At 29.9% G+C, this 115343-nt stretch carries 113 protein-coding genes and 1 tRNA gene (1 of these 114 only partly in view); 64 read left to right on the top strand and 50 right to left on the bottom strand.

The annotated features are described in order from the left end of the window. Positions 1–461 precede the first annotated feature (461 nt). The 4 genes from F7018_RS01280 to F7018_RS01290 all read right to left on the bottom strand — a co-directional run bounded on the left by F7018_RS01280 (position 462) and on the right by F7018_RS01290 (position 3984). A complete protein-coding gene (locus F7018_RS01280) occupies positions 462–1139 on the bottom strand; it encodes a response regulator (RefSeq protein WP_150898166.1) in 678 nt (225 codons plus the stop codon). Continuing rightward, positions 1132–2967, bottom strand: a complete 1836-nt coding sequence (locus tag F7018_RS01285; protein ID WP_150898167.1) for a tetratricopeptide repeat-containing sensor histidine kinase — start codon at positions 2965–2967, stop codon at positions 1132–1134. The genes F7018_RS01280 and F7018_RS01285 overlap by 8 nt, the downstream gene beginning before the upstream one ends. 80 nt (positions 2968–3047) lie before the next feature. Further along, positions 3048–3185, bottom strand: coding sequence for a hypothetical protein (locus tag F7018_RS18240; protein WP_175578603.1), 138 nt, complete (start codon positions 3183–3185; stop codon positions 3048–3050). A gap of 268 nt (positions 3186–3453) precedes the next feature. Next, positions 3454–3984, bottom strand: coding sequence for an RNA methyltransferase (locus tag F7018_RS01290; protein ID WP_150898168.1), 531 nt, complete (start codon positions 3982–3984; stop codon positions 3454–3456). Between the two features lie 64 nt (positions 3985–4048). On the opposite strand from F7018_RS01290, the gene mutS reads away from it, so the two are divergent. Next, the gene (gene mutS, locus F7018_RS01295; RefSeq protein ID WP_150898169.1) at positions 4049–6658 is read left to right on the top strand and encodes a DNA mismatch repair protein MutS; all 2610 of its coding nucleotides are present in this window, start codon (positions 4049–4051) and stop codon (positions 6656–6658) included. A 54-nt stretch (positions 6659–6712) separates the two neighbouring features. On the opposite strand, the gene F7018_RS01300 is transcribed toward mutS, so the two are convergent. Then, positions 6713–7507, bottom strand: a complete 795-nt coding sequence (locus F7018_RS01300; protein ID WP_150898170.1) for a universal stress protein — start codon at positions 7505–7507, stop codon at positions 6713–6715. Positions 7508–7646: 139 nt separating this feature from the next. Here F7018_RS01300 and F7018_RS01305 point away from each other — a divergent pair, with 139 nt between their 5' ends. Beyond that, positions 7647–8981 (top strand): MATE family efflux transporter, encoded by a 1335-nt coding sequence (locus F7018_RS01305; RefSeq protein WP_150898171.1) that lies wholly within the window; start codon positions 7647–7649, stop codon positions 8979–8981. On the opposite strand, the gene F7018_RS01310 is transcribed toward F7018_RS01305, so the two are convergent. Further along, entirely contained in the window at positions 8978–9433 is a 456-nt protein-coding gene (locus F7018_RS01310; protein ID WP_150898172.1) for a GNAT family N-acetyltransferase, read from the bottom strand. The genes F7018_RS01305 and F7018_RS01310 overlap by 4 nt on opposite strands. Positions 9434–9481: 48 nt before the next feature. On the opposite strand from F7018_RS01310, the gene F7018_RS01315 reads away from it, so the two are divergent. From F7018_RS01315 to F7018_RS01320, 3 genes are all read left to right on the top strand, one after another. Continuing rightward, positions 9482–10249, top strand: coding sequence for an enoyl-CoA hydratase/isomerase family protein (locus tag F7018_RS01315; RefSeq protein WP_150898173.1), 768 nt, complete (start codon positions 9482–9484; stop codon positions 10247–10249). A 3-nt stretch (positions 10250–10252) separates the two neighbouring features. Beyond that, positions 10253–10426, top strand: a complete 174-nt coding sequence (locus F7018_RS18245; protein WP_175578604.1) for a hypothetical protein — start codon at positions 10253–10255, stop codon at positions 10424–10426. A 108-nt stretch (positions 10427–10534) separates the two neighbouring features. Then, on the top strand, positions 10535–10984 hold the full coding sequence (locus tag F7018_RS01320) for a 6-pyruvoyl trahydropterin synthase family protein (protein ID WP_150898174.1): 450 nt from the start codon (positions 10535–10537) through the stop codon (positions 10982–10984). A gap of 173 nt (positions 10985–11157) precedes the next feature. On the opposite strand, the gene F7018_RS01325 is transcribed toward F7018_RS01320, so the two are convergent. The 4 genes from F7018_RS01325 to F7018_RS01340 all read right to left on the bottom strand — a co-directional run bounded on the left by F7018_RS01325 (position 11158) and on the right by F7018_RS01340 (position 14548). Beyond that, on the bottom strand, positions 11158–12216 hold the full coding sequence (locus tag F7018_RS01325) for a hypothetical protein (protein WP_150898175.1): 1059 nt from the start codon (positions 12214–12216) through the stop codon (positions 11158–11160). An 86-nt stretch (positions 12217–12302) separates the two neighbouring features. Further along, positions 12303–12869, bottom strand: a complete 567-nt coding sequence (gene pth, locus F7018_RS01330) for an aminoacyl-tRNA hydrolase (protein WP_150898176.1) — start codon at positions 12867–12869, stop codon at positions 12303–12305. 139 nt (positions 12870–13008) lie between these two features. Next, the gene (locus F7018_RS01335) at positions 13009–13584 is read right to left on the bottom strand and encodes a 50S ribosomal protein L25/general stress protein Ctc (RefSeq protein WP_150898177.1); all 576 of its coding nucleotides are present in this window, start codon (positions 13582–13584) and stop codon (positions 13009–13011) included. A 22-nt stretch (positions 13585–13606) separates the two neighbouring features. Further along, entirely contained in the window at positions 13607–14548 is a 942-nt protein-coding gene (locus tag F7018_RS01340; protein WP_150898178.1) for a ribose-phosphate pyrophosphokinase, read from the bottom strand. Between the two features lie 123 nt (positions 14549–14671). Between F7018_RS01340 and F7018_RS01345 the strand changes: the two genes are divergently transcribed. Beyond that, a tRNA-Leu gene (locus F7018_RS01345) sits at positions 14672–14753 on the top strand. Positions 14754–14816: 63 nt separating this feature from the next. Here the strand turns inward: F7018_RS01345 and F7018_RS01350 are convergent. From F7018_RS01350 to F7018_RS01365, 4 genes are read right to left on the bottom strand one after another with little or no spacing between them, the layout of a single operon-like run. Beyond that, entirely contained in the window at positions 14817–15494 is a 678-nt protein-coding gene (locus F7018_RS01350) for an ion channel (protein WP_150898179.1), read from the bottom strand. A gap of 7 nt (positions 15495–15501) precedes the next feature. Beyond that, positions 15502–18615 (bottom strand): efflux RND transporter permease subunit, encoded by a 3114-nt coding sequence (locus F7018_RS01355; protein ID WP_150898180.1) that lies wholly within the window; start codon positions 18613–18615, stop codon positions 15502–15504. Between the two features lie 56 nt (positions 18616–18671). Next, positions 18672–19760, bottom strand: coding sequence for an efflux RND transporter periplasmic adaptor subunit (locus F7018_RS01360; protein ID WP_150898181.1), 1089 nt, complete (start codon positions 19758–19760; stop codon positions 18672–18674). A 27-nt stretch (positions 19761–19787) separates the two neighbouring features. Beyond that, positions 19788–22121: a TolC family protein gene (locus F7018_RS01365; RefSeq protein ID WP_150898182.1), complete on the bottom strand. Its 2334-nt coding sequence runs from the start codon at positions 22119–22121 to the stop codon at positions 19788–19790. A gap of 341 nt (positions 22122–22462) precedes the next feature. On the opposite strand from F7018_RS01365, the gene F7018_RS01370 reads away from it, so the two are divergent. Continuing rightward, positions 22463–23533 carry a helix-turn-helix domain-containing protein gene (locus tag F7018_RS01370; protein WP_175578606.1) on the top strand — a complete coding sequence of 357 codons (1071 nt, stop codon included), beginning with the start codon at positions 22463–22465 and terminating at the stop codon, positions 23531–23533. Positions 23534–23537: 4 nt separating this feature from the next. Here F7018_RS01370 and F7018_RS01375 read toward each other — a convergent pair whose 3' ends face one another. The 7 genes from F7018_RS01375 to F7018_RS01405 all read right to left on the bottom strand — a co-directional run bounded on the left by F7018_RS01375 (position 23538) and on the right by F7018_RS01405 (position 30377). Continuing rightward, positions 23538–24116 (bottom strand): DUF1835 domain-containing protein, encoded by a 579-nt coding sequence (locus F7018_RS01375; RefSeq protein ID WP_150898184.1) that lies wholly within the window; start codon positions 24114–24116, stop codon positions 23538–23540. Beyond that, on the bottom strand, positions 24109–25218 hold the full coding sequence (locus tag F7018_RS01380; RefSeq protein WP_150898185.1) for an NTP transferase domain-containing protein: 1110 nt from the start codon (positions 25216–25218) through the stop codon (positions 24109–24111). Before F7018_RS01380 ends, F7018_RS01375 begins: the two co-directional genes overlap by 8 nt. Then, the gene (gene moaC, locus F7018_RS01385) at positions 25211–25687 is read right to left on the bottom strand and encodes a cyclic pyranopterin monophosphate synthase MoaC (protein ID WP_150898186.1); all 477 of its coding nucleotides are present in this window, start codon (positions 25685–25687) and stop codon (positions 25211–25213) included. The genes F7018_RS01380 and moaC overlap by 8 nt, the downstream gene beginning before the upstream one ends. Positions 25688–25719: 32 nt before the next feature. Then, positions 25720–26076: a four helix bundle protein gene (locus tag F7018_RS01390; protein WP_150898187.1), complete on the bottom strand. Its 357-nt coding sequence runs from the start codon at positions 26074–26076 to the stop codon at positions 25720–25722. Between the two features lie 35 nt (positions 26077–26111). Next, positions 26112–27359, bottom strand: coding sequence for a molybdopterin molybdotransferase MoeA (locus F7018_RS01395; RefSeq protein WP_150898188.1), 1248 nt, complete (start codon positions 27357–27359; stop codon positions 26112–26114). A 172-nt stretch (positions 27360–27531) separates the two neighbouring features. Beyond that, positions 27532–28524: a GTP 3',8-cyclase MoaA gene (gene moaA, locus F7018_RS01400; RefSeq protein WP_150898189.1), complete on the bottom strand. Its 993-nt coding sequence runs from the start codon at positions 28522–28524 to the stop codon at positions 27532–27534. Between the two features lie 83 nt (positions 28525–28607). Further along, positions 28608–30377, bottom strand: coding sequence for a MutS-related protein (locus F7018_RS01405; RefSeq protein WP_150898190.1), 1770 nt, complete (start codon positions 30375–30377; stop codon positions 28608–28610). 75 nt (positions 30378–30452) lie between these two features. Here F7018_RS01405 and uvrC point away from each other — a divergent pair, with 75 nt between their 5' ends. Both uvrC and F7018_RS01415 read left to right on the top strand, forming a co-directional pair. Next, the gene (gene uvrC, locus F7018_RS01410) at positions 30453–32255 is read left to right on the top strand and encodes an excinuclease ABC subunit UvrC (RefSeq protein WP_150898191.1); all 1803 of its coding nucleotides are present in this window, start codon (positions 30453–30455) and stop codon (positions 32253–32255) included. Then, positions 32252–34447: a patatin-like phospholipase family protein gene (locus F7018_RS01415; protein ID WP_150898192.1), complete on the top strand. Its 2196-nt coding sequence runs from the start codon at positions 32252–32254 to the stop codon at positions 34445–34447. Before uvrC ends, F7018_RS01415 begins: the two co-directional genes overlap by 4 nt. A 60-nt stretch (positions 34448–34507) precedes the next feature. On the opposite strand, the gene F7018_RS01420 is transcribed toward F7018_RS01415, so the two are convergent. Next, on the bottom strand, positions 34508–36052 hold the full coding sequence (locus F7018_RS01420) for an Rne/Rng family ribonuclease (RefSeq protein ID WP_150898193.1): 1545 nt from the start codon (positions 36050–36052) through the stop codon (positions 34508–34510). A gap of 285 nt (positions 36053–36337) precedes the next feature. Continuing rightward, entirely contained in the window at positions 36338–36628 is a 291-nt protein-coding gene (locus F7018_RS01425; protein WP_068702156.1) for an HU family DNA-binding protein, read from the bottom strand. 129 nt (positions 36629–36757) lie between these two features. On the opposite strand from F7018_RS01425, the gene mutY reads away from it, so the two are divergent. Genes mutY through F7018_RS01450 form a run of 5 tightly spaced genes read left to right on the top strand, consistent with a single transcriptional unit; the run spans position 36758 to position 40652 of the window. Further along, on the top strand, positions 36758–37804 hold the full coding sequence (gene mutY, locus F7018_RS01430) for an A/G-specific adenine glycosylase (protein WP_150898194.1): 1047 nt from the start codon (positions 36758–36760) through the stop codon (positions 37802–37804). Between the two features lie 36 nt (positions 37805–37840). Beyond that, positions 37841–38281: a single-stranded DNA-binding protein gene (locus tag F7018_RS01435; protein WP_150898195.1), complete on the top strand. Its 441-nt coding sequence runs from the start codon at positions 37841–37843 to the stop codon at positions 38279–38281. A 19-nt stretch (positions 38282–38300) separates the two neighbouring features. Beyond that, positions 38301–39602 (top strand): gliding motility-associated protein GldE, encoded by a 1302-nt coding sequence (gldE, locus tag F7018_RS01440; RefSeq protein ID WP_175578607.1) that lies wholly within the window; start codon positions 38301–38303, stop codon positions 39600–39602. Then, a complete protein-coding gene (gldD, locus tag F7018_RS01445) occupies positions 39595–40152 on the top strand; it encodes a gliding motility lipoprotein GldD (RefSeq protein WP_150898196.1) in 558 nt (185 codons plus the stop codon). Before gldE ends, gldD begins: the two co-directional genes overlap by 8 nt. Positions 40153–40175: 23 nt before the next feature. Continuing rightward, the gene (locus tag F7018_RS01450) at positions 40176–40652 is read left to right on the top strand and encodes a hypothetical protein (protein WP_150898197.1); all 477 of its coding nucleotides are present in this window, start codon (positions 40176–40178) and stop codon (positions 40650–40652) included. Positions 40653–40654: 2 nt separating this feature from the next. Here the strand turns inward: F7018_RS01450 and F7018_RS01455 are convergent, their stop codons facing one another. Next, complete coding sequence (locus F7018_RS01455; RefSeq protein ID WP_150898198.1) at positions 40655–41677, bottom strand: COX15/CtaA family protein; 1023 nt, start codon at positions 41675–41677, stop codon at positions 40655–40657. Between the two features lie 86 nt (positions 41678–41763). Continuing rightward, entirely contained in the window at positions 41764–42219 is a 456-nt protein-coding gene (locus F7018_RS01460; protein ID WP_235274400.1) for a cation transporter, read from the bottom strand. Positions 42220–42308: 89 nt separating this feature from the next. Here F7018_RS01460 and F7018_RS01465 point away from each other — a divergent pair, with 89 nt between their 5' ends. Continuing rightward, complete coding sequence (locus F7018_RS01465) at positions 42309–43181, top strand: DMT family transporter (RefSeq protein WP_150898199.1); 873 nt, start codon at positions 42309–42311, stop codon at positions 43179–43181. A gap of 73 nt (positions 43182–43254) precedes the next feature. Here the strand turns inward: F7018_RS01465 and F7018_RS01470 are convergent, their stop codons facing one another. Together F7018_RS01470 and F7018_RS01475 are read right to left on the bottom strand one after the other, a co-directional pair. Then, complete coding sequence (locus tag F7018_RS01470) at positions 43255–45303, bottom strand: M16 family metallopeptidase (RefSeq protein WP_150898200.1); 2049 nt, start codon at positions 45301–45303, stop codon at positions 43255–43257. Between the two features lie 25 nt (positions 45304–45328). Next, positions 45329–46645 carry a M16 family metallopeptidase gene (locus F7018_RS01475; protein ID WP_150898201.1) on the bottom strand — a complete coding sequence of 439 codons (1317 nt, stop codon included), beginning with the start codon at positions 46643–46645 and terminating at the stop codon, positions 45329–45331. 208 nt (positions 46646–46853) lie between these two features. Between F7018_RS01475 and rplU the strand changes: the two genes are divergently transcribed. From rplU to F7018_RS01495, 4 genes are all read left to right on the top strand, one after another. Beyond that, positions 46854–47339, top strand: coding sequence for a 50S ribosomal protein L21 (rplU, locus tag F7018_RS01480; RefSeq protein WP_150898202.1), 486 nt, complete (start codon positions 46854–46856; stop codon positions 47337–47339). Positions 47340–47361: 22 nt separating this feature from the next. Beyond that, the gene (gene rpmA / locus F7018_RS01485) at positions 47362–47622 is read left to right on the top strand and encodes a 50S ribosomal protein L27 (RefSeq protein WP_150898203.1); all 261 of its coding nucleotides are present in this window, start codon (positions 47362–47364) and stop codon (positions 47620–47622) included. 362 nt (positions 47623–47984) lie between these two features. Further along, on the top strand, positions 47985–48722 hold the full coding sequence (locus F7018_RS01490) for a LytR/AlgR family response regulator transcription factor (protein WP_150898204.1): 738 nt from the start codon (positions 47985–47987) through the stop codon (positions 48720–48722). A 1-nt stretch (position 48723) separates the two neighbouring features. Next, positions 48724–50637, top strand: a complete 1914-nt coding sequence (locus tag F7018_RS01495) for a tetratricopeptide repeat-containing sensor histidine kinase (protein WP_150898205.1) — start codon at positions 48724–48726, stop codon at positions 50635–50637. Here the strand turns inward: F7018_RS01495 and dinB are convergent. The 5 genes from dinB to trhO all read right to left on the bottom strand — a co-directional run bounded on the left by dinB (position 50634) and on the right by trhO (position 54713). Beyond that, entirely contained in the window at positions 50634–51716 is a 1083-nt protein-coding gene (dinB, locus tag F7018_RS01500; protein WP_150898206.1) for a DNA polymerase IV, read from the bottom strand. The genes F7018_RS01495 and dinB overlap by 4 nt on opposite strands. A gap of 9 nt (positions 51717–51725) precedes the next feature. After that, positions 51726–52124, bottom strand: coding sequence for an ACT domain-containing protein (locus F7018_RS01505; protein ID WP_150898207.1), 399 nt, complete (start codon positions 52122–52124; stop codon positions 51726–51728). An 80-nt stretch (positions 52125–52204) separates the two neighbouring features. After that, the gene (locus F7018_RS01510) at positions 52205–52435 is read right to left on the bottom strand and encodes a ferredoxin (protein WP_150898208.1); all 231 of its coding nucleotides are present in this window, start codon (positions 52433–52435) and stop codon (positions 52205–52207) included. After that, positions 52435–53682: a peptidase U32 family protein gene (locus F7018_RS01515; RefSeq protein ID WP_150898209.1), complete on the bottom strand. Its 1248-nt coding sequence runs from the start codon at positions 53680–53682 to the stop codon at positions 52435–52437. The genes F7018_RS01510 and F7018_RS01515 overlap by 1 nt, the downstream gene beginning before the upstream one ends. Beyond that, positions 53682–54713 (bottom strand): oxygen-dependent tRNA uridine(34) hydroxylase TrhO, encoded by a 1032-nt coding sequence (trhO, locus tag F7018_RS01520; RefSeq protein WP_150898210.1) that lies wholly within the window; start codon positions 54711–54713, stop codon positions 53682–53684. The genes F7018_RS01515 and trhO overlap by 1 nt, the downstream gene beginning before the upstream one ends. 201 nt (positions 54714–54914) lie before the next feature. Here trhO and F7018_RS01525 point away from each other — a divergent pair, with 201 nt between their 5' ends. The 3 genes from F7018_RS01525 to F7018_RS01535 all read left to right on the top strand — a co-directional run bounded on the left by F7018_RS01525 (position 54915) and on the right by F7018_RS01535 (position 57137). Beyond that, positions 54915–55412, top strand: a complete 498-nt coding sequence (locus F7018_RS01525; protein WP_150898211.1) for a GNAT family N-acetyltransferase — start codon at positions 54915–54917, stop codon at positions 55410–55412. Further along, positions 55409–56416, top strand: coding sequence for an aspartate-semialdehyde dehydrogenase (locus F7018_RS01530; protein WP_150898212.1), 1008 nt, complete (start codon positions 55409–55411; stop codon positions 56414–56416). Before F7018_RS01525 ends, F7018_RS01530 begins: the two co-directional genes overlap by 4 nt. A 67-nt stretch (positions 56417–56483) precedes the next feature. Then, on the top strand, positions 56484–57137 hold the full coding sequence (locus tag F7018_RS01535) for an HD domain-containing protein (protein WP_150898213.1): 654 nt from the start codon (positions 56484–56486) through the stop codon (positions 57135–57137). A gap of 120 nt (positions 57138–57257) precedes the next feature. On the opposite strand, the gene F7018_RS01540 is transcribed toward F7018_RS01535, so the two are convergent. From F7018_RS01540 to F7018_RS01565, 6 genes are all read right to left on the bottom strand, one after another. Continuing rightward, positions 57258–57647: a hypothetical protein gene (locus tag F7018_RS01540; RefSeq protein WP_150898214.1), complete on the bottom strand. Its 390-nt coding sequence runs from the start codon at positions 57645–57647 to the stop codon at positions 57258–57260. Positions 57648–57875: 228 nt separating this feature from the next. After that, complete coding sequence (locus F7018_RS01545) at positions 57876–59597, bottom strand: helix-turn-helix domain-containing protein (protein ID WP_150898215.1); 1722 nt, start codon at positions 59595–59597, stop codon at positions 57876–57878. Between the two features lie 3 nt (positions 59598–59600). Then, the gene (locus F7018_RS01550; protein ID WP_150898216.1) at positions 59601–60383 is read right to left on the bottom strand and encodes an enoyl-CoA hydratase/isomerase family protein; all 783 of its coding nucleotides are present in this window, start codon (positions 60381–60383) and stop codon (positions 59601–59603) included. A gap of 4 nt (positions 60384–60387) precedes the next feature. Further along, the gene (locus F7018_RS01555) at positions 60388–61800 is read right to left on the bottom strand and encodes a sensor histidine kinase (RefSeq protein WP_150898217.1); all 1413 of its coding nucleotides are present in this window, start codon (positions 61798–61800) and stop codon (positions 60388–60390) included. A gap of 58 nt (positions 61801–61858) precedes the next feature. Further along, the gene (locus tag F7018_RS01560) at positions 61859–62326 is read right to left on the bottom strand and encodes a hypothetical protein (RefSeq protein WP_150898218.1); all 468 of its coding nucleotides are present in this window, start codon (positions 62324–62326) and stop codon (positions 61859–61861) included. Positions 62327–62329: 3 nt separating this feature from the next. Next, the gene (locus F7018_RS01565; RefSeq protein WP_150898466.1) at positions 62330–63481 is read right to left on the bottom strand and encodes a DNA polymerase III subunit; all 1152 of its coding nucleotides are present in this window, start codon (positions 63479–63481) and stop codon (positions 62330–62332) included. Positions 63482–63608: 127 nt separating this feature from the next. On the opposite strand from F7018_RS01565, the gene F7018_RS01570 reads away from it, so the two are divergent. The 3 genes from F7018_RS01570 to F7018_RS01585 all read left to right on the top strand — a co-directional run bounded on the left by F7018_RS01570 (position 63609) and on the right by F7018_RS01585 (position 66645). Continuing rightward, on the top strand, positions 63609–63833 hold the full coding sequence (locus tag F7018_RS01570) for a FeoA family protein (protein WP_150898219.1): 225 nt from the start codon (positions 63609–63611) through the stop codon (positions 63831–63833). 3 nt (positions 63834–63836) lie between these two features. Then, positions 63837–65942, top strand: coding sequence for a ferrous iron transport protein B (gene feoB, locus F7018_RS01575; RefSeq protein ID WP_150898220.1), 2106 nt, complete (start codon positions 63837–63839; stop codon positions 65940–65942). A 214-nt stretch (positions 65943–66156) separates the two neighbouring features. Next, a complete protein-coding gene (locus tag F7018_RS01585; RefSeq protein ID WP_150898222.1) occupies positions 66157–66645 on the top strand; it encodes a DUF3575 domain-containing protein in 489 nt (162 codons plus the stop codon). Between the two features lie 57 nt (positions 66646–66702). Here the strand turns inward: F7018_RS01585 and F7018_RS01590 are convergent, their stop codons facing one another. The 3 genes from F7018_RS01590 to F7018_RS01600 form a co-directional block, all read right to left on the bottom strand. Next, a complete protein-coding gene (locus F7018_RS01590; protein WP_150898223.1) occupies positions 66703–67158 on the bottom strand; it encodes a nuclear transport factor 2 family protein in 456 nt (151 codons plus the stop codon). An 87-nt stretch (positions 67159–67245) separates the two neighbouring features. Continuing rightward, on the bottom strand, positions 67246–68517 hold the full coding sequence (brnQ, locus tag F7018_RS01595; protein ID WP_150898224.1) for a branched-chain amino acid transport system II carrier protein: 1272 nt from the start codon (positions 68515–68517) through the stop codon (positions 67246–67248). Further along, positions 68518–69066, bottom strand: coding sequence for a hypothetical protein (locus tag F7018_RS01600; RefSeq protein WP_150898225.1), 549 nt, complete (start codon positions 69064–69066; stop codon positions 68518–68520). Positions 69067–69116: 50 nt separating this feature from the next. Here F7018_RS01600 and F7018_RS01605 point away from each other — a divergent pair, with 50 nt between their 5' ends. The 12 genes from F7018_RS01605 to upp all read left to right on the top strand — a co-directional run bounded on the left by F7018_RS01605 (position 69117) and on the right by upp (position 77772). Next, the gene (locus F7018_RS01605) at positions 69117–69893 is read left to right on the top strand and encodes an alpha/beta fold hydrolase (protein WP_150898226.1); all 777 of its coding nucleotides are present in this window, start codon (positions 69117–69119) and stop codon (positions 69891–69893) included. A gap of 15 nt (positions 69894–69908) precedes the next feature. Further along, on the top strand, positions 69909–70076 hold the full coding sequence (locus F7018_RS18250) for a hypothetical protein (RefSeq protein ID WP_175578608.1): 168 nt from the start codon (positions 69909–69911) through the stop codon (positions 70074–70076). Between the two features lie 191 nt (positions 70077–70267). Further along, positions 70268–71425 carry an HlyD family secretion protein gene (locus F7018_RS01610; protein WP_150898227.1) on the top strand — a complete coding sequence of 386 codons (1158 nt, stop codon included), beginning with the start codon at positions 70268–70270 and terminating at the stop codon, positions 71423–71425. Positions 71426–71507: 82 nt separating this feature from the next. Further along, positions 71508–71825 carry a helix-turn-helix domain-containing protein gene (locus F7018_RS01615; RefSeq protein ID WP_150898228.1) on the top strand — a complete coding sequence of 106 codons (318 nt, stop codon included), beginning with the start codon at positions 71508–71510 and terminating at the stop codon, positions 71823–71825. A gap of 113 nt (positions 71826–71938) precedes the next feature. Continuing rightward, entirely contained in the window at positions 71939–72145 is a 207-nt protein-coding gene (locus tag F7018_RS01620) for a hypothetical protein (RefSeq protein ID WP_150898229.1), read from the top strand. A 30-nt stretch (positions 72146–72175) separates the two neighbouring features. Further along, positions 72176–72346, top strand: coding sequence for a hypothetical protein (locus F7018_RS18255; RefSeq protein ID WP_175578609.1), 171 nt, complete (start codon positions 72176–72178; stop codon positions 72344–72346). Between the two features lie 151 nt (positions 72347–72497). Continuing rightward, the gene (locus F7018_RS18260; RefSeq protein WP_217701348.1) at positions 72498–72962 is read left to right on the top strand and encodes a hypothetical protein; all 465 of its coding nucleotides are present in this window, start codon (positions 72498–72500) and stop codon (positions 72960–72962) included. Beyond that, a complete protein-coding gene (locus F7018_RS18830) occupies positions 72931–73119 on the top strand; it encodes a CPBP family glutamic-type intramembrane protease (protein ID WP_150898230.1) in 189 nt (62 codons plus the stop codon). Before F7018_RS18260 ends, F7018_RS18830 begins: the two co-directional genes overlap by 32 nt. A 602-nt stretch (positions 73120–73721) precedes the next feature. Further along, positions 73722–73880, top strand: coding sequence for a hypothetical protein (locus F7018_RS18265; protein WP_175578610.1), 159 nt, complete (start codon positions 73722–73724; stop codon positions 73878–73880). A 98-nt stretch (positions 73881–73978) separates the two neighbouring features. Then, on the top strand, positions 73979–74833 hold the full coding sequence (locus F7018_RS01630; protein WP_150898231.1) for a CPBP family intramembrane glutamic endopeptidase: 855 nt from the start codon (positions 73979–73981) through the stop codon (positions 74831–74833). 67 nt (positions 74834–74900) lie between these two features. Next, positions 74901–77063: a peptidase domain-containing ABC transporter gene (locus F7018_RS01635; protein ID WP_150898232.1), complete on the top strand. Its 2163-nt coding sequence runs from the start codon at positions 74901–74903 to the stop codon at positions 77061–77063. Positions 77064–77118: 55 nt separating this feature from the next. After that, entirely contained in the window at positions 77119–77772 is a 654-nt protein-coding gene (gene upp / locus F7018_RS01640) for a uracil phosphoribosyltransferase (protein WP_150898233.1), read from the top strand. 2 nt (positions 77773–77774) lie between these two features. Here upp and F7018_RS01645 read toward each other — a convergent pair whose 3' ends face one another. Beyond that, the gene (locus tag F7018_RS01645; RefSeq protein ID WP_150898234.1) at positions 77775–78677 is read right to left on the bottom strand and encodes a DUF6427 family protein; all 903 of its coding nucleotides are present in this window, start codon (positions 78675–78677) and stop codon (positions 77775–77777) included. A 42-nt stretch (positions 78678–78719) separates the two neighbouring features. Here F7018_RS01645 and F7018_RS01650 point away from each other — a divergent pair, with 42 nt between their 5' ends. The 4 genes from F7018_RS01650 to F7018_RS01665 all read left to right on the top strand — a co-directional run bounded on the left by F7018_RS01650 (position 78720) and on the right by F7018_RS01665 (position 80659). Then, entirely contained in the window at positions 78720–78938 is a 219-nt protein-coding gene (locus F7018_RS01650; RefSeq protein WP_150898235.1) for a DUF6341 family protein, read from the top strand. 12 nt (positions 78939–78950) lie between these two features. Next, positions 78951–79622 carry a tRNA (guanosine(46)-N7)-methyltransferase TrmB gene (gene trmB, locus F7018_RS01655; RefSeq protein WP_150898236.1) on the top strand — a complete coding sequence of 224 codons (672 nt, stop codon included), beginning with the start codon at positions 78951–78953 and terminating at the stop codon, positions 79620–79622. Between the two features lie 95 nt (positions 79623–79717). Further along, a complete protein-coding gene (locus F7018_RS01660) occupies positions 79718–80329 on the top strand; it encodes a LysE family transporter (protein WP_150898237.1) in 612 nt (203 codons plus the stop codon). Positions 80330–80332: 3 nt separating this feature from the next. Further along, positions 80333–80659, top strand: coding sequence for an MGMT family protein (locus F7018_RS01665; protein ID WP_150898238.1), 327 nt, complete (start codon positions 80333–80335; stop codon positions 80657–80659). Here F7018_RS01665 and F7018_RS01670 read toward each other — a convergent pair. Continuing rightward, entirely contained in the window at positions 80654–81553 is a 900-nt protein-coding gene (locus F7018_RS01670; protein WP_150898239.1) for a sterol desaturase family protein, read from the bottom strand. The two genes, F7018_RS01665 and F7018_RS01670, sit on opposite strands and share 6 nt — an antisense overlap. A 127-nt stretch (positions 81554–81680) precedes the next feature. Here F7018_RS01670 and F7018_RS01675 point away from each other — a divergent pair, with 127 nt between their 5' ends. The 6 genes from F7018_RS01675 (at position 81681) to F7018_RS01700 (ending at position 85995) form a co-directional block, all read left to right on the top strand. Continuing rightward, on the top strand, positions 81681–82811 hold the full coding sequence (locus F7018_RS01675) for an Mrp/NBP35 family ATP-binding protein (RefSeq protein WP_150898240.1): 1131 nt from the start codon (positions 81681–81683) through the stop codon (positions 82809–82811). A 9-nt stretch (positions 82812–82820) separates the two neighbouring features. Beyond that, a complete protein-coding gene (locus F7018_RS01680) occupies positions 82821–83057 on the top strand; it encodes a NifU family protein (protein WP_150898241.1) in 237 nt (78 codons plus the stop codon). Positions 83058–83121: 64 nt separating this feature from the next. Then, complete coding sequence (locus F7018_RS01685) at positions 83122–84177, top strand: NAD(P)/FAD-dependent oxidoreductase (protein WP_150898242.1); 1056 nt, start codon at positions 83122–83124, stop codon at positions 84175–84177. Between the two features lie 3 nt (positions 84178–84180). Next, positions 84181–84759, top strand: a complete 579-nt coding sequence (locus F7018_RS01690) for a GrpB family protein (protein ID WP_150898243.1) — start codon at positions 84181–84183, stop codon at positions 84757–84759. A 4-nt stretch (positions 84760–84763) separates the two neighbouring features. Then, the gene (locus F7018_RS01695; protein WP_246175021.1) at positions 84764–85660 is read left to right on the top strand and encodes a sterol desaturase family protein; all 897 of its coding nucleotides are present in this window, start codon (positions 84764–84766) and stop codon (positions 85658–85660) included. A 2-nt stretch (positions 85661–85662) separates the two neighbouring features. After that, entirely contained in the window at positions 85663–85995 is a 333-nt protein-coding gene (locus tag F7018_RS01700; RefSeq protein WP_150898244.1) for a 2Fe-2S iron-sulfur cluster-binding family protein, read from the top strand. 31 nt (positions 85996–86026) lie between these two features. Here the strand turns inward: F7018_RS01700 and F7018_RS01705 are convergent, their stop codons facing one another. Next, complete coding sequence (locus F7018_RS01705) at positions 86027–86545, bottom strand: flavodoxin (RefSeq protein ID WP_150898245.1); 519 nt, start codon at positions 86543–86545, stop codon at positions 86027–86029. 127 nt (positions 86546–86672) lie between these two features. Between F7018_RS01705 and F7018_RS01710 the strand changes: the two genes are divergently transcribed. The 11 genes from F7018_RS01710 to F7018_RS01760 are packed head-to-tail and all read left to right on the top strand — an operon-like array spanning position 86673 to position 100015. Further along, positions 86673–88190: a pyridoxal phosphate-dependent decarboxylase family protein gene (locus F7018_RS01710; RefSeq protein WP_150898246.1), complete on the top strand. Its 1518-nt coding sequence runs from the start codon at positions 86673–86675 to the stop codon at positions 88188–88190. Beyond that, complete coding sequence (locus F7018_RS01715) at positions 88190–89512, top strand: lysine N(6)-hydroxylase/L-ornithine N(5)-oxygenase family protein (protein WP_175578611.1); 1323 nt, start codon at positions 88190–88192, stop codon at positions 89510–89512. The genes F7018_RS01710 and F7018_RS01715 overlap by 1 nt, the downstream gene beginning before the upstream one ends. Positions 89513–89516: 4 nt before the next feature. After that, a complete protein-coding gene (locus tag F7018_RS01720) occupies positions 89517–90692 on the top strand; it encodes an MFS transporter (protein ID WP_246175022.1) in 1176 nt (391 codons plus the stop codon). 3 nt (positions 90693–90695) lie between these two features. Continuing rightward, positions 90696–93116 (top strand): GNAT family N-acetyltransferase, encoded by a 2421-nt coding sequence (locus F7018_RS01725; protein WP_150898248.1) that lies wholly within the window; start codon positions 90696–90698, stop codon positions 93114–93116. 2 nt (positions 93117–93118) lie between these two features. Beyond that, on the top strand, positions 93119–93709 hold the full coding sequence (locus tag F7018_RS18670; protein WP_150898249.1) for a GNAT family N-acetyltransferase: 591 nt from the start codon (positions 93119–93121) through the stop codon (positions 93707–93709). Next, entirely contained in the window at positions 93699–95522 is a 1824-nt protein-coding gene (locus F7018_RS01735) for an IucA/IucC family protein (protein ID WP_150898250.1), read from the top strand. The genes F7018_RS18670 and F7018_RS01735 overlap by 11 nt, the downstream gene beginning before the upstream one ends. Before the next feature lies 1 nt (position 95523). Continuing rightward, complete coding sequence (locus tag F7018_RS01740) at positions 95524–96105, top strand: nitroreductase family protein (protein ID WP_150898251.1); 582 nt, start codon at positions 95524–95526, stop codon at positions 96103–96105. A gap of 13 nt (positions 96106–96118) precedes the next feature. Then, on the top strand, positions 96119–97219 hold the full coding sequence (locus F7018_RS01745) for a heparan-alpha-glucosaminide N-acetyltransferase domain-containing protein (RefSeq protein WP_150898252.1): 1101 nt from the start codon (positions 96119–96121) through the stop codon (positions 97217–97219). 1 nt (position 97220) lies between these two features. Next, positions 97221–98237 carry an alpha/beta hydrolase gene (locus F7018_RS01750; protein WP_150898253.1) on the top strand — a complete coding sequence of 339 codons (1017 nt, stop codon included), beginning with the start codon at positions 97221–97223 and terminating at the stop codon, positions 98235–98237. A 2-nt stretch (positions 98238–98239) separates the two neighbouring features. Beyond that, positions 98240–99160 (top strand): sterol desaturase family protein, encoded by a 921-nt coding sequence (locus F7018_RS01755; RefSeq protein WP_217701345.1) that lies wholly within the window; start codon positions 98240–98242, stop codon positions 99158–99160. Positions 99161–99184: 24 nt separating this feature from the next. Next, on the top strand, positions 99185–100015 hold the full coding sequence (locus F7018_RS01760; RefSeq protein WP_246175023.1) for a crotonase/enoyl-CoA hydratase family protein: 831 nt from the start codon (positions 99185–99187) through the stop codon (positions 100013–100015). A gap of 1 nt (position 100016) precedes the next feature. Here F7018_RS01760 and F7018_RS01765 read toward each other — a convergent pair whose 3' ends face one another. The 6 genes from F7018_RS01765 to F7018_RS01790 all read right to left on the bottom strand — a co-directional run bounded on the left by F7018_RS01765 (position 100017) and on the right by F7018_RS01790 (position 109196). Beyond that, entirely contained in the window at positions 100017–100985 is a 969-nt protein-coding gene (locus F7018_RS01765) for a helix-turn-helix domain-containing protein (RefSeq protein ID WP_150898254.1), read from the bottom strand. A gap of 63 nt (positions 100986–101048) precedes the next feature. Continuing rightward, positions 101049–103118 carry a PepSY-associated TM helix domain-containing protein gene (locus F7018_RS01770; RefSeq protein ID WP_150898255.1) on the bottom strand — a complete coding sequence of 690 codons (2070 nt, stop codon included), beginning with the start codon at positions 103116–103118 and terminating at the stop codon, positions 101049–101051. Then, entirely contained in the window at positions 103118–103420 is a 303-nt protein-coding gene (locus F7018_RS01775) for a hypothetical protein (protein ID WP_150898256.1), read from the bottom strand. Before F7018_RS01775 ends, F7018_RS01770 begins: the two co-directional genes overlap by 1 nt. Before the next feature lies 1 nt (position 103421). Then, positions 103422–103751 carry a hypothetical protein gene (locus F7018_RS01780; protein WP_150898257.1) on the bottom strand — a complete coding sequence of 110 codons (330 nt, stop codon included), beginning with the start codon at positions 103749–103751 and terminating at the stop codon, positions 103422–103424. Between the two features lie 100 nt (positions 103752–103851). Beyond that, positions 103852–106560 carry a TonB-dependent receptor gene (locus F7018_RS01785; RefSeq protein WP_150898258.1) on the bottom strand — a complete coding sequence of 903 codons (2709 nt, stop codon included), beginning with the start codon at positions 106558–106560 and terminating at the stop codon, positions 103852–103854. Positions 106561–106787: 227 nt separating this feature from the next. After that, complete coding sequence (locus F7018_RS01790) at positions 106788–109196, bottom strand: TonB-dependent receptor (protein ID WP_150898259.1); 2409 nt, start codon at positions 109194–109196, stop codon at positions 106788–106790. A 329-nt stretch (positions 109197–109525) separates the two neighbouring features. Between F7018_RS01790 and F7018_RS01795 the strand changes: the two genes are divergently transcribed. From F7018_RS01795 to pgi, 6 genes are all read left to right on the top strand, one after another. Then, positions 109526–110683, top strand: coding sequence for a homogentisate 1,2-dioxygenase (locus F7018_RS01795; RefSeq protein WP_150898260.1), 1158 nt, complete (start codon positions 109526–109528; stop codon positions 110681–110683). Between the two features lie 22 nt (positions 110684–110705). Then, complete coding sequence (hppD, locus tag F7018_RS01800) at positions 110706–111866, top strand: 4-hydroxyphenylpyruvate dioxygenase (RefSeq protein WP_150898261.1); 1161 nt, start codon at positions 110706–110708, stop codon at positions 111864–111866. Positions 111867–112037: 171 nt separating this feature from the next. Then, on the top strand, positions 112038–112955 hold the full coding sequence (locus tag F7018_RS01805) for a tryptophan 2,3-dioxygenase family protein (RefSeq protein ID WP_150898262.1): 918 nt from the start codon (positions 112038–112040) through the stop codon (positions 112953–112955). Positions 112956–113052: 97 nt separating this feature from the next. Then, positions 113053–113829, top strand: coding sequence for a DUF3108 domain-containing protein (locus F7018_RS01810; protein ID WP_150898263.1), 777 nt, complete (start codon positions 113053–113055; stop codon positions 113827–113829). A 96-nt stretch (positions 113830–113925) separates the two neighbouring features. Further along, positions 113926–115239: a peptidoglycan DD-metalloendopeptidase family protein gene (locus tag F7018_RS01815; RefSeq protein ID WP_150898264.1), complete on the top strand. Its 1314-nt coding sequence runs from the start codon at positions 113926–113928 to the stop codon at positions 115237–115239. Positions 115240–115246: 7 nt separating this feature from the next. Continuing rightward, positions 115247–115343, top strand: the beginning of a protein-coding gene (pgi, locus tag F7018_RS01820) for a glucose-6-phosphate isomerase (protein ID WP_150898265.1). It continues 1472 nt past the right edge of the window; only the first 97 of its 1569 coding nucleotides appear in the window; its start codon is at positions 115247–115249; its stop codon lies off the right edge, out of view.

Genomic DNA, 115343 nt, shown 5'->3' on the forward strand with positions numbered 1-115343 from the left:
AAATTCGACATTACAAATATATGATAGGTTTGAATTTGTAAAAAGGGGATTTATGTAATAAAAAATGTGGATTTCCGCAAAAATGTAAGTATTTGTATATGTGGTGTTTATTTGCAAAAAAAAACCTTCCAGACTTTGCCAGAAGGTTTAGTTTTTCCCCTTAAATATCGTTTTTCACTATGAGTTGAAATTCGATGTTACAAATGTATGATAGGTTAGAATTTATAAAAAGGGGATTTATGTAGTGTTTGGTGTGGATTTCCGCAATTGATAGATAAATAATGATATGAAGCTTAAAACGAACAAACCTTTCAGATTTATATCTGAAAGGTTTGTTCTATTTCTTTTTTCCTTTTTTCAGAATTTTCCCCAAGAGTAGTTTAATTCTGATACAAAGATATAGGTAGTCTCTTTAGTATAAAAATGGATAACCGCAGCAAAAAATGTGGATTTCCGCAAAATTAGTCTAATATGCCTAATTCTTTAGCTTTTAATACTAAATCAGTATTGTTATTTGCTTGTAAATCGGTACGAAGTTTCGCTAATTTACTTTCAATAGAACGTACTTTTATAGCTGAACCATCTCTCTTTTTTATCAATCCTTCTAAATTACCAATTTTTGCATGCTTAGGTAATTCTTTTAGGATTTGAATAGCAACTTCATCCATTTGAATTTCTATCAAAGCTCTTTTTAAAAGTTTTTGATGAATTTCGTGAGTATAATATATTTCACCTTTTAATATTTTTTTAATGGCAAAGGTTAATTCGTCTGTACTGCAATTTCCTTTTAAGATATAAGCAGATGGATTTAAATTATGTATTACATTAAATACACGATTTGTTTCTGAATGCCCAGTAATTACACCAATTTTAATATCAACCTTTTCTTGTTGAAGTGCTTTTATTAAAGACTCACCTCCATCAAGTGTATTATTCTCTTTTTGGTTATCAAAACTTAAATCGGTAAAAACAATATGAAAAGGATCTTTGTTAAGATTTGCTTTAATTTTAGAAAATGCTTCGTCACAAGAATTAGCTGTTTCTATTTCTAAATTGTCAATATCTCTTAAATAGGAGAGTATCCCTTCAATTATTAATTGATGGTCATCAACGAGGAGTATTTTTATTGGTTCAGGCATTTAAGGGTATTTGAATATTAGTTTTGGTACCGTTACCTATTTTACTACTAATGTTTAAAGTTCCATTTAAATCTTCAACACGTTCCTGAAGGTTACGTAAACCTATTCCTTTTTTACTGATTTTAGTATCAAATCCGATGCCATTATCAGTAATATTCAAAAGTACATAATTTTTCTGTATGGTAAGATCAATATTTATTTTACTTGCCTGAGCATATTTTTTACAATTTTGTATGCTTTCACGAATGCCTAAATAAAGTAATCTTTTTATAGGATTGTTTACTTCTTGCCATTCATATTCTTGTAATCCAGTAACTGATATTTTAAAATCCAATTCAAAATAATCGCTTACTAAATTAATTATTTGATCTTTAAAAGAAACTTCGTCAAAACTTACACTACTTAATTGATGTGATAAATTTCGAACATTTTCTTTTACATTATTTAGCTTTTTAGCTTCCGTTAATAAGTTAGATTTTTCTAGTTTTTGATGCAACATACGTAAATCACCAGCCACTTCATCGTGCAATGATTTCGCAATTTGTTGGCGCTCATTTTCTCTAGCTCTAGCAGCTTCTAGTTGTGCTTGGTATAAAAGTTTTCTTCTTCTATGTAAAAAGAAAGTAATACTTAAAATAAGTAATAATAAAATACTTGCAGCAGTTAACCATCCAATAGTTTCTTGTTGCTGGTGATAAGCTATTTGCGCTTGTTTTTTTTCGTTTTCAGTTTTTAAAACGGCATTTTCTTTTTCTTTTTTGCCAGTTTCATACCTAATTTTTGCAAATTGATTTTTAGATAATCGTTCTTTTTGAAACAAGCTGTCGTTAAGTGAAATGTATTCTTTTAAAAATTGTTTAGATTCTTCTCCATAGGTAAGTTCAGAAAGGTTTTCTAAAGCTTCTAACCAACGGTTGTTATTATGTGTTTGTTTAGCATACTTTAAAGCTTCATAGGCATGAAATTTAGCTTTAGTATTTTGTTTAATATCTTTGTAATAGTTAGAAATATTTATGTGTGTAGTACTAGCACCATTAATATTGTTTATGTTCTTTTTAATTTCTATAGCTTCCTCATATTGACTTAAAACATTAGCTTTCCTTTTTAGTTGGTAATTACTATATGCTAAATTTTCTAATAGCATAGAATATTGTTTAGGATATTTTTTTTTGATGTTATCAAAAGCTAATCCTTTTTTAAAATAAGAAGTAGCTTTTTTATGTAAATTTTGCTTTTGGTATAATAAACCAATATTGTTTATGATATATAAATATCCATGACTATTATTATTTGATTTATTATAAAATAAAGCTTTATTGTAATATCTTAAAGCTTCACCTTTCTGATTTAATTCAACTGTAATAAGACCTAAACCATTATAAACCCTTTCTAAATATTTATATGATTTTATGGGTTCTAAATATTTTAACGCTTCTATGAAGCTGATTTCTGCGCCTAAGTAATCTTTTACTTTTCTTTGTAAAAAAGCTATGCTAAGGAGGCGTCTCCCTACTTCTAGAGAATCCCCCGTTTTTTTAGAAATATTTTTTGATTGATGATAATAATAATAAGCACTGTCTTTTTTGTATTTTAACTCATAAAACATCGCTTTGTATTGATAGTATTTAGCTAAAAATGTAGAATCTGTACTTTCTTGGTGAAAGATTAGAAGTTTTTTGTAAGATTCTTTTAATGTGGTAGTATCATTATCAAAGTAAGCAGATAAACCAATATCTATAGTTTTTAGTTTATTGTTTTTAGGTAAAGAATCAGATTGTTGACCATAAGTGAGTTTTATAAGAAAAAGAGAAAATAAAAAAAATCTCATATTGAATCACTAATTTTTAAAGCAAATTAAAAACTCTTAATTGATTAGATAAAGAATTAAGAGTTTTTTTTATTAAAGGCTTATCCATTTCCTCCTTGGCCATCTCCATCTCCACCTCCAGTAGTGTCATCAGTACCGTTTCCTCCACCATTACCAGTAGCTACACCGCCTCCACGGTACATTTTCATTGCTGTTTTTTGAGCGTTTTTGTTTTCCATATTATAAGAGTGTTTAGATTACTAAGTTTGTTTGGGGGGATAATTAAGACCCTAAATTAAAAGGTTTCAAGGAGAATGCCAAGTAATTAAACTAGTTTTTATTTATTCTTTATTGAGATTGTTCTTGTTGTTGCCAGTATTTGTGAGACAAAAAGGTGTTTGTGTACTTAAAATTAAGAGATTGCTTTGATTTGCTAAACAATAATTAGCCCAGTGTTAAAAAATTCTAAAATAAAACATGAATTCATTTTTTTAGATGAAAGTAGGCTTATAAAGAGATTTTATTAAACAAATCCCAAAGCACAACTCCACAGCTTACAGAGATATTTAAAGAATGTTTGGTTCCTAATTGAGGTATTTCAATACAAGCGTCGGAAGCAGAAACTACCTCTTGTTGTACTCCTTTTACTTCATTTCCCATTACTATAGCATACTTCTGATTGGATTCAGGAGTAAATTCATTTAACATAGTGCTATTTTCGGCTTGTTCAATAGCCAAAACTTTTACCTTATCTTTTTTTAAGGATTCAACTAAATCAATAGTGTTTTCTACATATTCCCATGCAACAGATTCTGTAGCACCTAAAGCCGTTTTATGAATTTCTTTGTTAGGAGGTGTTGCAGTAATACCACACAAATAAATTTTTTCAATTAAAAAAGCATCCGATGTTCTAAAAACTGAACCAATATTATTTAAACTTCTAATGTTGTCTAACACAACAATAATCGGCGTTTTTTTGGTTTGTTTAAACTCATCAACTGAAATCCTACCTAACTCACTATTCTTTAGTTTTCTCATAAAAAATGTTAACTTTAAATTCGAATATTTATCTTCGCAAAACTAATTGAAAAAATCTAGAAACTTGGCAAAAACAAAGGCAAAAAAGGTAACTCCACTAATGCAACAGTATAACGGAATTAAAGCTAAATATCCGGACGCTATGCTACTTTTTAGAGTAGGTGATTTTTATGAAACCTTTGGTGAAGATGCCATAAAAGCTTCAGAAGTTTTAGGGATAATTTTAACCAAAAGAGGAGCAGGTAGTGAAAGTGAAACTGCTTTGGCTGGTTTTCCACATCATTCGTTAAATACTTATTTACCAAAGTTGGTTAAGTCAGGGTTGAGAGTTGCTATTTGCGATCAGTTAGAAGATCCTAAAATGACTAAGAAGATTGTGAAACGTGGTGTTACCGAATTGGTAACTCCAGGAGTGGCTTTAAACGATGAAGTACTACAATCGAAATCGAACAATTTTTTAGCAGCGGTACATTTTGGTAAAAAATTATTGGGAGTTTCTTTTTTAGATGTTTCTACTGGTGAGTTTTTAATAGCACAAGGAAACGAAGAATATGTAGATAAGCTTTTACAAAATTTCACACCAAGTGAGGTTTTAGTAGAGAAAAAACACAAACAACGTTTTTTAGAACTATTCACAAATCGTTTTCATACTTTTTATTTGGACGATTGGGTTTTTCAAAAAGAATATGGAAATGAATTGTTAAGTAATCATTTCAAGGTTAAAAACTTAAAAGGTTTTGGTGTTGATGAATTAGAACACGGGATTATAGCTGGAGGTGCTGCCATGTATTATTTGTCAGAAACCCAGCATAACAAAATAGAACACATACAATCAATTAGTAGAATTGCTGAAGATAACTATGTTTGGATGGACCGTTTTACGGTTAAAAACTTAGAATTGTATGGAGGTAATTCGGTAAACTCGGTTTCTTTATTAGATGTTATAGATAAAACTATTTCTCCTATGGGAGGAAGGCTGTTAAAGCGTTGGTTGGCCTTACCATTAAAAGATTTGGAGCAAATTCAGCAACGCCATGAAATGGTCAAGTTTTTAATTGATAATGACGATTTCTTTGAAACGGTTTCTTATCAGTTAAAACAGGTTTCAGATATTGAGCGATTGATATCAAAAGTAGCTACAGGTAAAGTATCGCCACGAGAGGTGATTTTATTAAAAAACTCGTTAAAAGCGATTTTACCTATAAAGGAAGCTGCTGAGAAAAGTAAAAATAAAACAGTTAAAGAATTAGGGAAACAATTACATGATTGTAAGCCTTTAATAGATAAAATTATCGAAACTGTTTTAGAAGAAGCTCCTGTAAATATTAATAAAGGAAATGCGATAGCAAGTGGTGTTTCTAGCGAATTAGATGAATTAAGAAATATATCTAATTCAGGAAAAGAATACTTAGATAATATGCTTGCTCGTGAAACTGAAAGAACAGGAATTACGAGTTTAAAAATAGCGTTTAATAATGTTTTCGGGTATTATATTGAAGTTCGAAATACACATAAAGATAAAGTTCCAGAAGAATGGATTCGTAAACAAACATTGGTAAATGCCGAACGTTATATTACGGAAGAACTGAAAGAATACGAAGCAAAAATATTAGGAGCAGAAGAAAAAATTCAACAAATAGAAGTTGAGATTTTTGCAAAACTTGTTCAGTATATTATCGATTTTGTACAACCTGTTCAACAGAATGCACAAAGCATAGCTAAAATAGATGTGTTATTATCATTTGCAACCTTGGCAATGGATAATAATTATGTGCGTCCTTTAATGGATAATACTACAGATCTTGAAATTAAAAATGGTCGCCATCCTGTAATAGAAAAACAATTGCCAATAGGTGAGGAATATATTGCTAATGATGTAGTTTTAAATTGTAATCAACAACAAATAATTATGATTACAGGACCAAATATGTCGGGTAAGTCGGCAATATTACGTCAAACAGCATTAATTGTTTTATTAGCTCAAATGGGGAGTTATATTCCAGCTCAAAATGCCCGTATAGGTATTGTAGATAAAATATTTACAAGAGTAGGAGCGAGTGATAATATTTCTATGGGAGAATCAACTTTTATGGTTGAAATGAATGAAACGGCTTCTATTTTGAATAATATTTCAGAACGTAGTTTGGTTTTATTAGACGAAATTGGTCGTGGAACTTCTACTTATGATGGTATTTCAATAGCTTGGGCTATAGCTGAATATTTGCATGAACATCCAGCAAAAGGAAAAACTTTATTTGCTACACATTATCATGAGTTAAATGAAATGACTACAACTTTTGAGCGTATTAAAAACTTCAACGTCTCTGTAAAAGAGTTAGATAATAGTATAATTTTCTTACGTAAACTTGTTGCTGGAGGGAGTAATCATAGTTTTGGTATTCATGTAGCAAAATTAGCAGGAATGCCAAATATGGTAATTCACAGAGCGCAAAAAATATTAAAGCAATTAGAAGAAAACCATTCACATAAAGAGGTAAAAGAAACCTTGAAAGAAACACAGCATGAAGAAATGCAAATGAGCTTTTTTCAATTAGATGACCCTTTATTAGAAGATATTAGAGAAGAGATTTTAGCAACCAATATTGATACACTTACGCCTATTGAAGCCTTAATGAAGTTAAATGAAATTAAGAGAATGTTGGTTAAAAAGTAAATAAAAAAGGAAGCGATTAAGCTTCCTTTTTATCAATAAAAAAACTTTTTTAAATTATAATTTACCTCTTAAAACAAGTACAGGAACATTACAATGAAATTCTTTTTTTAGAATTGTATTACTTTCCCAAAGTTTTTGAAAGAAACCTCTATTTCTTCTAAAAACACATAGTAAATCTGGGTTATGTGATTGGAAATGCTCTAAAACTCCTTGGAAAGTAGTTGCGTTTTCAGTAATAGTTAGTTCTGATTTTATAGCTTCTAATCCTGAATCTAATTTCAAATCATTATCAGTATAAGATGGAGTTTTTACTAATAATAAGTTAGATGTTGCTGAGAAAGCTGTTAACACTTTTTGTAAAGGAGTTAAAACACCTTCTTTATTTATAATCCCCGATTTAAATGCTGTTAATACCTTTTTTATAGGAGAAAAAGCATAGTTTTCAGGAACAATTAACATAGGAATATCAGTTTGTTTTAAAACACTTCCCGACGTATTTCCTAAAAACACCTCTTCTTTAATAGAGTTGCTTTTAGGTCCCATAATTATTAAATCGATATTTAATTCTCTGTTTATAGAAGTAATACTTTCCAAAACATTTCCTTTAGCAGTAATCATTTTGATATCTACATTCTTTCTATCAACAGAATTAATCATAGTTCGTAAATACAAATTGGTTTCTCTTTGCATAGTATCATCCGCATTTACAAAAGCACCTGCTTTTGACAATATCTTATAAGCACGCATTACCAAAACTTTTGCATTCATAGCTTCAGCAAAATTTATTGCATATTGTAATGTGTTTATTGAATTGTCTGAAGAACCAATAGGAACTAATATATGTTTCATAAAAATCTTTTTTTAAATAATTATCGTGTTTTTTGATACACAGGGGTGCAAAGATAATTAATATTTAAAACTCTTAATTTTAGGTGTTTTGTTTCTTAATATAACAGAATAGCCGTTTTTTTGTGGTGAATATTAGAATATGAATCACGATATAAGTTTTAAAAGGATTAACCAATTAGCAATACCAGCTTTAATTGCTGGAGTTGCAGAGCCTTTATTATCTACTACCGATTTAGCTATTGTAGGAAATATAAAATATAATGCCACTGAAAGTATTGCAGCAATTGGTATTGTAGGTGCTTTTTTATCAATGTTAATTTGGGTGTTTGGACAAACCCGCAGTGGAATATCTTCTATAATTTCACAATATGTTGGAGCTAATAAATTAAATGAAGTAAAAGATTTACCAGCTCAAGCAATAGTTTTAGTAATTACTACCAGTTTAATTATTTTGGGTGTAAGCTATCCTTTTGCAAAAGAAATATTTGAATTTTACAATGCCACTGGAACCATTTTAGAATATTCTATAGAGTACTATAAAATCCGAGTTTTTGGTTTTCCGTTTACGCTTTATGTAATTGCTGTTTTTGGAACATTTAGAGGATTGCAAAATACCTATTACCCAATGCTTATTGCTATTATAGGAACGGTGGCTAATATTATTTTAGATATTGTATTGGTTTATGGTATTGAAGGATATTTACCAGCAATGAATATTCAAGGAGCAGCCTATGCTAGTGTTTTTGCGCAAATTATTATGGCAATAATAGCAACATATTTATTGCTTACAAAAACAGAAATTTCACTACAGTTTAAATTTCCTTTTAATAAAGAAATCCCTCGTTTTGTAGTAATGATTTTAAACTTGTTTGTTAGAACTATTGCTTTAAACGTGGCTTTGTATTTCGCCACATCTTACGCAGCTTCTTATGGAAAGGAATATATTGCTGCATATACAATAGGGTTGAACTTATGGTTAATGGGAGCTTTTATGATTGATGGATATTCATCTGCAGGAAACATTTTGTCAGGTAAATTATTAGGAGCAAAAGCTTATAAAACGTTGGTTAAGCTGGGTAAGAATTTAATTGTTTACGGATTTGTGTTTGGTGGTTTTTTAGCGTTAGTAGGATTTGTATTTTACAATTTCATCGGAAGAATCTTTACTCAAGAAAAAGAGGTTTTAGAGCAGTTTTATAATACTTTTTGGATTATTCTACTAATGCAGCCGGTTTGTTCTATTGCTTTTATTTACGATGGAATGTTTAAAGGAATGGGAGAAATGAAATACCTACGAAATGTATTATTGTTGTCAACAGCTTTTGTTTTTATTCCAGTACTGTTGTTTTTTGATTCTATGGATTATAAGTTATATGCAATTTGGACAGCTTTTTACGCATGGATAATAGCAAGAGGAATTCCGTTGATTGTAAAGTTTAGGAATAAATTTTCTTCTCTAGTTGAAGAGGTCTAAATAGATTTTTCAAAAACAATTTTGGTTTGCCCTTTTTCATTGGTGTAAACTTGAATAATATCAAATCCGTTTTTTAAATTAAGAATCAACATTGGTTTAAATTTATTCATTGATTTTGTTCTTAACTTTTTAAAACCGTTTTGTAAAGCCCAATTTTCCTGTAGTTTAGCCAATTGACTAGCAATTCCTTTTTTTCTGTATTGAGGCAATACTCCGCCAACCCAACTATAAAAAGTATTTGAATTGTATTGATATCCAATTTTAAAACCAACAGGATTGTTATTATAATAAGCTATTATCGAAAACACCTTTTCTTTAGTTTGAATTCTTTCTAGAAAAAATTCAGTAATAGCATCATTAAAAACAGAAGTATATAAAGTTAATAGTTCTTCTAAACCCTTTTTATCTGGAATACCATCTATTTGTTTAAAAAATAGGTTTTGATCTTTCATAATTTTTTAAAAACTAAAATTAAGATTATTTTTGAACAAAGAACAAAAATGACGACAACAAGAGAAAACGGAAGTTTATATACACATATAGAAAATAAGATAGCTACTATTGAATTTGGTCATCCAGCGAGTAACTCATTTCCAAGTGAATTATTAGAAAGATTAGCTAAAGAACTTGATAAAGTTTCAGAAAATGATGAGGTAGCAATTGTTATATTAAAATCTGAAGGAGAGCGTGCTTTTTGTGCAGGAGCTTCTTTTGATGAATTAGTTGCTATTGATAATTTAGATGATGGGAAAAAATTCTTTTCTGGATTTGCAAATGTGATTAATGCAATGCGTCGTTGCTCTAAATTAATTGTAGGTCGTGTACAAGGAAAAACTGTTGGTGGGGGAGTTGGATTAGCAGCTGCTTGCGATTATGTATTTGCTACAGAACATGCCTCTATTAAACTTTCTGAGTTTACAATAGGTATTGGTCCATTTGTTATAGCGCCTGCTGTAGAACGTAAAATAAGCGTTAGTGGATTAGCTGAATTAACTTTAGATGCTACTAATTGGAAAAATGCTTATTGGGCAAAAGAGAAGGGTTTATATGCTCGTGTTTTTGAATCTATTTCTGATTTAGATAAAGAGCTTGAGATTTTTTCTGAAAAGTTAGCATCTTATAATCCTGAAGCTTTAAAAGAAATGAAAAAAGCTTTGTGGAAAGGTACAGAACACTGGGAAGATTTACTGATAGAAAGAGCAGTTACTTCAGGAAAATTGGTGTTATCTGATTTTACTAAAAAAGCATTAGCTAAGTTTAAAAAGTAAATTATGTTTTTATTTCAAGAGGTAAAAGAAAGTAAAAGTTATCAATTTGGATATGAAGTAGGTAAATGGGTATATCATAATCCAATGCTTGCTATTCTATTAGGAATTGTTATTTCTTTAGGTTTCGTATGGTTATTAACTAAAGTTGTCAAACAAATTCGTACATTCGGCGAATAAAAAATTTAGAATTATGGGTGGAGATTATTTATTTGCCATTTTAGCAGCTGGAGTAGCAGTAGTATACTTTTATAACAAGTACAGAAGTAATAAAAAATTTAAAAGATAGTGAGCAACATTAGAATAACAAAGCAGTTTACTTTTGAAACAGGGCATGCTTTATACGGTTATGATGGAAAGTGTAAAAATGTTCACGGACATAGTTATAAACTTTCAGTAACTGTTTTAGGGCAACCAATTACCGACACGTCTAATGTAAAGTACGGAATGGTAATTGACTTTGGAGATCTGAAAAAGATTGTTAAAGAAGAAATTGTTGATGTTTTTGATCATGCAACAGTATTTAATAAAAATACACCACATGTTGAATTAGCTAAAGAGTTAAAAGATAGAGGACATCATGTTATTTTAGTTGATTATCAACCTACAAGTGAAATGATGGTAATTGATTTTGCTGAAAAAATTAAGAAACGTTTACCAGAAGGTCTTCAGTTACATGCTATAAAATTACAAGAAACAGAAACTAGTTTTGCTGAGTGGTTTGCTTCAGATAATTAATTAGAATGTAACATTTGTTCATATTTAATTACTAATTAGTATAAATAGAACAATATGAAAGAATTATTAAAAAAATGGAATGATTTTTATAAATGTGAAATAAGAACATTTAATAAATTACTAGGAATTAAATAAAAAAAGCCAAGGTTTTTCCTTGGCTTTTTTATTTATTTTTAATTACACTGTTTGTTAAGCTTTTTAAAATCTTTCTTTTTAAAATACGAATAACTTGTGATACCAGAATGAGGAACAAAACCTACAATTTCTTTTGTTTTAGCATTCATAATCATTTTGTGGCTAACAGGTATTACAGCTATTGCTCCGAAACCTTTTTGTTTTACGAATTTTTTAGTCACAGGAAAGCCAATTAGAACATTTTCTTTGTTCTCTATTGCTTTAGCTATTCTATTAGCAGAAACCAATGTTATTTTAGCTTTTGGAAGCAAGCTAGTTAAATCTTTTTTTATTTTTCCATGTACAATTGCTTCTTGAAATAAAATAGTACTTCCTTCAAGAGATTTGCAGTTGTTTTTCATTTCTTCTTCAGCAAAATCTTCAAAAGATATTCTTTTACCTAATTCTAATACCTTTTTTAAATATTTTTGAGATAAAGAAAGTGATGTAATCATATTTTCTTTTGACAAATACAAAGGTCCATTTTCTCTTTCTGTTTTTAAACTCTCAATAGATTTTTTTAAGGCTTTATCAGCATGATTAGGTATATTGTAGTTAATATTAGTTAAATGGTTTTTATAGATAGCTTTATTCCTGTTTTTTTCAGAGCCACCATATGTAATAACATAAATATTTAAGGTAAATAAGGAATTAAAATCGGCCATTACTACGTCCATAGTTAGGTCCAATACAGCATAAGAGTTAGATTTTTCTTTAGTTAAATTTTCAAGTTGAGATTTTGTAAAATATTGAATATTTTCAGTAGAGTTTAGTTTCCAGTAATCTGTAACCACTTGTTTAACAGTTTTATTAAAATAAGTGATATGATTTCTATATGCTTTTAACTCTTTTTCATATTTAGCTTTCTTTTTATTGTTTTTAGCTATCTTTTTTTGAAGTTTTTTAATATAGCCTTCGTTTTCTTTGTAAACAACAACAGCTAAAGGTCTTTTAGTCAATTGTTTTAAATCTTCTATTTTTCCTTTCTTTATACAGTTTTGACTGTAGGTAAATAAATAAAATAGAGTAAAGATTAGCGTAAGTAGGTTTTTTTTCATTTTCATTTTCATTTGAATTAAAATTGCTTGCAAAAAAATGTTATTTATTTTTTTAAAACAAGTTTTTAATATGGTTATGCAGTTTTTTACTTTCCGTTAAATTCATTCATGGTATTGGCTAATCCTGCAGTAATAAAAGAAGTAACTGCTTTTACCGAAGTGGGAATACGTTCAATCATTTCGCTCTCTTCTTCATCTGACCATTCACCTAATACAAAATCAACTTGTCGTCCTCTACCATAATTAGCTCCTACACCAAAACGAAAACGTGGATAAGCACCTGTATTAAATTTATCTTGGATATCTTTTAATCCATTATGTCCACCTGAACTACCTTTTCCTTTAATACGAATTTTACCAAAATCGATATTTAAGTCATCAGTTATTACCAATAGATTTTCTACTTTAATGTTTTCTTGTTTCATCCAATACTGAATTGCTTTACCACTTAAGTTCATATAAGTGCTAGGTTTTAATACAATTACAGTTTTTCCTTTGATTCTTAGTTTGGCAATATCTCCAAGCTTTTCAGTTTCAAAACTACCTTCGTGTTCTTTAACAAAAGCATCTACGATTTTAAAACCTATATTATGACGTGTATTGTGGTATTTCTCACCAATATTACCCAATCCTACCACTAAAAATTTCTTCATTGTATTCTTTTCTGTATTTGTTGATTGTGTTCTAAAAAAGCGCTTTAATTTAGAAAAACAAGAATTTAAAAACATGTGTCAAAAATAAAAAAAAGCGTTACACAAGGGTAACGCTTTTATATTATAGTGTAAAAACTGATTATGATTCAGCTTCTGCAGCAGCTTTAGCAGCATTACGAGACATACGTACTTGAGCTACTACTGTGTTATCTGGGTGTAGTATTTCAAATTTGTCGCTCTTTAATTCAGTAACGTATAATTTGTTACCGATTTCTAATTCAGTAATATCAGCTTCGATAAAATCAGGTAAGTTAGCTGGTAAAGCTTTTACTTTTAATTTACGTAAGTTGTGACGTAAAGCACCCCCTACCATAACACCTTTAGAACTACCTACTAAACGTACAGGAATTTCCATAGTTACAGCTTTATCTTCAAATAACTGGTAGAAATCTACGTGTAAGATATTATCAGTTACTGGGTGAAACTGAATGTCTTGTAATACAGCGCTGTATTTTGTTCCATCTAATTCAATCGCAGCAGTAAATACATCTGGAGTATATACTAATGGCGTGAACATTTTTGCATCAGCTGAAAAGTGCACAGGCTTATCTCCTCCGTATAATACGCAAGGAACCTTTCCAGCATTACGTAAGGCTTTTGTTGCTTTTTTACCTACGCTTTCTCTTTGAGATCCGTTGATTGTAATTGATTTCATTACTTCTATTTATTATATTTATTTACATTAAGAATTGATCGCTAATAGATGTATTGTCTTGAACTTTATGCATCACATCAGCAAACAAAGCGGCGCAAGTTACAACTTTTATTTTAGATACACGCTTTTTTAAAGGAATTGTATCTGAAACAATTAACTCGGTTAGCTGTGAATTTTGAATTTTTTCGTAAGCATTACCAGAAAGTATTGGGTGTGTACAAATAGCACGAACACTTTTTGCCCCTCTTTCCATCATTAAATCTGCTGCTTTTGTAAGTGTTCCTCCCGTATCAATCATATCATCAACAAGAATAACATTCTTGCCTTCTACGTTACCAATTAATTCCATATGAGAAATTACGTTGGCTTTTTGACGTTGTTTATAACAAATTACTACATCACTTTCTAAATATTTAGAATAAGCATAGGCTCTTTTTGACCCTCCCATGTCTGGTGAAGCTACTGTAAGATTGTCTAATTGTAAGCTTTTGATGTATGGAAGAAAAATAGTAGAAGCAAATAAGTGATCTACTGGTTTTTCGAAGAAACCTTGGATTTGATCAGCATGTAAATCCATTGTCATAATACGAGTAGCACCGGCAGCTTCTAATAATTTAGCAGCTAATTTTGCTCCAATGGCTACACGTGGTTTGTCTTTTCTGTCTTGACGAGCCCAACCAAAATAAGGCATAACAGCTGTAATGTGTCTTGCAGAAGCACGTTTAGCAGCATCGCACATTAGTAACATTTCCATTAAATTGTCTGCATTTGGAAAAGTTGAACCAATAAGAAAAACTCTACGTCCTCTTACAGATTCTTCAAAAGCAGGTTGAAATTCACCGTCACTAAAATGAGTTGTTTTTACATTTCCTAATTCTGCTCCGTATTCTTTAGCAATTTCTTCTGCCAATTCCATACTTTGAGAGCATGCGAAAATCTTCGGGCTTAATTGATTTATAGCCATTTATAAAAGTATATTTATAGTTAATGTTGTTGTTAGGGCAAAAGTAAAACTATTTTGAGAGTTTAAAAGTTATTTTTAAACGAATTAATTAAAATATTTTTTAGATTTGCAGCGCACGATAGCGCTCGAGTGGCGGAATTGGTAGACGCGCTGGATTCAAAATCCAGTTCTTTCGGGAGTGTGGGTTCGATTCCCACCTCGAGTACAAAAGCCTCAACGTTTTAAGTTGAGGCTTTTTTGATTTGCATTAATATGCACAAGGGGAGACTTAATTTTTTACCGAATGTCGAATGTATTTTTCAACAACGACCGCAGTAATAATCACTATATAAAATTGACCCATTAAGCCTGTTAAGATTGATGCTTTTTGAGCAATAGGTGTTAATGGAATAATTTCTCCATATCCTATTGTTAAGAGGGTTATGTATGCGTAGTATAATAGCGAATCTATTTTTTCATCTATAGAAACTACCTCTAACAAAATTCCTCCAAACGATCCTGGATTGCTAATTTCTACTGAAAGAAACATAAGAAAGGCTATTAATCCCAGAGAAATATAACCGCTCATTAAACCTATAATTACGTTTTTGTTTACATTTTTCGAATTCCAAACTTGTTTTATAATAGCTATGGTTACTGTTGTATAAAACAAAAAGTAGAAACCTAAACGAACGTACATATAAGAATCTGTTGTTGTATTCTGAATCATGCTTAATCCTAAAACGAATAGAAGCAGAGTAAAAAGGGAAACAAAAAACCAAAAAAGCTTTTTCTTTTTAGAGATTAATATAATACCAGCCGCAATATTTATAAGAAAAAGAATAGGCATTAGTTTTTCTTGAAAAAATTGAACAGGAAACAATAATGAACCAAATAATATAGCAAGCAGACTAAAAAAGAAAGTCTCAAAGCGATGTTCGTATAATGTTTTATATAAATCTTTCATATTATTCTTAGTCTTCTAATAAAGCTTCGTTAAACTCGTAGTTTTTGTAATTTACTTTGAATAATGCACTATATAACGATGGAATAAATAATAAGGTAATAACGGTTCCGAATAATAATCCAATCATGATACTTACAGCCATACCTTCCCACATTTCTCCTCCTGAAAGGTATAATGGGATTAAACCTAGTACAGTGGTAAATGTAGCTAATAAAATTGGTCTAAATCGTTGTAAGCAGGCTGCAATTACGGCATCTTGATTGCTTTTACCTAAGCTTTGTTCTACTTCCATTCTGTCTATGAGTACAATAGCATTGTTGATTACTATTCCCGCTAAAGATATTACTCCTAAGAAAGGCATAAAACCAAATGGTTCTTGGAAGGTTAATAATCCAACAACAACTCCAATTACTCCTAAAGGAATGGTTAAAACAACCATTGTCATTTTTCTAAAAGAATTGAACTGAATAATTAATAAAAGAACAATGATAAATCCTGAAAGTGGTAAGTATGAAATAACTGAACCCATACTTTCTGCCGATTGCTTTGCATCTCCACCTAATTCGTAAGTATATCCTTGAGGCCAATTTTTAACTTGCTCATCTAACCATGGGGTTACTTCTGCCATTACAGTAGTAGCGTTACCATCAGCTCTAAGTTTAGAAGAAATATTAATAGTTTTTCTTAAGTCTAAACGTTTTACTTTTGAATATTGCCATTGCGGAATAATGTTAGCCACCTGTAACAATGGTACAGTTTTTCCAGAATTTTGAGCAAAAATATTTAAAGTTTCTAAAGAAGCTAATGTTTGTTGCTGGCTATCTCCACTTCGCATTAAAATAGGAATCGACTTATTATCTTCTCTATATTCACCAGTATTAAATCCGTCTAAAACTGTTTGTAAAGAAGTAGCAATATCCTGACTTGAAACTCCAGCTGTTTGCGCTCTATTTTGATCTATTTTTATTAAGAACTTTTTACTTTTTGGACCCCAATCATCTTTTACATTTTTTGTTCCTGATGTATTAGATAATTTTGTTTTAATAGTTTCTGAAATTTTAGCTAGCTCATCAGGATTAGGTCCAGATACTTTAATTTCAATTGGAGTTCCTCCTCCACCAGCACCTAAAGCACCTACTTTGATATCAGCATTTGGAAAGTTTTCAAACGTATAACGATCTAATTTTTTGATCATTAGTTTGTTTTCGTTGAAGGAACTTGTATTTACTAAGATATGAGCATAACTTGAATTTGCTTCGTCTTGTGAATACCCTAAATCATACGACTCTGGCCCTTGTCCAATATATGACGACCAATCAGTAATTCCTAAAGTTCTATCTTTTGAAGTTTTTAAAGAATCGAGCATATACTGTTCAATTTTCTCTACTACTTCTTTTGTGCGCTCTATTTTAGTTCCTAAAGGTAGATTTACATCAACAGTAATCATATTACGATCACTATCTGGGAAGAAAACAAAATCTACTTTAGTAAAACCATAAAGAGAGATAAAAAAGGCAACAAATATTCCAATGATTACTTTCCATTTGTTACTTAAAGCGATTAAAATTAAATCTTTATAATAGAATTTTAGTTTGTTTATAATTCGATCTATAAAACTAGGTTTTTTCTCTCCTTTTGGTTCAACCTTTAAGAAAAGGAAGCAAAACATAGTTATAACGGTTAAAGCAATAATCCATGATGACATTAATGCTATAGTAATTACCACAAATATTGGCCCTACGATATCTCCCATGGTTGTTGGAGACATATAGAAGGCTAAAAAGGCTGCTGAAGTTGTTAATGTTGAAATTAATAAAGGCATCCATAATTCAGAAAAGGCATCTACAGCGGCTTTCTTTTTATCAACCCCTTGTTCCATTTTTACCATGATGGTTTCGGCAACCACAATAGCGTTATCAACCAGCATTCCCAATGCCATGATTAGTGCGGCTAATGTAACTTGGTTAAGTCCCATTCCCATAACTCCCATTATCATAAGTGTCATTATGGTTACGATAGGAATTAAACTTGCAATTACAAATCCTGTTCTTATTCCAAGAAATACAAGCATTACTACTAATACAATTCCTATTGATTGTAATAAGTTTGAAATAAAATTGTTGATTTTATCATCAATATAATTATCCAAAGAGGATACTCGAGTTAATTCTAATCCAACTGGTAGTTTAGCTTTCCATTGTGCTACAATAGTATTTACGGCATTACCTAATTTTATAACATTTGCTCCTTTTTTAAGGTTTACATGAAGAGAAACGGCACTTTTTCCGTCTACTTTTACAATTTGTGTTGGTGGATCAATGTAATCTTTCTTTATGGTCGTAATATCACCTAATTTTACTAACTGCGATCCGCTAGTTCCAACAGGAATTAACATTTCTCTAATGTCTTCAACAGAGTTAAAGTTTCCTGTAGGTTCTAAAATGATACGTTCATCACCTACATTTATTTGTCCACCAGAACTTAAGATATTTGTTGAAGAAATTATCTGCTGTAATTTTGATGATGATAAGCCGTAGCTTTTTAATCGAGTATTATCAAATTCGATAAAAACACGTTCTTCTTGTATACCTCCTAAAGTTACTTTTGCTGCATCTGGCAATTTTATTAAATCGTCTTTAATATCATCAGCGTAGTCTTTCATTTCAGCATAACTATATCCATCTGAAGTTAAACCAACAACAATACCATATACATCACCAATACCATCGTCGTTTAAATTTGGAGTTACCCCTTGAGGAAGTCCTTGCATAGCTGTTAGTTTTCTTCGTAAACGATCCCAAACTGCTTGCATTTTTGTTTTACTAACTTCATCTTTTAAGGTTACTGAGACTACCGATAATCCTGTTCTAGAAGTACTAGTAACTTCTTTAAGTTCTGGTAACTCTTGCGCGATTTTTTCAATTTTATCACTTACCAATTGCTCAACACGCTCTGGACTTGCTCCTGGAAATACAGATACCACTGTAGCTACTCTTACAGTATATGGTGGCATACTATCTCGTGATAACCCAGAATACATTACCAATCCCATTAAAATTATGGTAGCTAATACCATAAAAGTAATTCGGTTTTTATCTATAGAAAATTGTGCTAAATTCATTGTCTAATTAGTTTTTCTTTTCCCTGTAATGGAAGGTTAATTTTATATGAATTTTCTTATTGAAGCTTTACTTCTTGTCCGTTAAGTAAGGTTTGTAAACCAGCAGTAGCTATTTTTTGACCTTCCGATAATCCAGACTTGATAATAAAACCATCAGGAGTTAAATCGCCTATAGTAACCAATTGTTTATTTACTTTAACGTTTTTACCGTCCTCAGTAATCAAGAACACGAATTTTCCATTACTATCTTCTCCTACTGCATTTGCAGGAACTACTAATTCTTTAGCTGTGGTTTTTTTAGCACTTTCAAAATGAAAAATAACATTAGCAGCCATACCGCTTTTTACTTCTTCTGAAGGATTAATTAAGGCCACACGGATTGGATAGGTAGCGGTATTAGAATCTAAAGCGGGTGATATTTCTGTTACTTTTCCTTTGAAAACTTTTCCTTGTAAAGAAGAAAATGAAACATCTACAAGCATATTTTGAGTAACATCATTAATAACACTTTCAGGTAAACCTAGAAAGATTTCCATATCGGTACCAGCATTTAATGTAGCAATTGTTTGTCCAGGGTTTACATTTTCATCAATTTCAGCTTCTACTGAAGAAATAATTCCGTTTTCAGGAACCACTAAATATCCAAAACGGATTTGCTCTTGTTGTAATGCTACACTTTGTTTTGCCGAATTGTATGAGTTTTTAGCTGAGTTATATGAGTTTTTAGCTGATTCATAATTGCTCAATGCTGTAGAACCTTTTTCGAAAAGTTTGCGCGTTCTTTCTAAGCTTAATTTTGCAGTATTCATTGCAGACTCAGCACTATTTAATGATGATAAGGCACTTTGGTAGTTTAAACGAGCTTGTACATTGTCTAAAGTAGCTAATTGTTGTCCTTTACGTACTTTTTGCCCTATTTTAATATTAAATTTTGTTATGATTCCTGAGCTTCTGAAGCTTAACTTTATAATTTTATCAGTTCGCGAAGTTCCACTAAATGAACGAACTTTATCGCCTCCAAAAAAACCAACAGTTTGATATTTTACAGGGCGTAATAATTTTACAGTTTCCTTTTTTTCTTCACCACAAGATATAAACAGTACAACTGAAAAGATGAACGTTAAAAATTTGATATTATATTTCATTTTGATGATGTTTTTATGGTTGAGTTGTTATTGTTTGTTTAATAAGTAATTTTGAAAACGTTGTGTAAAATCTTCGTTTTCGGCTTTAGTGTGTAATAAGAAATAGTAACCAATATTACGCTCTAACTGTACTGCATTAATTAAGAAATTATATACAGCATTTGCTTTTGCTAATTGAGCGTTTAAATAATTGTTTTGCGCATCTATTAGTTGTACAAATGTTACCGCTCCTTCTTGATATGATGATTGTATTAACTCTAAAGACTCTTTTGCAGTTTCTTCTGATACTTTAGATAATTCAATATTCGAAATTTGATTCACTAAATTCAACACCCCATTTCTTACATTGGCAGCAATATTTAATTCACTATTTTGACGATTGACCTCTATTTGATCTTTTTGAATTATTGCTGTTTGTTTGTTAATGTTATTTTGGTTTTGATTAAAAATAGGAATGGTTAAATTAATTCCTGCATTATAATTTCCATTAATAAATGAAGCACCACCAGGAAGTGTACTTCCTACACCGCTTCTGTTAAATGTACGATTGTATTGCCCTTGCAAAGCTACAGTTGGTAAAAATCGATTACTTCCGCTTAATTTGATGTTGCGTTCTGTTGCTTTTAAGTTGTAGTCTAACGATTTTAACTCTGGAGCATTTTTCTTAGCTTCTTCTACTAAAAATGCAATAAACGGTTCACGAGTTGTTGAGTTATCTAACAATTCTGTAAGTTGTGTGTATTTATAATCTTTGTATAATCCTTTATCTAATTCAGCGTCATCTATTTCAATTCGCATTTCTAATGGATTATTTAATAACTGATTTAAACCTATAAATCCTTGCTCCAATTGATTTATAGCTTGTATCATCGCTTGTGTGTTTTGTGCTAACTCACTACGGAAACGCAATACATCTGATTTATCTGACTGACCAGCCTCAAAGTTTTCTTTAGCTATTTGTAAGTTTTTCTTTGTTAAATCCAAATTACGCATTCTTATTTGCACATTTGTTTTTAGTATCAAAGCATTAAAATATGCATTCGAAGCATTGAAAATTGTATTTAACTGTTCGGCATTATAATTTTCTTCTTCTGCTTTTTTAAGGTTCTTTTGTATAGTGATGTTTGCACTTGCAGCTGGAGAAAAAATAGTTTGTTGTAATGTAACATTTCCCCCAGTTGAAAACTCAGGGTTTCCGTTTGAAGCGATTTTAGGGTCAATATAAGTTCCAGTTGCTGTAGCCGTTAGATTTGGTAAATAATTGCTTTTAGCGGTTTTTACTTTTTGTTCGCTTAAATCAATATTCTTTTTAGTTGCTTGTAAAGTTAAGTTGTCTCCTAAAACTTGTTTCATTACAGAAAGTAAGTTGTAGTTTCTTTCAGCATTAATGTCGTTAAACTCTCCAACAAAATCAGTATCGTTTAATAAACTGTATTTTATAGGAATACCAATAGCGCTTACAGTATTAAAATTAATCGTTAACCTTGGGCTAAACTCTATATAAACAGGCATATCGGCTAAAGGTGTACCATTTATATAACTTTCTATTGTTAATGATACACGTCGTAAAAATTGATCAGAATTATCTTCTGATTGATTTGTTGCCATAATACCGTTTTCAACATCGTTTATGCTATTTATAGTAAATGATGGTAGTTTTTTATCGATTAATGCATTTGCTATTTGTTTTGTTTCGTTTTCAGTTAAGAAAAATCCACCAGCAATATATACTGCATCTATATCATCAAGGTTAGTAGTGATATCATTTACCGTTTTAAAAGGAATTAGTTTGTAGGTAGCTCCAACTTCTTTTAGTTCTCTATCAAAAGTTTCTTTTAGAGGAAGAAGATTAGCAAAAGGAGCTTCTACAACAATACCTACCTTTTTAAAATCAGTAAGTTGTTTTAACTTTTTTAAATCGTCTAAATAGGATTGCGAGTTTATTAAATAGGTAAAATTCTTAACTCCAGAAGTAACCTTTGTAACATCTATTGAATTAAAATCTTTATTAATAGCACCAAATAAAATAGTTGGTTTTTTGTATGCAGTTTGTGCTTCAATTATTTTACTATTTACAACACCAAAAGCTAAAATAATATCGGTAGTATTGTTTAGTAACGTATTGTAGTTTTGTTTAGCTTTTTCTAAATTGTAATCGTTAACTAGTAAGCTATTTGTTGGGAATGCAATTGTAGCATCTTCTCCTACTACTGTTTTAATTTGGGTTTTTAGTTTTTGTAACAGAGGCTCTAATTCGGTGGTTGCATTATCCAATAAGATACCAATGTTGTAGTTTTTCTTTTTTTGAGCGTAGGAAAGAGTTACACTTAAAAATAATAGAAAAAGAAAAAAATTTCTCATTTTTTAGTTGTTTTTAATTTGATTTTTAATTCAACAGGGAGATAAAAGGGGAGAAATATTGTAAGTGTTCAATTATAAATATAATAATAAAAAACTTAGGGGCAAAACTAGCGCTTTGTAACGAGTTTGAAGTTTAACTTTATAATATTAGATAAAATCAGGCTGTATGTAAATTATTGATAATCAATAGTTAATGTATTTGTAGTGTGTAATTTTATAATAATAGATAAAATTATATTTAGAAATGTATTTTTGTAAATGAATTTAACGAGTCTATGAGTATAATAAAAGCCTTTCCCATTATAAGTGCCCTTTTAGGGTGTTTTTTAACTTTCTTTATAGTGCAAACTAAAAATAGTTTTGGGAAAAATAATGTAGCAAAATATAGTTTAGCCTTAGTTGTATTTCTTTATACTATGATTTCTATTGGAAACTATATTGATACAAATCATTATGAGGCTCCATTGTATGTAAGTTTTATTTCTTTCATCTCTTTTACTTTTGTTGGAATCTCATTTTATTATTTCTGTGCGTCGGTTATTGATAGAAAAATAAGATTTAAGCCTATTGTGTTATTAGTACTTGTTTATGGTATTTTTAAAACTTGGTTTTTTCTTTATATAGTAAAAGTAGTTGGTAATCGTGAAGCGATGGATTTGTTATTAAAGAAGCCTTATACACCTATTATAATCTATGCTATTTATGATTATATAGCTTCTTGTTTATTAAACATATTTTTTATTTACCGAGCATTTGTTTTGTTTAAAACAACTCCACTTATTGTATCATTAAATACCAAACGAGAGGTTTATTTTAAATGGATTAATCTGTTGTTTTTTATCAACTTTGCGGTAATCTTGTTTTTAATGATTCAAGCTATATTAGTATTATTTGATATAGGTAGCTTGGATATTATTTTTATGATAGAGCCTATTGTTTATACTGTCTATTTCTTTGTGTTTGTGTATTCTCTGATGTATTTTCCAGTATTTGCTTTTACAGGTGATTACAATGATTTACCTACAAATGTGAAGGAGAAGTATAAGAATTCTTCATTAATCAATTCAGAAGAATTGTTTAAAAAGGTTGATATGCTAGTTACTGAGGAAAAAATGTTTTTGTCTTCTGAATTAAAGATAAATACACTATCAGAAAGATTAGAAACTTCCGTACCACATATTTCTCAAGCAATTAATGAGAATAAAAATATTAGCTTCTCTGATTATATCAACGGTTTCCGAATTGATGAGGCAAAAAAGAGATTACTAGTTAAAAAACCAGACACCATTTTTGCTATTGCAATTGATGTTGGTTTTAATAGTAAAGCTACTTTTTATCATGCATTTAAAAAGTTAACGAATACAACACCTACAGAGTTTAGAAAGCATCATGTAAAAGATATGGTAGCGTAATTTTTTAATTGGTTAAAGCGTCTTTTAAGTATCTGAATTTGTTAGTAAACTCATCATATTTAAAGAGGCTGTTTTTTGTAGCATAAGCTTCCCAGCATTTTTGTAAGTATTCTAAGTTTGGTAAAGTAATTTTTACTTTATAATTGTATAGAATAGGAAACTCTGATGAGGTGTAATTAGTTAGCTTTTGAAGGGCTGATTTTCCTTTGTGTTTTCCTGAGCAAACTAAAAAATATTGCGTGTTTTTTGAAAAATTTTGAGCTAAGAAGCTTCCCAAAGCTATTAAGTTAATTTGTGAAACTTTAGTATAATCTAACCATAATACAACTTCTGAGTATTCGCTTACATCTTCTAATTGTAATATGGGTTTTATGGTAGCATCAAAATATGCTATTCTTGGAGTTTCATACGTGTTTTCAAAAAATGAATAACGTTCAGACCAGAATTCGTCTGAAAAAACATCTTTTGTAAGAGGGCCTTCAGTAAGTTTTTCATTAAAAAATAAGGTACCCCCATCAATAGATGATTCTTTAAAAATGGTTAAGGCTTCTTCAGAACTAAATACATGTAATTCTTTATCCATTAATCTCTTTTTTAGCAAGTTCAAATTCTTCTGGAGTATTAATATTTCTAATTAGATTGTCATCTACTTCAATAATTTCTACTTCAGAATTGATCAACATTTTACGAGGACATGAATAACCTTGAGCTAAATATTGTAGTAATTTATTATAGGCTTTTGGCTCATATATGGTAATTAAAGGCTCAGGAAATTCCTTATCCTTTCCTTTTATAGCTGTTGCTAATTTGCTTGGGTTTCTTTTTTCTAATAATAACTGAATTAATGCGTTATTTACAAAAGGAAGATCGGTAGCTAAAACTAACCAAGCCGAATTTGGATCTTTTTGAAATGCTGAACAAATACCACCAAAAGGCCCTAAATTTAAAAAGGTATCATGGATTTCATCAGTGTGTTCAGAATTTGTTCTAACGGAGAAATAGGTTTCTAAACGATTAGATTCTAATAATTCTTTAGCAAACTGTTTTTGAGGTTTGCCATAATAATTTAACTCAGATTTATCTGTACCCATACGAGTACTTTTACCACCCGTTAATACCAATCCTTTAACAGGAGCAATATTCTCTTTAATTAAATTATGAATGTGTTTTGTAATATTATCTACTTCATCAATTGAATAACTTGTGATGTTTTCAATATGAGGAAACTTTTCTTTTAGACAATCGAAATAAGGAGTGTCTGGATTCAATTTTATAACAAACTGAATGTTTGTTATTTGATCCATTCGCTTTTTTATAGAGGCCTCTTTTTCGCTATCTAAAATTAATATTTGTTTTGATCCTTGATAGTGATTACCATTTATGAAAACAAAGTCGTGATTTATAAACTGTAATCGTTGTTCAAATTTATTAATGCTAGATACAGTATTCAACTGTAAATTTCCCTCATGATGAAAAGTATATTCTGATAATGTATTTAATGCTACATCTTTAGCGTGTGAAGCATCAAAATAGGCTAAGTTATAAGTAGCTAAATTTTCAGAAACTTTATATACTAAATCGGCAATTATACCACATTTAGCTCCTAAAATTGCAACTTCATTGGTAGCAAAAGTATCATTATACTTTTTGGTAATATTTGCGTGTTTTTGATGTTTTTTATCCATTTTTAATATCAGATTTACCCCCAGTTTTTTCTAATAGTTTCACTTCTTTGATCACCATTTTTTGATTAATGGCTTTACACATATCGTAAATTGTTAAACAAGTTGCAGAAGCTCCAGTTAAAGCTTCCATTTCTACACCTGTTTTTCCTTCAATAGTAACTTTACAAAGCACTTCAATATGTTCTGTATCGGTTATATTAATATTAATATCAACTCCATTGATTAATAATGGATGACACATGGGAATGATATCTGATGTTTTTTTTACCGCTTGTATACCAGCAATAATAGCTGTTTGAAAAACTGGGCCTTTTTTAGTAATTAATTCTTCATTGTTAAAATGAGAAATTATTTCGGTGCCTAAATACATAGTTGCTTTTGCAATAGCAGTTCGTTTCGTGATTTTTTTATCAGAAACGTTGACCATTTTAGGCTGATTTTGTTCGTTTATATGGGTAAAGTTGTTCACTTTGTAAAATTAAAATTTTTAGTGTTGAGTTATTAGTTTTTAGTTGTGTTTTGTTGAGATGTTTTTATTATAGCTGTTAGTAACCTTATTAATTCATGAGCATCTGAAAGTAAATCATTGACATTAATATTTGTTAAATCACTTTCTTTTAATAAACGCAACCAATATTTAGTTTCTCTAGCTTCTTTAGATGAAATAGACATTTTAGCAATAAAGTCACGTTTACTCTGACCAGCTAAAGCTTCTTCAATGTTGGCTCCAATCGAAGTTCCACTTCTCAATAATTGTTTTGAAATTATAAATTCTTTTTCTTGATGTAATTTTTTGTACTGTGAAATAACTTTTAAAGAAAACTGAAAACTCTTATTTTGAACAATGCTTTCTTTCATTTCTAATTTTTTAACTCAAAACTAAACATTAATAATTAAAAACCTCGATAGGTAATTATTGGAAAAACACTTCCTTTCTTAAATATTACCTCTTCGGTTTTAGGAAGTTCTATAAAACCATCTGCAGCGACCAAACTAGCTAGATCACCAGAACCATTCCCTTTTACAGGCTTAGCGAATAATGTTCCGTTTTTGTTTTCTAATTTGACTTGTAAATAATATGTCAGATTTGGTTTAAAAGTTACATCTTCAGATAGAATTGCTTCTTGTATGTTATCTTCTATGGCTACCGATTTTTTATACCATGGATAAAAATAAACCATACAGTTTACAAAGGTAGATACTGGATTTCCTGGGAAGGCAAAAACAACTGTATTTTTTTTGTTTTCTGAGTTTTGATAAACATTTTTCTCTCCCATATCTAAAGCATCTGCAAAGCCAAACCAAAATGGTTTTCCTGGTCGTTGAGTCACCTTATGAAATAGCTTTTCTACTTTTAACTCTGATAATACTTCTGGTAAAAAATCAAACTTTCCTTTACTTACAGCTCCACTAAATAATAGTACATCGTATTCTTGTAAGTAGTTATAAATCTTTTCTTTTAAAACCTTTTTATTATCCGTTAAGTGTTTCGTTTGTGAAGGAATATTCAGATTATTTAATAAAGAAACTAAGGTATAAACATTTGATCTTCTTATTTGATAATCTAAAGGAGTTTCGTGTACATCAACTAGTTCGTCACCAGTAGAAATAATAAGTACTTTGGGTTGTTTGGCAACTTTTACATTAGCTTTTCCCACAGTTGCAATTACTCCAATTTCCGCAGGAGAAATAATAGTGTTTTCAGAAACTAAAATTGCTCCTTGCTTTTTGTCCTTTCCTTTTTGATGAATATTTTGCTGACTGTTTATTGTATCTACATTAATGGTTGCAATTCCGTCTACTATATCAACATCTTCATAACGAATTACAGTATCACAATTGTTAGGTAAAACAGCTCCAGTCATAACTTCTATACAGTTATTATCTTGTTGCATGGATAATTGTTTACTGCCAGCAGGTTGTATTCCTTCAATTTTAAAGTTTCTTTGTCCGTTTTTAAAAAAGGAATAATTAATTGCAATTCCATCCATAGCAACACGATTGAAAGGAGGGAAGTCTCTATCGGCAACAATATTTTCTTTTAAAACACGACCAGCAGATTGCATAAAAGGAATTTCTTCAACACCAAAATTCTGAGTGTTTTCTAATATGATATGTTTTGCTTCTTGTGTTGTTATCATTTGTAAGTTATGATATTGTATTTTGATTAACTATGTTTTTAGCAACTTTAGTTAATTTTAATTGTTCATTATTAAATCCGAGAAGAGATTTTAATTTATCTAAAAACGATTTTTGTTCTGGTTTAACAATATCCCATATTTCATTTGCTTTTTTTATCCATGTTTTTTCAAGTTACCCACCAATAGTACTCATACTTTCGCTTACATTTCCTTTTTTACGATTGGCTTCGGCAACAAAACCGTTTTCTGGCTTTTCTTTAATTAAGGATAAAAACAATTCTTTTAAATCTTCATTACTAGCACCATTTCTAATAAAGTCGCGCAGATTAAAAACACCATCGTCAAACAAACAATTTTTAAAAGTTCCAGTTGAAGTAATTCTTATTCGGTTGCAATCGTTGCAAATTGTTCGTGTAAAAGCAGGAATAATTCCTACAATCCCTTGGTGATTTTCAATAGAAAAATTACGTGATGTTGATGATTTTTCTGAAACAATTGCTTTTACATCGTATGCCGACTGTATTTCGTCTAAAATCTTAGTGTAATTCCAGTTTTCTTGAGTGTCGCGTAGCCCTTTTCCGTTAAAAGGCATTTCTTCAATAAAACGAACAGCTATATTTCTGTTTTTAGTTAAAGCCACAAAATCATTAATCTCATCAGTATTAAAACCCGATTGTACTACTACATTTAGTTTTAAATTCAACGAACTTTTTTCTAATAGTTCGAAAGTTTTATATACTTCTGGAAATACATCACGACGCGTAATCTTAGCAAATTTATCAGAATGTAAGCTATCAATACTTAAATTGATATTCTTAATTTTTTCAAGTTTTTCTAAGGTAGGAATGTGTTTTGAAACTAAAGCTCCGTTTGTAGTAATGTTAATAGCATCTAACAAATCGTTATAAGATAACATTTCTAAGAAAGACATGAAGTCTTTGCGAGCAAATGGTTCTCCTCCTGTTAATCTTACTTTATTAACGCCTAATTCGGTAAGTACACGAATAATTCGGTACATTTCTTTGTAGCTCAAAAGCTCTTTTCTAGGAACAATATCTATTCCATGAGCAGGCATACAATATTGACAACGAAGGTTACAACGATCGGTTACAGCCAATCGAACATAACTAATTTGTCTTCCAAAATTGTCAATAAGTTTACTCATACTGTAAAGATATGGATTAATGAGTCAATTATTTGCTGTCATTTATCATAGTTATATAAAAATTAACTTATGATATAGCGATGTTATATGATTTCCATTTTATTGAGTAAAAATGAAGCATTCATATTTTTACAAACCCCATCTTTCATTTTATAATCAAAATGAAGTTCGTTATTTAAAATTTCAGCATCAAAATAATAGTTCTCAATAGTTTTATATTCACTAGCTAATTCACATAAACTGACATCATGTGTTGCTATAATTCCAGTTGAATTTGAATTATTTAGTTTTTCAACAAATTTTTTAGATCCTATGGCTTTATCTTTACTATTGGTTCCTTTTAAAATTTCATCTAAAATGATAAAATAGTTTTCGGTTTTGATTTCGTTTACTATAAATTTTAAACGCTTCAACTCGGCATAAAAATATGATTCATCTTCGCTTAATGAATCTGAAGTTCGCATGCTGGTAATTAGTTTTATTGGATTGTAGTTAAATTCACTAGCACAAACAGGGAGGCCGCAATTAGCCATAACTATAGATAAAGAAACTGTTCTTAAAAAAGTACTTTTACCAGCCATATTTGCTCCAGTAACAATAAAAAATTGTTCTTTATCTATGGTGAAGTTATTATCAACTCTTTTTGAAGAATCTAATAATGGATGTCCTAGATTTTTAGCGTTTATAACATTTTTTTCTTTTTTAATAATTGGGAATACATAATCGTATTTATTAAAAGTAAAATTTGCTAATGAGTTTTGTGCATCAAAAAAAGAAACTACACTAAACCATTCTTCAACAGTGTTTTTGTAGGTGGAAATCCATTTTTCTATTTGAATAGAATTACGAATATCCCATAAAAACAAACCGTTACCTATTAGAGCAATTATAATATTATTTCGTTGGTCAAAGGCATCTAATTTTTTAGAAAATTCTTTAAAAATAGCTGATGCTTTCTTGTCTTTTAATCGAATTTTTTCTTGTTTTTCCTTTAGTGTTATATTAGAAAATTGTTCGTTTTCTATTTGTTCTAGAAGTTGATAGTATTGATTAAATGTATCTTTTGCTTTTCCTGTTTCTATTGATAATTGTTGAGTGTTTTTAATAAAAGAAACGGTAACTGATAAACCAATAAAAAACCAAATTAAAAGAACAGAAAATGGAACGAAGCTAAAACTTAATAAACCAATTAAAACAAGTGATATAAATGAAAATATGTACGATGAAACTTTTAAAAAAGATGGAAGTTTTTGTTCGTAGTTGTGTATCCAGTTTACAATTGCAGATGTTGAGGTTTTTGTTTGAATCAAGCTAGCAAGGGCTGTAAAATGTTGACGCCATTTTGCTTTTAATGATAGCTCTTTTATTATTTGCTGTTTCTCTTCAATATTAGAAATATCATTACTTGTTAAAGTAGTCGCTAGTAATTTCCTTCCTTCTAGTGTTGTAGTTCTGTTGAGGTATTGAAAAAAAGAACCATTTCCAAATAAGTCAATATCATTACTAAAATAATGATCTGGATTAACAAAATTATACCCTTCTACAAAATAATAGTAATTGCCTTTTAAGGCATCGATTTCATCTTGGTTAATTTTGAGTTTAGCTTGAGTAAGTCTTATATTTTCTTTTAATTGATTGTGTTTAAGAATTAAAAAAACAAAGCAAATTATAGCCAAAAAACTACCAATAAAAAGCATTTTTACTCCTGTTAATGCAAAATAGATAGAAAAAGAAATAGCTAAAAAAGTTATAAGTCTTAAAATACGGGTGTAAAACAACTGTTTTTTAAGTTTGGCAAGTGCTGTATTTAAGCTATTTATTTCTTCTTTGTAAAATGAAATAGGTTGTTGCATTGTTTTGTGAATGAAAATTGGTGTAAAAGTACGTATAGCAGCGTAAATATCTGTATAAAATCGTATTTTCGTTGTATGCCAACTTCATTAGAACTTCAAGTAAAAACGCTGCCTACATCTCCAGGAGTTTATCAATATTTTGATAAGGATGATGTAATTATTTATGTGGGTAAAGCAAAAAATTTAAAAAAGCGTGTTTCATCATATTTTACAAAGAATCATGAAAATGGTAAAACGAGAGTTTTAGTTAAAAAAATTGTACGAATAGAGCATGTTGTTGTTGATACTGAGACAGATGCTTTGTTGCTTGAAAATAACTTAATAAAAAAATACAAACCTAGATATAACGTTTTGCTAAAAGACGATAAATCATACCCATGGATTTGTATTAAGAAAGAACGTTTTCCTAGAGTGTTTTCAACTAGAAGAGTTATTAAAGATGGTTCTGAATATTTTGGTCCCTATACCAATATGAGAACTGTACATGCTCTGTTAGATTTAATTAAGGAATTGTATCCTCTAAGAACTTGTAATTATGACTTACATCAAGAGAAAATAGATTCTGGAAAATACAAAGTTTGTTTAGAGTATCACTTAGGTAATTGTAAAGGTGCTTGTGAAGGATATCAACATGAAGATGCTTACATGGATGATATTAGAGGAATCAGAAATATCATTAAAGGAAATTTTAAAGAAAGTTTAGAGCGATTACAAAATATCATGCTCGATTTTGCTTCTGAAATGAAATTTGAAGAAGCGCAAAAAATCAAAGATAAATTAGCTTCATTACAAAACTACCAAGCAAAGTCAACAATTGTAAACCCATCAATAAATAATGTAGATGTGTTCTCAATTATTTCTGATGAAACTCACGGGTATGCAAATTTCTTTAAGGTAATGAATGGTTCTATAGTTCAATCCTATACAACAGAAATCAAAAAGAAATTAGATGAAACTGATAAGGAGTTGTTAGAGTTATTTATTGTTGAAACACGTAATCGATTCAATTCTTTATCAAGAGAAGTATTTGTGCCTTTTAAAGTAGATTTAGGTGAGAAAATAAAAGTTACGGTACCTAAGTTAGGGGATAAAAAACGAATTGTTGAATTGTCTGAACGCAATGCAAAATATTATAGACAAGAACAATTTAAACAAATAAAGATTGTAGATCCAGATCGTCATGTAAAACGAATTATGGCTCAAATGCAAAAGGATTTACGTTTGCATGTAGAGCCAAGACATATTGAGTGTTTTGATAATTCAAACATTCAAGGAACGAATCCGGTAGCAGCTTGTGTTGTTTTTAAAGATGGTAAGCCAAGCAAAAAAGATTACCGTCATTTCAATATTAAAACAGTTGAAGGGCCAGACGATTTTGCTTCTATGGAAGAAGTTGTTTATCGTAGATATAAACGATTGTTAGATGAAAATCAATCATTACCTCAATTAATTGTAATAGATGGTGGAAAAGGGCAATTATCATCTGCATTAAAGAGTTTAGATGCATTAGGGTTAAGAGGAAAAATAGCTATTATAGGAATTGCTAAAAGATTAGAGGAAATTTATTATCCAGGAGATAGTGTTCCGCTATATTTAGATAAAAAATCTGAAAGTCTAAAAATAATTCAATACTTGCGTAATGAAGCGCACAGGTTTGGAATTACTTTCCATAGAAATAAGAGAAGCAAAAGTGCTATTCAATCGGAATTAGAGCAAATTCCAGATATAGGTAAACAAACGATAACGAATCTTTTACGTAAATTTAAATCAGCCAAAAGAGTAAAAGAAGCTACCTTAGATGACTTAAAAGAAGTAGTTGGTTTATCGAGAGCACAAAAGATTTATCAATACTATCAAAAAGAAAAAGAAAAAGAATGAGAAAGTTATTACTGTTATTATTTTTTCCAATGCTTATACTAGGACAAAATCAACCTAAAGTTGGTTTAGTGCTAAGTGGTGGTGGAGCAAAAGGATTTGCCCATATTGGAATATTAAAAGAGCTAGAAAAATCAGGAGTACATTTAGACTATATTGGAGGAACTAGTATGGGATCAATAGTTGGTGGATTATATGCCTCAGGTTACTCGGCAAGTCAAATAGAAAAAATAGTTTTAGATACTGATTTTATAACATTACTTCAAGATAAAATATCAAGAAGAGAAAAATCTCTTTTTAATAAAGAGCATGGAGAAAAGTATGCGATTACATTGCCAATTAAAGGAGGTAGCATTGGGTTGCCATTAGGTTTATCGAAAGGGCAAAATGTACTTAACTATTTGACTGAGTTATTAGCTCCGGTTGATGATATTAATGACTTTTCTAAGTTGCCAATTCCATTTTATTGTATTGCTACAAATATCGAAACAGGTGAGGAAGAGGTTTTAGAGAAAGGTTCTTTGCCTTTAGCTTTAAGAGCTAGTGCAGCTTTTCCTTCTTTGCTGAATCCAGTAGAGATTGATGGAAAATTGTTGGTTGACGGAGGGGTGGTGAATAATTTTCCTGTTGATGTAATGAGGAAAAAAGGTTTAGACCTTGTTATTGGGGTTAGTGTTCAGGGACAGTTGTTAAAAAGAGAAGAATTATCTTCAATAGCATCTTTATTGATGCAAATTGTGAACTTTCAGATGTATAAAAAGTCTGACGAACAAACACGATTGTTGAATATTTATATACGTCCAGATATTTTAGAGTACAGTGTAATTTCTTTCGATCAAAAAGGAGAAATTATAGAGAAAGGAATTGAAAAAGCAAAGTCTTATAAAGTTGTTTTTGATAGTATTGCTAAGTTACAGACGTATAAAAAGAAAAGGCCTGTACTTAAATTTACAAATGAGAAATTTTTAATAGATAAGGTTATAATAGAAGGAAATAAAAACTATACAAATAATCACATCTTAGGAAAAATGCAACTAAGGGAAGGTGATAGTGTTTCCTATAAAGATATTTCAAAGAAAATTAATACACTAACAGCTTCAAAAAACTTTAAAAGAATAGATTATCATTTTGAAAAATCTGTTAAAGGAAAGAAACTTGTGTTAACGGTAAAAGAAGAAAAGATACAATCTTATTTGCGATTTGGAGTGCATTACGATTTGCTTTATAAATCTGCAGTATTACTAAACTATAATTATAAAAAGTTATTTCTTCAAAATGATGAGTTATCACTAGATGTTGGTATTGGAGATAAAATTAGATATGATTTTGAGTATTTTGTAGATAATGGTTTAATACCTAGTTATGGGTTTAAATCTAGGTATAACAATTTTACTAGTGATTTTTTATTCAATAACAATTTAATTAACATTAGATATAGAGATTTTAGTAATAAAATTTATTTGCAAACAACAATGGATAAAAAGTTTGCCATTGGTGTTGGAATTGAACATAAAAACATAAAAGTAAGCTCTGAGAATGTTCTAACAAATGGACAAGAAACAATATTTGATTATAGTAACTATATAAATGGGTATTCTTTTTTAAAATTAGATACTTATAACAAAGCAATGTTTCCTACGGAAGGTTTCTATGCCGATATTGAATTTAAATGGTTTGTATGGTCAGATAGAAATAGTAGACTTTCTAGATTTGCACAAGGAAGTGATCCTTTTAGACAGTTTTCACAAATAAAAGGAACTTTAGGTTTTGCAACTACTTTCTATGATAAATTAACCTTTCAATATATTTCAGAAGCAGGTCTCACACTTGGAAAAAAATCTTCTCAAATGTTTGATTTTCGATTAGGGGGGTACAATCAAAATTATATTAATAATTTCACACCTTTCTATGGTTATGATACAGGGATGTTAAATGATCAATCATTTTTAAGGTCTGAATTTAATCTTAGGTATCAGATTTTTAATAACTATAAACATTATGCTGTCCTTATAGCTAACTATGCACGTGTTGAAGAAAATGTTTTTAAAGGAGCTAGTTTGTTCGATAACACCAAGTCAGGTTATGCAGTAGGTTATAGTGTAGAAACACTTTTAGGGCCTATAGAGTTAAAGTACAGTTGGTCGCCAGATCATAGAGAAAAATACTGGTTATTCAATTTAGGTTTCTGGTTTTAAGACATAAAAAAACCTCATTTTAACTAATAAAATGAGGTTTTATTTCATAATAAGATTGCCTTACTTACTTTTCTTTTTCTTCTTTAAAAAGAATTTATACTGTAGGTATTGATAAGCGTCTCTCGGTAATATTTTAATCCACTTTTTGTGTTGAACAAACCACTTAAAACGAATGGAATTAACGCCTTTTGTTAAATACGCAGCGATAAAAGGATGTACATTTAAAGTAATTTCCTTGTATTTTTTACCGCTATTAATTATGCGTTCTAATTCAGCTTCTATTTTATCTACTAAAACAATAGGAGCTTCAACTTCACCGTTTTTGTTAGGATTTGGTTCACGTGTTTTTATGTGTAATTCAGGTCGTACACGTTGTCTTGTAATTTGTACTAAACCAAATTTACTCGGAGGTAAAATTTTATGTTTTGTACGATCTAAAGACATAGCTTCTTTTAAATGTTGATATAATTTCTGTCTGTTTTCGGCAGTTTTCATATCAATAAAGTCAACAACTATAATTCCACCCATATCTCGTAACTGTAACTGACGAGCTATTTCGCTAGCGGCTATTAAATTGACTTCTAATGCAGTTTCTTCTTGGCTTAAAGCTTTGTTAGAACGATTTCCACTATTTACATCAATAACATGTAGTGCTTCAGTATGTTCTATAACTAAATAAGCTCCCTTGCTCATGGAAACTGTTTTTCCAAATGATGTTTTTATTTGACGTTCGATACCATATTTTTCAAAAATTGGTGTGTCAGATTTGTGTAGTTTCACAATGTTTTCCTTGTCAGGTGATATTTCTTGTAAATATTCTTTAATTTCAACCTTAAGGGCTTCATCATTGGTGATAATACTTGTAAAAGAATCGTTCATAACATCTCTTAAAATAGAAGATGCTCTGTTTAATTCACTCAGTATTTTAGTTGGTGTATTTTGATTTGCAATACTATTGCACATTGTTTTCCAACGATCAAGTGAATTTTGTAAATCTTTATCTAGTTCTGCTACCTTCTTTCCTTGGGCAACAGTACGTAAAATAAGTCCAAACCCTTTTGGTTTGATACTTTTTGCTAATTTTTTTAAACGTTCTTTTTCTTTTGGATCAGCTATTTTTTGCGATACTGATACTCTGTTTGAAAAAGGAACTAAAACTAAAAACCTACCTGCTATTGATAATTCCGAACTAATTCTCGGACCTTTGGTAGAAATAGGTTCTTTTACAATTTGTACTAATAAATTTTGACCTGATTTTAGTACATCATTAATGCTTCCATCTTTGTTGATATCATCTTCAAAGCGAAAGTTTTTTAAAGTGAATTCTTTATAATTACCTGTGCTTACTTTCTTAATGAATTTGTTTAAAGATTGTACTTGTGGCCCTAAATCGTGGTAATGTAAAAAACCATCTTTAGGATATCCAACATTTACAAAAGAAGCGTTAAGACCAGTCATTACCTTTCCTATCTTAGCAAGAAAAATATCTCCGACTGAAAATTTATTATCGCTTGTTTCTTTATTTAATTCAGTAAGTCTACCATCTCTTAATAAGGCGAAATCAATATCAGAAGAATTTGAACGAATTATTAATTCTGTTTTCATTCTGAATTTGGTTTTGTGCCAACGATTAATCGTAGACGGGTTAATTTGTAAACAGGTATAAATTATATACCATTTTAAGGTGTTAAAACCTTAATGTCAATGAACGTAAGCTATAAAAGCAACGAAAAAGTAAGCGTTAGCTTACTTTTTCTTATGACGATTTGCTCTTGCTCTTTTCTTTCTTTTGTGAGTAGAGATCTTTGCTCTCTTTCTTTTTTTACCACTTGGCATAATTGAAATGTTTTGTAAAACCTTTAAACAAAGGTTTTGGTTAATATTGTTTTATTATTTTACAGATACTTTAGTCTTAACACCCTCTGTAAACACTTTTGAAGGTTTAAAAGCAGGAATGTTGTGTGCAGGTATCTTGATAGTAGTGTTCTTAGAGATATTTCTACCAGTCTTTTCTGCTCTAGTCTTGATGATAAAGCTACCAAAACCTCTTAAATATACATTATCTCCACTCTCAAGTGCATCTTTTACTTCGTCCATAAATGCTTCAACAGTTGCTAAAACATCTGCTTTTTCAATTCCACTCTTATCTGAAATCTTAGATACGATATCTGCTTTTGTCATTCTATATATATTTTGAATTTATTTTTAAAAATGAGGGTGCAAATATATGATAATTAATCTATTCCGAAAAAAATAAGAATAAAAAAATCTAAATAAAATGCACTATTTTCGCTTACCCAATTTACATAAATGATTTTACCTAAACAACTAATTTACTGGTATTTACAAAATAAAAGAGACTTGCCTTGGCGTAAAACAAAGGACCCTTATAAGGTTTGGTTGAGTGAAATTATGCTTCAGCAAACTCGAGTTGCTCAAGGTTTGCCGTATTTTTTAAAATTTACAGAAGCATTTCCAACAGTGTTTGATTTAGCTAAATCAGATGAAAGTACAGTGCTTAAACTATGGCAAGGTTTAGGGTATTATTCTAGAGCAAGAAACCTGCATTTTACCTCCAAATATATAAGTGATGAATTGAAAGGAGTTTTTCCAAATAATTATAAGGAGTTATTAAAATTAAAAGGTGTAGGTGATTATACAGCGTCTGCTATTGCGTCTATTTGTTATGATGAACCAGTAGCAGTAGTTGATGGTAATGTATATAGAGTTTTGTCTCGTTTTTTTGGGATAAGTACACCTATTAATTCTACTAAAGGAATAAAGGAATTTAAGGAATTAGCAGGGACGTTAATTGACGTCAATCAGCCAGGAACCTATAATCAGGCAATTATGGATTTTGGTGCCTTACATTGTAAGCCACAAAATCCGTTATGTGATGAATGCCCAGTGTCTGAAAGTTGTGTGGCATTTGGGAAAAAATTAGTGAAAGAATTACCTGTTAAAGAGAAGAAAATTAAAGTTAAAAAGCGTTATTTTAATTATTTAGTAGTTGTTACTGATGATAATAAAACCTTATTTAATGAAAGGATTGGTAAAGGTATTTGGCAAGGTTTATATGAATTTCCTCTTTTAGAAACTAAAATGTCTATTTCAGAAGAAGAACTAATAGAACATAAACAGTTTTTAGAATTATTTCCTGATAAAACAACGATGTCTTTATTTAATAAGGAGGATATAGTGCATAAACTGTCGCATCAACATTTGTTTACTAAGTTTTGGATTGTAAAAACAAAGAAAGTAGAAGGAGAAACAGTAGGTTGGAATCAGGTGAAAAAATATCCTACACCTATATTAATAGATAAGTTTTTAAATGAATATTTAAGTGAGGCATTGTAATTTTTGTATATTTGATTTTACACTAATTTTTTAGCTATGGCAGGAACAATTAATAAGGTAATTTTGATAGGTCATTTAGGAGATGAGGTAAAAATGCATTATTTCGAAGGAGGTAATTCTGTAGGGCGTTTTCCTTTAGCTACAAATGAAACATATACCAATAGACAAACAGGAGAAAGAATAACAAATGTAGAATGGCATAATATTGTAGTACGTAATAAATTAGCTGAAATTTGTGAGAAATATTTAACAAAAGGAGACCGTGTATATTGTGAAGGACGAATTAAAACACGTCAATATGAGGTAGATGGTCAAAAAAGATATACTACTGAGATTCAAGTGCAAGACATGACTTTTTTATCAACTAAAAAAGATCCTAATAGTGTGCCTTCAAATATGAATCCTACACCAACTCAAGAAAGTAGTAAACCAACTCCTAATGTAGCTCCACAAGAAGACGATGATTTACCATTTTAGTTTAATTAAAATTTAAAAATTGGACCCAGAACCCGAATCTTTATTTTTAGCATTATCAAGTATCGACTTATTAACAACTCTTAACTGTTTATTGTTACTCTCATTGTTAATTTGTTCGGCTTTAGTGTCTGGTACAGAAATAGCCTTTTTTTCAATATCTCAAACGGAATTGGATGACTTAAAATCTAGTTCAAAAGGAGAAAATATTGTTGTAAAACTATTGAATAAACCTAAGAAATTATTAGGAACTATTTTAATAACGAACAACTTTATCAATATTCTTATTGTTTTAATTTTTGCGTCTTTAGGGGAAGTGTTTTTCAAAGGACTTACAGGCTGGGTTAAGTTTTTTGTTGAAGTGGTTTTTGTAACGTTTTTAATTTTACTATTTGGTGAAGTATTGCCTAAAGTATATGCGAGTAGAAAATCGTTACAGTTTGCTAGTTTTATGGCAAGACCATTACAATTTTTAAGTGTTATTTTAACACCTTTAAGTACGCCTTTAATTAAGCTTACTAGTATTGTTGAAAATAAGTTAGGTAATAAAAACAATAATCTATCTGTAGAACGTTTATCGCAAGCATTAGAGTTAACCTCAGAGGGAGCAACAACAAAAGACGAACAAAAGATATTAGAAGGAATTGTAAGTTTTGGTAATACTGAAACTGTACAAATTATGAAGCCAAGAACAGATGTTTGTGCTATTGCTGATGATGCATCATATGAAGAAGTTTTAAAAACTATTTTGCAAAATGGTTACTCAAGAAACCCTGTATATAATGAAAACATAGATAATATTAGAGGGGTTTTATATGCAAAAGATTTATTAGAGCATCTGAATAAGAAAACATTCAAATGGCAAAAATTAATTAGAGATCCTTTTTTTGTTCCAGAAAATAAAAAACTTGATGATTTGTTAAGCGAATTTCAAGAGCAGAAAAAGCACTTAGCTATTGTTGTTGATGAATATGGCGGAACAAGTGGGATAGTTACTTTAGAAGATGTTATTGAAGAAATAGTTGGAGATATAAATGATGAGTTTGATGATGATGATTTAACGTATTCTAAACTAGATGAAAATAACTATGTTTTTGAAGGGAAAATAACCATTAAAGATTTCTGTAGAGTTTTAGAAGATGATGATGTAGATAAGTTTGAAGAAGCAAAAGGAGAAAGTGAAACAATAGCTGGTTTTATTCTTGAAATATCAGGTAAGTTTCCTAAGAAAGGAGAGAAAATAAATTTTAGTAAGTATACGTTTACTATAGAGGTAATTGACAAAAAACGTATAAAACAAGTAAAAGCAACACGAAATGCATAAATTCTTATTACTAATTTTAGTAATGTTATTAATAAGCTGTGGTAATGAAACGTTACCAAAACCAAAAGGGTATTTAAGTTTAGAATACCCACAATTAGGGTATAATAAGCTAAATGATAATAGGCCTTATCGTTTTGATGTTGCTAAAAACACAACAATTAAAAATTTACCTCAAAATTGGATTAAAGTTCAGTATCCTAAGTTAAAAGCTTCAGTTGATATTACATATCGTCCAATACAAAACAACTTAAGAGAATTGTTAATGGAGTCTGAAAAGCTAGTTTTTGAACACGCTATTAAAGCCGATCAGATTACTGCTCCAGTAGAGTATTCTAATCCTAATAAAAAAGTTTATGGGAGTGTGTATCAAATATTAGGAAATGCAGCTTCTCAAGTACAGTTTCATGCTACTGATAGTAGTAAACACTTTTTAAAAGGATCTTTGTTTTTTTATACCAAACCTAATTATGATTCTATCTTACCAGCAGTTGAATATATTAAGAATGATATGATTCATATGATGGAAACATTAGAGTGGGAGAAGAAATGATTTAATATAAAAAATGCTATGAGATGAAAAAAATGATTCTGATTGCTTTGTTGTTCCTTTTTTATAATTGTAGTCAGAAATTATGTTATGAAGAAAGGTCTATCGATGAGTTAAAGAAGTTGTATTTGAATAATGAGCTGAACTATAGTTTTTATCAAGCTTTAAAAGAATATAAATTATCTGTTAACGACATTAAAAATGTTGAAAAACTTATAGAAGAAGGTTTTAAAAAATATAATAGAAACCTAAATAAAGGAAAGTATAAGTTGAAAAAGTTACCTAGTTTTAAACAATATGGTTACATTTTATCGCCTTGTATGAATAATAAAGGAGATAAATTAGTATTTGTTCATGCATATTGGACAAATGGAAATTGTTCTGATTTAGGATCTTTAGGTGAGTGGTTTGAAGTTTGCGATGGAGGTAGTTCAATGTTACAACTCGTAATTAATTTAACAAAAAAGAAAATTCCTTATGTAAAGCCAAATGGAGAAGCTTAATTTTAAGTTCTCAATTTTCTACTTTGAACCCATAAATAAAACTGCAATCCAAATAAAATAGCTCCAGATAATAAGTGTACTGCTTGTGTTCCTAATGGAAACTCAGCATAATACATTAAAATCCCTGTAATAGTTTCTAAAAAGATTAAGAAAACAATCCAATTCACAAGTTTAAAACCTAAGTCTTTAATTTGATTTAGATAAAACATTCCTAAGTTCACCAACACAATAGCAATGGTAAATGATCGGTGGAAATAAAATTTAAAATTAGGCTCTAATAAACTATACTGTTTGTTTTCAAAACCATACAATTTTACTTGCTCATCTATAAATTGACGTACTTGCGTTCCCATGGCAATTTGAATTAACGAAAATACTGCTGAAGCAATTACCAATTTGTTAAATAAAGAATTGTATTTGAAAGTTGTTTTTTTACGGTCAGAAACAATGTGTAATAGCCAAAGTAATAGCGCAATTATAAGTAAGCCAGCTACCATATGAATGGTAATGATAGTTGGTTTTAAATGGGTGTCTACAACAGTTTTTCCCAACCAAGCCTCAAAAAGCATTAAAAAGAATGCGCCAAAAGCTAGTAGTGTAATTTGTTTTTTCTCTTTCCAAAATGAAACAGAAGTAAAAATTAAGAGTAGAAAAGGAATACCTGCAAGCGCTGAAGATAATCGGTTAATGTATTCAGTCCAAGTATGGTACTTGTTAAACTTAGCGTAGCTGTGTTTAGTGTATTTAGACCAATTACTGCTATTAAATTCACTAGAGGTTATTAAATCACTTTCAGCAACAAATAAGGCTTCATCTTTTATAATAATCATGCCTTTTTCATAGGAGGTGTTAGGTTGCCAAGTAATTTGTTCTTCAGAGGTTGGAGGGATATAATAACCAAAACACTTTGGCCAATCTGGACATCCCATTCCAGAGCCTGTCATACGAACAACAGAACCTGCTAAAAAAATAAGATATACCGATATTAATGATATTTTTACTAGGAGAGGAAAGTGTTTTTTCATTACAAGAAATGTTTTTGCAAAGATAAGGTAAAACACAAAAAAAGCTTCTCATTTGAGAAGCTTGATTTTATTAATTTAAAGAAGAACTATGCTTTTTCTGTTTCGCCACAGCATTCTTTTTTACAATCTGTAGCGCAAGCTTGTTTGTTGCTTTCTTTTTTATCTGTATCAGCTTCTTTTGTTTCTTTTTTTGTCGCTTCAGAAGCTTTGTACATATCTCCACTTCCAATTCCTTCTACAAAAGAAATTAAGTCTTCTTTGTTAGTAATATTCGCGTCGTATTTTACAGTAGCAATACTATCTTTAAATATAACTTTTGCTTCTAATACACCTTCTTTTTTAGATAAATCAGAAGCTATCTTTTTAGCACAACCTATTTCACAAGTCATTCCAGAAATGTTTAAAGAAAGTTCTTTAGCATCTGCTGCAACTACAGTTTTAGGAGCTTTGTTAGTGTCTTCTTTTTTTGCTTCGTTTTTACATCCTACAGCTAAAAAGCTAACTAAAGTTAAGGCTAAAAGTATTTTTTGAATTTTCATCATTTCTATTTATTGGTTTATTTGACAAAGTTATTAATAAAATCAATTTTTTAAATGAAAATAGTCGATTTTTGTCGTTAAATGAATTGAAAATGAGTAGTCAACAACAAAAATGGTTGTATTTAATAGTGCTTTCGCTAGTTTGGGGAAGCTCTTTTATTTTGATAAAGAAAGCATTAATTGGTTTAACTCCAATACAGTTAGGTGCTTTGCGAATGTTAATTACTGCAGTGTTTTTATTATTGATAGGTTTTAAAAGTATCAAAAAGATTCAAAAAAAACATTGGATTTATATCTTGTATACAGCATTATTAGGAACATTTTTTCCAGCCTTTTTATTTGCTTTTGCAATACAAGGGATAGATAGTTCAATTTCGGCAATTTTAAACTCTTTGACTCCATTTAATACTTTTATTTTTGGAGCATTAGTTTTTGGTTTTTCTTTTAAAAGAAAGCAGTTTATTGGTATTTTAATTGGGCTTATTGGAACGTTGATTTTAATTTTAAAAGGAGCTGAATTAAACCCGAATCAGAATTATTGGTATGCTTTGTTAGTTATAATTTCTTCTATAGGATATGCTTTTAATGTAAATATTGTAAAAAAGTATTTACATGATTTAGATGCTTTGGCTATTACAGCAGGAAACTTCTTGTTGCTAATTGTTCCAGCGTTTTTAGTGTTATTGTTTTCAGGTTTTTTCTCTTCTTTTGAAGTAAACCAAGAAACCACAAGTGCTTTAGGTTATATTACTATTTTATCGGTAGTTGGTACTGGAATAGCAAAAGTAATGTTTAATAAAATGGTGCATTTATCGTCACCTATTTTTGCTTCATCGGTAACCTATCTAATACCAATTGTAGCAGTAATGTGGGGGATTATTGATGGAGAAAAATTAAGCTTAGTTCAACTGTTAGCAGGAGGAGTTATTCTGTTTGGAGTTTGGTTGGTAAATAAAGCTAAATAGTATATTTTAAATATAAAATGAAAGAGCCAAAACAATTTGTTTTGGCTCTTTTTAATTGTACTTAAGTAAATTTTTATTTAAAATCAGCGTCAGAAACACCTTCGTTTATTTTTACTTCTGTAATTATAAAGTCAACTTTCTGTGGTCCAAATGACCTGGTAACTTTATGAGGAAATTTGATTCCATTTACTTCCTTGTAATCCGAAAATAGAGTTGGAGATTTTATTTCTCCTTGAGGAGTTTTAATGGTTTCTATTTCTTTAATTTTCAGTCCAGAAGTAGTATCGTAAAATATTTCACTATCACCATATTTAATAACATATGCGCTCTTTCCTTCAACAGGCTCGATTCTTTCTAATTTTCCATTCTTATATGCATTATCTGCAAAAGGAGCAGACTCTCCCTTAGCTTTTTCAAGTTCTTTACCTTCAAGCTCCTTTTTTTGTCCACGAGCTTCTTGATATCCTTTAGTTCCGTCGAAAACCATTTTCTGCATAACATTCCCCATAACAGAAACTACTACAGATGATTTGTTAGGTGCTGCATTTTTTTGAACTAAACTTAACTGCATTCCTTGAAGCTTAGCATTAGAAGAAATCATAGTAGATTTTACATTTCCTACTTTACTTTTACCTCCAATAGCTTTAAAGTAATTGTCTATAACTGTAGTTGCTGTAACACCTGCAGGAATAGGTAAGCTCATTTCTGGCTTTGTAGTAGGGTTACCTTTCTTGTCGAAATAATTGATTTTATAGTCAGAATTCTTTTCTAAATTCTTTAAAACATCAATTCCTTTACCAGTAATTATAATACGTGCTTTATCTCCTCTAAAATACTTAATAGCTGCATTTTGAACATCCTCTAATGTAACTGCATTAATATTAGCTAAGTAATTTTCGTAAAAATCGGCAGGTAAATTATATCGAGCAATATTTAAGGCATATCTAGCCGCTGTTCTAGGTTTTTGAACATCCATTACAAAATTACCAATATATTTTGCTTTAGCATTCTTAAGCTCTTCTGGACTAACTTTTTGATAGCGAATTTTATTAATTTCTTTTTGTAATTCTACTACAGAACTATCTGTTACCATATTTCTAACAGCAGCTGTTGCTCTAAAAGTAGCAGCATTTCTACTTTGTCTTACACTAGAGTAAGAACCATATGTGTATCCTTTATCTTCACGTAAATTCATGAATAAACGTGCAGTTCCACCACCACCTAAAATGTTATTTGCTAATAATGCAGCGTAATAATCTTTATCACCTAATACTAAATCAATATTGTTAATTACTGCAATTTCAGATTGTACAGCATTTGGCATATCGATAAAATCGATTTCAGTAGTAGTAGGGTTTGTTGGTTTTGGTAAAGTAGCTGAAGGTATATTTCCAGCTTTCCATCCGCTAAATAATTTAGTAACTAATTTTTTTGTTTTAGCAGGATTAATATCTCCAACAATTACTAAATAAGAATTGTTAGGACGATAGTATGTATTGTAATTGTTTTTTACATCAGCTAAAGTAACACTTTTGATACTTTCAGGTGTTGTAAATTCTCCATAAGGATGATTTTTACCGTAGGTTAGTACGTCTTGAACTCTAGAAGCGATAGCAGATACGCTTTTCTCATTAGATTTTAATCCATCTAAAGTACGAGCAACAGCTTTGTCGAATTCTTCTTGTGAAAAAACAGGATTTTTAACTCCGTCTGCCATTAATCCTAATACTTCAGAAAAGTATTTTTTTAATGATGATGCATATGCTCCATCTTTACTATAGCTCACAAATGCTCCTAAATAATCTACTTTTTCGTTGAAATCATCTTTAGAAATAGAAGTAGTTCCATTTCCTAGTAAACCACCCATTAAATCTGCTAATCCAGCTTTTGAACCTTCAGCTACAGGTTTGTTGTCAATAGTTAAACTAGCTGAGGCTCTAGGTAATTTATGATTTTCAACCATAATTACTTGTAAACCGTTAGGTAATTTAAATTTTTCGGCTTTACCTAATTGAACTTTAGGAGCAGGCCCTGGTTTTGGTTGTTTATTTAAATCGCGTTGTGCATTTACAGCAAAAGACATTGCTAAAATCGCGACTAATGATAAAATTTTTGTCTTCATAATTCTTTTATATTGTCTTTTGATGTTACTTTTTACTTTCTGGTAAATATTCCATTAACAAACGCTTGTTTGTTTGTAAGTACTTTTTAGCTACATCTCTAATTTCTTCTCGTGTAATTGAACGATAAATGTCAATCTCTGTGTTAATTAGGTTTGTGTCACCATATAATACATTATAACGAGCTAATGAATTTGCAATTCCTTCTACACTAGAGTTTGAGTTTACAAATTGATTTTCAAACTTATTTTGTAGTTTTTGATAATCTTTTTCAGAAATTAAATTTGTTTGAAGTTTTACAACTTCTTCATCAATTTCTTTTACTAAATCGCTTAATGAAGTTTTGCCTAAAGGAAGTGCATAAATGATATATGTACCGTAGTCTTCTTGACTTAAGTTTATAGCTCCTGCTTGTAAAGCCATTTTCTTTTTGTCAACTAATTTTTTATATAAAACTGAACTTTTTCCACTGCTTAAATATGAAGATATCATGTCTAATACTCTAGAATCACGTGTTTTCATAGATGGTGTTCTATAAGCTTCCATAATTGCAGGAATCTGAATATTTGGATCGTAAGCTTTAGCTTCTATTTGAGTAGTAATTGGATCTTCTTTAGGGAAATTTCTTTCAATATCTTTTCCTCTAGGGATTCTTTCAAAATATTCCTTTATCCATTTTTTAGCTTGTTTTACATTAATATCTCCAGCAACCACTAGTGTTGCATTATTAGGAACATAAAACTTTTTGTTAAAAGCAATAAACTCTTCTAATGTAGCATCGTCTAAATGTTTCATTTTTCCGATTGTAGTCCCTTTATATGGGTGCTTTTTAAACATATTCTTTTTTACGTTTTCTAAAAAACGAGAATATGGCTGGTTGTCTACACGCAAACGCTTTTCTTCTTTTACAACCTCATTTTGAGTATCTACACCTTCTTGTCCAATAATTGGATGTAATAACCTTTCAGATTCCATCCATAGTCCTAATTCCAAATTATTTGATGGAAATATTTCATAGTAATATGTTCTATCGTCAGTAGTATTAGCATTGTTTTTTCCTCCATTAGAAGAAACAATTTTAAACCAATCACCTTTTTTAATATTTTTAGTTCCTTCAAACAATAAGTGTTCAAAAAAATGAGCCATACCTGTACGATCAGGTTGTTCATCTTTTGCACCTACATGGTACATAACAGCTGTTGTAACAACAGGAGCAGAGTTGTCTTTATGCAAAATAACATGCATCCCGTTACTTAAATCGTACTCTTCAAACTCCACTTTTTGTGCATTTGTAGCGAATACAAATAACATAGCTGAAGCAAGAGATAAAATACTTTTTTTCATTAATTAATTTATTAGTTCTTGACTGATTTTGACATATGTGACGTTAATTTAAGGTATTTGTTACATAGTAGGAAAAATATTTTTTAACTTATTAAGTATTAAAAGATTAATTTTCTGTATTATAGGTTGTTTTCTGTGTTAAAAAACGTATATTTGCACCCGCATTTTCATTAAGAAGGTGCGAATAATATAACGCAAAACAAAAAGTATGTACGCAATCGTAGAGATAGCAGGGCAGCAATTTAAAGTAGCAAAAGACCAAAAAGTATACGTACACCGTTTACAAGAGGCAGAAGGATCAAAAGTAACTTTTGATAACGTAATGCTTATTGAAGATAAAGGTAACGTAACTATTGGCGCCCCAGCTATAGAAGGAGCAGGAGTAACTGCTAAGGTATTAGGTCACTTAAAAGGTGATAAAGTAATCGTTTTCAAAAAGAAAAGAAGAAAAGGTTACAAAAAGAAAAATGGACACAGACAGTCTTTAACTGAGATTCAAATCGAAGGTATTTCTGCTTCTGGTGTAAAAAAGGCGGCTGCTAAAAAAGAAGCTCCTAAAGCAGAAGTTAAAGCTGAATCTAAAGATATTAGTTCAATGACTGTTGCAGAATTAAAAGCTTTAGCTAAAGAAAAAGGTATTTCTGGATACACTTCTTTAAAGAAAGCTGAATTAATTGAAGCATTAAGTAAATAATTAACTTTAAAAACTTACAGAAATGGCTCATAAAAAAGGTGTTGGTAGTTCGAAGAATGGTAGAGAATCAGAATCGAAACGACTAGGAGTAAAGATTTTTGGAGGACAAGCTGCTATTGCAGGTAACATTATTGTTCGTCAAAGAGGAACAACTCACAATCCAGGTGAAAACGTTTACATGGGTAAAGATCATACTTTACACGCTAAAGTTGATGGTGTAGTTGAATTCAGAAAGAAAAGAGACAACAAGTCTTATGTTTCTATAGTTCCTTTCGAGGCTTAAGAAACTACTTGATTAAATAAGAAAAAGCTCAAACAATTTGTTTGAGCTTTTTTTTATATATAAACTAAACTTATTTCAAATAAAAAAGCATCTCTTTATTAAAGTGATGCTTTTTAGTTTAATATCATTATTGATTAATCCCCTAATTTATCATAATGATTCCCCTTGTGTATTATGGTACAAATATGAGGCGAAAATATATTTTTTTCGATAACATATGTATAAATAGTAAGAAATAGTGTGTAAATGGTTGGTCTTTTGTTTTTTTAGGTGAATAAGAAGCCTTTTTTTATATATAAATGCTTTATCCTGATTTTAATTTTACAATTATAAAAGTTACATTTGGTTGCAAATCCCACTTTATGTTAAAAGCAGTTATTGTTGATGATGAACCAAAAGCTATCAAAAGTCTTTTGTGGGAATTATCGAATTTTAATGATGATTTAGAAATCATACAAACATTTACAGAAGCCGATAAGGCTATAAAATATATAAACGAAAACACTATTGATTGCCTTTTTTTAGATATAGAAATGCCTACAATGGATGGTTTTCAACTGCTTGAAAAATTAGAAAAAACAGACTTTGCTGTTGTTATAACTACCGCTTATAATGAGTATGCTATTAAAGCATTAAAAAATCAGGCTATAGATTATTTACTAAAACCTATAGATACTGATGACTTGGAAGAAACGTTGAACAGGATAAAAAAGCATTATTCAAAAAACAATAATTATGATGATAAGTTTGAAAAAATACTTTCAAGCTTCAATAAAAAATTCAATAGAAGGAAAATAACAATAAATACAGATGGTAAACTTATTTTTTTAGAGCAATTTGAAATATTATTTGTTGAATCTGACGGTAATTATTGCTCAATTCATACTACAAATAATAAGAAAATAGTAGTTACTAAAAAATTAAAAGAAATTAATTTACTGTTACCTGAAGAACATTTTTTTAGAATTCATAATTCCTACATCATTAACTTAAATAAAATTAAAGAGTTTTTAAAGTCTGATGGTTATGTAATTATTGAAAACAATCATAAAATCCCTGTATCAAGACAACGAAAATCGGATCTGTTAGAAAAGTTTTAGGATGAAAAAAATCTTCACATTAATATTATTCTTTTTGTTCAGCATTATATGTTTGTCTCAAAAAAATGTTGATAGTTTAATAGTTAAAGCTATTGAAATAAAAGAGACTAATTATTTCGAGCTTCAAAAGCATTTCAAAAGAGTTCGATTTACTAGTGAAGAATTAAACTTACTTTTAAATGAAAGTAAAAAAAACGATTATATCTTAGGTCAGATTTTTGCCAAAAATGTCCAAGGGCGATCTCATAGAAATGTTACAGAATATAATAAAGCAATAAAAAGATATAAAGAAGCTTTAGAATTAGCTAAAGAGATTAAAAGTGTTGAGGCGGAAGTAGTAACATTAAATCAATTAGGTGTTGTTTATAGAAGGCAAGATAAAATAAGGATGGCTCTGAATTACCATCAATCTGCTTTAGAAATTATTTCAAAAATAGAGAAGCCTAATAAGGATATTAAAATTAGTCATAGTATTTCAATTAATAGCTTAGGAAATATCTATTTAGCTTTAAAACAATATGAAAAAGCACTAGAGAAATTTAGTAAGTCTATAGCTATTCAAAAGGACTTAGATGATAAAAGAGGATTGGCGATTAATCACCAAAATATTGGTTATGCTTATAAACACATCGGAGACCTAAATCAAGCTTTAGACAACTATCAAAAATCATTAAAATATAATAATCTAAATAAAGATCAGTTAGGAAAAGTAATTTGCCATAATAGTATAAGTGGTATTTTAATTAAACAATCTAAATACGAAGAAGCTCATAAGTATATTAAGGAGGTTGTTGAGCTTGCTGAATCTATAGGGAATAGGTATTACTTGTCTGAAGTGTACAATACTTTAGGGTGTGCTCTTTTAAAATTGAATAGATTAAATGAGGCTAAAATTTACATCAATAAAGCGCTAAGAATATCTTTGAAGAATAATATTCCTTCGAGTTTAACAGTGTCTTATGATCATTTATCTGAACTATATCAAAAACAAAAGAAATACAAGAAGTCTTTAGAGTATTACAAAATGGCAATTGAATTAGAAAAAAAGACATTCAATGCTAAAAATATTCGTTATGTAAATAGCTTAATTAGCAAGTACGATAATGAAGTTAAGAGTAATAAAATTAAAGATCTTGCAAAGCAAAATGAAATAGGTAAGTTAAAACTTACAAGAAATCGTAATATTCTAATTATAGCTTTGGTTTCTATAGCTTTATTTGGTGTTTTATTATATTCAATATATAGACAACGTTTGTTAAAAAATGATAAGCAAATTTTACTTTTAGAGCAAGAAGCATTAAGAATTCAAATGAACCCACATTTTGTGTTCAATGCTCTGAATTCTATTAAGCTTTATATTATCAATAATGAACAAAAGAATGCGGTTTATTATTTAAATAAGTTTTCAAAGTTAATTCGTAGTATTTTAGATTCTTCTAGAGTAAAAGAGGTAACACTGGGAGAAGAGTTAAAAACGATGAACTTGTATATGAGTATTGAAAATATTAGGTTTTCAAATGAAATAGAATATGAGGAAAATATTAGTCCTGATTTAGAGTTAGAGAGAATAAAAATACCTCCATTAATATTACAGCCGTTTTTAGAAAATTCTATTTGGCATGGATTGTCTTCAAAAAAAGGGAGTAAAAAAGTAGAGTTATCAGTAGAAAAAATTTCGGATGAGTTTATTCAAATTGATATATCAGATAATGGAATAGGAAGAGATGCAGCTTTAAAAATTAAAAAAAACAAATCCCTGAATAGAGATTCTATAGGAATAGAATTAACTACGGAAAGGTTGAAAAACTTCGCTAATCAATATCAAAATGATTTTTCTTTAGTTTATATAGATTTGGTTGATGAAAAAGGCCAATCTATTGGAACAAGAGTTACTTTAAGGCTTCCAATAATCTAAAAATTAAATTTTAGTTGTACCCAAATTGGTTCTTTCTTTTCGGTATTTAAATTACTAAAAGAAATTCCTAATAAACGAACAGAATTTTTTAAAGTTTCTTGAAATAATAATTCCTTAATTATAGGGTAAAAGTCTCTTTTTTGATAAATATAATGGTTGGTAGTTTTGCTTCGAGTCTGTTGGGTAAAGTCGCTATATTTTATTTTTAAAGTAATGGTTTTACCTTTAGTATTCGACTTTTTCATTCTGCGCTCTAATTCATCAGCAATTTTATCTAAACGTTCTAGCATAAACACTTCAGAAGATAAATTTTCATTAAAAGTACGTTCGGCTGCTATAGATTTTCTTATTCTATTAGGTTTTACTTGGCTATTGTGAATCCCTCTAACAATATTATAATAATGTAAGCCAGACTTTCCAAATAGTTTAGAAAGCTCTTCTATTGATTTTTTCTTTAAATCTAAACCTGTGAAAATTCCTAGATTATGCATTTTAGCAGCAGTTACTTTTCCAACGCCGTAAAATTTATTGATAGGTAATTCTTCTAAAAAACTAATTACTTCTTCAGGGTTTATAGTTTTTTGACCGTTTGGCTTGTTAATGTCTGAAGCGACTTTTGCTATAAACTTATTTATAGAAATCCCAGCAGAAGCTCTTAATTCTAGTTCATCCCAGATACGTTTTCTTATTTCTTCTGCAATTAAACTGGCAGATAAAATTCCTTTTTTATTTTCAGTAACATCTAAGTAAGCTTCGTCAAGAGAAAGAGGTTCTACTAAATCTGTATAATCATAAAATATTTTTCTAATCTTAGAAGAAATTTCTTTGTATCTGTCAAACCTAGGAGGGACAAAGATTATGTGTGGACATTTTCTTTTAGCAAGTACTCCACTCATGGCAGAACGGACACCATATTTTCTGGCTTCGTAGCTAGCAGCAGAAACAACCCCTCTAATTTCACTTCCACCAACAGCAACAGGTTTATTCCTTAAATCAGGATTATCTAGTTGCTCTACCGATGCATAAAAAGCATCCATATCTACATGAATAATTTTACGATATGGTGGTTGTAATTCCATTTTACAAAACTAAAAACTATTAGAAAGATTTGTTAATACTTCGATGGTTTTAGCTTCATCTTTTTTTGCAACAAAAATATGATCGTGATAATAGCCGGCAACAACATTACAGCTAATGTTGTTTTTTGCAAGCTCTGTTGAAAAAGCAGCTGTGAGCCCTACGGCGTCTAGAGCTGAATGTATTTTTAAAGTAATCCAAGAAGCTATAAAGCTATATGGTAGATTTAAATTGTCGGCAACAGACTTTTTTAGAATAAGTGTTACACCTTCTTGCTCTTTAAAAAGACTAATAATTTCTTCTTTGTCAATATTTGAAGTGTTTGAAACTGTAGTAAAAACATACTCCCCTTTATTAACAAAAGGTTTCATTTCTTTAATTAAGGTAGTTAAATTCTTTTCTCCAGACATTTAAATTATTTAGTATAAAATTACATTATTTAAAATAAAAAAGCTCTCAGAAGAGAGCTTTGATATATAGTAATAAGTATTTAGAGTTGTTTTACTTCTATAATTTTAACAGGGCAAGCCTTTTTGGCTTCATATGATGCTTCGTAAATAGAATCATCGTGAGTTTTTATTGTGAAAAAACCTTTTTTTTCAGAAGAATGTAAAAGAACTGATTTTCCATCTTTTTTCGACATCTGAAATTGTGCTGGAGCTACCTCTACACAATAATTACAACCAATACATTTTTTTCTTTGTAAAGTAACTACTACCATTAGGCTTGTGCAAATTCGGTTTTTACAATTTTATATAACTTATCTGAAGAGCGAATTTTAAAATCTAATTTCATCGTTACTTCATCACCTTTAGTAGCTTTTTCAGCAGGAGCATCATTTACAAACATTTGTTTTAGCTCCATTTCTTTTGCTCCTGTAGTTGGACCTGTAATTAAAATTGTATCACCTACATTTACATCGTAAGCTTCAATTTTAAATTCACCAACTTGAGCTTTTTGGAAATAATGAACCCCTTTACCTAAGTATACTTTCTTTTGAGTGGCATGAGAACCTGGTTCTTTACTCCATTCTCCTAATTTTTGTCCTAAATAATATCCATTCCAAAAACCGCGATTATATACTTTTTCTAGTTCTTGCATCCAGCTAATTACTTTCTCTTTATCATAAGTACCATTGGATAAGCTATCAATAGCATCACGATAACATTTAATTACTTTAGCAACATATTCTGGAGCTCTTCCTCTACCTTCAATTTTTAATACTTTAATCCCAGCATCGGCAACCTGATCTAAGAAATCAATTGTACATAAATCTTTTGGAGACATGATATACTCGTTATCTAACTCCATTTCAAATCCTGATTCTTGATCAATTACCGTATATTTTTTACGACAATTTTGCTTGCAAGCACCTCTGTTTGCTGAAGAATTGTGAGAGTGTAAACTCATATAGCATTTACCTGAAACAGCCATGCATAATGCACCATGTCCAAAAATTTCTATTTCAAGTAAACGACCTGAAGGACCTTTAATTTCTTCTTTTTCTATTTGCTCGGTAATCTTTTTTACTTGACGTAAACTAAGTTCTCTACTCAATACAACCGTATCGGCAAACATTGCATAAAACTTTACAGTTTCAATATTTGTAATATTTATTTGTGTAGAAATATGAACTTCCATTCCTTCAGCTCTTGCCATAGCAATTACTGCTTGATCCATAGCAATTACTGCAGTAATATCTGCTTCTTTTGCTCTTTTTATCAATGTTTTTACAATTGATAAATCATGATCGTAAACAATAGTGTTTAAGGTTAAATAAGTACGAACATTTTTCTCTTTACATCTTTGTGAAATTTCTTCTAAATCGTCAAGAGTAAAATTAATAGACGCTCTAGCTCGCATATTTAATTGTTCGACACCAAAATACACAGAATCACATCCATTGTCTAACGCTGCTTGTAACGATTCAAAATTACCAGCAGGTGCCATTAGTTCAATTTTTTGCATTACTTCTTATATTTTAAAGCTTCAGAACGCCCTTTTTTAAATATTTTATTGCTAGCATGTTTACCTTTACGTAAAGCTTTTTGCTCTTCATAAGGTAAATGGATAATTTCTTGACATTCAGAAGAACAAGTATTTTCCATTTGCTCAGCACATTCGTCACATTGAATAAACAATAAGTGACAACCTTCGTTTGCACAATTGGTATGTGTGTCGCATGGTTTTCCACATTGATGACAATTAGAAATTACATCTTCAGAAATACGTTCAGCACGTCTATGATCGAAAACAAAATTCTTTCCTTTGAATTTATTTTCTAACCCTTCTGCTTTTACTTGACGAGTATATTCTATAATTCCTCCTTCTAATTGGAATACGTTTTTAAAACCTTTATGCTTGTAATAAGCTGATGCTTTTTCACAACGAATACCACCAGTACAATACATTAATAGGTTTTTATCTTCTTTATGATCTTTTAAATCTTCTTCAATAATATCTAAAGAGTCTCTAAATGTGTCTACATCTGGAGTTACAGCTCCTTCGAAATGCCCTATTTCACTTTCATAATGGTTACGCATATCAACACATACAGTGTTTGGATTTGCTAACATTTCGTTAAACTCTTTAGCCGATAAGTGAACTCCTTTATTCGTTACATCAAAAGTATCATCGTTTAATCCGTCAGCTACAATTTTATTACGAACCTTTACCTTTAATTTTAAAAACGACTTATTGTCCTGCTCTACGGCAACATTTAAACGAATATCTTTTAAGAAAGAAATGTTATCTAATTGTTCTTTTAAAGCTAGGAAATTTTCTGCAGGAACAGAGATTTGAGCATTTATACCTTCATAAGACACATAGGTTCTACCTAATACATCTAATTCGTTCCATTCTAGGAATAATTTGTTTCTAAATAAGGTTGGATTTTCTATCTTAAAATATTGATAGAATGAAATTGTCAAACGGTCTTTTCCCGCTTCGTCTATTAATGCAGCGCGTTCACTTGCGCTTAACTTATTGTACAGTTGCATGCTATACTTTTTTAGTTAAACAAAATATGTTATGATCTTTTTTAAAAATCGCTGCAAAAGTACATAATTTTTATTTTTTATGTTTAAAATAATACATTTAGTATCAAATTGATAGGAATTCAAATTTTTGAGAAAATTTAGCGGTAAAACAGATACAACTAATCTCATTTTTTTGAACCTTTGTACTAGTATTTCAAAGAAATGATACGAAGTGTAACTATAAATGATGCTGAAGCAATAACTAATATTTACAATTACTATGTTGTAAGTCATATTGCTACGTTTGTAGAGGAACCTGTTTCTGTAACTTACTTTAAAAATAAAATAGAAAAAATAACAAAGGATTTTCCTTGGTTTGTTTTTGAAGAAAATAATAGAATTGTAGGTTATGCACATGGAAATTTTTGGAATACAAGAAGTGCATATGGTAAAACAGCTGAAGTTTCTATTTACTTAGATGTTAATGTTGGAGGTAAAGGAATAGGTTCTCAGTTGTACAATAATTTAATTAGAGTGTTAATTGAAAAAGGTTTTCATGTGTTAATAGGTGGAATATCATTGCCTAATAAAGCAAGTGTTGCTTTGCATGAAAAGTTTGGTTTTACCAAAGTAGCACATTTTAAAGAAGTTGGATATAAGTTTAATAAATGGGTAGATGTTGGTTATTGGCAACTTACCGTAAATAATAATAATAAATGAGAGTAGCAGTAGTAGGAGCTACCGGAATGGTAGGTAATGTAATGTTACAAGTGTTAGCAGAACGTAACTTTCCTGTAACAGAATTAATTCCTGTAGCATCAGAACGTTCAGTTGGAAAACAAATTGAGTTTAAAGGAACAAATTATACCATTGTTGGATTAGAAACCGCTGTTTCTATGAAGCCAGATGTAGCGTTGTTTTCTGCAGGAGGAAGTACATCATTAGAATGGGCTCCTAAATTTGCAGAGGCTGGAACAACTGTAATTGATAATTCTTCGGCATGGAGAATGGATACTACTAAAAAACTAGTAGTACCAGAAATTAATGCTTCTGAATTAACGGAGAATGATAAAATTATAGCAAATCCAAATTGTTCTACAATTCAAATGGTTTTAGCTTTGGCGCCATTGCATAAAAAATATGGTATCAAACGTTTGGTAATTTCTACCTATCAGTCAATTACAGGAACAGGAGTTAAAGCTGTTCAACAATTAGAAAATGAATCTAAAGGAATAGAGGGGGAAACAGCATATCCGCATCAAATTCATAAAAATGTATTACCTCATTGTGATGTTTTTGAGGAAGCAGGTTATACTAAAGAGGAATTAAAATTGGTAAGAGAAACTCATAAGATTTTAAACGACCCTAGTATTGGTATTACAGCTACATCAGTAAGAATACCTGTTGTAGGTGGTCATAGTGAGGCTGTAAATATTGAGTTTGAAAATCATTTTGAGGTAGAGGATATTCGCAAAATTTTATCTGAAACAGATGGAGTTGTTGTACAAGATGATATTGAGAATAATGTATACCCTATGCCGTTCTATTCTGAAGGAAAAGATGAAGTTTTTGTAGGTAGAATTAGAAGAGATTTATCGCAACCAAATAGTTTAAATATGTGGATTGTTTCTGATAATTTACGAAAAGGGGCAGCTACAAATACAATTCAAATAGCTGAATATTTAGTAGCTAATAACTTAATAGGGAAAGAAGTTACAGCTTAAAAGTAATTCGAACATAATTTTTCAAAACCTGTATTTATTTAAATGCAGGTTTTTTATTTTTGAACCTATGAATAGAGCGCAAATTATACAGGATACTATTGAGTTTGTAAAAGAAACTTTGAAAGGAGCAGAGGGAGGACATGATTATTTTCATGTAGAACGAGTATATAAAAATGCATTATTAATAGCAAAGACGGAAAAAGTAGATGAATTCATAGTGGCTTTAGGTGCTTTATTACATGATATTGCCGATAGTAAGTTTTATAATGGGGATGAAACTGTTGGTCCTAAAAAGGCACGAGTATTTTTAGAGTCTCAAAATGTAAGTGAAGCAATAATTGTTCATGTTGAAAAGATTATTCAAAATATATCTTTTAAAGGAGGTAATTTCGAACAAAAGTTCACATCGCCAGAATTAGAAGTTATTCAAGATGCTGATAGATTAGATGCAATAGGTGCTATAGGAATAGCTCGTTGTTTTAACTACGGAGGTTATAAAAATAGAGAGTTATATAATCCAAGTATTCTTCCAAATCTAAACATGACCAAAGAAGAATATAAAAAGTCTACAGCACCAACGATAAATCACTTTTATGAAAAACTATTGTTGTTAAAAGATAAAATGAATACAGCTACAGGTAAAAGTATTGCAACAAAAAGACATGAGTTTATGGAGCAATTTTTACAACAGTTCTATAATGAATGGGATGGAACTGTTTAATTAACTTTTAAGATAGTATCGAATAATCCTGTATTTAAAATATCGTTAATACTAAATTTAATAGTAATTGTGCTATTTCTAAAATGATGGTTGTTATTATAATTATCATGATGTTCGGTTTTATTTAATGATTCCTTTTTTTATTAAGACTACTTTACTTTCGTTTTGGTTAATAAATTCTAACTCTAATAAGTCTATTTCTTTAAAACCCTTTATTTCAGATTCTAATAAAGATTGAATTCTTTTAGCTTCAGCTTCTACTGATTCAAAATTGCAGTCAACTAATTGGTATTCTCCTTTTTCAGTTGAAAGACCATTTTCCCCAAACTGAATTCCTTTTGCATAAATGATTTGGTTAACCTCTTTACAATCGCAATTTTCTTTTAATGTTTGGAAAATTTTATCAGACTTATTAGAACTTTTTATTGAGGAAGCTACTGTGTAACCAAATAGTCCTCCAAGTAATAAGAATGAGATGATAACAATTAAAGTTCTTGTTGATTTTTTCATTTCTCAATAAATTTTATATGAGCTTAGTTGCTGATACAAAGATTCTACTTTAAAAGAGCTATTCCAAGTAAAGTATACCCAGTTTTAGGAAAATAGGGTTGTGTTTTCTCTTGTTAAGTTGTTGTTTTATAGTTGTTTGATGTGTTTTTAAAAAAAGAAAGGTCTCAAAAATGAAAAAGCCCCAAATTTATAAATTTAGGGCTTTTGTAGCGTCTTTTTGATGTTGATTTAAGAAATAGAATTCAATTTTTTGATATAAACAGAAGGTAATAAACCAGTTCTTTTTTTAAAGTATTTGGTAAAAGAATCTGGACTTTTATAACCTATTTCTTCTGAAATTGATTGAATAGAATAGGATCTAAATTTGCTACTTTCTTTTAATTTTAAAATGATATAATTAATTCTTAAATCGTTTATGTATGTATTAAAGTTTTTCTGATAATGCGCATTGATTACTTTCGATAAATACGAAGTGTTTGTTTTTATTTTCTTTGCTACGTTATATGAATTACATTCTTGTTTTAAATAATAATGCTGTTCTTCTATTTTTTGTAAGCCAGCTAAAATCTCATTAAAAGTTTCTTGATTAATATCTGAAGTAGTATTCTTTTCTTCTAATGAAATGTCTTTAGTGTCTACAAGAGTTTGTTGTTTTTCTAAAGATTCTATTTTAGTCAATAATTCATTAAACCTCTTGGTAGTTTTTGCTCTTCTTTTTGATGTAATAAATAAGAAAAGTAGCAAAAGTGCAATGACAAAAGAGCCTCCTATAAGTAAAAGAGAAGTTTTATTTTGTTGCTTTTGTTTAGCTGTTTCTAAATCAGAAATTTTCTTTTTATGAAAAGAGTCTACAATATGTTTTCTGTTTTTTTCTAATGCAGTTTGATTTAAAACATATTTTTCAAAATACTCATTTGATTTTTCAATGTTTCCAGCTTTTTTATAAATTTTAGCAAGTTTTTTATAGTCTTCTACTAAATTGAATTCTTTGGTTTTGTTTTTTATTTTGTCAATACCTTTAAGCATTATAGCTATTGCCTTATCATAGTTTTTTAAATTACTATTGGCCTCAGCTAATTCTTTATAGTAGTACGTTTCTCCTGAATTTGTATCGTATTTATGACTTAAATCTTTTAACTTTTCTAATACAATTAAAGCCTCTTCGTTTTTATTTTCAGCAATTAAGATTTTACTTTTTTGAGACAAGTAGTTTAATCGAATAACATCATTAATGGTATCTAAGTGTTTTTCAATTCCTTTATTTAAATAAAAATTAGCTGAATCTAATTTTTTTAGTTTAAGATAAGAGTCACTGATGCTTACAATAGTGAGTGAGCTATTGAATTTCCTATTTATTTCATCTATATCTTTTGCAGATTCTATAAGTTGTAAGCCTTTTTTATACTGTTTTATAGCTTCTTCATATTCCCCTGCAGTATTATTCATTCCGCCAATTAAAACAGGTATTACAGCTTTATAAAAACCTAAGTCTTCTTTTTCAGCGATGGCTTCACCAATAGAATAATAGTCCAACCCTATTTTAGTTTCTCCTATGGCAGCATAACTGTTTCCAAGTTGTACTTGTATTTCTATAGGAGTTATTTTAGCTAAGAGTATGGCTTTTTTTTCTTTCTTGCTAAATTGATATTTGTTGTATAAATCTAATTCTCTTTTATAAGATTTAATAGATGTGTAATGCTCATTAATGAATTGACTTTGCCTAGCAATTCTATGCAATAGAAGAATTGTTCTAAAGGTGTCTTTTTGTTCTTCGGCAAGAACTAACATTTTGTTCATTAAAAGAACTCTTTCTCTACTCCCGTCCTCTACTCTTAAAGAATCAGAAAGTGTTTTTAGACTTTTTACATAGAGACTATCAATAGTTTTTTGTGCAAAAAAACTATAGCTAAAGAGAAAAAGAATTAGAAAAAGAGTTTTCTTTAATGTCATATGTTATGCTCCAGGGAAATTAGGTTTTCTTTTTTCTAGAAAAGCAGTAGTTCCTTCTTTAAAATCTTCTGTACCAAAACAGTTTCCAAATTCAGTAATTTCTGTTTCGAAACCATTAATACCGTCTTTAAAATTATCGTTTACAGCTTTAATAGCGGCGCTAATCGCAACAGATGAATTTCTCATTATTTTGCTAGCTAATTTCTCAGCTAATGGAATTAATTCTTCTTGTGTTGTAACGTGATTTACTAATCCAGAATCTTTAGCTTCCTCAGCAGAAATCATTCCAGCTGTCATTACCATTTCCATAGCTTTTCCTTTACCTACAAGCTGTGGTAAACGCTGTGTACCTCCATAGCCAGGTATTACACCTAAAGATACTTCTGGTAATCCCATTTTAGCATTGTCAGAAGCAATTCTGAAATGACACGACATTGCCAATTCTAACCCACCACCTAATGCAAATCCATTAACAGCGGCGATTACTGGAGTAGATAAATTTTCTACAAAATCAAATAAAGTTTCTTGTCCTTTTCTGGCTAATTCAGCACCTTCTGCTACTGAGAAATGAGCAAATTCAGAAATGTCTGCACCAGCAACAAAAGCTTTTTCTCCACTACCCGTAATAATGATTGCTTTTATTGAAGAATCATTATTTAAGCTATCAAAAGCTGTATGTAATTCCTCAATAGTTGCTTTGTTTAAAGCATTTAATTTTTTTGGACGATTAATAGTTATTGTAGCTAATCCGTTAGAAGTATCAACTAAGATGTTTTCGAAATTCATTTGATTATGTTTTGGGTAAAATTACATTAAAAACAGTTCCTATACCCTCAGTTGAGGTAAAAGTAATAGAACCATCATATGCTTCAATTATATTTTTTATCATTGGTAAACCTAATCCCATTCCACTTGTTTTAGTAGTAAACTTAGGTTCAAAAATTAATTCTTTATTTTTTTCGGTAATACCTTTTCCATTATCAGAAACAGAAATTTTAACGTTATTACCTTCTGAAGTAACTTTTACTTCAACTCTAGGATTTTGTTCGTTTTCTTTTATTGCCTGTGTAGCATTTTTTACTAAGTTGGTTACAATTCTAATCAATTGTGTTTTATCTAGGTTGGCAAATAATTCTGTTTCTTGTGGAATGTAATGTATATATCCTTCTGTAAATATGTCTAACGAGTGTTTTACAACATCTACTACATCTAATTTTTCACGTCGTTGTGTAGGCATTTTAGCAAAATCAGAGAATGCAGAGGCAATAGAACTCATTACATCTATTTGCTGAATAAGTGTTTCACTATATTCAGACATTTTTTCTTTAATTTTAGGGTCGTTTGGATTGAACTTTCTTTCAAAACTTTGAACAGAAAGTCGCATAGGAGTCAATGGATTTTTAATTTCATGAGCAACCTGCTTTGCCATTTCTCTCCACGCTTGTTCACGTTCGCTCATAGCTAATTTTACAGCACTTTCTTCTAGTTGATCAATCATGTTATTATAAGAATCAACCAAAGAATTGATTTCTGAACTAGCAGAGTTTAAAGTGATTTTTTCGTTTCGTTTGTTTAAACGAGTCTCTTTAATTTTTTCTGAAATTGTTTGAATAGATCGTGTAATATAGCTTGATAAAAAGTATGCCAACGCAATTGCTACTAGGAACATAAGAATGTATACAAGTGACAAGCGTGAAATAAATTCTTGTAACTCCTTTTTTTGTTCTTCGTTATTTTGCGCTATTTGTATTTCAAGTATTCCAATACGTTTAAAGCGTAAATCGTTTATATACGTATAGGAAGATTGGTAGGTAATTCCGTTTTTACTTCTACTTTTTAAAATTTTATGATCAGAATTATTAGCTAATTCAGTAGTTATTTCACTAGAAAGAGGTTTATCTTCTACTTTTTCAAAATTATAAGGTTTTGACGATTTTAAAAACCGACCATCCATACCATACATCGTAATTGTAAGCTTATGAACAGCAGCCATCTCATAAATTCTGTCCTGAAAAATTTTAGATAAGTTTTCTGTGTTAACAGGATATGTTGTTCTACGTTTTAATTCAATTTCAATAGCTTGTTTAATGGTAGTTTCCTTTCTTCCAAAACGATGAATGTTATAATCTTTGGTTTGTTCACCATACTGATAAACAGTTACTAATACAATTAAAACAGAAGCCAATAATACAAGAAGTATCATTGACAAAAATATTCGGATACGTAAGGATATGTTGTTAACGTTTAGCAATTTTATTCTTTTATTCTTTTATTCTTTTAGTTTTCATAATTAAAGTATCGTCAAATTCTCCATCATTATCCCAATCATAAACTACTTTACCTTCAAAACCTTCTTTTGTTTTAGTTATTTTATACCAAGCTTGAACCTGTTTTCCTAAATAGGGGTAATCTACATACAAACTATCATTTTTTGTTTTCCATTTACCATTAGTTTTTCCAGTTTTTTCACCATTAGGCTGTTGAAACCAAGCTTTAAAAGTTCCGTCTTTTTTATAAGTAGATTGAGCTCTACCAGTATTAGGCTTACTAAAATTATCTTCAAAAACAGAGGTGCTATCAGTTTTATTAATAGTTGGCATTTCAATTTTGATATATTCAGTTTGCCAACTTCCAACCATATAATCGTTTAAAGCAGCTTTTTTTTCCTGTTTACATGCAGCAAAAAGTATTCCGAAAATAATAACCGTAATTATATAAGATGTTCTCATGTTTTAAGCATTAATTTTTTCTTCTTTGGTATGCAAAAGACGAGTTAATTTGATTGATAAATCTAATAAAATAATTTTTGCATTTCCATTTCGTTCAATATGATATAGAGCATCGCTAACTTCTTTTTCTATAGTTAAGATATTTGCACTATTTATAAAAGGAGCAAATTTTTCTAATTTGAAGTTGTTCGTTTTTGTTTCTAAAAAAACTAAATCAGGAGTACCATAATTTAATAATAAAGCTTGTCTAAAGAATTGTAAACAATATTGTAAGAATTGTTTTTGTGTTTCTCTTCCCGATTTTGCAATGGTTTCCGACCAGCCTATTAAGTCTTGAATTACAGCTGCATTACCTTTTGCTTTAAAAGCCGCTCGAATCCAAGTTATAAACCATTCTTCAAAAATTAAATCATTAGAATTATTGTTTAATAACTGAAGCGCTTTGTTGTAATTTCCTTCTGCCTGATAAGCTGTTTTTGTAGCTTCATTTTCAGAAACGTTTTCCTGTTGAATTAAAGTATTTGCTATATCAGCACTACTTAATGAAGGGAAATGCAATGCTTGACATCTAGATTTGATAGTATTGATAATTTGACCTTCATCTTCAGTAACTAACAAAAAGATAGTTTGACTAGGTGGTTCTTCAATAAGTTTTAATAATTTATTGGAAGCAGCTACATTCATTTTTTCAGCCATCCAAATTATCATTACTTTAAAACCTCCTTCGTATGATTTTAGTTGTAATTTTTTTACAATATCTTCAGCTTCATCTACTCCAATTTGTCCTTGCTTATTTTCAACTCCAATATGTTGCAACCAATTAAATAAACTTCCATAAGGTTGTTTTTCAATAAAGTCTCTCCAATCGTTTAAAAATAAATTACTTACTGGGTGTTTCTTTACAGAATCGTTTGTAGTTACTGGAAAAGCAAAATGTAAATCAGGGTGCTGTAGTTTACTACATTTTAAATTACAAGCCTCGGCATTTGCAGAGGAATTACATAATAAATATTGAGCATATGCAATGGCAGTAGCTAAAGTACCAGAACCTTCTTTACCAACAAAAAGTTGAGCATGAGGTATTCTGTTGTTTTTAACAGTTTGTTGTAAATGCTTTTTAATATGTTCTTGTCCGATGATTTGGTCGAAAGTCATAGCACAAATATAAGGTTTCATACAGATAGGACAATTAATAAATGAAGCTTGAGCTTATAATTAACAAAGCTTGTTGTTTAGAATCGTTCTATTTTAATATATTTGTGGGTTAATTTATACATGTCGTTTGAATTCAATTGCAACTTTACAAATCGGAGAAAGAGGAATTATATCTGAAGAAAGCTTAGATGTTATACCGTTAAAATTATTAGAAATGGGCTGCTTACCTGGTACAGAAGTGGAACTATTGCAAATAGCCCCTTTAAAAGACCCAATTTACATTTGTGTAAATGGAAGTCACTTAGCAATAAGAAAAGAAACAGCTAGTCAAATAATAGTTACTAAAATTTAACTGATGAGTAAACGTATTAAAGTAGCATTAATAGGAAATCCTAATACAGGAAAAACATCATTATTTAATCAGTTAACTGGTTTAAATCAGAAAGTTGGAAACTACCCTGGAGTTACTGTTGATAAAAAACAAGGTGTATGTAAATTACCAAATAAACAATCAGCTATAATTACCGATTTACCTGGTACTTACAGTATTAATCCAACTTCGATTGATGAAAGTATTGTGTTAAAAAACTTATTAACTTCTAATGAAGATGATAAGCCAGAAGTAATTGTAGTAGTTGCTGATGTTGAAAATTTGAAAAGAAATTTACTGCTATTTACTCAAATTCAAGATTTAGAGATTCCGGTAATTTTAGCCTTGAATATGGCCGATCAGTTACAACGAAAAGGAATTTCAATTGATATTGATAGCTTAGAAAAAGAACTACACACTAAAGTAGTTTTAATTTCAGCAAGAAACAATCAAGGGATTGATGATTTAAAAGAAGAAATTGCAAATTATAAAGCGATAAAACCATATTCAAACTTTGAAGAAATTTCATCTAGAATTGATGCTGATTACTTTAAAGAATTATCAGAAAAAAGTCAAAGATTTTCTATTTACGAATTATGGTTAATGTATACCAAGCAATATACATCGTTGCTTTCAAGTAAGGAAGAAGAGGAATTAGAGCAGTTTGGTCATGATGTGTCTAAACAGAAGAAGTATCAGCATAAAGAAACAATTTATAGATACCAAAAAATTAATTCAATTTTAAAGAAAACTTATGAGGTAGATAGCTCTAAAGGAACAGATATAAGATCTAAATTAGATCGTGTTTTTACTCATAAAATATTTGGATATGTTATTTTCTTTGGATTGCTGTTATTGATTTTTCAATCGATTTTTGAATGGGCATCAACTCCAATGGATTTTATAGATGGCTTGTTTGCTAACATTGCAGAGTTTACCAAATCTAAACTACCAGAAGGTATGTTTACTGATTTACTAACTGATGGAATTATTCCAGGTATTGGAGGAGTTGTAATTTTTATTCCACAAATAGCCATTTTGTTTTTATTTATTGCCCTTTTAGAGGAAACGGGATATATGAGTAGAGTTGTCTTTTTAATGGATAAAATTATGAGACGATTTGGTATGAGTGGTAAAAGTGTAATTCCTTTAATTTCGGGAACTGCATGTGCAATACCAGCAGTAATGGCAACACGTACTATTTCTAGTTGGAAAGAACGTTTAATTACAATCTTAGTTACGCCATTTACCACATGTTCTGCTCGTTTACCAGTATATGCTATTTTAATTGCTTTAATTATTCCAAACACTAAAGTTTTAGGTTTTGTAAGTTTACAAGGACTTACATTATTAGGATTGTATGTTCTTGGTTTTGGAGCGGCAATAATAGCAGCATTTATTTTACATAAAACACTAAAAATTAAAAGTAATTCGTTTTTTGTAATAGAGATGCCTGATTATAAAGTGCCTTCTGTAAAAAATGTCTTTTTAGATGTATTAGAAAAAACAAAAGCATTTGTATTTGGAGCGGGAAAAATAATATTAGCAATCTCTATAGTTTTATGGTTTTTAGCATCGCATGGACCTTCGTCATTTGATAATGTTGAAAAAGACATAGCCCAAAAGACAATGAATCAACAGTTATCAGAGCAAGAGCTAGAACAAAAAATAGCTTCAGCTAAGTTGGAGAATTCTTATATAGGTATTGCAGGAAAAACAATTGAACCAATTGTAAAACCATTAGGTTACGATTGGAAAATAGGAATAGGTTTAATAGCGTCTTTTGCTGCAAGGGAAGTTTTTGTTGGGACCTTAGCAACTATTTATAGTGTAGAGAATAATGATGAAGACACAACTACAATTAAAGAAAAAATGGCTTCAGAGATGAATTCAGAAACAGGTAAAAGCCGATTTAACTTTGCTACAGGGATATCTTTATTATTGTTTTATGCATTTGCAATGCAGTGTATGGCTACATTGGCTATTGTAAAAAGAGAAACTAAAAGCTGGAAATGGCCGTTAATACAATTAGTAGGAATGGGAGTTTTAGCATATTTATCGGCATTAGGAGCCTATCAATTTTTAAGTTAATGCAAAAAGTTTTAACATATATAGTTGTTTTACTGGCAGTTGTTTTTTTGATTAAAAAGTTTTTTATAAAATCAAAAAAGAAAAATAATTGCGATACAAACTGTAATTGTTCATAGTTATAAAATGTTGTTGTAAGTTTTTAAAGCCTTGAACAATTAATGTATGTTTGTGGTACTATAATTGATAGGTAATTTAAATCAATAAAAAGTAAAAGATGAAAAAAATAATATTAGTTGCTGTGATATTTATCAGCGCATTTGCTCAAGCACAACAAGAGGTAAAAGTTGACATATTTGATGCTTTAGCACTTAAAACCTTAGACGTATCTTACGAGTATTATACAAGCGAACAATCTTCTGTTGGAGTTTCTGCATTATTTAATTTTGAGAAGAGATCAGCAGATTTTAGATACAATGAAAAAAGAATGATTACGCCATTTTTCCGTCATTATTTTACAAATAATAGAAACTGGAATTACTTTGGAGAAGTTTTTTTAGGAATTAACACAGGTGAAAGAAAAATTGGAACAAATCAATACAAAGAATACACAGATGGAGCTTTAGGTATAGCTGTTGGATCTAAGTATGTATCTTCAGGAGGTTTTGTTATTGATGTTCATGGAGGTTTAGGTAGAAATATGTTTTCTTCAGATTCAAGATCTATTGTACCAAGAGTAGGTATTAATTTAGGGTATAGATTTTAATAACTCTTTTAAATAAAATAAAAAACCGAACTTAAACTAGTTCGGTTTTTTTATGGATTAATCTTTTAAAGAAAATTTAGGTTCTGATTGCCAGATGATATTGATAGATTTCCAGCCATCTTTAGTTTTTACCATATTCAAATAATCTATTCCCCAAACTGCCGTAACCTTTACTACAGCAATTTTATCGGAAACCTCTAAAATGTTTATTTTTCTAATTGAATTTTCATTGGCTCTATTGCCTTTAGCGTTCCATTTTTTTGCCAATGCAATTAGTTTATGAAATGGCATTTCAGATTTATTAGAAAATTTTCCTTTTTTCTTGTCAAACCACCAGCCTACTTTCCTGAGGTCTTTATGAACACTTTTGTAAGCTAAAGTAGTATCAGCTTTGTAAAAAGTATCAATGTAATTATAGGCAGCTTGCTTTACGTCCTTAATTGCTTGCTCTTTCTCTTGAGCAGTGAGTTGAGTTGTAATCAATAAAATGATTAACAAATAAAAAGTTTTCATGACTTTTGGTTTTGTTAAAAATAATCAATTTACTGATTTTTAGATATTAACAACTTGTTAAAGTACTTGTTAGTGAGTTCTTTAGATTTAAACAATTGTTTCTTTTGTTAGGTTAACTCCAACAAAACTTAAAATAGCTGGTAATACCCATCCCAAATGCTTATTAGCTAAAGGAATTATGTTTTTTACATCAACTAAACTTTCTTTAGGAACAATAAAACCTAAAAAATCTGGAATACTAAAAATAAAAGTAATTATAACAACCACTTTAAAAACTCGAGCAGACGTGTACTTGTTAGGAAGTACATTTAAGATGATTAAAACTATGGTTATAGGATAAATAAACATTAATGCAGGTAGTGCAATGTTTATAATATAATGTACATCAAACTGTCCAACTAAAACACCTAAAACACAACTAATAACAGCAGTAATCGTGTAAGCATTTTGCGAATTATTTGTAATTCCTTTAATATAGTCTGCAGTACCAGTTATAATACCTACAGCAGTAGTAAAACAAGCCAAGGCTACTAAAATTCCTAAGAAAACGGTTCCTATATTTCCTAAAGTTTGTGTGCTTAATGCATTTAAAACATCTGTTCTAGTAGCTTCATTGCTAAAAACACTACTGTATATAGCTCCATTATAAATAAGTCCAGCATATATAATTAAAAGACCAATACCAGCTATGACACCAGCTTTTGTAATTAACTCTTTTTTAGTTTCAAAAGAAGTATTTTTATTAAAGTTCATTGAAATAACTAGAATACCACCTACTACCACAGCTCCAATGGCATCAAAAGTTTGATAGCCTTCAAGAAGACCACTTACAAAAGGAGAATTAAAAGTAGAAGGATTTGTAGCTACGGGAGCTGTAAACATTCCAATAAATATAATAGCAAGTAGTATTAATATGATTAATGGAGTTAAAAACTTACCTAATAAATTTAAAATCTTGGTTCTATTCATTACAAATAAAAAAACCAATCCAAAATATATTGTACTTGTAATTATTGAATTGGTATCAAAGTATGGAGCTATAGCCATTTCGTGAGTAACAGAAGCAGTTCTGGGAGCAGGTAAAGCAATGGAAATAGCGTATACAATAAAACAATAAATAGTACTGAATAAAGGAGAAACCTTTTTACCGAAATCATACATAGTTCCTTGTAATTTAGCATGTGCTAAAATTCCTAGAATAGGTATAAAAACAGCTGTTATAAAAAAACCTAGAGTAACCCAAGACCAATTATCTCCAGCATTTTTTCCTAAAAAAGGTGGAAGAATTAAGTTTCCAGCCCCAAAGAACATAGAAAATAAAGCAAAACCGGTAATCAATACTTCTTTTGAGAGTTTCATCTAAATATATTTTTTGATTAACAAATAAACAAAATTGAAAAGAATATAAAGGATGCCAATTAAAATTATTACAAACTTAGGTACAGCAAAATAATAGGCTATTGAACTCCAAGTTTGTTTTAGGTTTTCCAATAATAGTTGAATAAGTCCAATATTCTCGATAGCATCAAATAATGCAGCAAAAAACAATGAAAGTATTAGAATTACTCCAAAATTATAAAGTCGAGTACCCTTCCATAAATGAGAGTTGAGTTTATGAATTAAAATAGCAATTAGAGAAGAATAAGAAATTAAAAATAAAAAATCGAGTCCTAAACTAATACCTGCACTAATTTTTGAAGTTTCATTCCATGAATTGATAATTCTTTCAGAGACTTTTAAATCTTTAGCTAATTCAAAACTAACTATACCATGCTTACATACAGAATTGGTAAGAAAACTATCTAAATAAAGCATGCAGATAATTAGAGCCATAGTAGAAAAAACAAGCAGGTATGTAAGTCTGTTTTCTTGAGTTTTAGTTAATTTATTGAAGGGAGAAAGAAGCATTTTTTATAATATAGAATTTTTAACTAGTGAAAGATACATATTTTTGCAGGATGCAAGAATTTATCAATTACAAAAACAGTAAAATAGCATATTCAGATATAGGAAAAGGAGGAGCTATAGTTTTACTTCATGGGTTTCTCGAAAACGTTACCATGTGGAATGGAATAGCCAATGAACTAAAAAAAAATAACCGTGTAATTTGTATTGATTTATTAGGTCATGGTAATTCTGAATGTATAGGTTATATGCATTCTATGGAAGATATGGCAGAAGCTGTTAAAGCAGTTTTAAAGCATTTGAGAGTTAGAAGATTTTTTATAATTGGACATTCTATGGGAGGATATGTTTCTTTAGCTTTTACAGAAAAATATTCAGAAAATATTAAAGGATTGTGTTTGCTTAACTCAACATCGCAAGCAGATTCAGAAGAACGAAAAGAAATACGTTTGAAAGCATGTGAAGTAGCACAAACAAACTATACAGGTTTGATAAAAATGTCTATTGCAAATTTATTTGCAGAAGAAACTAGAAAAGAATTTTTGTTTGAAATTGATGAGGTTAAAAAGGAAGCGTTAAAAACTTCGCTTCAAGGTTATATAGCAGCAACACAAGGAATGCGTCTAAGGAAGAATAAAGAAAATGTTTTAAAGAAAATTGAAAAACGTTTAATTATTTCTGGAGAAAATGACCCTGTTATAAATAAGGAGTCAATTAGAGAGGAAGCGAAAAGAACAAAAACACCAATTCAGTTTTTATCAAATGGACATATGAGTCATATTGAAAATAAGGAAGAAGTTATAAAAATGTTAAAGACATTTGTAAAATAATTGCTGGCATAAAACTTGGTTTTTCAAACGAACTATATAGCTAAAAGGTCTTTAGGAGGAAATAGGTTGTTTAATACACATGTAGAATTAGGATTAGCTATAGATTTTGATACTTCAAAATGGATTGATAGCTCAACAATCTATCCAGCTGTAGGGGTTAAATTTTCTTATGTTATTTTTTAATTTATTGAGGTGTTGCATGTGTTGAAAAAACATAGGTTAGTTAAGAAAATGAAATTGTTTTTGTTCGAATTAAATAAAAGTTTATATTTATGAACAATAAAAGATAGTTATTCTAAATTGCTATATTGAATTGCTATAGGTACCCTTACTCTACTCTTTTTTTTGAATTATAACTGCAAAATTAATTGCTTATGAAACAAATATTTCCAAAAGAGATAATAGAGAATAGTGTTGAAGTACATCAATTCAAGCACTCCAATAAAAGTAAAATTATTTTCAGTATTATTTTATTAGCTTTAATTATTTCTTTTATTTCTCTCCGCTTTATTAAAATTACTATTTATAACAATTCTCAAGGAATTATAAGAGCAGATAAAGAAAGAATACTATTAAATAGTAGTGGAAACGGTAAAGTTGTATTTCATCAACTTAAAAACAATCTACAGGTGTACAAAGGAGATACACTTTTAGTACTTAATAACTTTGCAATCAACCAAAAAATTGAAAATACAATTGGTCAAATAGAAGAAACTAAAACGTTTATTAACGATTTAAAATTATTGATTACAAATAAAATTTTAAGTCATAAACCTACCTCTTTAAAATATCAACAAGAAATTAACTTTTACAAGCAAAAATTAAACGAATTAAATACACGTTTTCGAAAAATTAGAGAAGATTATAAACGAAACAACAACTTATTTAAAAAAGGAGTTATAGCCAAAATAACACTTAGTAATAGTAGGTTAGAATATGATTTAGCTTTAAATGCTATTTCTCAATACAAAAAGCAACAATTTAGCACATGGCAAAATCAAATGGTTAACTACCAAAACCAATTAAAAGAATTACAAACCAATAAAACTCAATTAAAAGAAAGCAATAATTTATCAATAATAAAATCTCCCACTACTGGTACATTATTAAATGTAAAAGGAATTGAAAACGGTAGTTTCATTACTAAGGGATTTCAATTAGCAGAAATATCACCAAAAACTGATTTAATTGTGGAATGCTATATAAACCCGAATAATATTGGTTTGTTAAAAAAAGACCACAAGGTTAATTTTCAAGTAAGTACTTTTAATTACAACCAATGGGGTTTGGCTACAGGTAATATTATAGAAATAGGTAATGATGTACAAATAGTAAATAATACACCCGTATTTAAAGTATTATGTTCTTTAAACCAAAATTTTTTACAGTTAAAAAACGGGTTTAAAGGACAGTTAAAAAAAGGAATGTTAGTTAACGCTCGTTTTGAACTTACTAAACGTACTTTATTTGATTTGCTCTACGATAAAATGGATGATTGGTTAAATCCATCAACTCAAATATCAAAAAAATAAAACTCGTTGTCATTGTGAGGAATAAAATAATTCCCTCAGTCAAGAAGCAATTTTTTCTGATGACGGTAAATTATTAAAAAACATGAAAAACATTAAGACTTTAGAGCGTTTACAACGACTTCATAGTTTAATTGCTATAGAAAGTACAGGAACACCAAAAGAATTAGCGCGTTTAATGAATATTAGCGAGCGTTCTGTGCATTTATTGATAGGAGAATTGAAAGATTATAATGCGGAAATATGTTATAGTAGGAGTAGAAAGACTTATTATTATTGTAATGATTTTGATTTACAGGTGATTATCTCTGTGAATGTATTGACGAATAATGAAGTAACCCGAATATTTGGAGGAAACTATTTTTTGAAAAGAAATTTATTCATTGCAAGGTTTGTGCAGTGAATGAATTGATATTTGAATTATCAAAATATTATTGGGTGCACATGGTAATGTTTTGTTGCAGATTGTGAGTTTAAAAAAGCAATCAAAATAGAAATTTTTAAAAATTTAATTTTATGAAAAATATAAAACAAATGAAGCTTAAAGAATTGAAATCATTAGAAGTAATGGAGGTTAATGGAGGATCTCCTGCACATTATGGAATAGATACAGATAGTTGGTTATGGAGTGTAGCTAAAGTAGGGAATGCTATTAAAAATGCATTTGATTCTGTACATGGTTTTTATGATGCTCTTTGGGGTATGGATTCTCACAAAGTATAAAAATGATTTTTTAATTTAAACAAATTTATTATGAATGTTAAAAATTTAACACAGAAAGAATTAATAAACATAAATGGTGGTGATCAAGGAACTTATGATGCAGGTTATGCAGTTGGAAAACACGTCAGAGCTTCAATAATAGCTGTAGGGTCAGCTATATCTTGGCTTTTTGATCAAGCTGATAAAATAATACCAGGATAGGATTTAGTTTATTTTTTAAAGCATTAATATTTTTATTAATGCTTTTTTTATTTATTTAAAAGGTGTTTTTCCAATTATGATTTATTTAATGAGAGATATTGTAAGGTATATTGTTTCACCAAACCTAGAAAAATATAAAGGTTCTGTGTTAATGAAAATATTTAATATATTTAAGATTTATATAATAACAATTACATTTATTCTTGCTATTATGACTCCTTTTTTTTTAATATTTGATATAGAAGAGAAAAATATTGTGGCAGAAAAAATAGAAAAATGGAGTTTTTTAAAAGTGATTATTATAGGGGTAATAATTACACCAATCATAGAAGAAATTATATTTAGGTTAATTTTAGTTTTTAATAAAGTTAATTTTATAATGTCCTCATTATTTATTGTTTATTTATTAAGCTCTATATTTATTTTTGACATTGCTTTTTTAAAATTTTCAGAATATGTATTCGATAGGTTGGTTATATCAATATTAATTACAGTATTATTATATTTTTTAGTAAAGGAGAAATTAAGAAATATAGAAATAATATGGAGTAATTATTTCCCTTTTTTTTTACTTATCTTCAATTATGTTTACTTTAATACATATCGGAAATATTAAAATTATTTACAACATTTTCTTAATTCCTTTATTGATTTTACCTCAATTTATCTCTGGCACTATAATGGGATACTTAAGAATTAAATATGGTTTTGTGTTTTCTGTTTTATTCCATATGTTAAACAATTTTATTTCCATGGTAATTTTTAAAATGTAGTTTAAAAGTGTTGTTTTTAATTAATTTTAACGTTTTTCATGATTTTATAACTCTTCTTTATCTATAGCTTTTTTACTATTTTCTCACAAAAAATTACCCGAAATTTTTAAAAAAAAATATGAAAAATTTTAGAAAGTTTACTGATACTTCAAGGTTTACTTATTATAGAAAGTCATAGTGAATAATAGAAAGTGTTCTGTGTATTTATTGATAGGAGAATTGAAAGATTACAATGCGGAAATATGCTATAGTAGGAGTAGAAAGACTTATTATTATTGTAATAATTTTGATTTACAGGCGGTTACCTCTGTGGATGTATTAACGAATAATGAAGTAACCCGAATATTTGGAGGGAACTATTTTTTGAAAAGAAATTTATTTATTGCAAGGTTTGTGCAGTGAATGAATTGATATTTGAGTTATCAAAATATTACTAGGTGCACACGGTAACGTTTTGATGTAGATTGGGGTTTTATATCTTCATGAATTATAAGATTAGAGTAGGTAATCTATTGTTTTATAAGTATAAATCACTTTGTCGTTTTTCAATGACAAATTTTCACAATCAAAAAACAAATTAATATCTTAAAAAAAACAATTTTATGAAAAATTTACAAAACTTTGGTGTTCAGGAACTGAACTTTAAAGAAATCAATGAAACTAATGGAGGACTTATATTTTTCCTTTTTTTAAAGTATGGAGAACAAGCCGGCGAATATTTAGAATTATCTGGATTTAATAGTGCCGGAGCTAATAAATAATTTTCAAAAAGATAAGGGGTTTATAGTTTTCTATAAACCCTTTATTTTGATGTTTTAAACTAAAAATAGTCTATTAATAATTTAATTAAGAATAAATTATGAAAGATGTTTCATCACCTAAAGGATATGTTAGAGTGTTTCTTTTAATTATTCCATATTTCTTTGTCATTGGAATTTTTCAGTTTGTAGGCTTAATATTTGCAGGGGTAACAGATAGAATAATAGATGTTAATCATTTGTCTGTCCAAGAACTTCTTATTGTTTCTTTTTTTAGTTGTGTTGGAACTTTTTCATTACTATCATTTTTTATGAAATATGTAGATAAAGAACGTTTTACTTTATTAGGGTTTCAATTTAAAAACAGAGGGAAAGATATTTTATTTGGTGCTCTTATAGGTTTTGTTATTTTGTCGACTAGTTATTTTTTTTTAATTAAATTAAATCAAGTTACTTATATAAGAACTATTTTTAATTTTCATGAAGTTTGTTTTTCTATCTTGGTTTGCATTTTTGTTTCGTTTTCAGAAGAAGTTGTTTTCAGGGGGTATGTTTTAAAAAATTTATTAAAATCGATGTACTCTCCTTTAGCACTAGTATTATCAGCTTTATTATTTTCCTTAATACATAGTTTTAATTCTAATATAGATTGGTTTAGTTTTTTAAGTTTGTTCTTATGTGGGATTATGTTAGGAGTATCATATGTATATACTAGGAATTTATGGTTTCCTATTGCATTACATTTTAGTTGGAATCTATTTCAAACACTATTCGGATTCAATGTAAGTGGTCACGATTTTTACTCTATTATTGAATTTGAAATTAAAAAGAAGAATATTTTTAATGGTGGTGATTTTGGTTTTGAAGGATCAATTTTCTCTATAATGTTTCAATTAATTTTAATTACTCTCATAGTTGTTTACTATGAAAGAAAGAAGGACGTAGTAATAACGTGAAATTATGATTCAACGCATTAAAACTGCATTGAACATGCTTTTATTTGCTGTTTTAAACTGAAAAATAATGGCAAAAATCACCATAAAACAACATGATGTTACAGATTGTGGAGCGGCTTGTTTAGTTTCTATTGCTTCTCATTATAAATTACAAATACCTATTGCTCGTATACGTCAGTATGCAGGCACCGATAAAAAAGGTACGAATGTATTAGGTCTTATTGAAGCAGCAGAAAAACTAGGTTTTGAAGCTAAAGGTGTACGTGGTGAATTAGATAGTTTGTTTAAGATACCTAAACCTGCTATAGCACATATAATTGTTAAAGAAAAACTACAGCATTATGTAGTTATTTATGAAGTAACAAAAGAATACATAAAAATTATGGATCCTGGAGATGGGAAAATCCATAAAAAAACACATGAAGAATTTTTAAAAGAATGGACAGGTGTTTTAGTTTTATTATTACCAAAAGAAGAATTCACTACAGGTAATGAAAAAGTATCTGTTTTAAAACGCTTTTGGTTTTTATTAAAGCCTCATAAATTTGTTTTATTGCAAGCCTTAATAGGAGCGGTTGTTTATACATTATTAGGGTTTTCTACGTCTGTTTATATACAGAAAATTACCGATCATGTCTTAATTGGAGGCAATACCAAATTATTAAACTTACTAAGTTTAATAATGCTTTCATTACTAGGGTTACAAATTGTAATAGGTGTTTTTAAAGATGTCTTTCTTATTAAAAGTGGGCAACAAATAGATGCTCGTCTAATTTTAGGTTATTACAAACATTTATTAAAATTACCACAACAATTTTTTGATACTATGCGAGTAGGAGAAATTATTTCTCGTATTAACGATGCTGTAAAAATTAGAACCTTTATAAACGATGTTTCATTGAATTTAACGGTTAATATTCTTATCCTATTTTTCTCTTTTGGTATTATGTTTATGTATTATTGGAAATTAGCATTAATCATGTTATTGGTTATCCCTTTATATCTAGTAATTTATTTAATTATAAATAAATTAAATAAAAAAACAGAACGTAAAATAATGGAGAGTTCTGCTGATTTGGAAAGCCAGTTAGTAGAATCGTTAAACTCTGTGGGAACTATTAAACGTTTTGGTTTAGAAAGTTTTGCAAACATTAAAACAGAAACACGTTTTATAAGTTTATTAAATGTTGGATATAAATCTGCTTTAAACTCAATTTTCTCAGGAACTTCAACAACTTTTACAGCACAGTTATTTACTATTATTTTATTATGGTCTGGTTCTTATTTTGTTATTGAGAGAGAAATTACTGCAGGAGAATTAATGTCTTTTTATGCTATTATAGGATATTTTATGAGTCCTGTAGCAAGTTTAATTGGAACGAATAAACAAATACAAAACGCATTAATTGCAGCCGACCGTTTGTTTGAAATCATGGATTTAGAACGTGAAGAAAATGAAGATAGAATTGTATTAAAGAAAGAGAAGATTAAAGATATCGAATTTAAAAATGTAGCTTTTAGATATGGTACAAGGGTACAAGTATTTACTGATTTTAATTTAAAAATTAAAAAAGGAAATATTACAGCTATTGTTGGAGAAAGTGGTTCAGGTAAATCAACATTAATATCCTTATTACAAAACTTATATCCTTTACAAAAAGGACAAATAACCATTGGAGATTTTGATTTAAAATATATACAACATGAGAGCTTACGTGAGTTGGTAAGCGTTGTGCCTCAAAAAATAGATTTATTTGCAGGTAATGTAATTGATAATATTGCCGTTGGAGATTTTGCCCCTAATATGGAATTGATAATAGATATTTGTAAATCAATTGGGATTTTAGAGTTTATAGAAAGTTTACCTAATGGATTTAATACATACTTAGGAGAAAATGGAGCTACTTTATCTGGCGGACAAAAACAACGAATAGCTATTGCTAGAGCATTATATAAGCAACCAGAAGTTTTGGTGCTAGATGAAGCAACTTCTTCTTTAGATTCTTCTTCAGAGAATTATATTCAAAAAGCAGTAGAAAGCTTACGTGAACAAAATAAAACGATTATAATTATTGCTCATAGGTTAAGTACAGTAGTAAATTCAGACGATATTGTAGTTTTACAAAGAGGAAAAGTATTAGAGCAAGGAAATCATAATCTACTATATAACAAACAAGGAAAATATTATGATTTATGGCAACAACAAATGCCCAAATTAAAAACTATTTGATAGCTGAAAAAATTACAAAGGAATACCTACATTTGTATCACTAAAATAATTTTTAATGCACATTCATCACCTAGCTCAAGAAAACTCTATACTTAATAAATTTTTAGCAGAAATTAGAGACGTTAACGTACAAAAAGATTCAATGCGTTTTCGTAGAAATATAGAAAGAATTGGAGAGGTTTTAGGTTATGAGTTAAGTAAAAAATTATCTTTCGAAAATAAGGATGTTCAAACTCCTTTGGGAATTAAACCAACAAATTTACCAGTTAACAATACAGTTTTATGTTCAATTCTAAGAGCGGGATTGCCTTTGCATAATGGATTATTGAACTATTTTGATGATGCAGAAAATGCTTTTATCTCTGCGTACCGTCATCACCCAAATAATGATGAAGAATTTGAAATCGTAGTAGAATATTTTGCTTCACCATCAATAGATGGAAAAACATTATTATTGGTAGATCCAATGTTAGCAACAGGACGTTCGTTAGTAGCAGTTTATGAGGCCATAAAAAAATATGGAACTCCTAAAGAAATTAAAATTGTTTCAGTGATAGGTTCATCGGAAGGAGTTGATTATATTAAAGAATTCTTTCCAGACGATACAGAATTATGGATTGCTGATATTGACGAAAAACTTAACGACAAAGGATACATCATTCCTGGTTTAGGAGATGCAGGAGATTTAGCATTTGGAACAAAAATGTAATTCTATATAAAATACAGAATAATTGAACATGCTAATGCAGCTATAACAAATAAATCTGCAAACCATCTTTTTTGGAATAATTCCAAACCATTAGCTAACACTACAGAAATAGGAAAGAAAGAGAATAATAATTCACTACCTATCTTATCTTTAATTAAGAAAATTATAGATAAAGAAATAGTTAGATGAGTTAAAGTTAGTATCCAGTTTTTTCTAAAAGTGTTAAGAACAGCTAATACTTTTGGACTTTTTAGCAGTATAGAAGACAATGTTAAAAAGGAAATGAAGATAATTGGAAATAAATATTTAGTATTTAAATAGAAATCCAATTTGTAAGAGAAGTTCCAATTAAAAAGAAGCTGGAAGTCTTCAGTTTTATCATACCAAAAACAATAAGTAAAATATAAAAAAACAGGACTGCTAAATCCAATAATAGGAATTAGTAATGTTTGATACGTAAAACGCTGATGTAAGAATATAGAAAGATAGAGTAGAATAATAAATATGGCGGTATAAGGTTCAATTAAAAATGAAAACCCAAGCCATAAACCACCATCAAATATTTTATGAAAAACATTCTTTGACGATTGCAAACTATATACTTTACGCAAAAAGAGTAATACAGTTAAACAAGCATAAAAAGTATTGTTAATATTTAAAGTGTCTGGGAAAAAACCCAGAAGAATTACAAAGAATAAAAAAGCATAAGAATTATCAAAAGTGAGTTGATTCTTTGCAATAATGAAATTATAGACAGAAAAAACCACAATAAACCAAAGAAGTTCTTTAAAAAGACCAAAGGATAACTCTTTAGAAAATAGGCTTAAAGAAAAATAAATTAAAAAGAGTGCAAAAAGCACTACAAAATTTACAGGTTTAGATTTACCGAAAAAATTGGCTAACATCGTTTCTTTTTATATTTTTGCAAACGTAAAGATAATCAAGTTATGTTAGGATTAAATATTTTTAGATTAATAGGAGATTTATTTGAAGTATTATTCGTCCCTTTTAAGTGGTTACGATTAGAAGTAGCTAAAGGAGATGCAGGATGGTGGACTTCTAACACTGTTAATTGGATTTTCTTAGGAGTTTTAGTAGTGTTATTTGCTTATTGGATGAACCAATCAGCTACTTTTCTACGTGAAGGAACTGAAGATAGAGCTTAATTTCTACACACATTGGGAAGTAAAAACAAATTAAAACGTTTCAAAGAAAATGAAACGTTTGCTAATGTTATCCAACCATCGAGAGAAGAAGTAATCAATAATTTTTCTTTAAAAGGAAAATGGAATACTTTTTTTAAAAACGATAACCCTATTGTTTTAGAATTGGGGTGTGGTAAAGGAGAATATACTATTGCATTAGCTGAAAAAAATCCAGATAAAAATTTTATTGGCATCGATATAAAGGGTGCTCGTTTTTGGCGTGGAGCTAAAACAGCTCTAGAAAACAACATGGATAATGTTGCCTTTATTAGAACCCAAATAGAATTAGTCGATTACATTTTTGCAGAAAATGAAGTTGATGAAATATGGATTACTTTCCCAGATCCACAAATAAAGTATCAACGTACTAAGCATCGTATGACAAATGCTACCTTCTTAAGAAGATATTACCATATCTTAAAAGAAGGAGGTTTTATGAATTTAAAAACCGATAGCGAGTTTATGCATGGATATACATTAGGCTTGTTGCATGGAGAAGGACATGAAATAATACATGCAAACCACAATGTGTATAAAAATGAAGGAGCTCCAGAGGAAGTAACTTCAACACAAACTTTTTACGAAAAACAATACTTAGAAATAGGTAAACCAATTACTTATATCCGTTTTAAATTAAAATACTAGATAAATTCAATTTATAAAGAGTTTTTAAGCTATTTTTGAGAAAGGATTGCTCATTCTTTCCGTCCAACACAATAGTAAAACAAAACTCGTAAGAAATGATATTATCACACTTGGCACTAGGATTTGTAACTTCCTATATAGGTTATACACCACCAAGTATGTTAAATATTACAGCGAGTAAAATTTGTATTGAAAATAATAGAAAAATTGCCTATCAATTTGCTCTTGGAGCTTCGGTAATTGTTTTAATTCAGGTTTTATTAGCAGTTTTGTTATCATCTTTTTTGAAAGAATATCCTCAAATAATAACTTGGGTTAAAAAAATAGCAATCTTTGTTTTTGCTATTATTTCTGCAACTTTTATATATAAAGGGCTGTCAAAGTCTAAACAGAAAGAAAACAAACCTATCCGAAATGGTTTTTTCTTTGGTTTGTCATTGTCTTCTGTTAATATGTTTGCAATTCCTTTTTTTGCAGTAGCACATTCATCATTTGTAATGCACGGATGGGCAATGTCAGGACTTGTTTGTACTTCAGTTTTTGGGTTGGGGACCGTTCTTGGGACTTTTGCTATTTTAAGTAGTTATCTTTTTTTAGCTCAAAAGTTTGAGAATAAACTTATAGAGTATTCTAAATATTTTACAATATTAATAGGGGTAATCACAGGATTTATTGCAATTTATTCAGCTGTCAAATTATATTTTTAATAAGTGGGAAAATCAGATAATTTTTTTGAAAGAGTCTACGAAGTAGCACGTTTAATACCATACGGTAGAGTTACCAGTTATGGAGCAATAGCAACATATTTAGGAGTAGCACGTTCTGCAAGAATGGTGGGCTGGGCGATGAATAATTCCAGTGCTAAAAATGTTCCTGCGCATAGAGTTGTAAATAGAATAGGCTTGCTAACAGGTAAACAGCATTTTGATGGAACAAACCTTATGCAGCAACTTTTAGAAAGTGAAGGTATAAAGGTTAAAGAAAATCAAATTCAAGATTTTGATAAGGTTTTTTGGAACCCATCTGAAGAATTATAGTTTTTTATCACCAAGACTTTTCCTCAGTTCTTTTGTAGTTAAAGTACTCTTATCATGACTCCAACCCGGAGGCATTAATAAATACTTAATTCCATTAAGTAAACTCCCACTGTTAAAAGCTCTAGTAAGCATGCTTTTCCATTCATGAAACTCAACTTTAAATAAGTTATGAGTTTTAATATTAGAAGTTAATCCATAAGTAGGAGTTTCTTCTTCTTTTTGAAAAGTACCAAACATACGATCCCAAATAATTAATACGCCAGCATGATTTTTGTCTAAATATTTTAAGTTAGATCCATGATGTACTCTATGATGAGAAGGTGTATTGAAAACAAATTCAAACCAAGAAGGAAGCTTTTTAATTTTTTCTGTGTGAATCCAATATTGATAAATAAAATTTAAAGTTTTAATAGCAAATATTTGTAGAGGATGAAAACCTACTAAAGGCAACCAAATCCAAAATAAAAAATGTCCTGTAACATCATAGGTCCAAGTTTTTCGTAAAGCAGTTGAAAAATTGAAACGTTCAGAAGAGTGATGTACTACATGACTAGCCCAATAAAAGGATACGGTATGAGAAATTCTATGTCCCCAATAAAAAACAAAATCATCTAAAAAGAATAAAATTATCCATGATGGCCAAGAGTTATATCCAATTGTAAATAGTCTAAAATTATCATATACAAAAAAGAATAGTAATAGTTTTAATGATTTTGTAAATAATGAAATTATAAAGAAGATTAATCCCGAAAGAATATTTACACCAGAGTCCTTGAATTCATGATTCTGATTTCGGTCTTTCCAACCAAGATATATTTCTACTAAAATTAAGAGAATAAATATAGGAATAGCTATAGGGTAAGCCAGTAAGTTTATTTGATTTATTAGATCCATAGGTTAACGAAAATACTAAAAATAAATATCGCTTATAAATCTATAAATAATCACGATGTAAACGCTTTATTTTATGAGGGCTAAAGCGTATCTTTGTAATTTAGAATTAATTTAATTTATTACTCTAATGAGTTTTAAGAAACAAGATATATACAAGGCGTTAGAAACTATTACTGCACCTGGAGAAGGTAAAAGTTTGGTTGAAAACGAAAATATAAAAAACGTAGTAGCTTTTGGCGATGAGGTTATTGTTGATGTAACAATTTCTAATCCGACATTACAAGCTAAAAAGAAAGTTGAAGTTGAGATAATGAAAGCAATTCACCAACACGTCGATGAAAAGATTGATGTAAAAGTGAATGTGAAGGTAGAAGTTCAACAAAAAGAAAATCCAAACCAGATAAGAGGAAAAGAAATTCCTAATATTCAAAATATTATTGCAGTAGCATCTGGTAAAGGAGGAGTAGGAAAATCTACTATTACTTCTAACATGGCAGTATCTTTAGCAAAGATGGGGTTCAAAGTTGGAGTTTTAGATGCCGATGTTTATGGGCCATCACAACACTTAATGTTTGATGTAGAATTAGAAAAGCCATTAGCAGTAAATGTGAATGGACGTTCAAAAATGAAACCAGTAGAAAACTATGGAGTTAAATTATTATCTCTAGGTTTTTTTACAAACCCAAACCAAGCAGTAATTTGGCGTGGACCAATGGCTTCAAAAGCATTAAACCAATTAATTTTTGATGCAGATTGGGGAGAGTTAGATTTTCTATTAATTGATTTACCTCCAGGAACAGGAGATGTACATTTATCAATAGTACAAGCAGTTCCAATTAATGGAGCAGTAGTAGTAAGTACACCGCAAAACATTGCCTTAGCAGATGCTAAAAAAGGAGTAGCAATGTTTCAACAAGAAAGTATTAATGTGCCAGTTTTAGGTATTGTGGAAAACATGGCGTATTTTACACCAGCTGAATTGCCAGATAATAAATATTACATTTTTGGAGAAGGAGGCGCAAAAAATTTAGCTGAAGATATTGAAACTAGTTTCTTAGGAGAAATTCCATTGGTGCAAAGTATTCGTGAAGCAGGGGATGCAGGACGTCCAGTAGCTTTACAAGAAAACTCACCATTAGAAAAAGCATTTACAGATGTAACAAAAGAAATGGTTTCTCAATTATTAAAAAGAAATGCAAATTTACCACCAACTGAAGTAGTTCGTATTACAACAATGAGTGGTTGTAGCACAAAATAATCAAAGATTATGACAGCAACAGAAACAAAAAATAACGTAGAGAAGGCGTTAGAAGAAATCCGCCCGTTTTTAGTAAGCGATGGTGGAAATATTAAGTTATTATCTATTGAAAATAATACAGTAAAAGTACAATTAGAAGGAGCTTGTAGTGGTTGTTCAGTAAATCAAATGACGTTAAAAAACGGAGTTGAGGCAACAATTAAAAAATACGCACCAGAAATTGAAGAAGTAATTAATGTTGAATAACTGATAAAAATCAGTATTTAAAAAAATTACAACTAATAAATTTACTCGATTTTATTATTTGAAAATGATTAAGACAGATATACTAATTATCGGTGCTGGTCCCACTGGATTGTTCACCGTTTTTGAAGCAGGATTATTAAAGTTAAAATGTCACTTAATTGATGCATTGCCACAACCAGGAGGGCAATGTTCTGAAATATATCCTAAAAAACCAATATTCGATATTCCAGCTTATCCAGAAATTTTAGCAGGTGATTTAACCGATAAATTGATGGAACAAATAAAGCAATTTGAACCAGGTTTTACTTTAGGAGAGCGTGCAGATACCATCGAAAAACAAGACGATGGGTCTTTTATTGTTACTACAAATAAAGGAACAAAACACCAAGCACCTGTGGTAGCTATTGCAGGAGGATTAGGAAGTTTTGAACCTCGTAAACCACCTATTCCTAATATTGCTGATTTTGAAGATAATGGAGTAGAATATATGATCCGTGAACCAGAATTATATCGCGATAAAGATGTAGTTATTGCGGGTGGTGGAGATTCTGCATTAGACTGGTCTATTTTCTTAGCAGATGTAGCTTCTTCAGTTACATTAATCCATAGAAGAAATGAATTTAGAGGAGCTTTAGATTCAGTAGATAAAGTTCAGGAATTAAAGAACGAAGGAAAGATTAATCTAATAACACCAGCTGAGGTTAAAGGAATTGTTGGAGAAGGCAAAGTAGAAGGTGTTATGGTAGAGCAAAAAGATAAAGAACCATTTACTTTAGCATGTGATCATTTCATTCCATTATTCGGATTGGCTCCTAAATTAGGACCTATAGCTAATTGGGGATTAGAGATTGAGAAAAATGCAATTAAAGTAAATAATGCATTAGACTATCAAACAAATATTCCTGGAATTTATGCTATTGGTGATGTGAATACATATCCAGGAAAATTAAAGTTAATTTTATGTGGTTTTCACGAAGCAACTTTAATGTGTCAGAGTGCTTTTCAACGTATTTATCCAGACAAAAAGTATGTAATGAAATATACTACAGTTGGAGGGGTAACAGGTTTTGATGGAACTAAAAAAGAAGCACCTAAAGCTGTTGTAAAAGCGATTAACTAAAAAATGACTAAGACATTATATGATTTGACAAGAGAAGATTGGAATACACTTTTTCCTATTCAATTGTCAAATCATAATAAAAATTGGAAGCACATTTTTGAAAGAGAAAAAGCCAATATTATTAAGAATGTCGATAATTCATATTTTAACAGAATAGAGCATTTTGGTAGTACTTCAATACCAAATATAAAGTCAAAGGCTTATATTGATTTATTTATTGAAATTCCAAAAGAGCTTTTATTCAATAAAGAAGTAATTAAAAGCTTCGAAAATTTAGGTTATACTTATTTTGAAGTGCCAGAAAGAGAAAATATACAAGCGTATATGTCTTTTGGTAAAGGGTATAATTTAGAAGGTAAAAAAGAACAAATTTACCATATTCATATGTGTCCTAAGGACAATGAAATGACTCAACAATTAAAGTTTAGAGACTATTTAATTGATAACCCCAAAAGAGCAAAAGAATACGAGAGACTGAAAGTAGAATTAGCATCTAAACATAAAAACGATAGAGGTGCTTATGTATTAGGAAAAACTAATTTTGTAAAAGAAACTCTTAAATTATATTACAAAAAAGAATAGAGAATTGACATTAACAGATTACATACAACAACTTTCAGAAGATAAATTATTATACTTTGCTTTACCCATTTTTTTTATTTCCATGCTGGTCGAATATCAGTTTGCAAAAGAAAAATATTATGGTAAAGATACAGGTGTTTCTTTATTGATGATGGTGTTTTCCGCTATTGTTGAGTTTATTCCTAAAATTTTAGCCTTTGTAGCTTTCTTTTACTTATATGAAATAAGTCCATTAAAAGATGTTGTAGGACGTCAATGGTGGGCATGGATTGTGTTATTGTTTGCAGATGATTTAGCTTACTATTGGTTTCATAGATTGAACCATGAAGTACGATTATTCTGGGCAGGTCATGTACCACATCATTCATCAGTACACATGAATTTAGGGACAGCTTTACGTCAAGGAGTTGGAGAGCGTATTCACAAATTTTTCTTTTGGATGTGGATACCTTTATTAGGTTTTGATCCATTAATGATGTTCACCATGATGGGGATTAGTTTAATTTATCAATTCTTTGTACATACAGAACTAGTTGATAAGTTGCCAAAGCCAATAGAGTTTATTTTTAATACACCTTCTCATCACAGAGTACACCATGCTTCTAATATTCGCTATTTAGATTGTAATCACGCAGGAATTTTAATTATTTGGGATCGTATGTTTGGAACATTTTCTGAAGAATTAAAAGAAGTAGATAAACCTGTATATGGGTTAACAGTAAACATAGAAACATACAATCCGGTTAAAGTAGCAACTCATGAGTATGCCGCTATATGGAAAGATGTAAAGCGTGCAGATTCATGGAGTGATAAATTAAACTATATTTTCAACTCACCAGGTTGGAGTCATGATGGAGAAGATAAAAGGGCGAAAACTCTAAGAAAAAAAATGAATTTATAATTATGGAGCAAGATATTACTATAAAAATTACAGATCGTGAAGGTGTGACACATGAAATACAAGCACCAACAGACATGGCAATGAATTTAATGGAAGTAGTTCGTTCTTATGAGTTAGCTCCAGAAGGAACTATTGGAATTTGTGGTGGTATGGCAATGTGTGCTTCATGTCAATGTTATATCAAATCGGATCATGAATTGCCAGAAATGGGAGATGATGAAGACGCAATGCTTGCAGAAGCTTTTTATGTAGAAGATAATAGCCGTTTAGGTTGTCAAATACAAATGACACCTGAATTAGAAGGGCTAGAAGTAGAACTAGCACCAGAGAGTTAAAAATATTTAAATAGCTTAAGTTTAATCAAACTTAAGCTATTAATTTTTCTTTCAATATCGATAACCAAGTAGATAGTCTTTCTTGTGTTAATTCTGGTTGATTGTCTTCATCCAAAGCTAAACCATAAAACAACTCCTCACCTTCTATTTTTGCTTTAGATTCAGTGTAATCATAACCATCCGTAGGCCATTGTCCTATAATTTTTCCACCATTTTCTAAAACTACTTCTGCTAGCATTCCTACACCATCAATAAAGTATTCACCGTAGCCATATTGATCACCTAAACCAAATAAAGCTATTGTTTTGTTTGTAAAATCAATGGTTTTAAATTCATCAAAGTATGATTCCCAATCGCTTTGTAAATCACCATCATACCAAGTAGATAACCCTAAAAACAGAATATCCATTCTTTCAAAATCAGATTTTGATACTTGAGATACTTCAATTACTTCAATTTCACTTTCATTCCACTCATCTACAATGGTATGCGTTATTTCTTCTGTCATTCCAGTATCAGAGCCATAAATTAAGCCAATATTTTTATTCATTTTTAGCGGTTTTAAAAATTGTAATCCTTTTTTGTTTTGCGTCTTTTTAATTTCTAATCGCGTCATTTTTTTTATGAAGCGAGATATATTTTTGCAATATAAAAACTATTAAGACTAAATAAAAATAATGATTCTTAAAGAAAGCCCTTCACTAAAAGAATTGTCATTAAATAATCACCTATTTAATGATGAGTCAGTGAAATTATACGAAGAGTATACACTAAAAACGCTAAACTACATTCAAAAGTTTTTATCAAACAGAAAATTCTACAAAGGAGATGAGTTAGCAGAAATTCAAAACGACAAACTTAATGCAAAGTTAGATAATATTGAAGATATTCAATCATTAGATACTGTTTTAGAAGAGCTGAATGAGTTGTACATACAAAAAGCAATTGCATTCCATAATCCAAATTATGTAGCACATTTAAATTGTCCTATAACATTACCGTCAATAGTAGCAGAAATGATAGCCACCACTATTAATACTGCTGTAGAAACATGGGATCAAAGTACATCAGCAACTTTTATAGAACAAGAAGTTATTCGTTGGATTTGTAACGAGTTTAATTTTTCTGAAAATTCAGATGGTGTATTTACAAGTGGAGGAACTCAATCGAACTTTATGGCTTTATTAATGGCTAGAGATCATTATGCTTTTGAGAATTATGGTATTAATATCAAGCAAAATGGTTGGTCGGATGAAATAAGTAAATTTCGTTTCTTCTGTTCAGAAAAAGCACACTTTAGTATTCAGAAAAATGCAGCTTTGTTAGGAATGGGTTATGATGCCGTTATTCCTGTTAAGGCTGATTCTAAAATGAGAATGGATGCCAATGAATTAGTGCTAGCAATTGAAAAAGTTAAGCAGGAAGGAAATATTCCAGTAGCAGTAGTTGCCACTTTAGGAACTACAGATTATGGTAGCTTTGATCCATTGCAAACCATAGGAAAGGTTGCCAAAGAACACAATATGTGGTTACATATTGATGGGGCTTATGGAGGATGTTATGTACTTACAGACACGCATAAACATCATTTTCAAGGATCAGAAATAGCAGATTCTATAACCATAGATTTCCACAAAACATTATTCCAACCTGTTAGTTGTAGTGCGTTTTTAGCCAATAATAAAAAGCACTTTCAGTATATTTCGTATTACGCCGATTATTTAAACCCACTTGAAAACAAGGATCAAGAACGTCCAAATTTAATAGAGAAATCAATACAAACCACCCGCCGATTTGATGCTTTAAAAGTTTGGTTAACCCTTAAAACTTTAGGAACTAAAACAATTGCATCTTATTTAGAAGAAGTACATAACTTAACAAAGCGTGTACATGAAAAAATGAATGCTAATCCAAACTTCGAATTAGCACATGTACCAGAGTTAAGTACGCTTGTTTTTAGATATAAAAACTCAGAAGCTGCACATGAGCCAACACATGATATGGTAAACTTACATATCAAAAATACGTTGTACGCATCAGGTAAAGCTTCTATAGCGAGTACAAAATTGAATGGTAGTATTTATTTAAAATTCACATTGCTAAACCCAAAGAATACGCTAAACAATCTTCTAAATATTATTGAAATGATAGAAGACACAGGAAAGAAGTTTCAACCAAAAACAGAATTATTATAATGCAAAGTACAGTAGCAGATTTTATAGCAATAGGAGTAGGACCTTTTAATTTAGGTTTGGCATGTTTAACAGAACCAATAGAAGGGTTAAATGGTATTTTTTTAGATAGAAAAGATAAGTTCGATTGGCATCCAGGAATGTTATTAGAAGATACAACATTACAGGTTCCATTTATGGCAGATTTAGTTACACTTGCCGACCCAACAAATCCGTTTAGTTTTTTAAATTACATAAAAGAGCAGGGAAGAATTTACTCATTTTATATACGTGAAAACTTTTTGTTATTACGAAATGAGTACAATCAATACTGTCAATGGGCAATTAGTAAATTATCTAATGTTTATTTTAATACTAATGTTACAGATATTAATTACGATGAAATTCAAGGAATTTATATTGTAACAAGCATTTGTACTAAAACAGATGAGATTAAAATATATAAAGCTAAAAAGTTAGTTCTTGGCACAGGAACTCAACCATATATACCTGAGTGTAGTAAAAAATTAAAAGGAAAAGCATTGCACTCATCTAAGTATTTAGAGTACAAAGAGAGTTTACAAGAAAAAGAGAAGATTACCATTTTAGGAAGTGGACAAAGTGCTGCCGAAATATTTTATGATTTACTACAAGAAGTAGATACTAGAGGGTATGAATTAAATTGGATAACACGTTCTCCACGTTTCTTCCCACTAGAATATTCTAAGTTAACATTAGAAATGACATCTCCTGAGTATGTAGATTACTTCTATAACTTACCTCCTCAGAAGAGAGAACATCTAATTAAGAATCAAAAGCATTTATACAAAGGTGTAAACCAAGATTTAATAGGAGCTATTCACGATACATTATATGCTAAGAGAGTTGTAGCTAAGGAACCGTTAAAAGTTTCTTTAAGAACAAATACTGAACTAAAGGAAACTGAATTAAATGACAATTCTATTAGCTTAGAATTACATCAAGTTGAGCAAGATAAATACTTCAAACACGAAACAGAAGGTTTGGTTTTAGCAACAGGATATAGCTATTATTTACCAGAATTCTTAAGTGAAATTTCAGATAGAATTCAATGGGACGAACAAAGTCGTTTTGACGTAAATAGAAACTATAGTATTGATAAAAATAGTAGTGAAATTTTTGTGCAAAATGCAGAATTACATACACATGGATTTGTAACTCCAGATTTAGGAATGGTAGCTTATAGAAACTCTTATATTATTAAAGAAATGACAGGAGTTGAGCACTACCCTATTGAACAAAAAATAGCCTTTCAACAATTTGATGTTACTAAGGAAGAAGAAATTCAATTAAATGTTTTAGCATAGAAATATGAAGCTAAAAACATTTTTAATAGTAATGACATTGGTTGCAGTAGTAAGTGATTATCTACTGCATCCATTTTATCCGCAGTTTTTTGAGCTTCGATTTGGTATGACCAATCCCAAAAACGTAGGGTATTATTTCGCTGCTATTTGTTTTATGGTTATGATAGCATTTCCATTCTGGGCATATGTTTCTAAAAAGGTTTCTGAACTTAACATTTTAGTATATACCCAAGCAATGGCAGGTGTCTTAGCCTTGTATTGCTATTATACAACATCATATTTAAATTTCTGGATAGTATCATTAATTATGGTATTGTTTAAAGGAAGTTATTTATTGGTGTACCCTTATATTCTTAAAATTATAACCAAAGAAGAACATCCAAGTACTATTGGGTTACTTTCGGTAGTTGTGCACTTAGGAGGAATATTAGGAGCAGTACTAGGAGGAATAACCGTAGACTATATAGCACCAAGTAGTATCTTTTTAATTATGGCCGGAGGTGATTTTATTCAAATGGCAATGAGTGCTTATTTACTAAAAAGTAAAAAGTACGCTACAGATTTAATCATTTCAGAAGAGCCAGAGAATACAGAAAAGAAGCTTATTCCTAAAGGCTTTATTTTAAAATTAGGACTAATTACATTGATTTTATATTTCAGTGATTTTTTAATTAGACCTTTCTTTTCATCGTATTGGGAAAGTTTTTCAGCTTACAAAAGCAAGTTAGTTTCAGGAACTATTTATGCAATACCTGGTTTTGTTGCTTTAGTAGCCTTATGGATTAATAACAGAAGAAAATCAGAAGGACATCAAGGAATTATAAATGCGTTGTTTATAGGGTTAATAGGTCTTTTATTACAAGGAATCCCTTATGACGGAATTGTGATTTTAGGAAGAATTGTTTACGGATGGGCAATTTTTCAAGGGGTAGTAAAATTCGATATTTTATTATTTGAATTAAGTACTCCAGAATCATATTCTGTAGACTATAGTAAAATACATTTCTTTCAAAATTTAGGAGTTTTATTGGCTTCTTTAAATGTAGGGATTATAGTAGATGAGTTTGGTTTACAGATGCCTTTTGCAATTGCTTTAGCAGGGTTTTTACTAACCTTAGTATTATACTTTTTTGTGTTTAAGTCGGTAAGAAAAGTTCATAAACAACTAGCAAAAGCTTAAGAAATGTCAACAACACAAACCACCACAGTTTTTTCAAAAGAATATAACGATTTTGGAACGATTACTATTCGTCCTTTTCAAGTAAAAGAAGATAGTGTCTTTTTACAAAAATGGGTAACTAAAGAGTATGCTGTTTTTTGGGGAATGCCAAATGCTACATTAGAAGATGTAGAAAAAGAGTATACAGAATTAACTGCTCCTGAACATTATGATGTTTTTGTTGGAATGTTTAATAACGAACCTGCATTTGTCTTAGAGCGTTACAATCCTCAATTAGACATTATCAATAATTTTTATAAAACCAAAGAATCAGATTGTGGAGTACACATTATTGTTGCTCCGCCAAAAGAGCCAAAAACTCCAAATTTTACTTGGTTTATGTTTCGATCAATTATGGATTTTGTTTTTACAAATTCAACAATTAATAGAATAGTTGTTGAGCCAGATATTCGAAACAAAAAAATGTTTGCACTATGCCAAAGAATAGGATTTCAATTGGCTAATGTAATTGAGTTACCTAACAAAACAGCTCAGCTAGCATTTTTAACCAAAATCAACTATAAAAACCAAATTCAATCTTTTTCACCATCAAAAAGAAGTGCCATGAACACCTTAGATAATGTGGTATCGCCACAACAATCAACTCAACATATACAACCTAACGTTTGGAAACAAGCGAACTTATTATTAGTAAAAAAAGCATTGTGTGAGTTTTCACACGAACTACTAATAAAACCCGAAATAATAGAAGAATTAAGTAATGGATATAAACACTACAAAGTTTATACAGATTCTTTAGATATACGATACGAGTTTAATGCAAAGCCAATGGCATTAAATCATTTTATGATAGACGAGAAGTCAATTAAAAAGTATGTAAAAGATGCTATTACTGAAGTAGATGCTATTTATTTTATAAAAGAGTTTAGAAAAATATTAGGTATTGCAGATGAGAAAATGCCAGTATACTTAGAAGAAATTATTAGTACATTATACGGAAGTGCCTTTAAAATAACGAAAGGAAACCCAACAGCCCAAGAATTAGCTACAGCCGATTTTCAAACTATAGAGCAATCTATGACTGAAGGACATCCAGGATTTGTTGCTAATAATGGAAGAATAGGTTTTGATAGTAGCGATTACCGTTCTTATGCACCAGAGGCAGGAAATTCATTTTCTTTATTATGGTTAGCAGGACATAAATCGAAAGCAGTTTTCTCTGCTATAGAGTCGCTTCCATATGAGACATTAATACAACAAGAATTAGATGCAGAGACCATTGCACAATTCAATAAAACCATAGAAGAAAAAGGATACAAAGCAGAAGATTATTTATTCTTACCAATTCATCCATGGCAATGGTTTAACAAGCTAGCAAATATCTTTTCTCCAGAGGTAGCAAAAGGAGATTTAATTTGCTTAGGATATGGACCAGATCAATATTTAGCACAGCAATCTATTAGAACATTATTCAATGTTACTAATCCGCAAAAATTCTATACAAAATCGGCGTTGTCTATTTTAAATATGGGATTCATGAGAGGGTTGCCTTTGTATTACTTAGGCACAGCACCTAAAATGGCAGTTTGGTTAGAAGATTTATTATACAACGATAGCTATATCCAAGAAAATGGATTTAGAATGCTTAGCGAAATAGGTTCAGTAAGTTATGTGAATCCTTATTTTGATGAGTTCGGACCTCATAATGATTATAACAAAATGTTAGCTTCTTTATGGAGAGAAAGTCCTTATTCAGTAGTTAAAGAAAATCAGAAGCCTTTAACTATGGCAGCTTTACTTCATATTGATCATCATGGAAATGCATTATTACCAGAAATTATCAAAGATTCAGGAATTTCAATTGATAATTGGTTACGTAAATATTTACAGGCATATTTAAGTCCAATGTTACATTGTTTCTATTACTACGATTTAGTGTTTATGCCACATGGAGAAAACTTAATTATGGTGTTAGAAGATAATATTCCTGTGTATGCATTATTAAAAGATATTACAGAAGAAGCTTGTATTTTAAATCCAGAAGTTGAATTGCCAGAGCATTTAAAAAGAATGTATGCTCCAGTGCCGGAAGACGTAAAATTACTATCAATTTTTACTGATATGTTTGATGGGTTCTTCCGTTTCTTAGCACCTATTTTAGAAGAGCACGCAGACTATAGTGAAAATCGTTTTTGGGAATTAGTGGCAGAAAACATTCAAGAATATCAAGCAAAATTCCCACAACTAGCAGCAAAGTTTGAACAATACGATTTGTTTGCGGAAGATTTCAAATTATCATGTTTAAATAGGTTACAGTTAAATAATCATAAACAAATGATTGATTTAGATGACCCAGTAGCCTTATTACAATTTGCTGGGAAACTGCAAAACCCATTAGCAGTATTTAAAACGCAAGAAGTTTAATCATGGTACAAACGAATCAAGAAGTATTTAGCAAAGAAATTGCTGGATTGGGAGTTATAAGTATTCGCCCATTTCATGTAGATACAGATTCACCAATGTTGCATACTTGGGTTACACAATCCTATGCTAAATATTGGGGAATGTTAGATAAATCTTTAGAAGAAGTACGTGCCGAGTATCAGGAGATAGAAGAAAATCCAAATCATCATACTTACATAGGAATGTTAAATAATATTCCTGTGTTTTTAATGGAACGTTATAAAGCTTCAACAGATATCATAGCGAAACACTACGAATCGAAAGAGAGTGATTATGGGATGCACATATTAGTTGCTCCAATAGAAAAAAGAATACCTCAATTTACTTGGCATGTGTTTTCAACCATTATCGATTATTTTTTCAGTTTACCACAAGTAGCAAGAGTTGTTGTAGAACCCGATGTAAACAATGAAAAAATTCACAAGTTAAATAAGAAAGCAGGTTTTGTTTATCAAAAGGAAATAGACTTGTCTTATAAGAAAGCAGCTTTGGCTTTTTGTACTGAAGAAATGTACAAAGAAGCTTTAAACCAATTAGAGAAGAATGAAAAATAATATAGCACATTTACAACCTCAGGTATGGGAATTTGTAAATCGTCAATTAATAAAAAAAGCGATAAGTGAATTTTCTCATGAGCTTATTTTAGTTCCGGAGTTTCTTGAAGAGCAAGATGGATGGAATTTATATAAAATACAATCAGATGCTAAAGAGTTTAACTATCAATTTAAAGCAAAAAAATTTTTATTAGACCATTGGTTGGTAGATGCTGATAGTATTAAAAGAATAAAAGAAGATTCAAAAGATGTATTGTATTTAGATGCATTACATTTCATTGTTGAGTTTAAAACTACATTAGGAATTCCTGATGAGTTTTTAGCAACCTATTTAGAAGAGATTACAAGTACACTTTCAGGAGCTGCTTATAAATATCTAAATGAAAAATTTTCAGCAAAAGAATTAGCAGAGAAAAGTTTCCAAGAAATAGAGCATGGTATGACCGAAGGACATCCTTGTTTTGTAGCTAATAATGGTCGAATAGGTTTCAATATTGACGACTATCATGCATATGCACCAGAAGGTAATCAACCTTTCCAAATTTTATGGATAGCAGGACATAAAAAATACGCAACTTATACAGCAGTTGAAGGATATGAATATGAACAGTTGTTGTTAAATGAACTAGGAAAAGATAAAATTACTGGTTTTAATGAGGTGTTATATCAAAATAATTTAGCGCCTGAAGATTATGTTTTTATGCCAGTGCATCCATGGCAATGGAAAAATAAAATAGTGGCAGTTTTTGGAGCAGACATTGCACAGAAAAATATTGTTTTAGTTGGAGAAAGTGACGATAAGTTTTCGGCGCAACAATCTATTAGAACATTGTTTAATGCTTCACATCCAGAAAAGTTATATACAAAAACAGCTTTGTCTATTTTGAATATGGGATTCATGAGAGGTTTATCGCCATATTATATGCAAAGTACTCCGCATATTACTACATGGATAACAAATTTACTAGCAGAAGACACCTACTTGAATGAGAATGGATTTACAATGTTAGGAGAAGTTGCTACTGTGGGATACCATAATCATTATTATGAAGTATTAGGGAAAACAAATCCACATAATAAAATGTTGTCTGCATTATGGAGAGAAAGTCCGTTTATAAAGATAGCCTCTAATCAGCGAGTATTTACAATGGCAGCTTTGCTGCATGTAGATTACCAAGGGAATTCGTTATTAGGTTCGTTGATAGAGGCCTCTCCATATGGAGCAACTACTTGGATACAGCGATATTTAAAAGCATATTTAGCGCCATTGTTACATTGTTTTTATAAATACGAGTTTGTGTTTATGCCACATGGAGAAAATCTAATAATGGTATTAGAAGAAAATACTCCAGTACATGTATTAATGAAAGATATTACGGAAGAAGTAATTGTTTTCAACGAAACAATGCATTTACCTGAACATGCAGATAGGCTGTTTACGAAGACTTCTGATAAAATGAAAATATTATCAATTTTCACAGATGTTTTTGATTGTATTTTCCGTTTTATGGGACAACAATTAGATACTCATGCGAATTTTTCTGAATATAATTTTTGGCAATTAGTAGCAGAATGTGTCTATGAATATCAAGAAGAACATCCTGAGTTTTCAGAAAAATACGAACGATATGATTTATTCGTAAATGAGTTTGATCGTTGTTGCTTAAATAGATTACAGTTAGGGAATACAAAGCAAATGTTAACCTTGGCCGATCCAATAGAAAGCTTAAAATTAGAAGGAACTTTAATAAATCCACTTGCTCAATTTAAAAAAGAAGTAGCTGGAATAAATAAAGTAGCAGAAACTTTTTAAGATGAATTTCGAAGAGCTTACAAAAGTTATACATACGCGTAAAAGTACTTACGCGTATGATTATGCAAACAAAAAAATTGAAAAAGAAACGATAGAAGCTATAGTTACAAACGCATTATGGGCACCAACTCATTTAGTAACACAGCCATGGCGTTTTGTAGTTTTAGAAGGTAAGCATCAATTGGATTTAAGTGAGTTTATGGCATCTTATTATAGAGAATTATATACCGAAAAACAATTTTCTAACGAGCGTTATGAAGCTACTAAAACCTATGCTAAAAATGCAACTTTAATAGGAATTGTGTTTACACCAAATAAAAAAGCAAAACTATCTGAATGGGAAGAATTAGCTGCTGTTTCTTGTGCTGTACAAAACATGTGGCTGAGTTGTACTTCTTTAGGTTTGGGTAGTTATTGGGATTCTTCTCCAGCAACTTTAGAGTATGGAAAAGAATATGTAAATCTAGAAAAGGACGAGCAGTTTTTAGGAATCTTTTTTATGGGATACAAAAAAGAAAATATTCCAGAGCCTAGAAGAAAAAGAAAATCATTATCGAAGAAATTAAGTTGGAATAAAAAATAGTAAAAAATAAAAAATGAAAACAAAAAATAGAGTAAGAGCAGTAGACTTTGTAAGAGGTTTTAGTGTTCTTATGATGATTCCTGTACACGTTTTAATGATTTTTTCAAGTATGGAAACTTGGGAAAATACAGTTACAGGAAATATAGGGCAGTTATTAGAAAGAGGATCTCCTGTATTTCTTATTGTAATGGGAATATCATTTGCATTCTCAAGAAATGCAAACAAAAATGGAATCTTAAAAAAAGCATTAATGATTATTGCTTTAGGATATATTTTAAATTTTTTAAGATTTATCATACCAGTTTTATTTTTTGGAGGATTCCCAGAGAGTTTTGTAAAAGCTAGTGGACTCGAATTAAGTAACCTTAGTAGTTTATTAAACTATTTCTTAAAAGGAGATATGTTTCAGTTAGTAGGAATATCATTGTTCTTAATAGGGCTATCTTTTAAGTTTTTAATAAAAAATAAGGGAGTACTAATTTTTATAGCATTAGTTATAATGTGGCTTTCCAAAATTGTGAGTGGTATACAATTAGGTATTCCTGGTGTAGATTATATTTTGAATTTAGTTTGGGGTAATAACTTCGATGTGTACTTTCCATTATTTCCTTGGCTTTCCTTTATTTTAATGGGATTATACTTAGGATTACGTTATCAAGAAAATCCTGAAAATGCAGATAAATCTTTATTTAGACCTATGCTCTATTTAGGTTTAATTTTTCTAGTGATTGGGAAATTACTTTGCGATTATAATTACGAATACCATTTTGGAGATTATTATCATTTAGGTCCAGGAGGAAGTATGGGATTAATGGGAATTATTTTAGTGCTTTTTTGGGTGTATTATTTAATAGAAAAAGCATTGCCTGAAAATAATTACATAAGCAGATTGTTTTTTTACTGTAGTAAAAATGTAACTACTTTCTATATGATACAATGGATTTTAATTTATTGGTTGTTAGTATTTCTAGATTTCTCTGCATACAATGAACCAGTTGTTTTATTAATAATGCTAGGGATTAATGTAGGAACATTTACACTATTGTATCTATTTAACAATTATGTAATTTCTAAAAGAAGTAAAAAAAGAAAAGTACTACAACAAGCAGCATAGTATGAGAAAGTTATTAGTTATTATAATTGTTTTATTACAATTTACATCCATAGCTCAAACAAAACTAGCTGGAAGTTATGGTATAGATTCTAAAGTTCAAAAATTTCTGGAAGCAGTACATTCCTATGATGGACCACCATTGCAAGAATTACCATTGGATGTTGGTAGAAATGCTATGGAGTATATGCAGCAAGATTCAACATTAACATATACAAAAGTAACTTTTACTAAGGAGATTTTTAAAGAAGGAAATAAAGCGGTTAAAGTGATTATTGTAAAGCCTAAAAAAAGAAGGAAGTTATTGCCTACTTTAATTTATTTCCATGGAGGAGGATGGGTATTCAATAGTTTTGAAACTCACAAAAGATTAATGAGAGATATTGCTTTAAAAGCAAATGTAGGAGTTGTTTTTGTTGATTATTCAAGAGCTCCAGAAGTGCAATATCCAGTAGCCAACGAAGAAGGTTATTTAGCTACATTATTTGTTTCAAAATATGGAAAAAAATATGGTTTAGACCCTACTAAAATTATAGTAGGAGGAGATAGTGCTGGAGGAAATATGGCAACAGCTGTTGCTATGATGGCAAAAGAAAAAGGTGTTCCTAAGTTTAAAGGTCAAATATTATTATACCCAGTAACGGGTACGAATCTGAACACAGGGTCTTACGAACAATTTTCTAAAGGACACTATTTAACAAGAGATACAATGAAATGGTTTTGGAAAGTGTATGCACCTAAAAAGGAAACACATTTACTTCCAACAGTAGCACCTTTAAGAGCAAGTTTAGAAGAGCTTAAAAATTTACCTAAAACACTTTTAATCACAGCAGAGTATGATGTGTTAAGGGATGAAGGAGAAGCATATGCAAAAAAATTAAGAATGGCTGAGGTACCAGTAATTTCAACAAGATATGGAGGAACTATTCATGATTTTATTGTACTGAACCCTTTGAGAGAAACAGAAGCTTCGAAAGCAGCAGTAATGCAAATATGTACTTTTTTAAATAATAATTTATAGAAATGGATTTATCATCTATAGAAAAAATAGTAGGGCAGTTAGAGCATATGAGTGTAATAGTACTTGCACTTATGTTAGTAGAATGGGGAATCCTTATTTTAACTAATTATGTTGAAAGAAAAAAAGAAGGAGTGGTTAGTATATTATCATATATAGTACAAAGTATTCCTTACTTTTTATTATCTAAAGTATTCATTGTTGGTACAATGTTTTTGTTATACGAACATAGGTTGTTTGATCTAGGTTTTCAATGGTATGTATGGATTATAGCTTATTTATTATATGATTTCACAGTTTTTTTTATTCATTTTTTAGGACACAAAGTTCGTGTTTTATGGTGTATTCATGGAGTGCATCATACAGCGGAAGATATGAATTTAACTGTAGTTGCTAGAGGTTCCATATTCGATGTGTTTTTTACTCCTTTTAATTTTATATGGTTACCTATTTTAGGGTTTCATCCATTAATGATATTCATCATTGAGCCTATTGCACGTTTGTATGCAACTTTAACGCATGTAAATGAAAAAGTTATAGGAAAACAAAAATGGTTAGATAAAATATTAATAACACCTTCAGTTCATAGGGTTCACCATGCTAAAAACCATATTTATTTAGATAGAAATTATGGAGAAACATTTAGTATTTGGGATCGCATTTTCAAAACATTTCAGAAAGAGTTAGATAATGAGAAAATTTCTTATGGAATTATGCACGATACTTTGAATAGTGAGAGTTTTTCAGATGTGCAATTTTTAATGTGGAAAGAGTTATGGAATGACGTTAAAAAAGCACCAACTTTTTCAGATAAAGTAAAATACATTTTTATGCCACCAGGTTGGAATCATATTGATGGTGGGAAAAAAGCCAAAGCTTATAGAGATGAGGCTTGGTTAAATAGATGTAAAACAGATGTGTCTTAGAATACATCTTAAAAAAATAGGACAATGATAAAACAATATGAAAATTTTAAAGTAAACTATTATCCAGAGCATGAGCTTGTGCTTTGGAGTATCAAGTCAGAAGGAGTTCCTAATTTTTCAATCGGTATATTGAGAGAGTTTAATGAGTTGAAGAAAGACTTAAAAATGATGTTTTCAGACAATGGATACCCCTTAAAATACATTGTGTCTGCATCAACTCATGATGAGGTATATAATATGGGAGGCGATTTACCTTACTTTTTAAAAAATATAAAATCTCATAATAAAACAGCCTTAGAAGAGTATGCTAATTTGTGTATAGATGCTATTTATAACATTTATAATACGTTTGATTTGCCTGTTTTAAGCATTGCTTTGGTTGAAGGAAATGCTTATGGAGGAGGATTTGAATGTGCAATGGCGCATGACATTATATTATCTCATGAATCAGCAAAGTTTTGCTTACCAGAAAATAAGTTTCATCTCTTTCCAGGGATGGGAGCCTATAGTTTTTTATGTAGAAAATTAAATATAAAAACGGCTCTAGAAGTTTTAAATACAGGAAATGTATACAAAGCAAAAGAAGTTGAAGAAATGGGGCTGGTAGACAATATTTTTACAAATGAATCAGGAATTGAAGCTGTAGTTAATTATTTAAATAAATCGAGTTTTAGTTTTAAATACAACCATTATAAATGCATTAAAAGAGTTTTTCCTTTGCAAAAAAATGAACTAGGAGATATTACAAATATGTGGGTAGATGCTTGTATGAGTTTAGAAAGTGAAAGTTTACGTAGAATGGAACTTATGATTAACGCTCAGTTAAGAAAATTAAAGCATGAATGTAAATCCTAGTTTAAGGAATATAAACATGGTTTTTACGAAATTGTTTGGGAGTTATTTTCTCAAACTTTTTAAAAGCAGCAGTAAAATGGGTAGGATTTTTATATCCTACCATGTCTGCTATTTCATAAATAGGTTTTTGAGTATGGATTAGAAAGTTTTTAGCCTTACTCATTCTTAACTTTTTAGTGTAATTAAAAATAGTTTCACCAAACAACTTCTTAAATTCATTTTTTAAAACATTCTGATTTAATAACACCATACGAGCTAGTTGCTCAATAGATATTTGTTTGTGTAGATTGGTTTGAAGTATGGTTTCTACTCTGTATATTTTCTTTAAAATATTATCTGAATTATAGGTTTTCTTCGCTTGAAAATTTAACTGAAGATGTAATAATTCTAATGTTTTAGATTCTAAAAAAATCCTTTTTAGTAATCCTTTTTGAGAATTTGAAAGTATTTCAGAAACAACTTCTTCCATTTTTGAAGTTAGCTGATGTGCAAAATTTCGATTAGATTTTTTTAAACTAAGTGTTTTATCGTTTGATAAAAGAACTTGCATTTGATGCTTTTTAATGAAGTCATCATACATCCTAATTTTTACTTCTTTGAGAGGTTTGTCTTTATAAAAAATTATCTTTTTACTTTCACAATCGTCGTATAAAAGATAGCTTTCATTTTTTTCAAGAATCAAATCACTTTTAAAGTTTGAAGAGCGAATAATTTTTTCACCTTCCATTAAAACAGAGAGTTCTAAAGCACTTAAGTTGTGTTTAGATATAAATAAAAAGTCCTCTTTAAATTTAGCGCTGATAATATTGATTAATAAGCCGTCAAAAAAGTAGCTTATAATAAAACCTTCGCCATATACAGGATTAATAGTATAGACTGAAGTTTTAATACCACAGTCTATACTTTTAGATTGAAGTTGCAGTATTTTTTTTAACTGCGATGTTTGGTTGTTGGCTATTAGAATTTCCATAAACGGGGGACAAAAGGAAATAGATAATAGGCCTATAAATAATTATAATTAATAAGCCTTTATCTAACTTTTAATCCATTTATTAATATTAATAACTAAAAGAGTACTTGCTATTGCAACTAGTGTAAGCATAAAGATTTCTGAAACATTACTTGATTCATGCATAATAGCTTCAAAAAAGTGATAAATGTTATAGATAGCAGCAATGCTAGCCCAAACAATAGAGGCAATTTTGAACCATTTTTTAGAAATTTCTATAGACAATAAAGCAAATAATAAACACATACCTTCAAATAAAATTCGGTATATATGATGAATCAGAGGAGCTTCACCAGTAGCATCTTTCATTATTAAAGTTTCATTATAGTAAATGTTGAATAATCCATACATATGATGAACAATCCAGCCAATAGCTAAAAAGATCCATAGAATAATAATTTTTGTTCTTAGAGATAAAGAACCTTGTTGTATAGTCGTGTTTTCCATAATTTTTGGTTTTGTTTGTTGTAATTTATTTTTCTCTTCTAATTTTAAAGTCTTAATGTTTTTGTAGTCAATTTTATGTTTGTTAAAAGCACTTTGCTCTTGTATAGATGGCTTTATTTTAAAGTATATAAATAGTGCTGTAGCAGATAGAATTATCCATAATAAATCAATGGTTAAAATGTCAAATTGGTTGTTTTTATAAGTATTCCAAATCCAATTGTTTGATTTAATTCCGCTAGCAATAGGAACTAAGAATCCTAAAATAGCACCAGTTAGTAAGGTTACTTTATTAGTGAAATAGTTATTGCGTTTAAATCTGAAGAATAGAATACAGATGAGCCAAACAATAAAAAACCAGTTGTTTAAGATTGACATCTTTTGAGTTAAATATTCTTGAGGAAGTATTTTAACTATTAAAAAGAATAAAGCAATTACTGGAAATAAAGAAAGGCAAATAGCCATATAAATATGCCCAACTTTTGCTGTATATAATCGTTGACGTAAAGTCATACTCTTTTTATTACGAGCTTCAATCCAGATTAATACTCCAGTTATAATTACAAAACAAGTAATTAATGCTAATATGAAATAGATGATCTTAACAGTAACACCACCAAAATTACCAAAATGCAAGCGTCCCATTGACAATTGAATGTCGTCAGTATATCTAGCTTCATTAGGGTCTCTATCAACAGTAGTTTTTCCAGTCTCAAAATCATAAATAACATTTCCAGAACTTAGAAGACGTTCTTTAGAATCTAAGGCTCCTAAAAGAACATATTTCATATTTGTGCCTCCATAATTTTTTATAAGCAAATATTCAGGATTAAAATTATCCCAGCGATTAGTATTCTTTTCAACAAAATCATTAACACTAGGAAGCTGCCTATCGGTTTTTTGAACCCATTCATATACTTTTCGATCAGGACGTAAATCTTCCATCAATTTATCTTGATTTCCATTGTATAAAAAGTTAGCAGGAATTAAAACCAAAATACTTAAACAGAAATAAGCACCAGTAACGGCATACATAAATTGAAAAGGCAAGCCAATTACACCTAATGCAGTATGTGCATCTGTCCAAACTCGCTTTAAAGCATTTTTTGGGTTGAATTGATAAAAGTTTGAAACAATTTTTTTCCAATGTACTATAACTCCGGTTACAATAGCAAACAAAAAGAATAATGAAATAAAACCAGCCAAATAAACACCTATTACAGGTATTTGTGTTAAGAAGTGCAAGCGATATAAAAACTCACCTAATCCATATTTTTCGGTGTAAGTAGCAGTTTCACCAGTGTGAATATTTATCGATTCATAGCTTTGATATTTTGCTTCTTCAGGAATGTTTACAGTATCCTTAGCAGGAGTAGTTAATACATAAATATTATCGTCTTTATGACCTAAATAAAAACGAATATCTCTACTAGTTAAATGATGGTTTTCAGAAAGTTTGTTTAATAAAAAATCGTAGTCTATTTTTTCTCTAGCTATATTTTTAGAATGCTTTCCGTTTTCCCATATTTCAATTTCATCTTTAAATAAAGCAAAAGCTCCAGCAAAAAAGATAACGTATAAAGCTACGCTAATAACAATACCACTTACTGTATGTGTATTAAAAAATACATTGTAGTTTCTTTTACTCATTATACAAAAGGGTTTTGTTGATTACCATAATAATAAATCACATAAAGAACTATCGATATAAGAAGATATAGTCCCCATGCTTTCCATCCATTTTTAAATAGGAAAGGAACAATGAGTAATACACACCAAATTATAAAATGTGTATAAATAGAGGTTATTAAAACTTCTCTTGAGTTCGGTAGCCATAGAGCCAAACACATATGAAATAAAGCAGTAACAATATACCCTCCAAGAATACCAGAAGATATTTTTGCAAATTGTTGCCAAGGAGAAGATGTTAGATGTTTTGGATTTGCAGGCATATTAAAAAATGAATTCGATTAATAAGAGAACAAAAAGAAGAGCAACTAAAGTTTTATAGTTTACAAGCTTTAGTGGAGCTATAACAATTAATAAACTCATTATCATTGTTAAAGCTACTAGCCAAAAAAGAATGCCAGAAAATAGTCCAAAATGAACAGCTGCTATTATCAATGTAATTAAGAAAAAACTTCCACCTCCAATTTTTGATAATTGCTTGTTGCTACGTATCCTTTCTTCTATATAACTATTTGAAACAATAGTTGTTTTTTGTGAAGTATTGTAAAATAGGTAGCAGCCTAAAAATAGTATGGCTATTAAAATACTTATCATTATTTATTTTTTAATTACAAAACCCTCAGCCATAAAATGACCAAGAGTTTTGAAGCATTTATTTAAATAGATTAATTTATACTACACAAAGTGTTTAGTTTTAAAATTTATAAGTTACAGTACCTAAGAAAGCTCTTGGAGCTTGTGCATTAACAGTACTCCATCCTTTGTAATAAGTTTCGTTTGTTAAGTTATTTACTTTTAACGCAACTCTAAATTTATCAGTATCATAATATGCACCAGCATTAAATACGGTATAGCTTGGTAATGTAAAAGTTCCAGAAATAGCATTGTTAATTGTTAAATGCTCTGAAGCTCCATTAAATCCAGCTCCTAAACCAATGTTTTTTAAGAATTTTCCATGTTGGAATTTATAATCTGCCCAAAAGTTATAAGTAGTTTTTGGACCAGCTTCTTCAGGTCTTCTGTTTAAAAGTTCAGCTACATTTCTATTAGCAAATACACTATTAGCATCTGCAACTTTGCTATCGTTATAAGCATAAGAAGCTCTTAAGTTTAATCCAGTAATAGGACTTGAATTTGCTTCTAATTCGATTCCTTTACTTACAACCTCTTTAAGATCTATTTGATTTGTTGTTAAGAAAGCAGTTGGATCAGTTGTAGTAACATTATTAGCTATGATGTGATAATAAGAAGCACCTAAGTTTAACTTATTATTGAATAAATTAGTTTTTACTCCTCCTTCAAATTGATTTGCTTTTATTGGTTTAAAGTTTTGTATGCCAGTTTGAGTAATAACAGGGTCTTTATTTACAAAACCAGTTTGATAGTTACCAAAAATAGATAATTCATTAGGGATTACTTGATATACTACTCCAGCTTTTGGAGAAAAAGTAGTTTTAGTATAATCATCAGCAGTAGTAGCTGTATTACCATCTTGGTCAAAGTGATCTACACGTAATCCTAAATTTACAGTTAATTCAGGAGTAACATTTAATACATTTGAAATGTAAGCAGCATAGGTCTTAGAATTTGTTCTAAAGTCATTAACAGGAACGTTACTAAAAATATTTTCTAAACTTGCTTTTGTAGGTGAGTATACAGCATTAGGTGTAAATGTAGATGTTTTTACATTTCCTTGTGCATCTAAAAACGCGTCGAAATATGGTAATGCGTTAAAACCTCCTCCAACTTGTTGTCCTGTTGCTTGTAATGCACCAACCACAGCTGGATCTAAAGGAAACGGTACAAACGCTTGTGGATTATTAAAGAATCCTAATAATTGTGCAAAACCTGGAGTTGAAGTTAGTGTTGGATTTCCATTTTGATTTCTAGAATGTTGAGATCTACTTACAAAATCTAAACCACCTACAAAACGATTTCTTAAATCACCAATTTTAAAATCACCAATAAAGTTTTGTTGAATGTTGTAGTTAGTTGCATTAGCGTTACGCTTATCAAAAATTCTTGTAAAAGAAGGTGAAGCTAATAAAGTACCAGATTCAATAAGCATAGGAGTAATGATTGGCGATATAATTGGGTTCACAGGAGCCAATCTTGGATCTGATAATAGAGGAGCTAATTGTAAAATTGCAGCAGCACCACCATCAATATTGTATTGATAAAATCCTTTAGTTCTTGCATAGCTACTTGCAAAAATTGTTTGAGAACTCCACTCGTTAGAAATTTTATAATCTACAATAGTTCTTGTGTTAAAGTTCAAACTGTTTAAAGCAACATCGTTTGATGTAAAAGATTTTTTAGGATTTACATTTAATTCAGCAACATTAGTAGGCACAGTTGGAGTAATTCCAAATGGAGCTAACATAGCTGTTAATCTTCCTTGACCTAATCTGTTAACAAATAACATAGAAGGGTTTGTTTGTGAAGTTTTTGCAAACTCAAGCCCAAAAGATATGTTTAATCGATTGTTTACTTTATGAATAATAGATGGAGCTACAAAGAAAGAATCTTTAAATCCAGCATCCTGAAAACTATCTTGAGATAAGTTTGTTGCGTTTAATCTAAAGTACGTTCTTTCATCTGTAGATAAAGGAGTATTGTAGTCTAAAGAAAGTCTGTTAAGTCCAAAAGAACCAGCAGTAAAAGATACGCTACCACCTAATCCTTTGTAAGGTTTTTTAGTAACAATATTAATTAATCCACCTAAAGAAGTAGCTGTACTACCAAATAAAGTTGCCGAAGGTCCTTTTACAACCTCAATTCTTTCAATATAGGAAGGGTCAAGTGCACTTAAAGTAAAACCAGGCATACCATCAACTAACTGTGATTGAGTTGCAAAACCACGTACAGCAAAATAACCAGTTCCTTCACCAGGAGCTCTTCCCGTTGCTTCCCATAATTTACTAATACCTGTTGAATTTACTAAGGCATCTTCAACATTAGTTATAATTTGCGATTCTAATAATTCAGAAGTGATAGTAGAGTAAACTTGAGAGTTTTCTAAGTCTTTTAAAGGTAATTTAGAAACATAGGCTGTTTTCTTACGAGAAAACTTATTGTTTCTTGAAGTTACCTCTACTTCTTGTAATAATTCATTTCCTTCATATAAAGTTACTGTTAAATTATTTGAAGCAGTTGCATCAATTACTTTAGTTTTAAAACCAATAAAAGAAATTACTAATTTAAAATTACCAGAAGGAACATTTTTAATTTCAAACTTTCCATCCATGTCAGTTTGTACCCCTTTGTCTGTCCCCTGAATTATGACGTTAACACCTACTATAGATTCGTTGTTATTGTCAACTACAGTACCAGAAATAGAATTCTGAGCTACTGAAACTACCGTAGCTAAAAATAATAGCACGGTTGTCATTATTGTTTTCATAGTTTTTATTTAGATTTAATTAATTTAGAAAAACAGACGCAAAGATATTTCACAAAAATTTAACAACAAACTTTATTTAGATTAATTTTAAATTAAAGGGCTTATTTTTTTGACTTTTAAGAATATATGATTTGTTATCGAATGTTGTTAAAAGCAAAAAACCTGATTTAAAACCAGGTTTTTCATTAATTAAAATTGAATAATCTCTGTGAGATAGATAAACAAACTTAAAATTTATAAGTAAAAGTACCTAAGAAAGCTCTTGGTGCTTGCGGAGTTACAGTACTCCACCCTTTATAATATTCTTTATCTGTTATGTTATTAGCTTTTATACTTGCTCTAAAGGTATCATTCTCATAGTAAATAGATGCATTGAAAATAGTGTAAGAAGGAAGTATAAAATCACCAGCAGTTGGATAACCAACCATTGTGTTATAATCACTAGCTCCATTGAAACCTAGACCTAAACCAAAGTTTTTGGCTACACCATCTAAGAATTTATAATCAGCCCAAAAGTTGTAAGAAGTTTCAGGACCAGCTTCAGCTAAACGTCTTCCAATTAAATCAGGTCTCGATGCAGATTTAGTAACTTTTGCATCGTTATAACTAAATCCTCCTCTTAAGTTTAACCCTTCAATTGGATTTGCATTTAATTCTAACTCAAAACCTTTACTATTGATAGTACCATCTTGCTGCTTGTTTGCTCCAAATCCCATAACCTTATCTTTTACAGTAATGTCATAGTAACTAAGAGTAGCTTCAAGCTTGTTGTTGAATAAGTTTGATTTCACACCAAACTCTAATTGGTTAGCTTGTTCTAAATCGTATGACTGGATTCTAGTCCCTGCAGCTGGATTAGTTAAATCGATAGGAACTCTTTCTGGGTTTACATAACTAAATCCATTTTGATAATTAGCAAAAACAGATAATTTGTTTAAGATAGGTTGGTATACTACTCCAAACTTTGGTGAGAAAGTTGATTTAGTGTATGCTTTGTCATCGTCGCTAGAATCATTGGCATCACCTTTATATTCAAATCTGTCATAACGAACTCCAGCCATTATAGATAACTCTGGTAATATATTAGCTACGTCAGAAATATATCCACTTAAAACATTTTGGTTAAGGTCAGAGTTAGATCTTGGTACATTAGCTAAGACAGCATCAATATTAGCTTTGTTTATTGGTAAGTTTGCAAAACCAAAAGCAGGAGGAACTGGAGTAACTTGACCTTGAGGAGTAACTACATGTATACCTCTGAAACCAGAGCTTTGATCAATAGTTTGTGATTCTAAATAATCAACACCTGCTAAAATTCTATTTCTTACACTTCCTATTTTAATATCACCTGTAAAGTTTTGTTGTAAAGCTAATGTGTTAGTTTCAGCATCAGTATTTTGAGCATATAGTCCAAATAAATTAGCTTGCAGATTGTATAAATACGTGTAATATCCTTGCGACTTTGCATTACCCCCAGCAACTATTGTTTGAGAAGACCAATTATCAGAAATTTTATAGGCAATTTCACCTCTATAATTCTGAGTTGGGTTTTTAATAGAAACATCATCACTAGTCAATGATTTATTTCTATCATAATTTAACTCTGCTAAATTTTTAAATGTTAGAGGGGCTCCTCTGTTTAAAAATAAGAAAGTTTGGTTAGTCTGATCTGTTGAAGATAATTCGTAGTTAAAGTTTAAAGTTAATCTGTTGTTAACTTTATAAGAAATAGCAGGAGCTAAGAATAAAGCTTTTCTAAATCCAGCATCTTGAAAACTATCTTCAGTTTGATAACCAGCATTTAATCTTAATGAAATGTCTTCGTTGTCTTCTACGTTAGTGTTTACATCAAGAGTTAACTTTTTAAAACCAAAAGAACCTGCACCAACAGTAATGTTTCCACCAGTACCTTTATAAGGTTTTTTAGTAACTATATTAATTAATCCACCATAAGAAGTAACAGTACTACCAAATAAAGTAGCAGAAGGTCCTTTTATAACTTCAATTCTTTCTACATTATCAGGATTAATAAAACCGTTAGTAATACCAGGAACACCGTTTACTAATTTAGGTTGAACAGAAAAACCACGAATTGAGTAGTATCCTGCACCGTCTCCACTTCTACCTGTAGATGACCATAATTTCTCAACACCAGTAGTGTTTTTTAATGCATCTTCAAAACTAGTAACAGATTGTGAGATTAATAATTGATTCGTAACAGTACTGTAAACTTGAGAGTTTTCAATATTTTTTAAAGGTAATTTTGCTACATAAGCAGATTTTTTACGAGAAAATTTATTTTTTCTATCAGTATCTATAATTACTTCTTGTAATATTTCATTTCCTTCAAACAAGGTAATGTCAAGATTATTAGAAGGAACAGAAATAGTAATGTTTTTGGTTTTAAAACCTATAAAAGAAGCAACCAATATCTGTTCTCCTTGCTTAACTCCATTAAGAGTAAAGTTTCCATCTATATCGGTTTGTGTACCGATTGTTGAGTTTTTTATAGTAAGGTTTACACCTACTATTGGCTCATTGTTGTTATCAACGACCCTACCGCTAATAGCACTGTTTTGAGCAAACGAACTTACCACAGCTATTAAAAATAGCATGGTTGTTATAATTGTTTTCATTGTTTTTATTTAGATTTATTTAATATAATTAGAAAAACGGCACAAATATATTTATGAAAAAATTAACAACAAACTTTATTTAGATTAATTTTAAATAAATTTCAATACTTTTTTGAATTCTAAGAAGATATAATGTGTTTTTAAATTTGGTATATTTGTAAACACACAACAAAAACTAATGAAAATGCATTGGGAAGGTCTTTTAGCGCATTTAAAATTTATGATAAAACGTAATCCAGAATAATAATCTTATAAATATTAACGATTAATAGAAAAGAGTAGTGTTTCTTATGAGGGACACTGTATAAAATCATTAAAAATATAAGGTTATGCCATTTTATCATAAATTAGGGAAAATCCCACCAAAACGACACACACAATTTCGTAAAGAAGATGGAAGCTTGTATTACGAACAGCTTTTTGGTACCATTGGTTTCGACGGTATGTCAACCAATAGTTATCATGAGCACAGACCTACTATGGTTAAAGAAATTCGTAAACAATATTCTGTTGCGCCAAAAATAGCGAAAGCTAATAATATACAATCATACCGTTTTAGAGGGTTTCAAGTACCACCTGAAAACGATTATTTAGAGAGTAGAAAAGTAGTTTTAACAAACTCAGATTGTAATATCATATTATCAGCACCAAAGCATTCAACAAAAGACTATTTTTATAAAAACACCGATGCAGATGAGGTAATTTTCATTCATAAAGGATCTGGAAAATTACGTACAATGTTAGGTAATATCGATTTTAAATACGGAGATTATCTAGTAATTCCTAGAGGAATAATTTATAAGTTAGATTTTGATGATGAGAATAATAGACTTTTTATAGTAGAGTCTTACTCTCCAGTATATACACCTAAACGTTATAGAAACTGGTTTGGTCAATTATTAGAGCATTCACCATTTTGTGAACGTGATTTAAGAAGGCCTGAAGAATTAGAGACCTATAATGAATTAGGAGATTTCTTAATTAAAGTAAAAAAACAAGGGGAAATTATAGAAATGGTATACGCTTCACATCCTTTTGATGTAGTAGGTTATGATGGATATAATTTTCCGTATGCGTTTTCAATTCACGATTTTGAACCAATTACTGGTCGTATTCACCAACCGCCACCAGTGCATCAAACATTTGAAACAAACGCATTTGTAATTTGCAGTTTTGTACCAAGATTATACGATTATCATCCGAATGCAATTCCAGCTCCATACAATCATAGTAATATAGACTCCGATGAGGTATTATATTATGTAGATGGTGATTTTATGAGTAGAAACGATATCGATGCAGGACATATTTCATTACATCCAGCAGGAATTCCTCATGGACCACACCCAGGAGCTACGGAAAGAAGTATAGGAGAAACAGTAACAGAAGAATTGGCTGTAATGGTAGATACTTTTAAACCATTACAAGTAACAGAAGAGGCGATGAAGATTGCAGACGAAGATTATTATAAGTCTTGGTTGGAATAACAATAACTAACAAAACAACATCATGAGTAAAGAGATAAAATCAGTAAACTACGGTTTAGAAAAAATATTTGAAGGAGCACAAGACTTCTTACCACTTTTAGGAACAGATTATGTAGAGTTTTATGTAGGTAATGCAAAACAATCTGCTCACTTTTATAAAACAGCATTTGGTTTTCAATCATATGCATACAAAGGATTAGAAACAGGATCAACAGATTCTGTAAGCTATGTGTTAACACAAGACAAAATTAAATTAGTTTTAACAACACCATTAAATAGTAAATCACCAATTAACGATCATATCGTAAAGCATGGAGACGGTGTAAAAGTTGTAGCATTATGGGTAGAAGATGCTCGTAAAGCTTGGGAAGAAACAACTTCAAGAGGAGCAAAATCATATATGGAGCCGACTGTTGAAACTGATGAACAAGGAGAGGTAGTTCGTGCAGGTATTTACACTTATGGGGAAACAGTTCACATGTTTGTAGAGCGTAAAAACTACAATGGAGTGTTTTTACCAGGATTCCAAGAGTGGAAAACAGATTACAGTCCACCAAGTGCAGGGTTGAAGTATATTGACCACATGGTTGGAAATGTAGGATGGAATCAAATGGATAAATGGGTAAAATGGTATGAAGATGTAATGGGATTTGTAAACTTTTTATCGTTTGATGATAAGCAAATACATACAGAGTATTCAGCTTTAATGAGTAAGGTGATGTCTAACGGAAACGGAAGAATTAAGTTTCCAATCAACGAGCCAGCAAAAGCAGCAAAGCGTTCTCAAATTGAAGAGTATTTAGATTTCTACGAAGGAGAAGGAGTTCAGCATATCGCTGTAGCTACTGATGATATAATTAAAACAGTATCTCAGTTAAAAGCTAACGGAGTTGAATTTTTACCACCGCCACCACAATCATATTACGATATGATTCCTGAGCGTTTAGGAGAGCATATGGAAATTATGAAAGAAGATATTTCCGAGTTACAAAAGTTATCAATATTGGTAGATGCTGATGAAGAAGGATATTTATTACAAATTTTCACAAAACCAGTAGAAGATAGACCAACTTTATTCTTTGAAATAATTCAACGAATGGGAGCTCGTGGTTTTGGAGCAGGAAACTTCAAGGCATTGTTTGAATCTATTGAAAGAGAACAACAATTAAGAGGTACACTATAAAGACAAAAGTCTAACTAAAAACAAAAAACCAAGAATCAAAACTTACATGTTATGTTTCTTGGTTTTTAGTTGAAAAAATGGATCGATATTTAAATATAAAATCTCCCTTCTCGTAAAGTTCACTAACATAATCGAAAGTGAATTTTATACCTATTTTTAATAAACAAAACAATGAGTAAAGAAGAAATATTAAAGTCAATAGAAAATAAATACGAAGAATTAGGAGTGCCAGTAGAAGCAATGTTAGAAGGCTTACTTTGGAGTAAACCTATAACCTATTGGGATTATATACAAACCGATGCACTTTTAGGATTACAAATTCCTAGAACAACACAACCAGATGAAATGGTGTTTATTATGTATCATCAAGTAAATGAATTGTTGTTCAAAATGATTCTTTGGGAAATAGATCAAGTTGCAAAATCAAATGATATATCTGCAGAAAAATTCACCAAGCATCTAATGAGAATTAGTAGATATTTTGATGTTTTAAGTAGTTCTTTTTCAGTAATGGGAGAAGGAATGGATGTGGAGCAATATTTGAAATTTAGAAATACATTAACACCAGCAAGTGGTTTCCAAAGTGCGCAGTATAGAAAAATAGAATTTGCATCAACAGAGTTAATCAACTTAATTGATGCCCGTTTTAGAGATACGATTGATAGAGATTCTTCATTTAAGAATGCTTACGATCATTTGTATTGGCAAGCAGCAGGTAAGAATTATTCAACAGGACAGAAAACAACCTTGTTGAAGTTATTTGAAAAGAAATATATGGGTGAGTTTATTGATTTTATGGAAGATTATAATGATTGTAACCTTTCAAAAAAGTTTAAGCAATTACCTGATGAAGTTCAAAAGAATAAAGAATTAATAGAAGCGATGCGTCATTATGATTATACAGTTAATGTAAAATGGGTAATGGCACATTATAATGCTGCTGGGAAATACTTAGGTGGAGATGATACAGCACTTGAAGCAACAGGTGGAAGTAATTGGAGAAAATATTTACACCCAAAATATCAGCGAAGAATTTTCTTTCCATATTTATGGAGCGAAGAAGAGGTGAAAAACTGGGGGACATTTTAGTTTTAACATTATAATAAGTTTAAAAAGAGGTTAGTTTTAATCTCTTTTTTTATTTTGGAATGGTAATTGTCTATCATTTTTCATAAGTTTGAATGTCATGAAGAAAAAGATACTTTTTATTTCCATATTGTTTTTTGCTATACAAAGTTTTAGTCAAGAAAAAATAACAGCATTTAAAGACGGTGAGTGGTTAAAGTTTAGAATGAGTTATAGCGGTTTTTTAAAAGCTGGTAACGCTACATTATCATTAAAGGAAGAAAACCTGAATGGTAAAAAGGTGTTACATGCTACAGGAAAAGGATGGACTACAGGGATGATTAAATGGTTTTTTAAAGTAGATGATAATTACCAGTCGTATTTTGATAAGAATACAGGAAAACCATATTTGTTTAAAAGAAAAATAGATGAAGGTGGTTATAAAAAACATCGTCAAATAACATTTAATCATAAAAATAATACAGCATATGTACAGGATTTTCTAAAACAAAAAGATAGTATTATATCTATAAATGGACCTCAAGATATGATTTCTACTTTTTACTTTTTAAGAAGTCACGATACCCAAAAAATGAAAAAAGGGGAAGAGATAAAAGTAGATATGTTTATGGACGATAAATCCTATCCTTTTAAATTACGTTTTTTAGGATTTGAAACTTTAAAAACAAAATTTGGTAAGGTAAAAACTCAAAAGTTTAGACCTTTGGTGCAAGCAGGAAGAGTTTTTAAAGCTCAAGAAAGTGTAACTGTTTGGATTACTGCCGATGACAATAAGATTCCAATAAAAATGAAAGCCTCATTATCTGTAGGCTCACTTCGTGCTGAATTAGAAGCATATAAAGGCTTAGCAAATCCATTTGAAATTATAGTTGATTAATAAGGAGTTATAAGATGTTTAGATATTGTTAAAGTGTTAAAAGCAAAAGTTTTTATTTGTACTTTTGCGCACAAACTCAATTTTAAAACAACTTTTTTGAAAAAGCACATCCTCCCTTTTCTTAGTCTTGTATTTTTATTTTTTATCTCATGTAAAGAGGAAAAGAAAGCTCCTGTAGAACCAGTTGTTAAAATTGAAAAACCTAAGCCTGTTTATGTATTTGGGTATAATTTAGACGACTATGATATTGTCAATGATACCATAAAAAATGGAGAGAGTTTTGGCATTATATTAGACAGGCATCATGTGATGTACCCAAAAATTAATCAAATTGCTACAAAAATAAAAGACACTTTTGATGTAAGGAGAATACGCTCGGGAAAAGCATATACCATTTTAACATCTAAGGATTCATTAGCAAAAGCACAGGTTTTTATTTATAAACAGGATAAGGTAAATGCAATGATAGTAGATTTTAAAGACTCTATTATATCTGCATATAGATTTAAGAAAAAAGTAAAAACGGTTGAAAAGGAAATAGCAGGAGAAATATATTCAAGCTTATCAGTAACTATGGATAGCTTAGGATTAAGACCTACTTTAACAAATACTGTTGCCGATATTTATGCATGGACTCTTGATTTTTACAGATTACAAAAAGGAGACAAGTTTAAATTAATTTATGAGGAACGTTTTATTAATGATACTACGTTTGTGGGATATGGAGAAATAAAAGCAGCCGTTTTCAATCATAAAGGAGAAGATTTACATGCTTATAAGTTTGTGGCAGATTCTATTAAAAATATTGCTGAATATTATGATGAAAAAGGAAATATGCTAAGACGTGCCTTTTTAAAATCGCCAATAAAATTTCAATATAGAATCTCTTCTAGATATAATTTAAGAAGACGTATTAAGTTATATGGTAATAGAATTAGAGCGCATAGAGGAACCGATTTTGCAGCTAAATATGGAACACCTATTATGACTACGGCTAGTGGAACCGTTGTAGAATCTGCTAGAAGAGGAGGAAATGGTAACTACGTAAAAGTAAAACATAATAGTACTTACTCAACACAATACTTACATATGAAAAGAAGAAATGTAAGAGTAGGTGATTATGTAAAACAAGGAGATATTATAGGTTGGGTAGGAATGACAGGAAATACAAGCGGACCACATGTATGTTATCGTTTTTGGAAATATGGAAGACAAGTCGATCCTTTTAGACAAAAACTACCATCTGCAGAACCATTAGATCCAAAAATAAAACCAACTTTTTTTAAGTTTATAGAACCATTAAAAAAACAGCTGGATACTATACCTTTTCCAGAAAAGAAACCTAAAATAGCTGAAGAAAAAAAAGATACACTTTTAGCTAAGAAATTAGAAGTAATAGAAAAACACTAAATCAATTATGCCTTTACCAAACATAAATCCAACTCAAACAGAGTCATGGAAAAAGTTGACAGAACATTTTAACGAAGCAAAAAACAATAGTTTAAAAGAGTTAT

This window comes from Tenacibaculum aiptasiae, from assembly GCF_008806755.1.
Classification (GTDB): domain Bacteria; phylum Bacteroidota; class Bacteroidia; order Flavobacteriales; family Flavobacteriaceae; genus Polaribacter; species Polaribacter aiptasiae.

What these genes read in the sequence shown, in the direction of transcription:
- F7018_RS01280 (WP_150898166.1), bottom strand. Translation starts at nt 1,139, where the DNA reads ATGCCTGAACCAATAAAAATACTCCTCGTTGATGACCATCAATTAATA.
- F7018_RS01285 (WP_150898167.1), bottom strand. Translation starts at nt 2,967, where the DNA reads ATGAGATTTTTTTTATTTTCTCTTTTTCTTATAAAACTCACTTATGGT.
- F7018_RS18240 (WP_175578603.1), bottom strand. Translation starts at nt 3,185, where the DNA reads ATGGAAAACAAAAACGCTCAAAAAACAGCAATGAAAATGTACCGTGGA.
- F7018_RS01290 (WP_150898168.1), bottom strand. Translation starts at nt 3,984, where the DNA reads ATGAGAAAACTAAAGAATAGTGAGTTAGGTAGGATTTCAGTTGATGAG.
- F7018_RS01300 (WP_150898170.1), bottom strand. Translation starts at nt 7,507, where the DNA reads ATGAAACATATATTAGTTCCTATTGGTTCTTCAGACAATTCAATAAAC.
- F7018_RS01305 (WP_150898171.1), top strand. Translation starts at nt 7,647, where the DNA reads ATGAATCACGATATAAGTTTTAAAAGGATTAACCAATTAGCAATACCA.
- F7018_RS01310 (WP_150898172.1), bottom strand. Translation starts at nt 9,433, where the DNA reads ATGAAAGATCAAAACCTATTTTTTAAACAAATAGATGGTATTCCAGAT.
- F7018_RS01315 (WP_150898173.1), top strand. Translation starts at nt 9,482, where the DNA reads ATGACGACAACAAGAGAAAACGGAAGTTTATATACACATATAGAAAAT.
- F7018_RS18245 (WP_175578604.1), top strand. Translation starts at nt 10,253, where the DNA reads ATGTTTTTATTTCAAGAGGTAAAAGAAAGTAAAAGTTATCAATTTGGA.
- F7018_RS01325 (WP_150898175.1), bottom strand. Translation starts at nt 12,216, where the DNA reads ATGAAAAAAAACCTACTTACGCTAATCTTTACTCTATTTTATTTATTT.
- pth (WP_150898176.1), bottom strand. Translation starts at nt 12,869, where the DNA reads ATGAAGAAATTTTTAGTGGTAGGATTGGGTAATATTGGTGAGAAATAC.
- F7018_RS01335 (WP_150898177.1), bottom strand. Translation starts at nt 13,584, where the DNA reads ATGAAATCAATTACAATCAACGGATCTCAAAGAGAAAGCGTAGGTAAA.
- F7018_RS01340 (WP_150898178.1), bottom strand. Translation starts at nt 14,548, where the DNA reads ATGGCTATAAATCAATTAAGCCCGAAGATTTTCGCATGCTCTCAAAGT.
- F7018_RS01350 (WP_150898179.1), bottom strand. Translation starts at nt 15,494, where the DNA reads ATGAAAGATTTATATAAAACATTATACGAACATCGCTTTGAGACTTTC.
- F7018_RS01355 (WP_150898180.1), bottom strand. Translation starts at nt 18,615, where the DNA reads ATGAATTTAGCACAATTTTCTATAGATAAAAACCGAATTACTTTTATG.
- F7018_RS01360 (WP_150898181.1), bottom strand. Translation starts at nt 19,760, where the DNA reads ATGAAATATAATATCAAATTTTTAACGTTCATCTTTTCAGTTGTACTG.
- F7018_RS01365 (WP_150898182.1), bottom strand. Translation starts at nt 22,121, where the DNA reads ATGAGAAATTTTTTTCTTTTTCTATTATTTTTAAGTGTAACTCTTTCC.
- F7018_RS01375 (WP_150898184.1), bottom strand. Translation starts at nt 24,116, where the DNA reads ATGGATAAAGAATTACATGTATTTAGTTCTGAAGAAGCCTTAACCATT.
- F7018_RS01380 (WP_150898185.1), bottom strand. Translation starts at nt 25,218, where the DNA reads ATGGATAAAAAACATCAAAAACACGCAAATATTACCAAAAAGTATAAT.
- F7018_RS01390 (WP_150898187.1), bottom strand. Translation starts at nt 26,076, where the DNA reads ATGAAAGAAAGCATTGTTCAAAATAAGAGTTTTCAGTTTTCTTTAAAA.
- F7018_RS01395 (WP_150898188.1), bottom strand. Translation starts at nt 27,359, where the DNA reads ATGATAACAACACAAGAAGCAAAACATATCATATTAGAAAACACTCAG.
- moaA (WP_150898189.1), bottom strand. Translation starts at nt 28,524, where the DNA reads ATGAGTAAACTTATTGACAATTTTGGAAGACAAATTAGTTATGTTCGA.
- F7018_RS01405 (WP_150898190.1), bottom strand. Translation starts at nt 30,377, where the DNA reads ATGCAACAACCTATTTCATTTTACAAAGAAGAAATAAATAGCTTAAAT.
- uvrC (WP_150898191.1), top strand. Translation starts at nt 30,453, where the DNA reads ATGCCAACTTCATTAGAACTTCAAGTAAAAACGCTGCCTACATCTCCA.
- F7018_RS01415 (WP_150898192.1), top strand. Translation starts at nt 32,252, where the DNA reads ATGAGAAAGTTATTACTGTTATTATTTTTTCCAATGCTTATACTAGGA.
- F7018_RS01420 (WP_150898193.1), bottom strand. Translation starts at nt 36,052, where the DNA reads ATGAAAACAGAATTAATAATTCGTTCAAATTCTTCTGATATTGATTTC.
- F7018_RS01425 (WP_068702156.1), bottom strand. Translation starts at nt 36,628, where the DNA reads ATGACAAAAGCAGATATCGTATCTAAGATTTCAGATAAGAGTGGAATT.
- mutY (WP_150898194.1), top strand. Translation starts at nt 36,758, where the DNA reads ATGATTTTACCTAAACAACTAATTTACTGGTATTTACAAAATAAAAGA.
- F7018_RS01435 (WP_150898195.1), top strand. Translation starts at nt 37,841, where the DNA reads ATGGCAGGAACAATTAATAAGGTAATTTTGATAGGTCATTTAGGAGAT.
- gldD (WP_150898196.1), top strand. Translation starts at nt 39,595, where the DNA reads ATGCATAAATTCTTATTACTAATTTTAGTAATGTTATTAATAAGCTGT.
- F7018_RS01450 (WP_150898197.1), top strand. Translation starts at nt 40,176, where the DNA reads ATGAAAAAAATGATTCTGATTGCTTTGTTGTTCCTTTTTTATAATTGT.
- F7018_RS01455 (WP_150898198.1), bottom strand. Translation starts at nt 41,677, where the DNA reads ATGAAAAAACACTTTCCTCTCCTAGTAAAAATATCATTAATATCGGTA.
- F7018_RS01460 (WP_235274400.1), bottom strand. Translation starts at nt 42,219, where the DNA reads ATGATGAAAATTCAAAAAATACTTTTAGCCTTAACTTTAGTTAGCTTT.
- F7018_RS01465 (WP_150898199.1), top strand. Translation starts at nt 42,309, where the DNA reads ATGAGTAGTCAACAACAAAAATGGTTGTATTTAATAGTGCTTTCGCTA.
- F7018_RS01470 (WP_150898200.1), bottom strand. Translation starts at nt 45,303, where the DNA reads ATGAAGACAAAAATTTTATCATTAGTCGCGATTTTAGCAATGTCTTTT.
- F7018_RS01475 (WP_150898201.1), bottom strand. Translation starts at nt 46,645, where the DNA reads ATGAAAAAAAGTATTTTATCTCTTGCTTCAGCTATGTTATTTGTATTC.
- rplU (WP_150898202.1), top strand. Translation starts at nt 46,854, where the DNA reads ATGTACGCAATCGTAGAGATAGCAGGGCAGCAATTTAAAGTAGCAAAA.
- rpmA (WP_150898203.1), top strand. Translation starts at nt 47,362, where the DNA reads ATGGCTCATAAAAAAGGTGTTGGTAGTTCGAAGAATGGTAGAGAATCA.
- F7018_RS01490 (WP_150898204.1), top strand. Translation starts at nt 47,985, where the DNA reads ATGTTAAAAGCAGTTATTGTTGATGATGAACCAAAAGCTATCAAAAGT.
- F7018_RS01495 (WP_150898205.1), top strand. Translation starts at nt 48,724, where the DNA reads ATGAAAAAAATCTTCACATTAATATTATTCTTTTTGTTCAGCATTATA.
- dinB (WP_150898206.1), bottom strand. Translation starts at nt 51,716, where the DNA reads ATGGAATTACAACCACCATATCGTAAAATTATTCATGTAGATATGGAT.
- F7018_RS01505 (WP_150898207.1), bottom strand. Translation starts at nt 52,124, where the DNA reads ATGTCTGGAGAAAAGAATTTAACTACCTTAATTAAAGAAATGAAACCT.
- F7018_RS01510 (WP_150898208.1), bottom strand. Translation starts at nt 52,435, where the DNA reads ATGGTAGTAGTTACTTTACAAAGAAAAAAATGTATTGGTTGTAATTAT.
- F7018_RS01515 (WP_150898209.1), bottom strand. Translation starts at nt 53,682, where the DNA reads ATGCAAAAAATTGAACTAATGGCACCTGCTGGTAATTTTGAATCGTTA.
- trhO (WP_150898210.1), bottom strand. Translation starts at nt 54,713, where the DNA reads ATGCAACTGTACAATAAGTTAAGCGCAAGTGAACGCGCTGCATTAATA.
- F7018_RS01525 (WP_150898211.1), top strand. Translation starts at nt 54,915, where the DNA reads ATGATACGAAGTGTAACTATAAATGATGCTGAAGCAATAACTAATATT.
- F7018_RS01530 (WP_150898212.1), top strand. Translation starts at nt 55,409, where the DNA reads ATGAGAGTAGCAGTAGTAGGAGCTACCGGAATGGTAGGTAATGTAATG.
- F7018_RS01535 (WP_150898213.1), top strand. Translation starts at nt 56,484, where the DNA reads ATGAATAGAGCGCAAATTATACAGGATACTATTGAGTTTGTAAAAGAA.
- F7018_RS01540 (WP_150898214.1), bottom strand. Translation starts at nt 57,647, where the DNA reads ATGAAAAAATCAACAAGAACTTTAATTGTTATCATCTCATTCTTATTA.
- F7018_RS01545 (WP_150898215.1), bottom strand. Translation starts at nt 59,597, where the DNA reads ATGACATTAAAGAAAACTCTTTTTCTAATTCTTTTTCTCTTTAGCTAT.
- F7018_RS01550 (WP_150898216.1), bottom strand. Translation starts at nt 60,383, where the DNA reads ATGAATTTCGAAAACATCTTAGTTGATACTTCTAACGGATTAGCTACA.
- F7018_RS01555 (WP_150898217.1), bottom strand. Translation starts at nt 61,800, where the DNA reads ATGATACTTCTTGTATTATTGGCTTCTGTTTTAATTGTATTAGTAACT.
- F7018_RS01560 (WP_150898218.1), bottom strand. Translation starts at nt 62,326, where the DNA reads ATGAGAACATCTTATATAATTACGGTTATTATTTTCGGAATACTTTTT.
- F7018_RS01565 (WP_150898466.1), bottom strand. Translation starts at nt 63,481, where the DNA reads ATGACTTTCGACCAAATCATCGGACAAGAACATATTAAAAAGCATTTA.
- feoB (WP_150898220.1), top strand. Translation starts at nt 63,837, where the DNA reads ATGAGTAAACGTATTAAAGTAGCATTAATAGGAAATCCTAATACAGGA.
- F7018_RS01585 (WP_150898222.1), top strand. Translation starts at nt 66,157, where the DNA reads ATGAAAAAAATAATATTAGTTGCTGTGATATTTATCAGCGCATTTGCT.
- F7018_RS01590 (WP_150898223.1), bottom strand. Translation starts at nt 67,158, where the DNA reads ATGAAAACTTTTTATTTGTTAATCATTTTATTGATTACAACTCAACTC.
- brnQ (WP_150898224.1), bottom strand. Translation starts at nt 68,517, where the DNA reads ATGAAACTCTCAAAAGAAGTATTGATTACCGGTTTTGCTTTATTTTCT.
- F7018_RS01600 (WP_150898225.1), bottom strand. Translation starts at nt 69,066, where the DNA reads ATGCTTCTTTCTCCCTTCAATAAATTAACTAAAACTCAAGAAAACAGA.
- F7018_RS01605 (WP_150898226.1), top strand. Translation starts at nt 69,117, where the DNA reads ATGCAAGAATTTATCAATTACAAAAACAGTAAAATAGCATATTCAGAT.
- F7018_RS01610 (WP_150898227.1), top strand. Translation starts at nt 70,268, where the DNA reads ATGAAACAAATATTTCCAAAAGAGATAATAGAGAATAGTGTTGAAGTA.
- F7018_RS01615 (WP_150898228.1), top strand. Translation starts at nt 71,508, where the DNA reads ATGAAAAACATTAAGACTTTAGAGCGTTTACAACGACTTCATAGTTTA.
- F7018_RS01620 (WP_150898229.1), top strand. Translation starts at nt 71,939, where the DNA reads ATGAAAAATATAAAACAAATGAAGCTTAAAGAATTGAAATCATTAGAA.
- F7018_RS18255 (WP_175578609.1), top strand. Translation starts at nt 72,176, where the DNA reads ATGAATGTTAAAAATTTAACACAGAAAGAATTAATAAACATAAATGGT.
- F7018_RS18260 (WP_217701348.1), top strand. Translation starts at nt 72,498, where the DNA reads ATGAAAATATTTAATATATTTAAGATTTATATAATAACAATTACATTT.
- F7018_RS18830 (WP_150898230.1), top strand. Translation starts at nt 72,931, where the DNA reads ATGTTTACTTTAATACATATCGGAAATATTAAAATTATTTACAACATT.
- F7018_RS18265 (WP_175578610.1), top strand. Translation starts at nt 73,722, where the DNA reads ATGAAAAATTTACAAAACTTTGGTGTTCAGGAACTGAACTTTAAAGAA.
- F7018_RS01630 (WP_150898231.1), top strand. Translation starts at nt 73,979, where the DNA reads ATGAAAGATGTTTCATCACCTAAAGGATATGTTAGAGTGTTTCTTTTA.
- F7018_RS01635 (WP_150898232.1), top strand. Translation starts at nt 74,901, where the DNA reads ATGGCAAAAATCACCATAAAACAACATGATGTTACAGATTGTGGAGCG.
- upp (WP_150898233.1), top strand. Translation starts at nt 77,119, where the DNA reads ATGCACATTCATCACCTAGCTCAAGAAAACTCTATACTTAATAAATTT.
- F7018_RS01645 (WP_150898234.1), bottom strand. Translation starts at nt 78,677, where the DNA reads ATGTTAGCCAATTTTTTCGGTAAATCTAAACCTGTAAATTTTGTAGTG.
- F7018_RS01650 (WP_150898235.1), top strand. Translation starts at nt 78,720, where the DNA reads ATGTTAGGATTAAATATTTTTAGATTAATAGGAGATTTATTTGAAGTA.
- F7018_RS01660 (WP_150898237.1), top strand. Translation starts at nt 79,718, where the DNA reads ATGATATTATCACACTTGGCACTAGGATTTGTAACTTCCTATATAGGT.
- F7018_RS01670 (WP_150898239.1), bottom strand. Translation starts at nt 81,553, where the DNA reads ATGGATCTAATAAATCAAATAAACTTACTGGCTTACCCTATAGCTATT.
- F7018_RS01675 (WP_150898240.1), top strand. Translation starts at nt 81,681, where the DNA reads ATGAGTTTTAAGAAACAAGATATATACAAGGCGTTAGAAACTATTACT.
- F7018_RS01680 (WP_150898241.1), top strand. Translation starts at nt 82,821, where the DNA reads ATGACAGCAACAGAAACAAAAAATAACGTAGAGAAGGCGTTAGAAGAA.
- F7018_RS01685 (WP_150898242.1), top strand. Translation starts at nt 83,122, where the DNA reads ATGATTAAGACAGATATACTAATTATCGGTGCTGGTCCCACTGGATTG.
- F7018_RS01690 (WP_150898243.1), top strand. Translation starts at nt 84,181, where the DNA reads ATGACTAAGACATTATATGATTTGACAAGAGAAGATTGGAATACACTT.
- F7018_RS01700 (WP_150898244.1), top strand. Translation starts at nt 85,663, where the DNA reads ATGGAGCAAGATATTACTATAAAAATTACAGATCGTGAAGGTGTGACA.
- F7018_RS01705 (WP_150898245.1), bottom strand. Translation starts at nt 86,545, where the DNA reads ATGAATAAAAATATTGGCTTAATTTATGGCTCTGATACTGGAATGACA.
- F7018_RS01710 (WP_150898246.1), top strand. Translation starts at nt 86,673, where the DNA reads ATGATTCTTAAAGAAAGCCCTTCACTAAAAGAATTGTCATTAAATAAT.
- F7018_RS01715 (WP_175578611.1), top strand. Translation starts at nt 88,190, where the DNA reads ATGCAAAGTACAGTAGCAGATTTTATAGCAATAGGAGTAGGACCTTTT.
- F7018_RS01720 (WP_246175022.1), top strand. Translation starts at nt 89,517, where the DNA reads ATGAAGCTAAAAACATTTTTAATAGTAATGACATTGGTTGCAGTAGTA.
- F7018_RS01725 (WP_150898248.1), top strand. Translation starts at nt 90,696, where the DNA reads ATGTCAACAACACAAACCACCACAGTTTTTTCAAAAGAATATAACGAT.
- F7018_RS18670 (WP_150898249.1), top strand. Translation starts at nt 93,119, where the DNA reads ATGGTACAAACGAATCAAGAAGTATTTAGCAAAGAAATTGCTGGATTG.
- F7018_RS01735 (WP_150898250.1), top strand. Translation starts at nt 93,699, where the DNA reads ATGAAAAATAATATAGCACATTTACAACCTCAGGTATGGGAATTTGTA.
- F7018_RS01740 (WP_150898251.1), top strand. Translation starts at nt 95,524, where the DNA reads ATGAATTTCGAAGAGCTTACAAAAGTTATACATACGCGTAAAAGTACT.
- F7018_RS01745 (WP_150898252.1), top strand. Translation starts at nt 96,119, where the DNA reads ATGAAAACAAAAAATAGAGTAAGAGCAGTAGACTTTGTAAGAGGTTTT.
- F7018_RS01750 (WP_150898253.1), top strand. Translation starts at nt 97,221, where the DNA reads ATGAGAAAGTTATTAGTTATTATAATTGTTTTATTACAATTTACATCC.
- F7018_RS01755 (WP_217701345.1), top strand. Translation starts at nt 98,240, where the DNA reads ATGGATTTATCATCTATAGAAAAAATAGTAGGGCAGTTAGAGCATATG.
- F7018_RS01760 (WP_246175023.1), top strand. Translation starts at nt 99,185, where the DNA reads ATGATAAAACAATATGAAAATTTTAAAGTAAACTATTATCCAGAGCAT.
- F7018_RS01765 (WP_150898254.1), bottom strand. Translation starts at nt 100,985, where the DNA reads ATGGAAATTCTAATAGCCAACAACCAAACATCGCAGTTAAAAAAAATA.
- F7018_RS01770 (WP_150898255.1), bottom strand. Translation starts at nt 103,118, where the DNA reads ATGAGTAAAAGAAACTACAATGTATTTTTTAATACACATACAGTAAGT.
- F7018_RS01775 (WP_150898256.1), bottom strand. Translation starts at nt 103,420, where the DNA reads ATGCCTGCAAATCCAAAACATCTAACATCTTCTCCTTGGCAACAATTT.
- F7018_RS01780 (WP_150898257.1), bottom strand. Translation starts at nt 103,751, where the DNA reads ATGATAAGTATTTTAATAGCCATACTATTTTTAGGCTGCTACCTATTT.
- F7018_RS01785 (WP_150898258.1), bottom strand. Translation starts at nt 106,560, where the DNA reads ATGAAAACAATAATGACAACCGTGCTATTATTTTTAGCTACGGTAGTT.
- F7018_RS01790 (WP_150898259.1), bottom strand. Translation starts at nt 109,196, where the DNA reads ATGAAAACAATTATAACAACCATGCTATTTTTAATAGCTGTGGTAAGT.
- F7018_RS01795 (WP_150898260.1), top strand. Translation starts at nt 109,526, where the DNA reads ATGCCATTTTATCATAAATTAGGGAAAATCCCACCAAAACGACACACA.
- hppD (WP_150898261.1), top strand. Translation starts at nt 110,706, where the DNA reads ATGAGTAAAGAGATAAAATCAGTAAACTACGGTTTAGAAAAAATATTT.
- F7018_RS01805 (WP_150898262.1), top strand. Translation starts at nt 112,038, where the DNA reads ATGAGTAAAGAAGAAATATTAAAGTCAATAGAAAATAAATACGAAGAA.
- F7018_RS01810 (WP_150898263.1), top strand. Translation starts at nt 113,053, where the DNA reads ATGAAGAAAAAGATACTTTTTATTTCCATATTGTTTTTTGCTATACAA.